The organism is Variovorax guangxiensis (assembly GCF_003952165.1).
Lineage (GTDB): Bacteria > Pseudomonadota > Gammaproteobacteria > Burkholderiales > Burkholderiaceae_C > Variovorax > Variovorax guangxiensis.
This window is the reverse complement of the sequence record NZ_RXFT01000018.1, coordinates 1-113,193: the sequence shown is the minus strand read 5'-3', so window position 1 is coordinate 113,193 and position 113,193 is coordinate 1. Positions and strand designations below refer to the sequence as shown.

Below are 113,193 nucleotides of genomic sequence, written 5' to 3'. Positions count from 1 at the left end.
GCGGCAGCCAGCTTGCGAAGGTGTCGTCCTGCCCGACGGAAAGGCCCTCCTCGATCGCGCGCATGTTCGCCATGAGGTTGGCGTGCGTGACCATGACGCCCTTGGGCGCGGAGGTCGAGCCGGAGGTGTATTGCAGGAAGGCGATGTCGGAGGCGGCCGGCGCGTGCGGCGCCCAGCGGTCGGCATCCTCGGTGCCGATCTCGTCGACGGCGATCAGCGGCACATCGGCAAAGGCTTCGGCCACGCTGGCGATGGACGCCCGGATGGCGGCATGCGTCAGCACGCAGCGGGCGCCGGCATCGGCCGCGATGCCCTCCAGCTTGCCGAGATGCCGCTTGCGCGTCGATTCGGGCGGGAACACGGGCACGGCGATAAGGCCGGCGTAGAGGCAGGCGAAGAAGCTGACGACGTAGTCATCGCTGTTGTCGAGCATGATCAGCGCGCGCTCGCCAAGGCCATAGGACTGCTGCAGCCGCGCCGCGAGGCCGCGCACGCGCTCGTCGAGCCGGCTGTAGCTGATGGGGGTGTCGAGGGGGGCGCCGTCGCGGTCGGTGACGGCGATCAGCGCGGTGTCGCCGGGCCGCCGCGCAGCCAGATCGCGCAGGTGGCTCACGAAGTCCACGGGGTGCATCGGGTTCACATCGGTTCCTTGAATTGCCGGGCCCGCGCGGCGGCGCAGCCCGGCGGCAGCAGGTCAGGCAAGGGCACGGGCACGAGGCGCATGGACTTCCGCTCCCGCTGCCAGCCCGGCCAGGCGCTGCACCAGCGCCTCGAGCACGCGGGCCTCCTGCTGCCGGATGAAGAAATGGCCGCCGTCGAACCAGTCGAGCGTGAAGCCGGCGCGGGAGGTCTCGGCGGACCAGGCCTCCATGCGCCAGGGCTCGATGTCGTCCTGCCGGCCGGAGAAGGCGTGCAGGGGAAGAGGCAGCGGCGCATTGCCAGCATGCGCGAAGCTCTCGCACACGCGGTAGTCGGCGGCCAGGGTGTCGAGCGTCATGCGCAGCAGCTCGGGGCTGTCGAAGAGCTCCTCCGGTGTGCCGCCCTGCCTGCGCAGGTCGCCGACGAGGGCCGCGTCGTCATTCATGTCGACGAAGCGGTCGGGGTCGCGCTGCGAAGGCGCGGCGCTGCCGGACACGAGCAGCGCGCGCGGCAAGGGCCGGCCATCGGCACGAAGGCGCTGCGCGACGCCCCACGCCAGCAGGGCGCCCATGCTGTGGCCGAAGAGCGCGAAGTTGCCGCGCAGCGCGGCATCGTGCTCGGCGCACAGGAGCGAGACCAGCGATTCGAAGTCTTCGACGAAGTCCTCGCCCAGGCGGCTGCCGCGGCCGGGCAGCTCCATCGGCACGACTTCGATCCAGTGCGGCAGCCGCCGCCGCCAGCGCAGGTACATGGTGGCGCTGGCGCCTGCGCATGGCAGGCACAACAGGGAAAGGGGCGCCTGCATTCGCTCTTCTTCGGATGGCTTCAGGCTGCGGCGGGAGCGCTCTTGCTGTCTTCCTGCTGCGCCATCCAGTCGCGCAGCGATCTGGGGCGCATGTCGGTCCAGGTTTTCTCTACGTACTCGAGCACGGTCTTCTTGTCGCCCTGGACCCCTTCGACGGCCTTCCAGCCGCCGGGCACGGCCTTCCATTGCGGCCAGATCGAGTATTGCTCTTCGTGGTTGACGAGAACGATGAAGGTCTCGTCCTCACGGTCGAAGCAGCTGGTAGACATGTGCGGTCCTCTTGGGGTAGTTGAGATCGGCGGCGAGGCGAAGGCGCCTGCCCTTGCGATACATGACGGGGACGGAGGCCGCGTGTTTAGGATCGGGAGACACTCGTTGCGCAGGCGCGCGCGGCCGCGGCCGCGAGGGCTCGCGGCGCGGAAAGGGAAGGAAGAAGGAGGAAGGAAAGAAGGCCGCGGCTAGCGCGCGGCGGAGTCGCCCGGGCCGTCGTCGGGCGGGGGAACGTCGTTGGCAGGCGGAACGAGGCCCACGAGCAGCCAGAGGCGGGCCGCCTCTTCGTATGCCTTGCGGTGAAGAGGATCGGCGGCGAGCCATTGCGTGAGCTCCCTGCCCGCCGCCTCGCCGAGGCCGCCGCGCTCATGCTGGCGGCGCACCCAGGTCCATGCGATCTGCCAGACCGGGTCGTGGTCCTTGTCCTGCTTTGTCATCGGCGACATCGTATCGCCGACGGGGAGGCGGAAAAATCAGCCGCCCTGGACGAGGTAGCGGCAGCTTTCGAGGGCGGCGTCGGCGTCCTTGATCATGAAGTTCACCAGCGTGGCGGAGCAGCCGAGGCGCACGCCGATCTCCCGTTGCGTCATGCCGCTGAGGCGGTTGAGCTCGAAGGCCAGGCGGGTGCGCGCGGGCAGCGCCTCTAGCACGCGGTCGATCGCGGCCAGCGCCTGGCGGCCGTCGAGTACGCGGTCGGGCGCGTCGTTGCTGGGCGGGCTGACCAGTTCGACGTCTTCGCAGTAGGTGCGATAGGTGGCCTCGACGGAGTTGTGGCGGTGGTAGTCGAAAGCCACGTTGCGCACCACCTGGCAGCAGTAGCCGAGGGGCTTGCGCACGTCGCGCACGCAGGCGCCGTCGGCGAGCTTGAGGTAGGCGTCCTGCAGCACTTCGTCGGCGAGATCCGCGGTACGGACGATTTTTTGCGCAACGCGCTGGAGCTGGGCACGGTTTGCGATGAAGACCTCTCCCAGCGTGGGCTCGGCTGGCTGAAGCGACATGTCCATGGGTACTCCTGAAGTATTCAATTCGAGATAATGCAAATAAGAACTATTACTATCTTTAGACAAGAAAAGGCCCGCTTTCGCAGTTGCTCCTCCCTTTATCTCTTACCCATTAAGACGTTTGAACGGCCGAAACCGAGACAGCCTTCAACGCTCGCCGGAGGGCCCGGCGGGGCCACCTAAAATGCCGCCCCTAGCCCGATTCCGCACCCATGAACATCGTCGTCAACGAAGAACTCAAAGCCTATATCGATCCCATGACGCCGGAGGAACACGAGGCGCTGGAGCGGAGCATCCTGGCCGAGGGCTGCCGCGATGCATTGGTGCTGTGGGGCGATGTGCTGGTGGACGGCCACAACCGCTACGGCATCTGCCAGAAGCACGGCCTGCCCTTCAAGACGGTGCAGAACCCGCGCTTCAAGACCATCGAGGACGTGCACCTCTGGATGATCGACCAGCACCTGGGCCGGCGCAGCATCTCCGACTACCTGCGCGGCGTGCTCGCGCTGAGAAAGAAGGACATCGTCGACCAGCAGCGCAGCCGCCTGGCCACGGCGACCGAGCCGGCCTCCTCCGCCCCTGTTCCTACCTCTTCCTCGGACGATCCCCCGTTCGATGCCGATCCGCCCGCCGATGCCACGGGTGAAGAAGCCGCCGCGGCAGTTCCCCTCCCCCCGCCCGCTCCGCTCAACAGCCGCGAAGCCATCGCCAGAGCCGCCCGCCTGAGCAGCAGCCAGGTCGGCATGATCGAGAAGATCCAGAAGCAGGCCGCGCCGGAACTGGTGGCCGCTGTCAAGTCGGGCGTGATTTCGATCAACACCGCGGCCGCCGTGGCCACGCTGCCGGCCGAGGAACAGGTCTCGGCCGCGAACGCGGGCAAGGATGAACTCAAGCAGGCTGCAAAACGCGTGCGCGAGTCGAAGAAGAAGCCGCGTGCGGAAACTGCCGAGCAATCTTCGGACGACGACGCGAGCCTGGATACGGTGCAGGCGCTGCAACAGCGCGTGGCCGAACTCACGGCCGAGAACGAATCACTGCGCAGGCAGGTTGCCGAGCTGCAGGCCCAGCTGGATCACTGAGAGCCTGCAGCCGGCTGGATGAGGAAGGCAGTTCCTACGGCTGGATCTCGCTGATCTTCGCGCCCGACAGCGAAACGCCCGCTTCCAGACCCACGTTGGTCATCACGAAACCCACCACAGGCTGGCGCAGCGTGTTGGTGTCGATGCTGCCGTTGGCGCCGATGGTCGCGAGCGCCACCGTGGCGTCGGCGCCGGCCGTCCAACCCTTGCTGCTGCGGAACTTGTCGAGCGCGGCCTGGGTGTTGAACAGGTAGATCACTGCCTTCGACTGCGCGCCGGCCTGGAAGCCCACCGACCCGGCGGTGGTGCTGTAGTAGGACTGCGTGCGCCCGTTCACGCGCAGGGCGCCCCGGCCGTACTCGGCGCCCACGCCCATGCTGGCGCCCACCACGGCGGGAAACACCAGCACGCCGCTGGACTTGGCGACCAGATCGCGCGAGCCCTTCACCGAATCGTAGAGCTTGGACAGCGAAGCATCGACCTGCGCATCGATGGAGGCGCGCGAAGACGCGCTGCTGGCCTGGTCCTGCGGCCGCGTGGTCGTGCACCCGACGAAGGCCAGGCTGCACGCCGCCACGAGGGACGAAAGCGCCAGCGTCCGGAAGTTCATGGCTTTTTTCATGACGGAATCCTTCCTTTGAAAAGAACATGGATCGGCAATGAGATCTCTGCCCGTGGGCAGATTCGCCCATGCTAAGACCGTCAAAACCGGGCAAATCGAGTTGAAGGCATCGGCCTACGCGAGGTCACGGCATCGATGAACCTTCGCGGCGCACCCGCGGCCGGCGCGCAATGTTCGTGCAATGGTGATTCGTAGCATCGCGGCTGTGGTGCGGATGGCTGCGCACGGCCCTCCGCGATCTGACATCCGAACCGACATCGCGCCCCATGACATTCGACCTCGCAGCAAGAAGGCTGCCGCGCCAACCGCGCGCCGGCAGCGTCCGCCGACCTGAACTGCCGGACGCGCTGCGCGGCTTCGTGCTGTTCCTCATGCCGATGCTCGGCCTGCTCGGAGCGTCGGCACTCGAATTCGCCGTGTCGTCGGCTGCGCTGCTTTCGCTGCTCTTGGGCATGAGCTTCGCGATGCGGGCGGATCAGCCTGGCAAGAAGCCGGCAGCCTTGCGCGTGCTCGCGCGGCGCATGCTGCTGGAGTCCGTCGCCTATCGACGGCTGTGGGTTCGGCTGCTGAAGACGGCTGCGGTCACCGGCATCATCGCGGCCCTGCTGCTGCAGCGACTCGCACCGCTGGCAGCAGCCCTCTTCATCTGCTGCATGGCGGCCTTCGTTCTGCTGTTCCAGCAGGCGCGCTGGCGGCAATGGCTGCGCAAGCTCGCGCCCATGGGCTGCATCGCACTGACGAACTGGCTGCTGCAAGTGCTGGCCGCAACGGTGCTGTTCCATGCGCTGGAGCCGCGTTTCGGGCTCCTGCTGGGGGTTGCCATGCCCTTCGCCGCACTGCCGGCGCTGCAGGCGGTGCTCAGCTGCCGATGGCTGGCCCGCACTCGCAGAGTTCCGGTCGCGCCGGTTTGGCACGGCCTGGTATCTGAAGGACAGGCCGGCTGAGCACGGCCTGTCCTCGCATTCACCACCCGCCTGTCAAGGCACGACCGTGATGCGGTCGGTCGCCGGCGGCGTCAGCGGACTGTTGGCCTTGATGTAGGCCTCCAGGGCATCCACGTCCTGGTCGCCGCCCAGCGTGTCCGTCCCCTGGTTGAAGACGGTGAAGTTGTCGCCGCCGGTTGCCAGGAAGCTGTTCATGGTCACGCGGTAGCTGGTGCCATCGGTCATCGCGGTGCCGTTGAGCGACATGTTGCTGATGCGCGATCCGGCAGGCTGCGACAGGTTGTAGGTGTAGCTGAAGCCGTTGGAGGGCAGCAGCACCTTGGGCGCGCTCGTGGTGTTGGAACCGCTGTTGAACTGCTGTTCGAGCACCGCCTTGATCTGCGCGCCGGTCATGGTCTTCACCACCAGGCTGTTGCCGAAGGGCTGCACGGCGAAGATCTGGCCGTAGGTCACGCTGCCGTCGCCGGCGGGCGCGAGGTCGGCGCGCACGCCGCCCGGGTTCATGAAGGCGATCTGCGCGGCGCCCTTGCCGGCGGGGCTGGTGGCGGCGAGCTGCGCGTCGGCGATCAGGTTGCCCAGCACGCTTTCCTTCGACGTGGTCTGCGTGCGCGTGGCAGTGGCGGTGAGCGAACCCACCACGCGTTGCACCAGCGGCCCGGCGATGGCGAGGTACTGGCTGATGAGTGCAGCCACTTCCTGGTTCTTGCCGAAGACGGGGTACTGGTCGGTCAGCGCGACGGTGGTCGAGCCGCTGGTGTAGGCCTCGCCCTGAACGATCACGTTGTCGGCGCTCTTGGCCGTCACCTTGCGGGTCTTGGTGTCGATGGTGAGGTTGATGTCGGTCAGCAGCGTGCCGTACTGGCCGGCGCTGGTCAGCAGGAAGGGCTTGGCGGGGTTGGTCTTGGCGTAGTCGCAGATGTAGGAGCGGTGCGTGTGACCCGAGATCACCACGTCGACCGACGCATCGAGCTTGTTGAGGATCGGCAGGATGTCGCCGCTCAGGCCGGCGCAGCTCTTGTCGTTGTAGCCCACGGTGGTGGTGCCGCCTTCGTGGATGACGACGACGATGGCGTCGGCGCCCTGCGACTTCAGCTGGGGAATCAGCGCGTTGGCCGTATCGGCTTCGTCCTTGAAGCTCAGGCCGGCAACACCGGCGGGCGTCACGATGTTCGGCGTGCCCTTCAGCGTCATGCCGATGAAGGCCACCTTCACCGTGGCGCCGTCCTTCGTGAAGCTCTTCATGCCGGTGGCGGGAAACAGCGTGTTGCCGTCGGTCTTCACCGTGTTGGCCGCGAGAAAGCCGAAGTTGGCGCCCGGGAAGCTCTTGTTCACGCGGCAGGGCTCGAGCGCGGTGTTCTTCGCGCAGCCGCCGTTCTTCATGCGCAGCAGCTCGGTCTGGCCCTTGTCGAACTCGTGGTTGCCGACCGCGTTGAAGTCGATCTTCATCGCGTTGACGGCTTCGATGGTCGATTCGTCGAGGAAGAGTGCCGAGACCAGCGGCGACGCGCCGATCATGTCGCCGGCCGACACCACGGCATTGTTCGGATTCTTCGCCTTCAGCGAGGCGATGGCGGAAGCCATGTAGGCCGCGCCGCCGGCGGGCACCGCCACCGTGCCGCCCGCCTTCGCCGGCGCGTTGATCGACAGCTTCGGCGGCTCGAGGTTGCCGTGCAGGTCGTTGAAGGCGATGAGCTTGACGTCGATGGTGCCCGGCGCGGCGGGCGCCGGAGCCGGTGCAGGCGGATTGCTCGCCGTGGGAGGCGGCACGAAGGGAATGAAATTGTTCGAGTTGCCACTGCCGCCGCAGGCGGTCAGGGTGGCCACCACCACGCCGGCAAGGGCGAAGTGCTTCAACGATGCATGCATGGGAAACCTCTCTCCTTGTTTGGTAACGCAGCGGATGCTGGCCACCGCGCATGACGAGGCCGTGAAGGCCCTGCCGTGGCGTGAGGAGATCGGCAGCCTTTTCAGGGCAACTGGACGATGCGGATCGCAACGCCGGGGCCGAAGGCGGCCTGCAGGAGCGCCTTCGCCTCCACGCTGCGCTGGTCGGTCGGCGACTGCACGGCGAGCCAGCCTTCGGTGGGGCGCCGCTGCAGGTGCCAGCCTTCCTGTCCGAGCTGGATGAGCCGGGCCAGCGCCGCAGCGTCCGCCACCGGCGGCGCGGCGGGCGTGATGTCGAGCCAGTCGGTGACCTGTTCGCTCTCGCCGCCCAGGCGGGCTGCGGCGCCTTGCGCAAGCACTTGCTGCGTAGCTGCGTCTTGCACCGTGCCCTGAAGCACGATGCCGCCACCGTGCCAGCGGATCTCGAGCGACGAAGCCGACTCGGCCGCACGGGCTTGCGGTTCACCGGCGGCCCCAACGCGCCAAGCGATACCCATTGCCAGGATGGCAAGGCCGGCGATCGCTGCAAGAAGAATGATGGTGCGCTTCGTCATTCGAGGCGCGAGGGTGCCACGCCGCGCATGACGCAGGTGTGACGATCGGCTGCAGTCGACGGACAGCCATTCGGCCTACACGGATAAGCGCATGCCGGCGCATCCGCGGATCACCGGATTCCGATACGCTTGAGTTCCGTCCCCCGCATTCCCCAACACCCCGAGGAACGAACATGGCAGCCAATGCGAAAGTCACAGGAAATGTCGAATACCGGGCCGGCGATGGCCCCCTGATCCTCATTCCCCAAGGCCCCATCGAAATCCAGTTGGCGCCCGACAGCGCCGTGCTGAGCTGGGGCGATGCCGGCAGCATGCAGACGACGGCGATACCGATCGCCGAGTACCAGCGCTACCTGAACGAGGGCGTGATCCAGCCCGACTGAAATGTGCCGGCGGCAGCCGAGCCGACCGACCAATAAGAAACGGCCCCGAGGGGCCGTTTCTTATGGAGCATCCTGGACACACGGCCGGGATGCCTGCGTCACCGCTTCTTTCTTACTTCTTCTTGGCAGCCACGGCCTTCTTGGCGGGAGCGGCGGCCTTCTTCGCTGCGGGCTTGGCAGCCACAGCCTTGCTGTCGGCCTTGCGCTTTGCAGCCTTGGGGTCCACGGCGGCCTTGAAGGCTGCGCCCGGCACGAACTTCGGCACCTTCTGTGCGGCGATCTTGATCTTGGTGCCGGCGCTGGGGTTGAAGCCCGAGCGTGCGGCGCGCGCCACTTGCTTGAAAGTACCGAAGCCGACGATCTGGACGGGGTCGTCCTTCTTCACGGCGGCGACGATCGAGCTGGTGATGGTCTCGAGGACGCGCGCGGCTTCTGCCTTGCTGAGGTTGTGGGCGGCGGCGATTTTTTCGACGAGTTCGATGCGGTTCAACTGAGTTCCTAATAAGTTTGATTTCGCCATGTTGCCTATGGCGGCGCAGCACGAATCACGCTGCAAGCGGGCGGGAGTTTATTCGACTGCGAGAGCCCGGATGTAACGCGGTCGCTTCGAGTTGTCGTTGATTTGCCTCATTCGGTCTTCGAGGAGGTCTTGTGCCTGCATGTCGGCGAGCGATCCATGTCGCGAATGACCATAGATCAGCGAGAAAAATCGCGCCCCGCGCGATGACCAGTACGCCGGGCCGCAACGAAGTTCTCCGAGGAGATTTGATGGCACCGCACTCGTGAAGGCTGCCGCGGCTCTCCGATGCCGCTGTCATGGTGAAGCTACCGTAGCGACGAAGCTACGTATCGAGCGCGTGTCCGCTACGTTGCTCTCCAACAGCATAGGTGGACCAAGCATCGAGCATCTCTACCGATGCTCTCCCTGCGCAGGCGCATCCTGAACTCGCACCCGAACCTGATCGTGGATTCATTCGACACGCCGCTCGTCCCATGCGACAAACGCACGGCGCCTCGTAGCCACGAGGCAACAGACATGCGCAGATCAGCGGATGAATGGGGGGAAGAATGGGGGAAGCAAAGAAACAGGTAGAAGCCAGAAAGTGAAAAGCCCCTGCAGCTTTTGGCTGCAGGGGCTTCTGACTGGCGGAGTGGACGGGACTCGAACCCGCGACCCCCGGCGTGACAGGCCGGTATTCTAACCAACTGAACTACCACTCCTGGTAGACAACGTTCGCTCCTTGCGGAACCGAGTGTTGACGACTCGTGCCTGCTTCACTGAAGTGAAACTGGCGACCCTACGGGGATTCGAACCCCGGTAGCCACCGTGAAAGGGTGGTGTCCTAGGCCTCTAGACGATAGGGTCAAAACCTTGGACGTGCTGCGATCAGCATCTCATACCTTCTCGACACTCTGGTGGAGGTAAGCGGGATCGAACCGCTGACCTCTTGCATGCCATGCAAGCGCTCTCCCAGCTGAGCTATACCCCCGTGTGGGTGTCGAGCCTCAGATTATAGCCCGAATTTCAGGCCTTTCTCAATCGTTCGATAACTTTTTCGCGGGAAAAAATTTCGAGGACTGAATCCAAGGACGGTGTTTGCGGTGTTCCCATCACAAGCACTCGTACTGGCATCGCTAACACCGGCATCTTCAATGCGTGTGTCGCGAGGACTTCCTTGATCATAACTGCGATCGAGGCCTTATCCCACGCGACCGTCATCATTTTTTCTGCAAGCGTTGCGATTGCGGGCTTCACTGCATCGGTGACGTGCTGTGCGCGATCGGCTTCGGTCACGGTGATGTCCGCATAGAACGCAGCAGCCCAGTCGGCCAGCGCGACTGTCGTCTCGCAACGGTCCTTGAAGAGCGCGCAGATCGCGGGCAGGCGCTCGTCCGCAACGATGCCGCGCTTGTGCAGCTGCGCTGCAACGAGCGGTGCGAGTTCATCGCCGCTCTTCGCCTTGATGTACTGCGCATTGACCCACGCGAGCTTCGCCGCATCCCACTGCGCGGGGCTCTTCGACAGATGCGAACCGTCGAACCAGCTCACCATCTGCTCGCGCGTGAAGAGCTCGTCGTCGCCGTGGCTCCAGCCCAGGCGCGCGAGATAGTTGAGCATCGCTTCCGGCAGGTAGCCGTTGTCTTCGTAGGCAGTGACGCTCACTGCGCCGCGGCGCTTCGAGAGCTTCTGTCCGTCGTCGCCGAGGATCACCGGCACGTGGCCGAACTCGGGCAGCGGCGCACCCAGCGCGCGGAAGATATTGATCTGCCACGGCGTGTTGTTGATGTGCTCGTCGCCGCGGAACACGTGCGTGATGTTCATGTCCCAGTCGTCGACCACCACCGCGAAGTTGTAGGTCGGCACACCGTCGGGCCGCAGGATGATGAGGTCGTCGATCTCACGGTTGTTGATGGTGATCTCGCCCTTCACGAGGTCGTTCCACGTCACGTCGCCTTCGGGAGGATTGCAGAAGCGCACCACCGGCGGCACGCCTTCGGGCACGGGCGGCAGCACCTTGCCCGGCTCAGGACGCCAGCGGCGGTCGTACAGCGTCTTCTCTCCGCGCGCGCGTTGCGCCTCGCGCATCTCCTCGAGTTCCGCAGGCGTGCAATAGCAGTAGTAGGCGGTGCCCGCCGCGAGCATCTGCGCGATCACTTCGCGGTAGCGCTCCAGGCGCTGCATCTGGTAGATCGGGCCTTCGTCGTATTCGAGGCCGAGCCAGTGCATCGACGCGAGGATCTGGTCGGTAGAGTCCTGCGTGGAGCGGGCCACGTCGGTGTCTTCGATGCGCAGCACGAACTCGCCGCCGTGGTGGCGCGCATAGGCCCACGAGTAGAGGGCCGTGCGAGCCGTGCCCAGGTGAAGAAAGCCCGTGGGGGATGGTGCGATGCGGGTGCGTACTTTGCCGGTCATTTCGTTATCGTGGATTCAGGGTGCTCAGGCCGCGCGCGATGTCGGCCTTGATGTCTTCGACATGCTCGAGGCCGACCGCGAGGCGGATCAGCCCCTGGCCGATGCCCGCGGCCTGGCGCTGCGCCTCTGTCAGGCGGCCATGCGAGGTGGTGCCGGGGTGCGTGATGATGGTCTTCACGTCGCCCAGGTTGGTGGCACGGCTCACGACGCGCGTGCTGTTCATGACGTGGAAGGCATTGGCCCGTGCCGTTTCGGGCGAGTCGCCGACCACGTCGAAGGACACTACCGCCCCGCCCTGCCCCGACTGTTGCTGCATGGCCAGCTCGTGCTGCGCATGCGAAGCCAGCCCCGGGTAGTACACGCGCGAGATGCCCGGCTGCTTCTCGAGCCACTGCGCAATTTCCATCGCGTTGGCGCAATGCGCCTTCATGCGGATGCCGAGCGTCTCGATGCCCTTGAGCACGACCCACGCGTTGAACGGCGCCAGCGCCATGCCGGCGGTGCGCACGATGGGGCCGAACACGTCGACGATGAGCTTCGAGGGGCCGCAGATCGCACCGGCCATCACGCGGCCCTGCCCGTCGAGGTGCTTGGTGCCCGAGTGGATGACGAGGTCGGCCCCCAGCTCCGCCGGACGCTGCAGGATCGGCGTGCAGAAGCAGTTGTCGACCGCCAGCAGCGCGCCCGCCGCATGCGCCACGTCGGCCAGCGCGCGGATGTCGCAGACCTCCGTGAGCGGATTGGTCGGCGTCTCGGCGAACAGCAGCCTGGTGTTCGGCTTCACGGCCGCGCGCCATTCGGCCACGTCGGTCTGCGACACGAAGGTGGTCTCGACGCCGAACTTGGCGAATTCCTTGCCGAACAGGTTCAGCGTGGAGCCGAACACCGAGCGCGAGCAGATCACGTGGTCGCCGGCCTTCAGCAGGCCCATGCACATCATGAGGATCGCGCCCATGCCGGTCGATGCGCCGATCGCCGCCTCGGTGCCTTCGAGCGCCGCGATGCGCTGCTCGAAGCTGGTCACGGTCGGGTTCGAGGTGCGCGAGTAGGTGAAGCCAGGCTCGGTGCCCGCGAAGCGGCGCATCGAGGTTTCGGCGTCGGGCTGCACGAAGCCGCTGGTCAGGAAGAGCGCGTCGGAGTGCTCGCCGTACTGGCTCGGCGCGAGACCGGTGCGCAGCGCGAGCGTCTCGGGGTGCAGCCCGGGCGGCAGTGTTCTTTCGTCGTCGGTCACTTCGTCTGCTCTCTCACTCGCTGTGATTGGGAAGCGCGAGGCGCGAGGAATCCTCTTCGGTCTCCTCGATGCGTGGACGGTTGCCGTTCATGCGGGTGATGGCGTCGGTATCGATGTCGCCGGTCACGTACACGCCGTCGAAGCAGGAGGCGTCGAAACCATCGAGCTTGCCGTTCAGTGAACCGATGGCGCGCTTCATTGCATCGACATCCTGGTAGATCAGCGCGTCGCAACCGATCAGCTCGCGGATTTCCTCGACGGTGCGGTCGTGCGCAACCAGCTCGTCCTTGGTCGGCATGTCGATGCCGTAGACGTTGGGATAGCGCACCGGCGGCGCGGCGCTGGCCAGGTAGACCTTGCGGGCGCCGGCGTCGCGCGCCATCTGCACGATTTCGCGGCTGGTGGTGCCGCGCACGATGGAGTCGTCGACCAGCAGCACGTTGCGGCCCTTGAATTCGCTGCCGATCACGTTGAGCTTCTGGCGCACCGACTTCTTGCGCACGCCCTGCCCCGGCATGATGAAGGTGCGTCCGACGTAGCGGTTCTTCACGAAGCCTTCGCGGTACGGCACGCCCAGCAGGTGCGCGAGCTGCGTGGCGCTCGGACGGCTCGACTCGGGGATCGGGATGATCACGTCGATCTGGTTCGGCGGCACGGTCGACACGACGCGCTTGGCCAGCGTCTCGCCGAGGTTCAGGCGCGCCTGGTAGACCGAAATGCCGTCGAGCACGGAGTCGGGTCGGGCCAGGTAGACGAATTCGAATATGCAGGGGTTCAGCGTCGGCGACTCGGCGCACTGCATCGAATGCACCTTGCCCTCGAGGTCGATGAACACGGCCTCACCAGGGTTGATGTTGCGCTCGAAGGTATGGCCCGAGCCCTCCAGCGCGACCGATTCGCTCGCCACCATCACGGTGCCGTCGGCGCTGCGGCCCATGCACAGCGGGCGGATGCCGTACGGGTCGCGGAAAGCCAGCAGGCCGTGGCCGGCGATGAGCGACACCACGGCATACGAGCCGCGCAGGCGCTTGTGCATGCTCTTCACGGCGGCGAACACCTCGGCCGGATGCAGCGGCACGCCGCGCGAGGCGCGCTCGAGCTCGTGCGCCAGCACGTTGAGCAGCACTTCGGAGTCGCTCTCGGTGTTGGTGTGGCGGTGGTCGGTGGAGAACAGCTCCGAGCGCAGCGCGTGCGCGTTGGTCAGGTTGCCGTTGTGCACCAGCACGATGCCGAAGGGCGCGTTCACGTAGAAGGGCTGGGCCTCTTCCTCGCTGTAGGCGTTGCCGGCGGTCGGGTAGCGCACCTGGCCCAGGCCCACGCTGCCCGGCAGCGCGCGCATGTTGCGCGTGCGGAACACGTCGCGGACCATGCCCTTGGCCTTGTGCATGAAGAACTTGCGTTCCTGCAGCGTGACGATGCCTGCGGCATCCTGGCCGCGGTGCTGCAGGAGCAGCAGCGCGTCATAGAGCAGCTGATTGACGGGTGCGTTGCTGACAACGCCGACGATTCCACACATGAACGATTCCCCTTAGGGCAGGTAGCTGGCCAACTTTTCAGGCAGGGAGGGCTTGAGGCCCTGCAATGCCGCATCGAGAACAATGGCGCTGCGCGATTCGTGCCACCAGGCACTGTCGCTCAACACCAGCAAATGGACAACGACGGCGAACACGAGCAGGGCCACCACGCCCCGCGCCGCGCCGAACGCCGCGCCCAGAATCCGGTCCACCGGCCGCAGACCCACGACCGTGATCAACTTGCGCGTGAGCGCTGCCACCAGCCCCACGCCGAACACCACCGCCACGAACACCAGCACGAAGGCCAGCGGGTAGCGCCACGCTCCGTGCGGGTCACCGAACGGCAGCCATGCCGCCACGTCCGACGCCAGCCACTGGGCTGCAATGAAGGCGGCCACCCATCCGATCAGCGAAATCACCTCGAACACCAGCCCGCGCATCAGGCCGAAAAGCATCGACACCCCGATGAGCGCGACGGCGATCCAGTCGAGCAAGGCCACGGCAACGGCTGGCGACGACTCTTACAACGTGAGGATCGCGGCCGACAAAGACAAGCCCTTGACCTTATCGGCCGCGCGGTCGGCCTCGGCACGCGAGCTGAAGGGGCCGACACGCACACGCGTGCGTTCGCCGTCGGCAGTCTTCGCCACGTGCACATAGGTCTTGAGACCGGCCCTCTCGAGCTTCTGGCGCACTTCGCGCGCCTTGTCGGCGTCGGCGAAGGCGCCGACCTGCACCACGAAGCGGCCGCCCTCGTCGGCAGCGGCGGGCTTGGCGGCGGCCGCGGTGACGGGCTTGCCCTCGAGCAGCGCGCGGGCGCGGGCGCCGTCGTCCACGGCGGCAGGTTTCGGCTTGGCTTCGGGCTTGGGTTCCGGCTTCGGCTTGGGCTCCGGTTTCGGTTCCGGCTTGTGCTCGGGCTTGGGTTCGGGCTTCGGCTCAGGTTTGGGTTCTGGCTTGGGGTCCGGCTTGCGCTCGGGCGCCGGGGCCTGCGTGGAGCTGGCGACCGGCTTGCCGGGGTCGATCTCGGTGCCGTCCGCGGCTTCGGTGATCATGCCGCTCGACGACGAGGCGGATGCCACGCGCGAGCTGCCGTTGTCGGGGGCGGCAGGCGTCGTGCTGCTGCTGGTGGCGGGCGCCGGCGTTGCCGGCACGGGCAGCGGCTTGACCTTGTTGCGGTCCGGAATCTCGATGGGGATGTCGACCGACACCGGCCGCGGCTGGGTATCGAACAGCAGCGGGAAGCCGATCACGCCGAGCAGCACCAGCACCGCCGCGCCGAGCAGCCGGTGGCGCGCACGCCGACGCATGGTTTCGACACTTTCCGCTGGGACTGCGGCTGGGGCGCCTCGTCCTTCGTTGCCTTGCGGGCCGCGCGTGCGGAACTTGAAAAACGCCATGAAGTTCGATCCCTGGAGGAGTGCAGCGAGGTGGTGCCAGAAGGTGCGTACAACCCGACGATCAGCCGCCCGGCGACAGGTGTTTGGCTTGCAGCCGGGGAGTGCCGTTTTCGAGGACGCCACCCACGGTGAAGAACGATCCGAAGACCACGATTCTATCAGCGGGCCCTGCCTGCCCGATGGCCGCGCGCAGCGCCTCCATCGGCCCTGCATGCACGCTGCCGGAGGCGTCGGTGCGCGTGTTCTGCGCCTGCCAGGTGGCCAGCAGGTCGGCCGCCTTGGCGGCGCGCGGCGTAGGCAGGTCGGTGAAGTACCAGCGGTCGATCAGCGGCCCGATGCGCGCGAGGATCGGGGCCAGGTCCTTGTCCGCCATCACGCCGAAAACGCCGTGCGTGGTGGGGTAGAAACCCATCGCGTCGAGGTTCTCGGCCAGCGCGGCCACGGCGTGCGCGTTGTGCGCCACGTCGAGCACCAGCGCGGGCTCGCCCGGCACGATCTGGAAGCGGCCCGGCAGCTCGACCATCGCGAGCCCGTTGCGCACCGCCTGCGCCGTGATCGGCAGTTGTGGCCGCAGCGCCTCGAGCGCCGCCAGCACGCCGGCCGCATTGATGAGCTGGTTGGCGCCGCGCAGGGCCGGATAGGCCAGCCCGCTGTAGCGCCGCCCGCGGCCCGACCAGCCCCACTGCTGCTTGTCGCCCGCAACGTTGAAGTCGGTTCCGAAGCGCCAGAGGTCGGCGCCGATCGAGTTGGCATGGTCGATCACGCTCTGCGGCGGCACCGGGTCGCTCACGATGGCGGGCTTGCCCGGGCGCATGATGCCGGCCTTCTCGAAGCCGATGCTCTCGCGGTCGGGCCCGAGGTATTCCATGTGGTCGAGGTCGATGCTGGTGATGACCGCGCAGTCGGTGTCGATGATGTTGACCGCGTCGAGCCGGCCGCCCAGGCCCACCTCGAGGATCGCCACGTCGGGCTTTTCCACGGTCATGCAGTGCAGGATGCCGAGCGTGGTGAATTCGAAGTAGGTCAGCGGCATCTCGCCGCGCGCCTTTTCCACCACTTCGAAGCTTGCTATCAGTTTCGAAGCATCGACAGCCTCGCCCTGCAGCCGCAGGCGCTCCTCGAAGCGCACCAGGTGCGGCGAGGTGAACACCGCCGTGCGGTAGCCCGCGTGCGTCAGGATCGATTCGAGCATGGCGCAGGTCGAGCCCTTGCCGTTGGTGCCCGCCACCGTGATCACGGGGCAGGCGAAGCGCAGGCCGAGGCGCTGCGCCATCTCTTTGGCGCGTTCGAGTCCGAGCTCGATGTTCTTGGGATGGAGCCGCTCGGCGCGCTCGAGCCAGTCGTTCAGGGTTTCCATGGAGGCGGGCATTGTCGCCGACCCGTCGGCCGGGGCATCATCGCGGCCATGACAACCCTCTACGGCATTCCGAATTGCGACACCGTCAAGCGCGCCCGCGCCTGGCTCGACGAACACGGCATTGAATACACCTTCCACGACTTCAAGAAACAGGGCGTTCCCGAGGCAGAGCTCGACCAGTGGCTGAAGAAGCCCGGCTGGGAAGCCCTGGTCAACCGCAAGGGCACCACCTGGCGCAAACTGGACGACGCCACCCGCGAGGGCGTGGTCGACGCCGTTTCCGCCCGCGCCGTGCTGCTGGCCAATCCCAGCCTGATCAAGCGGCCGGTGGTCAACTGGGGGCCCAAAAAGCCCGTTACGGCGGGATTCGACGCCGACGCCTGGGCTGTCAACGCCGTGTAAACCCCGGAACCCGGCCTGCCGCCCGGCGTCGAACCTCGATCCGCAGGAGAGACACACCATGAACAATCGCACTTTTCGCACTCTCGCAGGCATTTCAGTCGCCGGCATGCTGGCCGCCGGCACCGGCCTCGTTCATGCGCAGCAGAACCAGGTGGTCCAGGCCCGAGTGATCTCCGCCACCCCGATCCGCGAAACGACCGGCAGCGACGTGAACTACAACGTCACGTACGAATACAACGGCCGGCAGTACACCACCCGCATGAACACCCGGCCCGGAGCGACCATTCCGATCCAGGCCGGCGCGTATGGCGTGACGGGCGTGACCGGCGTGACGACCTCCCCGGTGACACCGCAGCCGCAGTTGCAGGCCTACCCGGTCGAGGCCAACAACGGCGGCGGCTACGCCCCGCAGTCCGCTGGCTCGCCATGGGACAGCGTGGTTCCCGAGCCCGGCGTCGTCGTCTCCAGCGCCCCCGCGCCGGTCTACCAGTCGGCGCCCGTGTACACCGCTCCCGCCCCCGTCTACGTGGAGCCGGCCTATACGTACCCCTATGCCTATCCCTACGTCTACCCGCCGGTCGGCATCTCGCTGAACCTCGGCTATTCGCGAGGCTGGGGCGGCGGCTACTACCGCGGCTACGGCTATCGCGGCTGGGGCGGCTATCGCGGCGGCTGGCACCGTTGAGGCGAGGGCTGGCGGGCCGCCGCCCCCGAGCCCCTAAAATCGAGGACTTTTCCAACCCTTGACGGGTGCGCCGCAGGTGCGGTGCGTCCTCGATTCGCCGGCCGCCAAGGCGCCGGCGCCACCCAATGACGACGACTACCGACACTCTGAACAGCGCCGCAGTGGCCACCAAGGCCAATGTGTATTTCGATGGCAAGTGCGTGAGCCACAGCCTTACGCTGGCGGACGGCACCAAAAAATCGGTCGGCGTGATCCTGCCGTCCACCCTCACCTTCAACACCGGCGCTCCCGAAATCATGGAAGGCACCGCCGGCAGTTGCGAATACCAGCTCGCGGGCACCGACGAATGGATCGCCTCGGGCCCCGGCCAGAAGTTCAACGTGCCCGGCAACTCGAGCTTCAAGATCCGCGTGACGGGCGAGCCCTACAGCTACATCTGTCATTTTGGGTAAACCCCAGGCTTCGCGCACTTCGTGTCGCTTCTCCCACCCCCTTGCAGGGGGCGATACCGGTGGCCCGGCAAAGCCGGTTCCACGGTATCCCGGGCAAAGAGCCGCGCCACGAAAGCCATGAGCCATTGAACCGCGCCACCACCAACGGAACTCCCAACATGTCGACCATCCTCCAAAACGTTCCCGCCGGCCAGAAGGTCGGCATCGCCTTCTCCGGCGGCCTGGACACCAGCGCGGCGCTCCACTGGATGCGCAACAAGGGCGCGATCCCCTACGCTTACACCGCCAACCTCGGTCAGCCCGACGAGCCCGACTACGACGAGATCCCCCGCAAGGCGATGCTCTACGGCGCAGAGAACGCCCGCCTGATCGACTGCCGCGCGCAGCTGGCCAACGAAGGCATCGCCGCCCTGCAGGCCGGCGCATTCCACGTGACCACCGCCGGCGTCACCTACTTCAACACCACGCCGCTGGGCCGCGCCGTCACCGGCACCATGCTCGTGTCGGCCATGAAGGAAGACGACGTCCACATCTGGGGCGACGGCAGCACCTACAAGGGCAACGACATCGAGCGCTTCTACCGCTACGGCCTGCTGACCAACCCCGCCCTCAAGATCTACAAGCCCTGGCTAGACCAGGTCTTCATCGACGAGCTGGGCGGCCGCGCCGAGATGTCGGCGTTCATGCAGAAGGCCGGCTTCGCCTACAAGATGTCGGCCGAGAAGGCGTACTCCACCGACTCCAACATGCTCGGCGCCACGCACGAAGCCAAGGACCTGGAGCACCTGAACAGCGGCATCACCATCGTGCAGCCCATCATGGGCGTCGCCTTCTGGAAGGACGAGGTCGAGGTCAAGCGCGAGACCGTGTCTGTGCGCTTCGAGGAAGGCGTGCCGGTCGCGCTGAACGGCGTGCGCTACTCGAACCTGGTCGAGCTGATCCTCGAAGCCAACCGCATCGGCGGCCGCCACGGCCTGGGCATGAGCGACCAGATCGAGAACCGCATCATCGAGGCCAAGAGCCGCGGCATCTACGAGGCTCCCGGCCTTGCGCTGCTGTTCATCGCCTACGAGCGCCTGGTCACCGGCATCCACAACGAAGACACCATCGAGCAGTACCGCGAGAACGGCCGCAAGCTGGGCCGCCTGCTCTACCAGGGCCGCTGGTTCGACCCGCAGGCCATCATGCTGCGCGAGACGGCCCAGCGCTGGGTGGCGCGCGCCATCACGGGCGAGGTGACGGTCGAGCTGCGCCGCGGCAACGACTACTCGATCATGAACACCGAGTCGGCCAACCTCACCTACAAGCCCGAGCGCCTGAGCATGGAGAAGGTCGAAGGCGCGTTCACGCCGCTGGACCGCATCGGCCAGCTGACGATGCGCAACCTCGACATCGCCGACACGCGCGAGAAGCTGGGCATCTACACCCAGACCGGCCTGCTGTCGTCGACCGAAGGCGCCGCGCTGCCGAAGCTGGCGAACGACGGCGACGCGAGCTGATCGGGCAACGGACCGCTCCAATGACGACGGGCCCCTCGGGGCCCGTTTTTCATGGATGAAACGCGGAGAAGATCAGTCTCCGCCGCCTCCGCCGCAGCCGCCTCCGCAACCCCCACCGCCGCATCCGCTTCCGCCATCGGACGAACCGCCATCGCTGGAGCCGCCGTCGCTACTGCTGCTGCTCGATTCGCTGCCACCGAAGCCGCCGGCGTCGCCCGAACTGCCGCCGTCCGAGGAGGAATCGCCGAAGCTGGTGCCGCAATGGGCGTCGGAGCCGATGTGCCGCTCGACCGCCCGGCAGTCGGGCACGTAGTGAAAGCCGCCTTCGACGGCGAACTTGACGTCCAGCGCGAACAGCAGCGGCAGCCGCGCGGGCTTGCGCGGATCGATGCTCTCTTCCTTGCAGGCCCAGTACCAGGTGCGGCGCAGGCCGTCGTTGCGCTTGGGGTCCCGGCCAAGCACTTCGGCAGGACTGTGGTGCAGCATGCCGCCGAAGGCCGCCTTGCACCAGTTCTGGTAGCCCTGCGTGTGCAGGATGAACTCGTGCCAGGCCGTGTCGACCACCTTCGAGGGCATGGCCACGAACTTGCGGTCGCTGCGCAGGTGCGCCATGAAGAACTGGCGCAGGCCGCGCAGCACCAGTTCGGCGTCGCGCCGGCTGAGCTGCGGATGCGCCTGGCACAGCTTGCCGACCAGGAAGGGCGGCAGCCGCGCCTCGCGGATGAACTGGCGCCGCAGGCTGGTCTCGAGGAACTTCAGCACCGCCGCGAACAGCAGCGCGAACACGATCACCGCCACCATCGAGCCCCAGCGCCGCGTTCCGAGGAAGAGCGCCAGCAGCGCGACCACGGGCACCGCCCGGCGGGCCCAGACGAGGGCACCGATGCGGCGGCGGAAATTCAGGTGCAGGAAGTCGAGGTCCATGCTGGCGTGGCGTCAGCTCAGACGACGACCGGCTCCGGCTCCAGCCGGATGCCGAAACGCTCGTACACGCTGGTCTGGATCGCCTTGGCGAGCGTCATCACCTCGCCGCCGGTCACCGGGTTCTCGCGGCCGCCGCGGTTGACCAGCACCAGCGCCTGCCGCTCGTACACGCCGGCATTGCCCACCGACTTGCCCTTCCAGCCGCAGGCGTCGATGAGCCAGCCGGCCGCCAGCTTGATGCTGCCGTCGTCCATCGGGTAGTGAACGATCTTCGGGTCGCGCGCGATGATGTCCGCGCACTGCTCGGGCGTGACCGTCGGGTTCTTGAAGAAGCTGCCGGCGTTGCCCAGCACGCGCCAGTCGGGCAGCTTGGCGCGGCGGATGGCGCAGATCCAGTCGAAGATGTCCTGTGCGCTTGGCGTGAAGTTGCCCGTCTCCTCCATCTTGCGCTCCAGGTCGAGGTAGCCGACCACCGGTTTCCAGGGCTTGGGCAGGCGAAAGCGCACCCGGGTGATCACCGCCCTGCCCGCCAGGCCGAAATCGTTCGGACCGCTGCGCACGTGCTTGAAGACCGAGTCGCGGTAGCCGAAGGCGCATTGGGCCGCATCGAGGGTGAAGCTGCGGCCGGTTTCGAGGTCGAAGGCGTCGAGCGACTCGAAGCGGTCCTGCAGTTCGACACCGTAGGCGCCGATGTTCTGCACCGGCGAGCCGCCCACCGTGCCGGGAATCAGCGCCAGGTTCTCCAGCCCCGGGTAGCCGTTGCGCACCATCCACTCGACGGCGTCGTGCCAGGTTTCGCCCGCGCCGGCCTCCACGATCCAGGCGCGCGGGGTTTCTTCCAGCAGCCGCAGGCCCTTGATCTCGACCTTCAGCACCAGCGACTTGACGTCGCCCGTCAGCACGATGTTGCTGCCGCCGCCCAGCACGAAACGGGGCGCGTCGCGCCATGCCGGATCGTCGCGCAGCGCGGCCAGGTCGGCCTCGCCGGCAATGCGCGCCATGTGCTGCGCGCGCGCGACGATGCCGAAGCTGTTGTAGGGCTGCAGCGGGACGTTGGACTCCACGATCATGGGAGAATTGTCGCATCTGCACCCGTGAAGAATTCAGGAGAGAGTCCATGCCGTCCTTCGATACCGTCTGCGAACCCAACCTTCCCGAGGTGAAGAACGCAGTCGAGAACACCGCCAAGGAAATCGCCACGCGTTTCGATTTCAAGGGCACGGCCGCCGCCGTCGAGCTCAAGGACAAGGAAATCACCATGATCGGCGACGCCGAGTTCCAGCTCGTGCAAGTCGAAGACATCCTTCGCAACAAGCTCACCAAGCGCAGCGTCGACGTGCGCTTCCTCGACAAGGGCGACGTCCAGAAGATGGGCGGCGACAAGGTCAAGCAGGTCATCAAGATCAAGAACGGCATCGAGAGCGAGCAGGCCAAGAAGATCACCCGCATCGTCAAGGACAGCAAGCTCAAGGTTCAGGCCGCGATCCAGGGCGACGCGGTGCGCGTCACCGGCGCCAAGCGCGACGACCTGCAGGCAGCCATGGCGCTGATCAAGAAGGACGTGCCCGACATGCCGCTCACCTTCAACAACTTCAGGGACTGATCTAGGTACTCCCCCAGGCTTGCCCACTTCGTGTGGCCGCCAACCCCCTCGCCGGGGGCAATACCGGCGGACCGGCAGAGCCGGTTCCGCGGTATTCCTGGTCTATCAAGTCGAACAACCGACGCTGGAGCAGCAAGCCTCGTATGAAACATCTTCTCGTCGCAGCGCAGTTGTTCGCTGCCGCCGCCGTGGCGCATGCGGCCGGCTCGGTCACCCTGACCGGCAGCATCGGCAGCCGGGCGATCCTGATCGTGAACGGCAATCCGCCCAAGACGGTGGCGATCGGCGAGAGCTACCAGGGCGTGAAGCTGGTATCGCTGCAGGCCGAGCAGGCCGTGGTCGAGATGGAGGGCAAGCGCGTCAACCTGCGCATGGACACGCCGGTGAGCATCGGCGGTGGTGGCGGGTCGGGCGGGGGCGGGAGCCGCGTGGTGCTGTCGGCCGACAGCCGCGGGCACTTCATGACGCAGGGCGCCATCAACGGCCGGCCGGTCACCTTCATGCTCGACACGGGTGCGACGGCCATCGCGCTGTCGGCTGACGACGCCCAGCGCATCGGCCTGGACTACAGCAAGGGCCAGCGCGTGCTGATGAACACCGCCAACGGCACGGCTACCGGCTACAAGCTGCGCCTGCAGTCGGTGCGCGTGGGCGACGTGGAGGTGTACGACATCGACGCCATCGTCTCGCAGCAGGCCATGCCCTTCGTGCTGCTGGGCAACAGCTTCATCAACCGCTTCTCGATGCGGCGCGACGCGGACCAGATGGTCCTCGAAAAACGCTATTGAGCTAGGGCCAGGGCCTGTTCACGCCTGCGCGGCCGTCACCACGATCTCGATCTTGTAGGCCGTGTTGGCCATTTTGGCCTGCACGGTGGCGCGCGGCGGCGTGTTGCCGGCCGGGATCCAGGCGTCCCACACCTCGTTCATGGCGGTGATGTCGTCGATGTCGGCCAGGAAGATCTGCGTCATGAGAATGCGCGACTTGTCGCTGCCGGCTTCGGCCAGCAGGCGGTCGACCATGCCCAGCACCTGCGTGGTCTGGCCGCGGATGTCCTGCGTGGTGTCGTCGGGCACCTGGCCTGCGAGGTAGACGGTGCCGTTGTGCACTGCCGTCTCCGACAGGCGCGGGCCGACGTGGTAGCGGGTGATGGAAGCCATGGAACGTGTTCTTTCTTCGGTTCAGGTTGGTTTCTTCTTGGAGCCGAGCTTCGACTCCGTGCCGGCGGCGAGCCGGCGGATGTTCTCGCGGTGCCGCCAGATCAGCAGCAGGCTCATGACGATGATCGCGACCAGTGCCGTGCGGTCCAGCGGCCAGGCGATGCCGCCGCCGATCAGGTAGTAGGCCGGCGCGAAGAAGGCAGCCACCAGCGAGGACAGCGACGAATAGCGGAAGAAGATCGCGATGATCAGCCAGGTGGCGCCGGTGGCCAGCCCCAGCCAGGGCGCGATGCCCACCAGCACCCCAGCGGCCGTGGCCACGCCCTTGCCGCCCTGGAAGCCGAAGAACACCGGGTACAGGTGCCCGAGGAACGCGGCCACGCCGGCCACAGCGGCAACGCCCTCCCCCAGCCCCCACTGCGCGCCGAACTGGTGGATGAGAAACACGGGCACCCAGCCCTTGAGCGCATCCAGCAGCAACGTGGCGAGCGCCGCGCCCTTGTTGCCCGAACGCAGCACGTTGGTGGCACCGGGGTTCTTGCTGCCGTAGCTGCGCGGGTCGGCCATGCCGAGCGCCTTGCTGACGATGACCGCGAACGAAAGCGAGCCGATCAGGTACGACGCCACGATGGCAATGATGGAAGGCAAGGTGAAGCTCAAGACGGCACTCCGCGTGGGGTGGTTGTTGTTCTATTCGGCGACGACTGCCTGGAAGCGCGAGAGAGATCGCTGCAGGGTGGGCGACGTCGCCATGGCGGCGGCTATTCTGCCAGCGCGCATTGCACGGGCTTCGCGCCCAACAGCGCCACGCACACCTGCGGATCGATGCCGATCAGGTAGCCGCGCCGCCCGCCGTTGAGCACGATGCGCGGCAGCTCCAGGATGCTCGACTCCACGTACACCGGCATCTCGCGCCGCGTACCGAAGGGCGAAGTGCCGCCCACCATGTAGCCGCTGTGCCGCTGCGCCACCTCGGGCTTGCAGGGCTCCACCGACTTGGCGCCGATCTGACGCGCCAGATTCTTGGTCGACACCGTGCGGTTGCCGTGCATCAGCACGATCAGCGGCCTGGCGTCCTGGTCCTGCATCACCAGCGTCTTGATGACGGTGAAGGGGTCCAGCCCCAGCATCTCGGCGCCGCGCTGCGCGCCACCGTGCTCGACGTATTCGTAGGGGTGCTCGGTGAAGGCGATCTTGTGCGCGCGCAGCAGTTGCGTGGCGGGTGTCTCGGAGGTGTGGACGCTTTTCTTGGCCATCTGGGTGGCGACTTCCGGTTCAGGATGACTTCAGGAAATCCGGTGTATCGCAGCAAGAATCTGCCGCACCAATCGAATTCCGGTCGAGCCATGCAGCATACGCCAGCCCGGAGGGCGCGATTCCGTTCCCCACGCTGCGCCGCCCCGCCCTCACGGCGCTCGTGCTGGCGGTCGCGGCCATGCACGCGGCGGTGCTCTGGCTGCTTGTGATGGCGACGAAGCCGCATGGGCGCACTGCCGGTGCAGCGAAACGCATCGTCGTGGAAATGGTGCGCGCGGAGCCTCCGGCGGAAGCGGATCCGGCGCCACGCAAGAAGGCGGCATCGCCTGCCTCCACTTCGTCGCCGCGCCCGGCCGCCAGGCGGCCGCCGCAATCCGTTCGAGCCAAGGCGAACGCCGCTCCCGAGGCTCCGGCCGACACATCGCCCCCATCGCAAGCAGCAAGCGTTGCACCCGCGCCGCCGCCGATCCTCCACTCGGAAAGCATGCGCCGCGCCCTGCGCGACATCGCCCGCGAACGCTCCTTCGCCGACCGAGCCGCCGAGGATCTCAACGGCAGCCCGCGCTCGGGCTTCGACTCCAGCCTCAGCGCGGGCGTCGCAGGCGCCGCGCGCGGCGACTGCAGGAAGGGCGAGTTCAAGGGCGGCGGCATGGGCCTGCTGAGCCTGCCCGCGCTCGCCCTGGCTGCCGCGAACGGCGAATGCGCACGCTGACGGATCAGGGAACGGAACTCAGGCAGCCGGATCGCGGATTTCCCAGCGGATCTTGTCGACCTCGGCCAGGATTTCGGGCGACAGCGTCGTGCCGTACACGTCCAGGTCTTCCTCCAGCTGGGCCAGCGAGGTCACGCCGATGATCGTGCTCGCCACCTGCCACTTGGTGTAGCAGAAGGCCAGCGCCAGCTGCGTGGGCGTCAGGCCGTTGTCGCGGGCGAGCTGGTTGTAGCGCCTGGCCGCGCGCAGCGAATCGGGGCGGCCCCAGCGCTGCTTGCGCACCGATTCGTAGCTCGAGATGCGCGCGCCCTTGGGCGCGTCTGGCCCCTCGATGCCGCTCTGGTCGTACTTGCCGGTGAGCAGGCCGAAGGCCAGCGGCGAATATGCCAGCAGCGACACGCCCAGCCGGTGCATGGTTTCGTCCAACCCGTTCTCGTAGCCGCGGCTGATGAGGCTGTACACGTTCTGCACCGTCGCCACGCGCGGCAGGCCGTGCTGTTCGGCCAGCCGCACGAATTCGTGCACGCCGTAAGGCGTTTCGTTCGACAGGCCGATCGCGCGCACCTTGCCCGCCTTCACCAGCTTGCCCAGCGCTTCGAGTTGCTCGTGGATCGGCGTCTTCGAGGTTTCCTTGGCCGGGTCGTAGTAGATGTTGCCGAAGAGCGGCACATGGCGCTCGGGCCAGTGGATCTGGTAGAGGTCGATGACATCGGTGCGCAGCCGCTTCAGGCTGGCGTTGCACGAGGCTTCGATGTCGGTCGCCGTCATGCCGCTGCCTTCGCGCACCCAGGGCATGCCGCGCGAGGGGCCGGCCACCTTGGTCGCGACCACCAGCTTCTGGCGCGCGCCGGGGTTGGCGGCGAACCAGTTGCCGATGATGGTCTCGGTGAGGGAGTAGGTTTCCTTGCGCGTGGGCACCGAGTACATCTCGGCGGTGTCGATGAAGTCGACGCCCCGCTCCAGCGAGCGGCTCAGGATGGCGTGGGAAGTGGGCTCGTCGACCTGTTCGCCGAAGGTCATCGTGCCGAGGCAGATCGGGGTGACGTGCAGGTCGCTCTGACCGAGTTGGATCTTTTTCATGCGCGGGATGCTACCGCCCCGGTCTCAGGCCCGCCGGCCGCCGCGCCAAAACCCGAGCGCCGCGCGGCCTGCCGGCCGGCCGCTGCCTGTCCTGTGGCGGACTGCGTCAGTACAAAGGCCTCCTTATCATCGACGCCCATGTACCAAGCCCTCCGCCCCTCCCGCAGCGAATTCGTGCCCGTGCGCAACCTCAGCTACCACGTGCGGCTGTGGGGCCAGCCTTCCGACAAACGCCCGCCGCTGGTGCTGGTGCACGGCTGGATGGACGTGGCGGCGTCGTGGCAGTTCGTGGTCGACGCGATGGAGGAAGACCGCTTCATCATCGCCCCCGACTGGCGTGGCTTCGGCCTCACCGACGGCGGCGGCGTCGACAACTACTGGCTCGCCGACTACCTCGCGGACCTCGAATGGCTGCTCGACCACTACGCCGGCGAAGGTGAAAGCGCCCGGCAGATCGACCTCGTCGGCCACAGCATGGGCGGCAACGTCGCCATGCACTACGCCGGCGTGCGGCCGCAGCGCATCCGCCGCCTCGTCAACCTCGAAGGCTTCGGCATGCCCGCGCGCAAGCCCGACGAAGCGCCCGCGCGCTACGGCCAGTGGATCGACGAGCTCAAGCGCCTGCACCGCGGCGAAATGGCGCTGGCCGGCTACTCGGCCGTGGACGGCGTGGCCCGCCGCCTCATGAAGACCAATCCGCGCCTGACGCCCGACAAGGCCGCCTGGCTCGCAAGCCACTGGTCGGTGAACCACGCGCAGCCCGACGGCAGCGAGCGCTGGCAGATCCTCGGCGAGGCGGCACACAAGATCGTCAACGCGCACATCTTCCGCGTCGACGAGACGCTGGCGCTCTACTCGCGCATCACCGCGCCGCTGTTGATGGTCGAGGCATCGGACGACAGCCTGCACGGCTGGTGGAAGAACCGCTACACGCTCGACGAGTTCCACGAGCGGCTGAAGTCGGTCGGCAACGTGCGCATCGAGCGGCTCGAGGATGCAGGGCACATGCTGCACCACGACCAGCCGCGGATCGTCGCGCGGATGATCGAAGAGTTCATCGCCTGAAGAAGCCGGCTGCAGCCCGGTACTTCCCACTCCCTTCCTTCTGCACGCGCGGCGCGACATCGCGGCCGCCGCGGCTGCGGCTGCTTGGCCTGCTATTTGCAAAGAGAGCCTCACGCCGCTTCGTTGGCACAACGATGAGGCAGACCGTGGTGCGCTCGCGCGCCCAGGCGAGCAAACGTTTCACACCTAAGTTCGCAAACACGGCCTGCGGGTGCACGCGCGGTGGTCGATGCTGGTGCAGCCAGCACGTCTTGGGTGTTCTTGAGCGAAAGGGAGTCCTCGAATGACCAGAGTCGTACGCGCGCACACGCCACTGGGCGAAGAGCAACTCATGTTCCGCTCCATGCGCGGCGTGGAAGGGTTGTCGCAACTCTTCGAGTTCGAAGTCGACCTGCTGAGCCCGAGCATGTCGATCGACATGAAGGCCGTGCTCGGAAAGCCCCTCGCGCTCGAGATACAGACGGCCGGGGAACCGCGCTTTCTCAACGGCCAGATCGTTCGCTTCACGATGATCGGCAAGGAAGGCGACACCTCGCGCCACATCGTCTACCGCGCGAGCGTGCGGCCCTGGCTCTGGTATCTCACGCGCAGCAGCGACTGCAAGATCTTCCAGAACAAGTCGGTGGTCGAGATTCTGGAGGAGGTATTCGCCGACTACGGCTTCGCCTTCGAGAAGAGGCTCAGCGGCAGCTACCGGCAGTGGGAGTACTGCGTGCAGTACCAGGAAACCGACTTCGCCTTCGTCAGCCGGCTGATGGAGCACGAAGGCATCTACTACTTCTTCGAGCACGGGAAAAGCCAGCACACGCTGGTGCTGGCCGACGACATCGGCGCGCACGAACCCCTGCCGGCCTATCCGAAGATCAGCTATCTCGCCACCGACCGCGACCTCGCGCCGTTCCAGGAAGTGATCGACCAGTGGCAGGTCACGGAGGAAATCCGTCCCGGCAGCTACGTGGTGGATGACTTCGACTTCAAGAAGCCGCGCGCCGACCTCATGAACGTGCGAAACCAGCCGCGCGGCGGCGATCACGGCCAGTACGAGATGTACGAATGGCTCGGCGGCTTCAGCGAGTCCGAACAGGGTGAGCGCTACGCGCGCATCCGCCTCGAGGAGGCGCAGGCCCAGGCCGAGCGCGACACCGGCCATACCAACGTGCGTGGCATGGCGCCCGGCTATCGCTTCACCATGCAAAACTGCCCGCGCGAAGACGACAACCGCGAGTACCTCGTGGTGTCTGTCTCCTATGCGCTGCGCGAGGGAGGCTACGCGAGCGGCAGCGAGCCCGGCTCCTACAGCTTCGACTTCGCAGTGCAGCCCGCCAGTTGCGCCTTTCGCGCCCCGCGCGTGACGCCGATGCCGCGCGCCAACGGCCCGCAGACGGCCACCGTGGTGGGCAAGGCGGGACAGGAGTTCTGGGTCGACCAGTACGGCCGCGTGAAGGTGCAGTTCCGCTGGGACCGCTACGGCAAGAGCGACGAGAACAGCTCGTGCTGGGTGCGCGTCTCCAGCGCATGGGCCGGCTCGAACTACGGCGCCGTGAACCATCCGCGCCGGGGCCAGGAGGTGGTGGTCGACTTCATCGGGGGACACCCCGACCGGCCGATCATCATCGGCCGCGTCTACAACGCCGACCAGATGCCGCCGCTGGAGCTGCCGGCCAACGTCACGGTCAGCGGCTTCGTCAGCCGCAGCAGGGACGGCTCGGCCGCCAACGCCAACGAATTCATCCTCGACGACGCGCCAGGCTGCGAGCTGGTGCGGATCCACGCCGAGAAGGACTTCGAGATCGACGTGGAGAACGACCTGAGGATCCACGTCGAGAACGACGAGACCGAGACCATCGACGGCCATCGCAACACCCACGTGCTGAAGACCGACACCCTCACCGTCGACCGCACCCGCGACACCATCGTCAAGCAGAAGGACACCGCCGAGTACCGCAACGGCTCGAAGCTCACCGTCTCGGGCGCGCTCACCGAGCATTTCTTCGACAACCGCATCGAGACCACCACCAAGCTCGGTTCGAAGGAGACGGTGCTCAGCGGCCAGTCGGAAGTCATCGTCAACGCGGGCCTGCGCCACGAAACCTTCGACAAGGGACTGCTCGTGGACGTGAAGGAGGGCATGGACGAGGAGATCCACACCGGCAACTCGGTGCTGAAGACCCTCGCTGGCAACCGGCAGGAAACCTACCAGACCGGCTGGCAGCGCACCGTCGCGGGCGGCGGCGGCAAGGACAGCATCAAGGGCGGCCTGGAGGAAACCATCGAGACGGGCGACCACAACTCGACCGTATCGGCCGGCAACTACCACGGCAAGGCGCAGAAGGTGACGATCGAGGCCACGGCGGGCGACGTCGACATCAAGGCCAGCGGCGACTTCACCTTCGAGGGCAACCACGTCAAGCGCGTGAACCGCGTGCTGCTTTGGGACTGGTCGCCGACCGCGGTGACGGCCACCGGCCTGTCGAGCGCGACCTACGGCGTGAACAACAGCAACGCCGGCCTCACGTTCACGAGCAACATCAAGAAGATGGACGCCACCGCGCAGATCATGAACATGTATGCGCACCAGGCCAACTTCGGCTCCGTGAGCTTCTCGAACGTGGTGGCCGAGGAGCACGCCGGCGGCTTCTGGGGCGCGCTCAAGGGTTTCGTGCTCTTCGGCTGAGCACCAGGCCGGATGCCGGATGTCTCCTTCACGATCTGGTGGGTGCTGGCACCGCTGCTTGCCTGGCTGGCGTTCACCCTGTGCGTCACGCTCGCGCGCGAACGCCGGCGGCACGCCGCCAGGCTCGTGCGCACGCGCAGGGCTGCCGGCATCCTCGCGAACGGCGTGCCCGCCATGGCGCTGGTGATCTCCCTTTGCGACACCGGCCAACGCCGCTCGGGCGAAGGCACCACGTGGGCGATCGCGAAGCTGCATCTTCACGTGCAGGCCACCGCAGGCAGCGAGGCCTTCAACGTCGACCAGACCACCGCCATCGCCTTGCCCGACCTGCCCGACCACGCGGCCGGAAAGACCGTCGCGGTGCGCTTCGACCCGGTGAGCCGCGAAGTCGTGCTCGAGCGCCGCGGCAACTCCCCGGCCCACCACGGCGACGACCTCACCCGCCTTCGCCCATCCCCGGAAGCCGCCGACCGATGAAGACCGTCAAGCCCTTGCGCCTTGGCATCCTCACCCGCCCGTATCGCTGGCAGGGCGTCGACCAGCTCGGCGTGGCCGTCACGGCGCTCGCCAGCCTGGAAGCGCAGCCGAAGCTCATGGCCGACCAGGAGCTGTGGCAGACCGTCAGCGAGGAAATCGGCGGCATGGGCGTGTTCGACATGGGCGTGCCCAAGTGCATGCCGGAAATGCTCGCGAGCGGCCACGCATACACCCGTCACCAGCAGGACAAGACCGAGTGCGCCGTGCGCCTGCGCGTCGCTGGCCTGGAGAAATCCCTGCACGTATCCGGCGACCGCTACTGGCTCGACGGCCGCCTGAGCGCGCCGCAGCCCTTCGAGGCGATGCCGCTGGACTGGGCGCATGCCTATGGCGGGCAGGACGTGCCGGAAAACCCGGGCGGCATCGGCGCGTTCGACGAGACGATCAACGGCGTGCACACCCGCCGCGCGCCGAACGTGGAAGCCGTTCACGGGCGGGTGCGCTCGCGCGGACAGGAGGTGGCGCCCGCCAGCTTCGGCCCGGTGCCCATCGACAGCCCTCGGCGCATGGCCCTCATGGGCAGCAGCTACGGGCAGCACTGGCTGGAGAGGCACTTCCCCGGCTTCGCTCCGGACATGGACTGGCGCTTCTTCAATGCCGCGCCCGAAGACCAGCGCTGGCCGGCCCTGCAGGAACTGCCGCCCGGCGCTCCTTACGAGATCCTCAACATGCACCCGGAGAAGCCGGTGCTCGCCGGCACCCTGCCCGACTGGCGCGCGCGCTGCTTCGCGAGCTTCGACAAGGACGGCAACGGGCTGCGCGAAATCGCCCTTCGGCTGACCACCGCCTGGTTCTTTCCGCATCGCGAGCGCGTGGCGCTCGTCTGGCACGGCGTGCTGCCGGTGCGCGAGGACGACGCGGCGGATGTGCGGCACATCATGCCGGCGCTGGAACTACCTCGGCAGCCGCGCACGGCCGAGCACTACCAGTCGGTGCTGCTCCAGCGGCTGGACACCGCCCGCGGCGGCCTGCTCGCCTTTCGCGACAGCGACCTTGCGCCGAAAGAGATCCTCGGCGGCTGGAGCGTCCTCGACGCCCCCGACCCGATGCAGCGGCCGCTGGTGCGCAACCTCCGTGCCGGGCAACTGCGCGAACACGAGAAACGGCGCGCAGAACTCATCGCACTGGGCGTGGACCCCGACAAATACCTGCCGGCCCCCCTGCCCCCGGCCGCACCGCTGCCCTTCGACGACGTGCCCGGGCATTTCGAGCGCATGCAGGGAGAAATGATGGAAGCCCGAAGCAGACTCGAGGCGGAAAGCGCGCGGATGCGCCGCAGGCAGGAAGACGAGATCGACCCCGCCCTGCTCCACAAGAGCCGCGAGCAGCCGCAGCGCTTCGATCCGGATGCGCTCATCAGGCAGCTGGAACAGCTCGCGGCCACGCCGTCCTCCTCGCCAGCCACCCCGGACCCTGCCCCTGCACTCATGCCCGCCGGAACCAGGGAGCGGATGACGGTGCAGATCAGGCAGGGCTATCTCCACGGCGCCCACCTCTTCGACCCCGCGCCGCCCATGCCCTCGTTCCGCTCGGCGAAGCTGCGCCGGCAGTTGGCGGCGGCCGCTCCCGGCGAGCGCGATTTCCGCGGCATGCGGCTCGTCGGTGCCGATCTCTCGGGCATGGACCTGAGCGGCGCGGATTTTTCCGGCGCCGCCCTCGAAGACGCCAACCTCGAGGGAACCCTGCTCGCGAACGCCAACTTCGATGGCGCGGTGCTGGCGCGCGCCAGGCTTTCTCGCGCCTCGGCGCCCGGCACGATCCTGCGAAACGCCAACCTCGGCGGCGCGCACTGCGAGTACACGGACTTCTCCGGTGCCGACCTGAGCGGGACCAACTGCGAAAAGGCGCGCTTCATGTCATGCAACATGGCCAACACCACGCTCGACCAGACGCGCCTGACCGAGAGCGAGATGAGCCAATGCGACTTCCGCGGCTCCGATTGGCACCAGGTGTTCCTGACGAAGCTGCGCATGAACGGTATCGCCCTCGACGGCGCCTCTTTCCAGCAAGTGGTGTGGCTCGAATGCACGCTGGCGGACGTGCGTTTCGTCAACGCGTCGCTGGTGCGCTGCGGCTTCGTCACCACCGACTGCAGCCAGTCGGCCGACTTCTCCGACGCGCGGCTCGACGCCTGCAGCTTCGCGCACGGCAGCACGCTCGCAGGAGCCATCCTGCGCCGTTGCGTGCTGAAGCAATGCGGGCTGCGCACCACGGCGCTGACGCGCGCGGACCTGGCGCAGGCGTGCCTGGACAACTGCGACTTCTCCGAATGCGCGCTGCAGGAGGCCAACATGGAGCGGCTCATCGCCGGCGAAAGCCTCTTCGTGCGCGCCGACCTCACCGGCGCCACCCTGCGCGGCGCCAACCTCATCGATGCCAACTTCTCCAAGGCCGTCTTCACGCAGGCAGACCTGAGCGGCGCCAACCTGTTCCGCACCGATGTGTCGCAAAGCCTGCTCGACGGCACCACCCATCTGCTCGGCGCCTACACGCGGCATGCCCGAACCTTGCCCGCGCGACGCGCTCCTGCCGCCGAATGACCCGCGATGAACTCGTCGACAAGGTCCGCCACGGCATCCAGGTCGGCAGCGCCGACTGCAGGGGATGGGACTTGAGTGGCCTCGATCTCTCGGGCGCGATGATGGACGACGTCGACTTCGGCGGCGCGAACTTCTCGCACGCCAACCTCGAGGGCAGCTCGCTGTCGCATTGCTCGCTGTCGGGCTGCGACCTCTCCTTCGCTCGCCTGAAGGAAGTGCAGTTCTTCCGCAGCCGCATGGATGCCGCACGGTTCGAGGCCGCCGAGCTGGAAGCGGCCTCTTTCGCCGAATGCCATGCGGCGCGGGCCAGCTTCGCGCAGGCCAGGCTCGACCTCGCAAGGTTCTTTCGCTGCGAACTGACTGAAAGCCGGCTGGGATCGTCCCGCTTCGAACGGGCGAGCTTCATCGAGTCGCAGCTCGGGCAGGCCGATTTCAGCGGCGCGGTGCTGGCCTACGTGACCTTCCTTCGGCTCGACCTGAGGACTGCCGTCTTCCAGGGCGCGTCGGCCATGAACGCGATGTTCCTGGAGTGCGACCTGAGCGGCCAGTGCTTCGCGGGCCTTTCGCTGCCCATGTGCCAGTTCACCGACAGCCGACTGGACGGCGCCGACTTCAGCGGCGCCACGCTCACTCAGGCCAACTTCAAGGGCGCGACGCTGAAGCGGGCGAATTTCTCGAACGCGGATGCATGCCAGGCCTTGTTCCCCGAGGCCGACCTCGGCGACGCCGACTGCAGCGGCGCACGCTTTGACCAGTCGATCTGGGCACAGGCCCTGCTGGAGCGCACCGACTTCTCTGGAGCCCACTTGCCCCTTTGCGTGTTCCACCGCGCACGCTGCTCCGGCGCGAGCTTTCGCGATGCCGCGATGCAGGATGCCGACCTTTCGCATGCCGACCTGAGTGGCGCCGACCTCGGCGGCGCGCAATTCCTGCGCACCCGCCTGCATCGCGCGCAGCAGGAAGGCGCCCGGTTCTCCAGCCGCGCCGGAATCATCGAGAACGAGCCCGAACTCTTCAAGGCGCAGGCCTGGTCCGGCCCGCACTGAATCCTGCCCCCCCGACAGCCCGCTTTTTTCGAGAAACACACCAACCAACATCGATAAGGAATCAGCCATGAATGTCGTTCCACTGCGTCCCGGCTTCGCAGCGACCGCCACGCCGGTCCATTTCGTTGGCCGGCTGACGGCCTCGCTGCCCGATTCGAACTTCGAGGTGGAAGACGAACACGGCGAAACCTGGCGCTGCCGCCGCGCGGCCAGCTGCCTGCTGAGACCCGAGGCGGGCGATACCGTGCTGCTGTCGGGCCCCGACAGCGCCCGGGTGTACCTGATCGCGGTGCTCGAACAGGCCGACAGTTCGGTCAGCCGGCTCGATGCGGCCGGCGCGCTGTCGATCGAGAGCCCGGACGGCCTGCGGCTGAGCAGCGGCGCCGAACTGCAGATGCGGGCCGCGCAATGGAACCTCCAGGCCGACAGCGGCCAGTGCCGCGTCGACGACATGCGCTTCACCGGCCAGGCCCTCGACGCCACGGTGGGCCGGCTGCGGCTGGTCGGCCAGGTCTTCGAATCGGTGGCGGACCGCGTGGTGCAGATGGCGCGCAGGGCGCTGCGCGTGGTGGACGAGACCGAGCAGGTCCGCGTCGGCCATCTCGACTGCGAAGCCGGCGGCACGGCACGCCTGCACGCCCGCCACACGGTGGTCACGGCCAGCGACCTCGTCAAGGTCGATGCCGCGCAGATCCACATGGGCTGACCCGTCCCCCTCCACCTCGCCGAAAGGAGCACCGCCATGTTCGCCAACTGCCAGCTGATGGGAATGGACCTCGCCTTTCCCGACGTCTGCAAGACGCCACCCGCCGCGATGGCGCCCATTCCATACCCCAACATGGCGTTCGGCCCCACGGCCGTGCCGAACGCCTGGAACATCCTCTTCATGTGCATGCCCGCGCACAACATGGCGACCACCACGCCGATCACGCTGGGCGACACCACCGGCGCGGGCGGCGGCATCGTCTCGCAGACCTTCATGAGCCAGTCGCGGCACGTGACGGGGGCGTTCACCGTGCTGGTCAAGGGCACGCCGGCCACGCGCATGACCAGCCTGAGCGCGCAGAACCGGGGCAACATGGTGGGCATGCGGATCGTGCCCAGCCAGTGCAAGGTGATGATCCTCTCGCCCTGAAGCCGCGGGCCGCCGGAACCGGGCCGACATCCCATATCCGGCCAGCGGATAAGGAAGCGCGCAAATCTTCGTTCGCCGGGCAGGCATCGCACCCTAGAGTGCCCAACTCCTTTCGCCGCCCCCTGGAGTTGTCGTCATGCCTTCCTCTTCGCGCGCGCCGTCGTGGCTGCGCCGCTTCGCCCCGCTGCTCGGCGGCCTCGCCCTGAGCCTGGCGGTCCAGCTTTCCGCCCACGCCGCCGACCTGCGCGTGGGCTTCATGCCCGGCCCGTACCGCGATGCCTTCACCAACGGCATCGAGCCCCAGCTGAAGAAGCTGGGCTACACCGTCAAGTACGTCGAGTTCAGCCAGGGCGTGCAGCCCAACGACGCGGTGGAGCGCGGGCAGATCGACGCCAACATCTTCCAGCACACGCTGTACCTCAACGCCACCAACAGGCAGCAGGGCTTCGACCTCGTGCCGGTGGTGCATGTGCCGACCCCGCCGATGGGCCTCTACTCGCAGCGCCACAAGTCCCTCGACACCGTGCCCGACGGCGCAACGGTCACGCTGCCATCCGACCCGGTGAACGCGGCGCGCGCGCTCAACATCCTCGCGGGCATCGGCTGGGTGACGCTCAAGCCGGGCGTGAGCCCGGTCTCGGTGTCGGAGCGCGACATCGTCGCCAACCCCAAGCGCCTGAAGCTGGTGCCGCTCGAAGCCGCGCAGGCCCCGCGCTCGCTGGCCGACGCCGACATCGCCGCCGTGCAGGGCAACTTCGCCATCGCGTCGGGCCTGAAGCTCACCGAGGCGCTGAAGCTGGAGAACATGACGCTGCCCTACGTGAACGTGGTCGCCGTCAAGCGCAGCAACGAGAGCGCGAAATTCGCGCAGGACATCGCGGCGGCCTACCAGTCGCCCGAATTCCAGCGCTTCTTCAGGGCCAACCCGGCATGGGCCGGCTACCGGCTGCCCGACTACTTCTCGCAATGAGCCTTTCGAACAACAAGACCGCGCCGCGGCAGCTGCACCTCAACGTCAACATCCTGCATTCGGGCTTCGTGCCCTCGGCGTGGCGCCTGCCGCAGAGCGATCCGTGGGCCTTCGCCGACATCCAGCACTACATCCGCACCGCGCAGATCGCCGAGGCCGGCAAGCTCGACGCGGTGTTCCTCGCGGACAACGCGGCCATCGTCGACCAGATCCACTTCCGCCCGATCACCGCGCTGGAGCCCACGGTGCTGCTGGCCTGCGTGGCCGCGGCCACCACGCACATCGGCCTGATCGCCACCGCCTCGACCAGCTACAACGAGCCCTACAACATCGCCCGCCGCTTCGCCACGCTCGACCATGTGAGCAGTGGCCGCGCCGGCTGGAACGTGGTGACCACGGCCGACCTGCCCTCGGCGCGCAACTTCGGCCTCGACGCCACGCCCGACCACGCGAAGCGCTACGCGCGCGCCTCCGAGTTCACCGACGTGGTGAAAGCGCTGTGGGACAGCTGGGAGGACGATGCCTTCGTCGGCGACAAGGCCTCCGGCAGCTTCATCGACACCGCCAAGGTGCATGCCATCGCGCATCGCGGCGAGCACTTCGCGGTACAGGGCCCGCTTAACCTTCCGCGCTCGCCGCAGGGCCACCCGGTGCTGGTGCAGGCCGGAGCCTCGGCCGACGGACGCGAGCTGGCCTCACGCCACGCGGAGGCTGTGTTCTCCGCCTCGCAGTCCTTCGAGGAATCGCTGGCCTATGCCCGCGCACTGAAAACCCGCGCCGCCGAACTGGGCCGGGGCCCCGACGCGGTGAAGGTGCTCGCGGGCCTGACCACCATCGTCGGCGCCACCGAGGCCGAGGCGCGCCGCCGCCGCGACGAACTGGTCGATCTGATCCCTTGGGACTACAGCCTCACGCGCATCGCCGGCACGCTCGGCATCACGCCCGACCGCCTGAAGCTCGACGAGCGCCTGCCCGACAACCTGCCGCTGCCCGCCAATGGCAACGGCAACCACACCTTCTTCAACGCGGTGGTCGCGGCCGGGCGCACGCACGGCTACACGATGCGCCAGCTGATCCGCGAACTCGCGGGCGGCGGGGGGCACCGTGTGATCGTCGGCACGCCGGAGCAGATCGCGGACGACATCGAGCGCTGGTTCAGCGCCGGTGCGGCGGACGGCTTCAACCTGATGCCTGACGCGCTGCCGCACGGGCTGCAGGATTTCGTCGACGGGGTGGTGCCGATCCTGCAGAAGCGCGGGATCTTCCGCACGGAATACGAGGGGCGCACGCTGCGCGATCACCTGGGGCTGGCGCGGCCCGCGGGGCGAACGGCGCAGCGGCTGGCAGCCTGAAAAAGGCTTGTTGTTCAGGGGACGATCACGCCAACGGGGTACCTTGCTCCGCGAATGTCCCCCGGCCTTCGGCCTCCTCCTTTATTTCGCTGCGCAAGGTACCCCATCGTCGTGATCGACAAGCGCAGTGGTCGAACCGCCGGCGCCAGCAGAGCACCCATATGCACAGGGCGTCGGGTGCTCCCCGCAGCGAAATAAAGGAGGAGGGCCGCAGGCCCGGGGGACATTCGCGGAGGGGAGTACCCGGCGGCCTGTGCACGCGCCCCGGACCAACCGCCTCACTCTTCGTCGGCGTCGTTTCCCGTCAGGGCCAGGACTTCTTCGACGAAGCCTTCGAACAGCGGCAGCGAGGCCGGCAACCCTTCGAGCGATTCGGCTTCACCCGCATCGAAGAAATGCGCCTTGCCCGCTGGAATGGAAGCCCACTCGCCGGCTTCGAGCAGCAGCCCGATATAGCCGTCATCGGTCGGCAGATAGAAGAGCCCGGCGCTCTCGAGCACGCGCTGCCCCTTCTTCCTGCCGCGCCCCCAACTCACGCCCTGCCCGGCCAGGCGTTCGGTGATCCAGCCGTCGCACACGTGTGTGTCGCGCCAGCTTCCCTGGGCATCGAATACGGCCAGAACGGGCATGGGGCGTCCTTTTCTCGAAGAAGGATGAAGGAAAGGAAGGATTACTGCAGGAAACCGGGCTTGGCGTAACCCTGGAATTTGCTGTCAACCACCGCCTTGAACTCCTTCGAGCGGTAGGCATCGGCGATGTCCTTGGCCCACTGGGTGTTCTTGTCGGCGGTCTTCACGGCGACCACATTCAGGTAGTAGTCGGGCGTCTTTTCGAGCACCACGGCCTCGGTGAGCTTCAGGCCCGAGGAAATCGCGAAGTTGCCGTTGACGATGGCGTACTCGGTGTCGCCGAGCGAGCGCGGCAGCTGGGCGGCTTCGAGCGGAATGAACTTCAGCTTCTTCGGGTTCTCGGCCACGTCCTTCTCGGTGGCGCGTAGCGGGTCGATGCCGGTCTTCAGCGTGAGCAGCTTGTTCTGCTCCAGCAGCACCAGCGCGCGGGCCAGGTTGCTCGGGTCGTTCGGCAGCGTCACGCGGTCGCCTTCCTTCACATCGGCCAGCGTCTTGCGCTTGGTCGAGTACACGCCCATGGGCGCGATCGGGCCCTGCACCAGTTCGGCGAGGTCGAGCTTCTGGTCGGCCGCGAACTTCTTCAGGTAGACCTGATGCTGGAAGAAGTTGGCGTCCAGCGAGCCCTGGGCCAGCGCGAGGTTGGGCTGCACATAGTCGTTGAACTCGACCAGCTTCACCTTGTAGCCCTTCTTCTCGAGGATGGGCACGATGCCCTGCTTCAGCTGGTCGGCGTTGGAGCCGGCGGTGCCGCCGATCACGAGGTTCTTCTTGGCGGGGTCTTGCGCATGGGCCTGCAGCGAGAGGCCGCCCAGGGAAAGGGCTGCCAGCGACAGGGCGAGAACGGAACGGCGCAGGAAAACGGTCTTCATGAGATTGGAAAAGCTGGAAGGGAAAAAGTGAGAGATCAACGCTTGTCGAGCCTGCGTGCCGTGGCGTTGCCGGCGAATTGCAGGATCTGTACCAGCACCACGAGCAGCGCCACGGTGAGCACCATCACGTCGGTCTGGAAACGGTAGTAGCCGTAGCGGATGGCCAGGTCGCCAATGCCGCCGCCGCCCACCACGCCGGCCACCGCCGAGTAGGAAAGGAAGCTCACGGCCAGCACGGTCAGCGCCAGCACCAGGCCCGAGCGGGCCTCCACCAGCAGCACGCGCCAGACGATCTGCAGCTCGGTCGCGCCCATGGCGTGGGCGGCCTCGATCACGCCGCGCGGCACTTCGCGCAGGCACTGGTCGACCAGCCGGGCCAGGTAGGGAATGGCCGCGAACGACAGCGGCACCGCCGCCGCCAGCGGCCCGATGGAGGTGCCCGCGATCACCCGCGTGAACGGCACCAGCGCCACCAGCAGGATGATGAAGGGGAACGAGCGCACCGTGTTCACCAGCCAGTTGAGCACCAGGAACGCCGGCTTGTTCTCCAGCGACTGGCCCGGTCCCAGCAGGAACAGCAGGATGCCCAGCGGCCCGCCGATCAGCACGGCCGCCGAGAGGCCGATGGCCAGCATCATGAAAGTCTGGCCGGTAGCGACCCACAGCTCGGGGAGGATGGGGGCGATGTTCTCAAACATAGGCCAGCTCCTGCGCTCCGAACTGGGCCGACGGCTGCGCCGGGCGCGATTCGCGCGCCTCGCGCTCGCGGCGGCGCACCAGCTCGTCGATCTCGCGGCCCAGCGCGGTCTTGCGCTCGGCCTCGCCGGCCGCATCGACCGCGAACTGCTCCACCAGCCGGCCTTTCTCGAGGATGGCCACGTTGCGGCACAGCACTTCCACCACCGACAGCTCGTGCGTGACGATCACGATGGTCACGCCGATCTTCTGGTTGATGTCGCGCAGCGTCTCCAGCAGCGAGCGCGTGGTTTCGGAATCGAGCGCCGAGGTGGGCTCGTCGCACAGCAGCACCTGCGGGCGCGGCGCCAGCGCGCGGGCGATGGCCACGCGCTGCTTCTGGCCGCCGGAGAGCTGGGCCGGGTAGGTGTCGATCTTCTCCGCCAGGCCGACCAGGGCCAGGCACTCGCGCACGCGGGCGTCGATCTCGGCCTTGGAATGGCGGCCGTGGATCTTCAGCGGGAAGGCCACGTTGTCGAACACCGTGGCGTTCTGCAGCAGGTTGAACTGCTGGAAGATCATGCCGATGTTCTGGCGCGTGTCCCGCAACTCGCTGCGCGAGAGCGTGGTGAGGTCGCGCCCGCCGACGAAGACGCGGCCCGCGTCGGGCCGCTCCAGCAGGTTGATGAGGCGCAGCAGCGTCGACTTGCCGGCGCCGCTCTTGCCGATCAGGCCGAACACGTCGCCCTGCTGGATGTCGAGCGACAGCGAATGCACGGCGTCGAACACCTCGCCGCTGGGCAAGGCGAAGGATTTCTGCACCGATTGGAGACGGATGACTGGCGCCGCGTGATCGCCGCGGCCCTGGTCAGGCGTAGGGTGGGTCATGGAGAAGAAGCGCAGCCCGCGCGGGTGGCGCAGGTCGCGTAGGTTCGAAAAAAGGTGCCGAGTATGAAAAGAAACGCAGCGAAAGGGAACGAACAAAAAGGATGCTGTTTATACGAATAGGCACATAAGAGAAGTCCGTGATGGGCGCGACACGCCATATCGATATGCAGATTGGTTCGTTCCCTTCCGCGGCCGGCAATGCCACATTCGCGCCTTCGTTTTTTTCGATCCGCGCAAGCACATGCATACCAATTTCCGCCGCCGCACCTTCGCCCTCGCCACCCTGGCTGCCACCCTCTTCGCAGGCTCCGGCGCCTTCGCGCAGGACAAGAACAACATCAAGGTCGGTGTCTCCGTCGGCAACGGCGAGCAGATCTTCGAGGTGGTCAAGAAGGTCGCCGCCAAGGACGGCCTGAACATCCAGGTGGTCGTGTTCAACGACTACCAGCTGCCCAACGCCGCGCTGGCCTCGGGCGACCTCGACGCCAACGCCTTCCAGCACCAGCCCTTCCTGGACAACCAGAACAAGGCGCGCGGCTTCGACATCGTGCCGGTGGGCCTGACCATCACCGCGCCGCTGGGCTTCTACTCGCGAAAGATCAAGTCCATCGACCAGCTGCCCGACGGCGCCACGGTCGGCATCCAGAACGACCCGTCCAACGGCAACCGCGCCCTGCTGCTGCTGCAATCGGCCGGTCTCATCACGCTGAAGCCGGAGGCGGTGAAGAACAACACGGCCACGCCGCTGGACGTGGTCACCAACCCGAAAAAGCTGAAGCTGGTGGCGCTCGACGCAGCCCAGCTGCCGCGCTCGCTGGACGACCTGACCATCGCCTCCATCAACAACGACTACGCCGAGAAGGCCGGCCTGTCGCTGAACAAGGACGCGGTGATCAAGGAATCGCCCAAGAGCCCCTACGCCAACCTGATCGCCGTGCGCCGCGCCGACAAGGACAAGCCCTGGGCGAAGCGCCTGGTGGCGGCCTACCAGTCGCCCGAGGTGAAGAGCTTCATCGAGACGCAGTTCAAGGGCTCGCTGGTTCCGGCGTTCTGACGACTCTTGCTCCCTCCCACGCTGGGGGAGGGCCGGGGGTGGGGCAAGCGGCGCTCGCATGGGACGCCCTGCCCGCCCCCATCCCAGCCTTCCCCCAGAGGGGGAAGGAGCAATACGGGGGCCTCCTCGGTGGAAGACCGGAGCATGAGAAAATGCCCGGTTTCCCCGAACACAGTCAGGACACCCCATGGACGCAGAACAGATCAACCAAATCGGCGCGATGCTCGCGGACCTGAGCGCCCGCACGGTCGATTTACGGAGGTATCTTTGACTACGATGCCAAGGCCGAACGTCTGAGGACGGTCAACGCATCGCTCGAAGATCCCAACGTCTGGAACGACCCGAAGAAGGCCCAGGAGCTGGGCAAGGAAAAGAAGTCGCTCGACGACGTGGTCGTCACGCTCGACCGGCTCACCAGCGGCCTGTCGGACAACACCGAGCTGTACGAGATGTCTAAGGAAGACGGCGACATCGCCGGCCTGCAGGCCATCTCCGATGACGCCGCCACGCTCGAAGCCGACATCAAGCAGCTCGAGTTCCGCCGGATGTTCAACAACCCGGCCGACCCGCTGAACGCCTTCATCGACATCCAGGCCGGCGCCGGCGGCACCGAGGCCTGCGACTGGGCCAGCATGCTGCTGCGCCAGTACACGAAGTACGCCGAGCGCAAGGGCTTCAAGGCCCAGCTGGAAGACGAAACCCCCGGCGACACCGCCGGCATCAAGAGCGCCACCATCAAGGTGGAAGGCGACTACGCCTTCGGCCTGCTGCGCACCGAAACCGGCGTGCACCGACTGGTGCGCAAGTCGCCCTTCGACTCTTCGGGTGGCCGCCACACCAGCTTCGCCAGCATCTTCGTGTACCCGGAGATCGACGACTCCATCGAGATCGAGATCAACCCGGCCGACGTGCGCACCGACACCTTCCGCGCCAGCGGCGCCGGCGGCCAGCACATCAACAAGACCGACTCGGCCGTGCGCCTGACGCACATCCCGACCGGCATCGTGGTGCAGTGCCAGGATGGCCGCAGCCAGCACAGCAACCGCGACGTGGCCTGGAAGCGCCTGCGCTCGCGCTTGTACGACCACGAGATGCGCAAGCGCCAGGAAGAACAGCAGAAGCTCGAAGACAGCAAGACCGACGTGGGCTGGGGCCACCAGATCCGCAGCTACGTGCTGGACAACAGCCGCATCAAGGACCTGCGCACCAACGTCGAAGTCTCGGCTACGCAGAAGGTGCTCGACGGCGACCTCGACGTGTTCATCGAGGCCTCCCTCAAGCAAGGCGTGTGATACCGATGAGCCTGCAAAGCCTGAAGGGTGGCAAGGTCGAAGCCTTCATCTTCGACATGGACGGCACCATGATCGACTCCATGCCCTGGCATGCGCGGTCGTGGGTCGAGTTTGCGCACAACCACGGCGTGAAGCTTGACGTGAGCGAGATTCTTGCGCGCACCACCGGCCGCACCGGCACGGAGAGCATGCGCGAATTGTTCGAGCGCGAGCTTTCCGACGACGAGTGCCAGGCCATGGTGCACGAGAAGGAAGAGATCTACCGAGCCCTTTTCCACGACAACTTCACCGAAGTCGCAGGCTTCACGGCCTTTGCCAAGGCAGCGGTTGCACACGGCCTGAAGGTGGCGGTCGGCACGGCCGGCGACAGGCACAACATCGAGTTCGCCATGTCGCGCCTGAAGATGGACCCGCTGCCGCTGGCCATCGTGGGCGGCGACGAGGGCTTCTCGGGCAAGCCCACGCCCGCCATCTTCCTGGAGGCCGCGCGCCGCATCGGCGTTGCGCCCGAGCGCTGCATCGTCTTCGAAGACGCGCCCTTCGGCATCGAAGCCGCACGCCGCGGCGGCATGCGCGCCGTGGCCGTGTGCAGCACCCATTCCGCCGCCGAGCTTGCCGGCCCCCATGTGATCGCCGCGGTTCGCGACTACGACGAACTCGCCCATTCGAATTTTCTGGAGACCCTCGATGCTGCAGCGTGACGCCCAAGGGCAACCCATCGCCATCCGCCGCGAAGACTACGCGGCCCCGGCCTATTGGATCGACACCGTCGACCTGACCTTCGACCTCGACCCCGCCAAGACCCGCGTGCTCAACCGCATGCAGATGCGCCGCAACCCCGAGGTGCCGGTGCAGCCGCTGCGCCTGGACGGCGACGAGCTGAACCTGGCGCGCGTGCTGGTCAACGGCCAGGGCGCCTCGTTCCGCATGGAGGGCGAGCAACTCGTCATCGACGGCCTGCCCGACAGCTTCGAGCTCGAGATCTTCACCACCTGCTGCCCCATCAAGAACACCAAGCTGATGGGCCTGTTCGTGAGCGAGGACACCTTCTTCACGCAGTGCGAAGCCGAGGGCTTCCGCCGCATCACCTATTTCCTCGACCGCCCGGACGTGATGGCGAGCTACACCGTCACCCTGCGCGCCTCGAAGGCGGCATACCCGGTACTGCTGTCGAACGGCAACCTCGTCGAGCAGGGCGAGCTGCCCGAGGGCCGCCACTTTGCCAAGTGGGTCGACCCGTTCAAGAAGCCCAGCTACCTGTTCGCGCTGGTGGCGGGCAAGCTGGTGGCGCGCGAGCAGCGCATCAAGGCGCGCAGCGGCAAGGAGCACCTGCTGCAGGTGTACGTGCGCGCCGGCGACCTCGACAAGACCGAGCACGCGATGAACTCGCTCATCAACTCGGTGCTGTGGGACGAGGCCCGCTTCGGCCTGCCGCTGGACCTGGACCGCTTCATGATCGTCGCCACCAGCGACTTCAACATGGGCGCCATGGAGAACAAGGGCCTGAACATCTTCAACACGAAGTACGTTCTGGCCAACCAGGCCACCGCCACCGACGCCGACTACAGCAACATCGAGAGCGTGGTCGGCCACGAGTACTTCCACAACTGGAGCGGCGACCGCGTGACCTGCCGCGACTGGTTCCAGCTCTCGCTGAAAGAGGGCCTCACCGTCTTCCGCGACCAGGAATTCAGCCAGGACCTGTGCGCCGACGCATCGGCGCGCGCCGTCAAGCGCATCGAAGATGTCCGCGTGCTGCGCACCGCCCAGTTCCCCGAGGACGCGGGCCCCATGGCCCACCCGGTGCGACCCGACAGCTACATCGAGATCAGCAACTTCTACACCGTCACCATCTACGAGAAGGGTGCCGAGGTGGTGCGCATGATGCAGACGCTGGTCGGCCGCAAGGGCTTCGAGAAGGGCATCACCCTCTACTTCGAGCGCCACGACGGCCAGGCCGTGACTTGCGACGACTTCGCGCAGGCCATTGCCGACGCCAACCCTGAATCGGAACTCGCCCGCCTGCTGCCCCAGTTCAAGCGCTGGTACAGCCAGGCCGGCACGCCGCGTCTTGCCGCCCACGGCGTGTACGACGCGCAGAACCACAGCTACACCCTGAGCGTGGTGCAGAGCTGCCCGCCCACGCCGGGCCAGCCGACCAAGGAACCCTTCGTCATTCCGCTGAACGTCGGCCTGCTCGACGCCAGCAGCGGCCGCGAGCTGCCGCTGCAGCTGGAAGGCGAGAGCGAAGCAACGCACGGCACGCGCACCGTGGTGCTGTCGCGCGCCGGTGAGCAGATCACCTTCACGGGCCTCGACGCGGAGCCGGTGCCTTCCATCCTGCGCGGCTTCAGCGCGCCGGTGATCCTCGACTTCGAGTACACCGACGCCCAGCTGCTCACCCTGCTGGCCAACGACCCCGATCCGTTCAACCGCTGGGAAGCCGGCCAGCGCCTGGGCCTGCGCGCCGCGCTGAACGGCATTGCCGCCCTGGCCACCGACACCACGCCGGTGCTGAACGACGCGTACATCGACGCCATGCGCAGCGTGCTGCGCAACCCGCAGCTCGACGCCGCCTTCAAGGAACTGGTGCTCACGCTGCCCTCGGAGACCTACATCGCCGAGCAGCTCGACGTGGTCGACCCGCAGCGCGTGCACCTGGTGCGCGAAGCCATGCGCGCCCAGCTGGCCACGGCCCTTTTTGCCGACTGGGAGTGGGCCTACGAACAGAACCACGACACCGGCGCCTACAGCCCCGACCCGACCTCGTCGGGCCGCCGTGCGCTGGCCGGCATGGCGCTCAACTTCCTGTGCCTGGCGGCGCGCTCCTCGGGCGACGTCGTTTGGCCGGGCAAGACGCTGCAGCGCTTCAAGGACGCGGGCAACATGACCGACCGCTTCAACGCGCTCAACGCGCTGGTGTCGTCGGGCCACATGCTGGCGGCGCAGGCGCTGGCGCGCTTCCACGCCATCTTCAAGGACGAGGCGCTGGTCATCGACAAGTGGTTCTCGCTGCAGGCCGGCGCACCCGACCGCGGCGGCGACATCCTGCCGCTGGTGAAACAGCTGATGAAGCACCCCGACTTCTCGCTGAAGAACCCGAATCGCGCGCGCAGCGTGATCTTCAGCTACTGCAGCGCCAACCCCGGCGCCTTCCATCGCCCCGACGCAGCCGGCTACGTTTTCTGGAGCGAACGCGTGATCGAGCTCGACGCCATCAACCCGCAGGTTGCCGCACGCCTCGCGCGCGCGCTCGACCGCTGGAGCAAGCTGGCCGAGCCCTACCGCAGCGCCGCGCGCGAGGCGATCGCCCGCGTGGCGGCCAAGCCGGACCTGAGCAAAGACACGCACGAAGTCGTCACGCGTGCCCTGGCCGGCAACTAAGCAGAGACTCAACAGAAAGCATATGGCTCAACAAAAGATTTCCCTCACCCGCTACCTCGTCGAACAGCAGCGTGCCGACGGCCTCATCCCCGGCCAGCTGCGCCTGCTGCTCGAAGTGGTCGCGCGCGCCTGCAAGAGCATCAGCCAGGCCGTCAACAAGGGCGCGCTGGGCGGCGTGCTCGGCACGGCAGAGAGCGAGAACGTGCAGGGCGAGATCCAGAAGAAGCTGGACATCATTGCCAACGAAGTGCTCATCGAGGCCAACGAATGGGGTGGTCACCTCGCGGCCATGGCCAGCGAGGAAATGGACAGCATCTACGTAGTGCCGAACCGCTATCCACAGGGCGAATACCTGCTCATGTTCGACCCGCTCGACGGCAGCAGCAACATCGACGTGAACGTCAGCATCGGCACCATCTTCAGCGTGCTGAAGAAGCCCGACGACCACCCCGGCGTGCAGGAAAGCGACTTCCTGCAGGCGGGCACCCAGCAGGTGGCCGCCGGCTACTGCATCTACGGCCCGCAGACCACGCTCGTGCTGACCGTGGGCAACGGCGTGGCCATGTTCACCCTCGACCGCGAGCAGGGCAGCTTCGTGCTGACGCAGGAAGACATCCAGATCCCGCCCGACACCAAGGAATTCGCGATCAACATGAGCAACATGCGCCACTGGGACGAGCCCGTGAAGCGCTACATCGACGAATGCCTGGCCGGCAAGGAAGGCCCGCGCGGCAAGGACTTCAACATGCGCTGGATCGCCAGCATGGTCGCCGACGTGCACCGCATCCTGATGCGCGGCGGCGTTTTCATGTACCCCTGGGACAAGCGCGAGCCCGAAAAGGCCGGCAAGCTGCGCCTGATGTACGAGGCCAACCCGATGAGCTGGCTGGTCGAGCAGGCCGGCGGCGCAGCCACCAACGGCAAGCAGCGCATCCTGGAGCTGCAGCCCACCAAACTGCACGAGCGCGTGAGCGTGATGTTGGGTTCTAGAAACGAAGTTGAACGTTTGACGCAGTACCACGCCGAGAAGGCCTGATTTCTTGGCTATAATCTGAGGCTTCGCCGGTGTAGCTCAGTCGGTAGAGCAGCTCATTCGTAATGAGAAGGTCGGGTGTTCGATTCATCTCTCCGGCACCAAATCAAAAGCCCCGCTATTTTTTCGATAGCGGGGCTTTTTGTTGGCGGCCCTGAGAAGCCGGGCCGGAGATCAGGCCGAAGCCGCCGATGCGCTCATGGCCCCGGGCGGGTCGCCTGCATTGATCTGCTTCAGCAGTTCTTGAGAGAGTTGTGCCGCATCGTCAGCCAAGTCTGCGGCGATCCACATGACGCGGTCTCGGTGCGTCGCTCCGATCGCGTCGAACCAATCGCATCCGTCCCCGTAGCAACACTTCAGCAGAGATTGCAATTGGGACAACTTTTTCTCAAGAAGATCAGCCGCGTCGGATGAGGCGAATGCGCCGTGGGAGGTGGGCGCGTCTTGCCCGGCGATAATTTGATCAGCCATTTGATGTGCTTTCTTGCAAAGTTAGTGCACGTTGATTGGTCAGACGGCCATGGTGTTAGCGCACCTTGGCCGTCGCCTTTTGTGCCTCACATCGACATCGCTGCGGTGTGCATCGATGTCCCGCCGTGAGGCGCGGCGGTCGTTCAAATGTATGGGAGAACCTTGCTGGCGGGGGACTCCATGCAGTGAACAAATTGGGGATCGCGCCGACTTTGCGTAGATGACCGCGATCGTTGCGGCGGCGCTCAGGCCTTGATCTGCCTGGCCTTCGCACGGCCGGGCGCACGTCGCGGTGCCTTGTAGTCCGGATCGACCGCCCTGAGTGCCTCAGGCATCTTCTCTGCAATGGCGATCAGCGTCTTTGCGGCGCCTGTCGGTTCGCGGCGGCCCTGCTCCCACTGCTGCAGAGTGCGCACCGACACGCCGAGCAACTTGGCAAAGCCGGCTTGCGACAGGCCGGTGTTCTCGCGTGCAGCAACGAGAGGCGTATATACCTTGCGCGTCTTCCCGGCACCCATTTCGCGTGCCGACTGCACAAGCAATGCCTCCAAGTCCTGGCTCGCTTCGAAAGCGGCCAGTTCGGCATCACTCATTGGCTTCTTCTGCGGCATCGCGCAACTCCTTCAAAGTTTCGCCGGAGATCGAATCGAGATTCGCTTTGGCGTAGATCAACAACAGGACCACTTCACCGGGCTTCTTGCGGTTGAAGTACACAACCCGCACGCCGCCACTCTGTCGCCCCATTTCCCGTCAAACGCAAAAAGGCCCGCCATCGAAACGATGGCGGGCCTTTGATTGCAGGCATCCAAATGAACTACGAGCCCGCTTCACTCAACCACCTGGCAGCCAGTGCAGGCACCACGTCCGTCGCCCTGCCCTGCAGGAAGGTGAAGCCACGCGGCACCTCTTCCATGTCGAGCGCGACAAGCACTTTCTCGGCGCCGCGGTCCGCATACCGCACGAGCGACGCCGCCGGATAGACCGTGAGCGAGGTGCCCACCACCAACACGCGCGCCGCGGTGGCCACGTGCTCCTCGGCCTCCTCGAAGTGCTGCACCGCCTCGCCGAACCACACGATGTCGGGCCGCAGCTGGGTGCCGTCTTCGCAGAGTTGCCCCATGGCAATGGGATTTCCGTCGATGCGATAGCGCTTCGGCTCGGGCTCCGAGGTGCCTCGCGCGTAGGCGAGTTGCCCGTGCAGATGCACCACGTTGCGCGACCCGGCACGCTCATGCAGCGCGTCGACGTTCTGCGTGACGATCACGACTTCGTATGCCGCCTCGAGCGATGCGATGGCAGCGTGCGCGGCATTCGGCTGTGCCTGCCATGCCTTCTCGCGCCGCTCGTTGTAGAAGGCCAGCACCGCCTCCGGGTGCCGCTGCCAGCCTTCGGGGCTGGCGAGTTCCTGCCACGAGTAGCTGTTCCACAGCCCCTTGGCATCGCGGAACGTGGGCAGGCCGCTCTCCGCGCTCACGCCGGAGCCCGAGAGCACGACGAGCTTGTTCGGCTTGACCTTGGGTTTCATGCTTCGGTGCTCCTTCTGCGTGGCTGTCGTTGAATTGTTGGTTGGCTCCCCGAACACGAATCGAACGTGTGACCTGCGCATTAACAGTGCGCCGCATCTACCAGCTGAGCTACCGGGGAAAGATTGGTTGAAGGATATATATGGATGGAGGCGCGACCCGGAGTCGAACCGGGCTGGACGGATTTGCAATCCGCTGCACTGCCGCTTTGCTATCGCGCCGGAATCGAGCCTGATGATGGCGTTGGTGGTGGATCGTCTTCGAGTCGAACGAAGTATTCCCGAAGGAGACGGGTTACAGCCCGCTGCAGTCGCCAGTGCTGCTCACGATCCATCGAGGAGAAAACTCGATCGGTGAATGGCGTTCCGCAGGGGAATCGAACCCCTGGCTTCCTCCTGGACAGGGAGGCACTCTGGCCACTGAGTTAGCGGAACGAAAAAGAGAAAAAAAAGAAAAGCTGGCAAGCCCTCAAGGATTCGAACCTTGGATCCCGGGATCAAAACCCGGTGCCTTGGACCACTAGGCGAAGGGCCCGCAAAAAAGATTGGCGCGCGCGGAAGGATTCGAACCTTCAACCGTTGGGTTTGGAGTCTAGTGCTCTGCCAGTTGAGCTACACACGCACAAGAGAAAGCGAAAAAAAAGAGATGGTCTGAGTGGCAGGATTTGAACCTGCAGCCTCCTGCTTCCAAGGCAGGCCGTCTACCAGATTGACACTACACCCAGAGAAATTGGTGCCCCAGGGGAGACTCGAACTCCCAGAATTCCGCTTCTAAGGCGGACACGTCTACCAGTTGCGTCACCGGGGCTGAAAAGAAAATGTTTGTGGCTGCTGCCGCGAATTTTTAAGGAGCACTCACAAGGCTCGAACCCTGTGCGGGCAGCACGATCGCTGCTCGTGAACGAATGACATGAAAACGAAGAGGCCCGGAACCTCGCGGTGTCCGGGCCTCTTCTGTTCGAGAGAGAGCTTGGGAGGTCTGCGCCTATGCGCGTCCTCCACCCGGTTGCACCTGATCCTGGTAATCGCATGGCCACAGATTGGCCTGCGGGTTGGGCATCGGATACGGGAGTTGATTGAGTTGCTGCTGCAGCAGCGGCTGCAGGCCGAGACCATCGTGCGAAGCGACGCGCACGAACACGTTGCCGGATGCGGGGCAAGTGCTGTAGATGCGGATCGTTGCGGCTTTCACGTTGGGTCCTGTTGGCGTTGAGTGTGGTGGACTGTAAATAGTCTTTACACAATCGTCAACTGCTTGGACAAATTTTTTTCAAGCACTGTTGCAGCAAGCGCCGGGCAACGACGCCTTGAATGCGACGACGAATGCCGTGTAGCCCTGCGCACTGTCTGTGGGCTTCAACAGGGCATCCGCAATCAATGACGGCCGTGCAGGCGTCATGCGCTCATGGAGTTGAATGTCAGTCGCAGAACGCGCCGCCATGGCAAGTTCAGAGGTTCATCAAACGATCTCGGCGAACAGGCTCTCAAGCACATTCGCCGGCAAGCCGTCGAGCTGCGTGGTGCAGCCCGGTGAAGGCAGAAAGAAATACGGGTGGGTCACTTCCTGCAGCCCCTGCGCCGCAAGCACGGCCCGGCCCTTGTCGATCGAAGCCCTCGCCGCTTCAGGCAACCTCGCCGGATCGATCGGATGATTGGCATCGCCTCGGTCAACCATGCCCCACTTCCTGTCGAAGCAGTAGACGGCAAACAGTGGCGCCTTCGACGAGATGTAGAAGCGAACATCGAATTCGAAACGCTTCTTCAACACCGCATCCCGGCCCGACAGCTTGCACGTCAGCGACTGCGCGGGGTTGTAGTTCATGTCGTCGTCCAGAACGAATGCAATGCCCAAGCCGTTCGACAGCGCAGCACCCAGGCCGGCGACCAACAGCGCGTGCTCATGCACGCAGCCGATGGGCTGCGCAATCGCGTCCATGATGAACGGTGGAAGCATCGACGGCAGCGTGTTCTTCAAAGAGCTCTTCTCCATGGGTGCATCGGGGGCCACGCTCAACGCTGCAGCATCGAGCGGTAATAGTCCGCGAGCGCAATGTATGGAAGCAGAACACCAGCAAGCTTCGTCAGCACCAGCACGTCGCCCTCCTCTTCGCGGAAATGAGCCGTGACGCCAGATGGAAGCAGAACCACCTGCTCATCGCCTAGGTCGAAGCTTGCCGCACCCTCGACGGCGAACGCGGCTTGCGACGGTCCAGCGATGTCCGCGAAGCCGGGCAATTCGCAATCGCCGAAAAAGTCGATGGTGTCGTGCGAAAAGCGTTCATCACTGTCGAAGTGAAAGTTGACGCTCCAGCCGTCGAAGTCGAAGGTGTACACGATCCCCGACCCCGTGCGCCATTGCTCGTCGGCCTCTTGCTCGCAGGCTTTTTGCTCCGGAATGCTCATGCCCGCGGCCAGATGCACGGCGCCTCGCTCGAGGTAGCGCAGAAGGTCGAGCTGCCCGGCGATGGCTTTCTTCAACATTCGACGTACTTCACCAGCCTCCGTTTCACCGGAGACGGAAGTTCTCTGCCGCACTGTCGAGCCACTCCTGCTGAGCAGGAATGTACACCGCCAGTCTTTCCAGGAATGAAGCAAAGCGCTCGAATATCTTCACGGACTCGGAATCCTCGGAGGCATGGCCCCAGCCCGTAGTGTGGGAATCTTCGAGCTGGTCCAGGATCTTGAAGAAAACCTCGCTGTTGCGCGCGATGTCTTCGGGCTCGAGCGCCATCAAGCCAAGCATGAAACGCACCTCGTCAGCCACGGAAAGCAGCGAGGGCGCGTTCTGTAAGTCTTCGTACAACAAGTCGATCGATTTCATGGACTGCGTGGCTTCATGGATAAGGGGACCCTGTGGTCGGAATGTGCGCGCCATTCCTGTCGCTCGCAAATGTGCCCCATGTTCCGTCGGTGCGAAAGTTCTCGAATCCGCCACCAGCGACCGGCCGCCTGGCAATCGACGTCGTAGCCCCGGCCGACGAGTTGCCGCCGGCGGGCGCGACCGGATCGGCTCCATGACCATGCACCCGATAGTTGTAGCCTGGGCCAGTCGACTCGTACTTGTACCCTCCGGCGGGAAAGCGGTTTGGATCCGGACGCCACACATCGGTGAGACCGCCACCTTTTGCCCACTGGTCAATGTCCGAGTACTTCACTTTTCCACTGTTCACCAATTCAGAGGGGTCAATCGGTCGTTTGGTGAACTTCCCGGTCAGCACGTCCCGCCAGCGTTTGGCACGGCTATCAAAGGTACAACTCCACCCCCATGGATCGACCCACATCACCGGGTTAGGCGCGTAGCTCTGGAGATTCAGTCCGCCAGCGAGGCCGATCGGGTCTGAGCTGATGAACCGCCCGATGTCTGGGTCATAGAACCTGAAAGTGTTGTAGTGCAACCCCGTGTCCCGATCCAGATACTGGCCCTGGAAGCGCAGGTTCTGCGTGAAGGTTTCGGGGGAGTCCTCGACAGCGCTCAGGGGACGCCCGTTCAGTGAGGCGACCTCCCAGTTCTCTGCAACGGTCGCACCCCAGGTACGATAGCTTGCGCGCCAGCACAGGCTTCCGCTGTTGTTGCTCAGCTCCTCGGGCAGGCCTGTAGGTCCGTTGTGAAAGTGAAAGACCTGCGCGACCGGAGCGTCGTGGTGAGCGGGCTCGGCCCTTGCATCCAACCGTGCCACCGGCACATAGCTCCCAGCCTCGTACACATAGCTAACCACCTGAGCCCCCCTGCGCTCCTCGATCAGCCGCATCCCCTCCCAGACAAACCGCGTGCTGCCGAACGCATCGTGCTTGGCCACGCGCCGCCCGATCGCGTCGTAGTCGAAGCGCGTGACCTGCGTGGTGGCTTCGGGCGTGCCCGGGCGCCGCGTGGTGTGCACGGCCACGAGGCGGCTTTCGTCGTCCCACTCGAAGCGCTGGTCGGTGTGCCTGCCCGACAGCTTGCGCACCAGCCGGCCGTGGCCGTCGTAGCTGTAGCGCTTGTCCTCGAAAACGCGCACGAGGTTGTCGCGCACGTAGCCGGGCGCGGTTGATGCGTCGAGCAGGTTGCCTGCGGGGTCGTAGGCAAAGCGCTCGCTGTTGGCCGCGCCGCGCACGCTTTCTTCGATGCGGCCGGTTGCGTCGTATCGGTGCCCCGTCGTGCCCTGGAGCGAATGGCGGCTCTGCCGCAGCTCGCCCACGGGGTCGTAGCTGTATTCCTTCATCAGCCCGTCGAGAAGGCGGGCCCCGGGGGTGCCCGCGGCGTCGATGGCCTGGCGCCAGCTCGGGTCTTGCGTAGTGAATGCCGAATCCAGTCCGCCGGGGCGACACCACGACGCGGCCCGCCGGCCCAGTGGGTCCAGCGCAAAGCGCGTGTGCAGTGCGCCCTGACTGCGCGCCACTTCGCGATGCAGGTCGTCGCGCTCGATGTCGCTGATCAGCTGGTGCACCACGGGTGCGTCGCCATGCTGCTGCGACAAGTTGACCTGATGCAGGTGCCCAGAGCCGTAGTACAGGTAGTTCAGCGCGCGCTGCACGCCCGGCTGCGAAGCGATGGCGGGCAGAACGGTCTGCGTGCGGTTGCCGAGTTCGTCGTGCGCGTGGTGCAGGGTGTGGGTCTCGCCGGTGAGCTCGTCGATGGCCGTCTCTTCGACGAGCCGCCCGAGCTTGTCGTAGACGAATGTGGTTCGATGCAGCGCGCGCGGCTCGCCAGCCGTACCGGGTTGCTGCGCTTTCAGCTTCGTTGCTTCGGTCAGGCGGTCCAGCTGGTCGTAGCTGTAGCGGTAGCAGTGGCGCCCGGTGCGCTTCTCGACGAGGCGGCCCACGGCATCGCGCAGCAGTTCGGTACGCAGGGGGCCGGCCGCGCGATGCGGTTCGGCGCCTTCATGCAGTGCGAGGTCGTCGTCGCCGATGCCCGGTACATGGGTGATGCACACCGGCCAGCCGTTGGCGTCGTATTCCACCTGCACGCGTGTGCCGCCCACGCGACGCTCTTCAACCACGCGGTCGGCGGCGTCCCGCGCGAACTCGAAGTGCAGGCCGTTCTCGTTGACGATCGCCTGCAGGCGCTGGCCGCCGTCGTAGTGCCAGGCGATGCGGCGCCCCTCGGCGTCCTGCCGCACCAGCGGCTGGCCGCGCAGGCCGAGCGCGAAATGCGTGCTGCGGCTCAGCGCATCGGTGGCGGCGACGATGCAGCCGGCCGCATCGCGGCGCAACGACTGGTGGCTCTGGTCGGGCTGCGACACCGACAGCAGCCGCCCCATGGCGTCGTGCGTCAATCGCGTGCGCTGGCCCATGGCATCGGTCACGGTCTGCAGGTGGCCCCAGCCGTCGTATGCATAGCGCGTGGTCTTGCCGGAGCAGTCGGTCAGCGAAAGCAGCTGCGCGCAATCGTTCCACGTCATGCGGTTGGTGCCGCCCTTGCCGTCGGTCACCACGATTGGCAGGCCCCGCCTGTCGTAGGCGTACTCGGTGGTATGGCCCAGCGGGTCGGTCTCGCGCACCATGTTGCCCTGGTCGCTGTAGGCGTAGGTCCAGGTGCTGCCGTCCGCGAGGGTCTGCCGCCAGGGCTCGCCGAACTCGGTCCAGCCGGTGCTCTGCGTGCGGCCCAGCGCATCGGTGCGGCTGGCCATGAAGCCCATGGGGTCGTAGGTGCAGCGCGTGGTGGCACCGCCGGGCTCGGTGATGGCGACGAGCTGGCGCAGCTCGTTGTACTGCGCATGCCATTGCCGGCCCGCCGCGTCGATGTAGTCGGTGACCTGTTGGTCGGCATTCCAGTGCCAGGCGTACTCGCGTCCGAGCTGGTCGACGACCAGTGTTTGGCCCAGCGCCAGCGCGTCGTCCGCGGCAGGCGGCACGCGCCGGACGGTGTAGCTCTCGCCGTCGTTGGTCCAGTGGCGGACCACGTGGGCTTCGCCGCCCTGGCCGCGCCACTCGTAGCGGCATTCCAGCCCTGCGGCGTCGGCATGGAAGTCCATGAGGCCCTGGGCGTCGTAGCCGAAGCGGCGCACCACCGCGCCGTTGCGGTCGGTCACCTCGAGCAGCCTGCCTTCGGCGTCGTGCCTGTAGGTCACCAGCAGGCCCGGCAGCTCGCCGGATGCGCCGGCGGCCAGGCGCACCGCGCACACCCGGCGGCTCTCGCCCGCGTACTCAAGCGCCAGCAGCCGGCCGGTGCTGTCGGTCAGCTCGACCAGCCGGCCCAGCGCGTCGTGGCGCAGGTCGATGAAGTTGCCGTTGCGGTCTTCCAGCCGCGCGAGCTTCAGCGTCTGGACGCGCGGCTCGCCTTCGGCTGGTGGCTCGAACAGGAAGAACAACCCGCCCGGCACATGGATGAAGTAGTGGCCGCCTTCGGTGCGGCACAGGTCGAGCCCGTCGCGCAGGCTGTACTGCCGCGTGCCGGGCTCGATGCCGGGCAGCACCATCGGCCGGCCCTGCTCGTCGATGAGCGTGACCACGGGCTGGCCTTCGTCGTCGCTGCCCAGCCGCAGTTCCATCGAATAGGGCAGGCTCCAGCCCTGCCCCAGCGGGCCGTCGCGGCGCAGGTCGTGGCTGCTGTAGAAGCGCTGCCATGCGATGGGCAACGGCCCCGGCAGGCTGAAGTCGAGCTCGCTCTCGCCGCCCAGGAACTTGCCGCCCGTGGCCGCATGCACCGGATTGCCGAAGGAGCTGACCATGCCGTGGATGCCCATGCCAAGCCCCACCGCTCCTTCGATCAGGCAAGGCAGCGCGTTCTTGCCCTGCCGCGCGAGCTTGGGCAGGCAGCGCAGGCCGCGATAGATCATGACCAGGTTGAAGATGGTCACCAGCACCTTGGAGATGAGCGGCACCTCGTCGGCCACATCCCGCACGCGCGCGGTCGGCCCGCCGATGAAGACCGTGGGCGCCCCGTCGCTCACCTTGGCGCCGCACTCGGTGTGGTCGTCCTTGCGCGAGGCCACGCCCATGTTGATGAACACGGTCTCCGCGCCCTCGGCAAGAAGAATCTGCGGCGAGTCGTTCTTGCAACTCACCGTGTCCATGGGAGCGTCGGGCGAGGCCCGCGCCGCGCCCAGGGCCTTGCCGCCGATGAACACGTCCGACGATCCGCTGGTGATCATCCCGGTCACGGTGAGCGTCTCGGGCACCAGCGCATCGGCGATCGACTCGCCCAGGCTCGCGCCGACGTAGCCGCCGGCCATGCGCGCGCCCACGACCACCGCGCCCGCCACCAGCGGCCCGGCGAGCCCACCGGTGCCGACCACGGCCGCTGCTGCCACGCCCACCGCGAAGCCCACGGCGATGCCGCCGATCAGTCCGCCGGCGAACTTGGCCCAGAAGCGCGCGTGCGCGTTGGTGTGGGCAATGGGGTCGTGCAGGCGTGCAGCTGGTTGGCCGGCCATGGCGCCTCAGGCCCTCGGCTGGAAGCTCTCGAGCACGCGCCGCCACAGCGCGATCGCCTCGGCATCGAAGGGCACGGGGCTGCTGGCCGTGAGGATCAGCACGCTCCTGCCGCCCGGGTCCTGCGGCAGCAGGAACACGGCCTGGCGTTGATGCAGCGCCTGGCCGTTCTGCTTGAACTGCGTCACCAGCTCGATGGCGTGCAGGCTCGCGATCGCCGGGCCCACGGCGATGTCGGTGCGCGACACCTCCTTGAGCTGGCTCACCTGGCGCGTCAGGTCGTTCATCTGCCGCGTGACGAACTGCGCCAGGGTTTCCTGCGTTCGCAGCGCGTCGCGGCTCACGATGAGCGTGGTGCCCGACCCATCGGGCATCGCGAGGACGTTCATCGAGCGGTCGATGCGGCCGTCTTCGGGGATGTCGAACTGGCCTTCGTTGAGGTGGTAGCGCATGCGGGGTGCTCTTCGGCTCAATGCGGTCAGGAAGGATTGAAGGCAATGAACGCCAGACATCCAGGGTTCTTCTCCCTGAAGCCGAACGAAAGTCTTCCCCAGCCGAGCGTGGCGGTGTAGCTCGTCGCTTCGTTCATGGACCTGCCTCGCGGTACATCCGTGATGGCGAGATCGACGTAGTGCCGCTTGACCTCGTCCAGCGGCACACAGCGCCCTTGCACTTCGAGAACGAGGAATCCCGGATGCGCCCCTTCGCGCTTGATCCGGAGGTCGAACTTCGAAACCTCGACGCCATCCTCAAAGCGCACCGGGGTTCCCTCGAAGAACTGGAAAACTTCTCCACCCGGCGCGTTGGTATCTGAAAGCTGGGTCGAGACGACACTCTCGACCTTCGCTTTCGAAAATGGAATCTGCGCCACCAGCATGTCGATCGCCAGCCACAAAGTTATTGCCGCTTGAGTCACTGCTCGCCTCACTACCTGTCTGTAAATTCATCCCTCGGCGGCTAGTGCCCGCCAAAGCGCTTGTCGTAACCGTTTCCGTAGTACTGGGTGTACGGCTCATTGGTCGTGGAGGTGGTCATCTTGCCAATTGCCTTGCCCATCGTGCTTCGAGCACGCGCCCAGTCGCCTGTTTGCGCAGCCTTGTCAAAGGCGTTGTTGTAGATATCCATCGTTGACTTCGGATATCCAGCCATGATGTCCACGTTCGTACCCTTTAGGATCTGGCGCTGAACCCAGATCTGATTGACGGCACCAGCGCCTTCATCGCTCAGGCTGCTCCGGATATAGCTTTCCTTGGATGTGATGTCAGGGGGCAGTGTGTAGAACGCATGTCCGACCTCGTGGGCCAACGCATTCGTCGCCCCGATTGCGTTCGACTTGTACTTGCCGTCTATCACGATCCGGCCTTCATCTCGAATGACGTAGGAACCTTTTCCGGTTTCGCCGTAGACGGCCTTCCAATGCGCATCCTTCAGCGCCTTCAGCTGTTTTTGCAACAGGGATGAATGGATTGCGTACCAGTCGACGTCGTTGCCCAGCCCCGAAGGCGTCCAGTCCAACGGCGCAGCGGATTTGGCCAGAGGTTTCCCCTTGGGCGTACCCTGCGCGGCTGTCGCAGTAATAGCAGGCGCAGGTGCCATCAAATCCGCTTCCTCTGCTGCCTCCTCCTGACTTGCTGCCCCAATTGGCGCATCGCAATTCAGGAAGATCTTCCCGCCCCGCTGGTCCAGGTTGTCCGTGAAGTTCACCAGCCCCTTCACCCCGTTGATCTGCACCGTGCCGTCCGCCAGCAGCACGATCGACGACTTGCCGCAGATCAGCGAGATGCTGGTCTTCGCGGTGACGAACACGTCCTGCTCCGCCGCCTGGATCACCACCGACTTCTGCCCGGTGAGGTTCGCGTTGGCCGCGGTGGAGGTGACGGAGGCGTCGGTCTTCGACACCAGGTTGATCGCACCGGCACCGGCGTGGGAGACGATGTCGCCGTCGGACACCACGTTGATCTGCCCGCCCTCGCTCACCTGCGTGAGCATGCCCTTGGCGGCGAGCTGCGTGAGCTGGGCGCCGGTGGTCATGGTCAGCGCCGAGACGGAGCGCATCGACACGCTCTGCCCCGAGCTCACCACGATGGGCCGGGGGCTGATCATCGTCTGGCCCTCGGGGCTCACGATGGAGACCACGGGCTTGTCGATCTTGCGCGAGAGGTCGAGCATCTGCTGCGCGTCTGCCATGGCCGGATCGGGGTCGTCCGAGACGCCGGCCTCGGGCGATCCGCCGGCCGCCAGCGCGGCGACGGCCTGCGACACGCCGCCGAGCGACTGCACCCCCTGCACCAGCCCCGAGAGCGTCTGGTTCTTGCCCTGGGCCATGGCGCTCACGAGCGATTTGGTCGCGGCCACGGCCTGCCCCGCCGCCTGCATGAGCGCGTTGCTCTGCGCGAGCGTGGCGCCCATCTGCTCGTGGCCATCGGGGTTGTCGCGCGAGGTCTTCTGCGCGAAGTCCTGCGTGTAGGTGGTCAGCAGAAGGCCCTTGTCGGCGCGGATGGAGCCCCACTCGTTGGTGCGCAGCTCGAAGCCGTAGCTGCGCTGCACACCCGAGCCCTGGTTCATCAGATAGCCCATGTGCAGGTGGGTGTTGCCGTGGTCGGTCGACAGCTCGATGTGCTCGGTGCCGCGGCTGTCCTCGAAGCGCAGCATGTGCTTGCCGCCGCCGCCCTTGCTCCAGTGGGTCTGGAAGCCGGTCTGGGTCTTGTGGCGCGGCAGCTCCCACGGTGGCATCTGCGCGGCGTTGTAGACGCAGCCGGTGACGATCGGATGGTCAGGGTCGCCGTTGAGGAAATCGACAATCACCTCCTGGCCGATGCGCGGGATGTGCATCGCGCCGTAGTTGCTGCCGGCCCAGGTCTGCGAGACGCGGATCCAGCACGAGGAGTTCTCGTCGCGCTTGCCGTAGCGGTCCCAGTGGAACTGCACCTTGATGCGGCCGTACTGGTCGGTGTGGATCTCCTCGCCCGCCGGGCCGACCACCACCGCGGTCTGCGGCCCGGTGGTGCGCGGCTTCGGCGTGACGCGCGCTGGGCGATACGGCGCACTGTCGGGCAGCACCTCGAAGCTCTGGCGGTAGCTGGTGCTGCTGGTCGACTCGCTGTAGGCGGCGTCCGCCGCGCCGACCACGCGCAGCGCGTTCTCCTGGAAGTCGTAGGTCACGGCCTCGATCAGGTAGCAGCGGTTCTCCTGCGCGTTCGGGTGGCGCGCCAGCTCGAAGAGGTAGCCGGGCGCCATGTGGCGCAGGTTGCCCTCGGCACTCACCAGCTCGCGGCGCCCCGCGAGCTGCTCCAGCCGCAGGCGCGCGTAGTTCTCGCCGTCGGCCAGCTCGGTGTAGCCGCCGGGCCAGTCGTAGATCTCGAAGCTGTCGCGGCTGTGGCCGGCCGGCTGCTGGCGCACGGTGTCTATCTCGGCGTTCGGCTTCCTGAAGTCGTAGTCGTCGGCCGCGAAGTTGCCCGATGCGATGTCCTCCGAATGGCTCCAGCTGTCGACGAAGTCCTGCTCGAGGATCTGCGCGGCGAGCACGCCCGCGTGATAGGGCACCCTCACCGGACCGGCGGGCAGCTCGGTGTGCGAATCGGCACCGTCGCACAGCACCAGCTGATGGCTGCCCTGCGCGTGCGAGAAGAAGTAGTAGATGCCCTCCTGCTCCATGAGCCGGCTGGCGAAGTTGAAGTCGCTCTCCGAGTACTGCACGCAGTAGTCCCAGGTGCGGTAGCTGCCGGTGAGCCGCGCGTCGATGGCGAAGCCGTAGGGCGCGAGCACCTCCTGCAGGATCTGCGGGGCGGTCTTGAACTGGAAGATCCTGAAATCGGAGCGGCGGGTGGCGTACCACAGCCAGGGGCGCAGCGTGGCCTCGTACACGCACATGTCGCCGTCGTCCTTGCCGATGTAGGCGAAGCGCGTGACCTGCCCGCTCAGGAAGCGGCTGCCGGCGCCGCCGAGTTCGGTGGCGAGGTTCACCTCGATGCTCATGTCCTCGCCCAGCATGCTCCGGGGCTGGATGTTGGGCATGTCGCTGACGAGCCGCACGCGGTGCTCGAACAGCTCGGAAATGCGCTCCTGCCCCGTCATCGAGCGGAACTTCAGGCGCTCGCCCAGCGCGCTGTGGGCGATGAAACTGCGGGTCATTCCTGGAAAGCTCCCTGGTCAATGAACCCGGCGCGGGCCGCGCGAGTGGCACGCCGCGCCGGGCAAAGGGAGTTCAGGCCTCCTTGTTTTCCTTGATGTTCCAGCCCAGCACCGTCTCGGCGCCCTTGCCGCCCTTGTCGGTCTGCTCCCAGTACTGCTGCTTCACCTTCGCGGCCTGGAACGAGTACTGCACGAACACCGCGTCCGAGCCCTGCTCGGCCGTGTACTGCACCGAGGTGACCAGCACCTCTTCGAGCGTGACGCGCGTGTACTCGATCTGCGAGCCGCCGGCCTTGCACACCGACACTTCCACCTTGCCCAGGTGCTTGCCGCTCGCGCAGTTCTTCAGCACCGAAGGCGCCGCCTTGTCGATGCGCGCCAGCACCTGCAGGTCGTTGAAGCTGGCCTTGCCGACACCGCCGCCACCACCGCTGACCATGTTGCCGGGCTGCGTGGCGCCCCAGGCGAACGACTTGATGTCCGTCCACTCCTTGTGGTTCGAATCCTTCGATTCGCCGTTCGCGCCTTCGACGCGCATGAACATGTCTACTGCCATGAGATCAACTCCCTCGAAATTGCGTGCCCGAACGGGGGCACCAGGAACCAGCCGCCCTTCTTTTGCGGAAGGACGGCAGCGAATCACGAACTGATGGCGCCAGCGCTGGTGACACAGCGAAGCCGGGCCATCTCCAGGACACAACGCATTCGAGCTGCATCGCGTGCTGGAAACTACGTTTGCATCCTAGGCGAGGCATCTTCACCCCGACAGTGCCGAACGACATGCATAAAAAGAACTACAGGTGCCGACCGAGCGACTACGACGGATACGGCGCTCCCGTCACGCGCTCGCTCCCCACATAGCGGCTCCCAGTCTCCAGCAACCTGGACGGATTCTCGATCCGCAGTTCCATCAACTGGATGCCGGATCGCTTGGGAAGCCAGCAGCGCCACGTAAGGTAGACCGACGCCGGGTCGGAATTCATGTCGACGTGAACACCGTCGAGGGTCATCTCCAGCGCGGCGGCTTCTCCATCTGTCCAATGTGCGGCGGCAGACAAGCGCAGGCCCGGCAGCCAGACCTGGATGTGAGAGTGGGCGGGATGCATGTGAAGGAGCTGCAGCTCTTCATCGCCGTTCAGGCGCTCCTCATGGATGAGGCCAGGCGCGGCGTACTGGTAGAAGCGGTAGTCGAAGTCGTCGGGCAGCAGGGGATGCTTGGCTTCCAGCCACGCGTCGTCGAAGGTGCCTGTGAACTGCTGGCGCGGCCGCCATACCGGCGGCAAAGGGGCGAAGCCTTGCGGCACGTAGTCGTGGCGGCGCCAGTCGAGAACCGGGTCGGCCGGGTCTTCAATGCAAGGCGCGGGAATGTCGGCATCCTCCGGACTGTGCTCCGCGTCGACGATGCCGCATCCGATGGGGTTGTGGCGATGGACATCGACGGGCGCCTGCCCGTCGCCCGTGCCCGGTATTGCTCCCCCGAAAGCTCCGCGCCAGTCGAGCGCCACGGCTTTCACCGGCCGGGCGGGCGAGAGCGCCCAATCCTTCGTTCCTCCGGACGCCGCGTGCGTGTCGTCGTCCTTTTGCCTCGCGGTGCACTGCCAGACTCTCGGGCCGTGCACCCGCAGGACTTTCTCGAGTCTGCCCAGTCGCACCCCGGTCAGCCACGAACAGGCCTCCACGCCCTGCGGCGCCCAGCTCGCGCCAAGGATGGTGAGATCGGCCGCCGGCCTGAAGGGCACGATGTCGCAGGTCCGCACCAGCAAGCCATGGGCGGGATCGCCCTCGTAGCGGTCTGCGAACTCGAGTTCGTGCTGTCGAGGTGCAAGCACCAGCGGCGCACCTGGCACGAGATGAAAGCTGCCGCGCACCGCGAGTACGGCCATGTCGGTGCCGTCGCGGTGGAACTGCGAGAAAGCCAGGGCATTGAAAGGAGTGCGGTTCTCGAGGTGAGGAGCCATGTCGGGCTGGATCGGAGCGTCGTGAGGGGTCGAGAAGCGGGGTACGGGCGGTCGCGTCCTCATCGATACCGCAGAACCATGAAGACCCAGTACGCACCCTCGTCACGCGTAGCGAACAGTTGCGCCGGCAACTCGGCGAGCGCACGTGGAATCTCGGTGAAGGCGGCAGGGTCGTCGGCTGCGAGTTCGAGCACCTGCCCCGGTTCACAGTGCCGCAGGGCCTTGCGCAGACGCAGCAGCGGCGTCGGGCAGCGAGTGCCGCGGGCGTCGATATGCAGCGCAGGTACTTTGCCGACAGCATCGGAAGCAGGCGCCTTGCTCGCCGGCAGGAAGATGGCAGGTCGTGCCGGGCCCGTATCGAAGGACGTCACCTCGCCTCCTCCCTCATGGTCCGGAAATCGGGCATGGCCACCACGCGCTGCAGGAGCACGGATTCGATTCCCAGCATCGGGACCTTGAAGTCCACGCCCACCACGCGACCGTCGGCCAGGAAGTGAATGATGCGGCGCCTGCCTGCACGCAGATCGGCGCTGCGGCCGAAGGCCGTGTCCGCCGACAGCTTTCTTCGCGCGCCCTGCGGAGTCTCTCGCCCGGCATCGAGGCCGAAGGGCAGCGGCAGCCTTGCGGCATCGATCTCGAGTTCGTGCAACACCCAATGCTCCGGGTCGAGGGCCGGGGTTGCGTAGGCACTGCGCAGCCGCATGCGAAGGCCGCGCGACAGGCTGGCGTAGTGCGCCGGGACACACGAAGGCTCCGACGGCGGGCACGCCGCTGGCGTGAGCTCCGCCCATTCGGAAAAACCAGGCAGCCAGTCGCCGAGGCCATGGCAGCCGATGCGCTGGGCTGCCTCGGCCACCCATTCCACATCGCTCTTCCACAAAGGCATGGGCAGCCCGCCTCAGGCGATGGGCGGGTTGCCCGGGAACAAGATGCGCTCCCAACGAGCGCCGTCGAAGCGCACGATGTCCCGGTAGCCGATCGACCAGAGCACGCCATCGACCGCCTGCAGCACGTGGCCGTCGACGTGCGCCGGCAAGAGGCCGGTATCCACCGGCATGATTGCGTCGCCCTCGCGCACGAACAGCCCCTCGGAGGTGGCGAGGTAGACCTTGCCGCCGTAGATCGCCACGCCGCTGTAGTTGCGGGTGTCGTCGAGCGCCGAGACGTCGGTGAAACCGGCCGCACGGCTGCCTCGCAGCAGCACACCGCCATAGCCGCAAGCCCAGACTGCATCGGGGCCTTCCACGCACAGTCCGGTGAGCTTCGCGGCTTCGATCGAAATCCGCGTCCAGGCGCCATCGGCCCCGCGGTGGAACAGCAGGCCGGCGTTGCGGTCCGAGTCCCATCCGGCGAGATAGATCGAGTCCTCGCCAGGCCCATCGATCGCGTTCAGCATCAGGTTGTGCTCGCCGTCAGCGGGCTGCAGCAGGCCGTCGTCGACGTGCACCCAGTTGCCTTCGCTTTCAACCCCACTCTCGCTTTCTCGGCGATAGACCTGACCGCCATCGCCGCAGGCGTAGAGGCGGGCACCGACCTGGCGCACCGCATTCATGTAGCCCCAGCCCTCGGAGTCGTCGTCCCAGAGGCCTGCGCCGACGATGCGCTCCATCACCGGCGGCTTGCCGAGCGGCAACCGGACGATGTCTCCGTCCTCGGCGGCAAAGACGAAGGCCTGCGCCGCGCCATCGGGATCGCCTGCACTTTGCAGCGCAGCGGCGCTGACGTTCAGCGGCAGATCGAAGTAGCGCCACTGCACGGGCTTGTCAGGCGTGAAGAGGCAAAGACGCGCAAAGCCGTCGAAGCGCTCCTCGAGCTTCGAGCACGAGACGATCAGGAACTGGCGACTCGCTGCGACACCTGTTTCGATGCGCAACTGAGGCGTGGAGGGAGGAAGCGGAAACTGTTCCATGTGGGTGATGATGTCCGTGCGGCGTGGGTTGTAAGGGTGCTTCGCTTCACTCTATTCGATCGGCCAGCCCGAGGCCTTGAGGGCATCTCGCGCAGCCGCCTTCACGACCTTCGAGGCGGATTTGTAGGCTCGCACCAGTGCGTCGTTCGAGATCTTCTTGAAGAACTCGTCGGTTGCGGCCTCGAATTTGCCCTTGCAGTCGGGCTTGGCCTTGCCGAGTGCGTCGTAGGCGATCTGCTTGACCTTCTCGAAGGGCACGGTGCCGGTGGCGCCCCCCGCCGTGCGGATCGCGTTGTCCATCAGCCGGTGTACGTCGCGGTGCTCGTCCTCGGAGAGGCAGATCGCCGGGCCCTCGTCCAGCGAAGGCGCGCCTGGCACGCGCGGGCCGGGAGCCTTGCGGGTTCCGAGCCGCAGGATGTAGTCCGCGATGATGTGATGGGAATCCTGTCCCGGCGGGCAGTCGTTCTTGCCGTGCGCGCCCGGATTGCAGGGGTCGGGCTTGCCCTCGACGCGCACGCCGGCCTTTGGGTCGGGATTGGCCGCGGCCTGAGTATGCGAAGCCTGTGCCTGCTGTTGCTGTTGCTGCGCGCGTGTACGCTCCTGGGCGATCTGGTCTTCGACGGCCTTGCGCACCTCCGCGTCGAACTTGTCGGCACCCGTGGGCCACCACGAGTCGTAGACGCCGGCCTTGTATTCGGCAAGATGATTCAGGGCCTGGTCGTAGATGGCCTGTTCCTGCGGCGTCTGCGGGTTGATGCCTTCCAGAACTTGCCTGGCTCCGGACTTGCCGAGGATGAGGTTCTCGCCGGGCATCGGCGCACCCTGCACTATCCAGAGCACGAAGAGCATCTTTCCCGCGACGCCCGCGGCCTTGCCGGCCATTCCGGTGCTTCCTGCGGGCCGGGGCATGCCAGCGGGCGGCCGGAAGATGTTGTCGTTGGCCGCCGGGCCGGGCTGGAAGCTTGGCGTTGGAGCCGGCCGGGACTGCGGGATCATGCCGGGGCGTACGTCGCTGACCGTGGCATTGGGCATCTGCTGCAGTTGGGCCTGTGCGAGCAGGATGGGCTTTTCGCCCATCGCCGTGCGAACCAGGCTCGCATAGTCGGCCATGCCCGTCGCGGGGATGAGGCGTGCCTTGCCGGTCTTCTCCTGGTCGGTCTCGTAGTACTCGATGACGGCGCCATCGGCACGCGCTTGCGCGATAAGCGCCTCGGCCTCGCTGTCGTCGATGGCGCTGCCGTCGTCGGGCGACCAATACGTGCCGCGGTCCTTCTTGTAATTCAGCTCTCCGACGGTGTTGCGCCGGTTCATCCAGAAGGTGTCGCCATCGCGTACCAGCCACTGGCCATTGACCCGGACGACCGTGGACGCAGTCTTCGGCTCCGCGATGTCGCCGACAGTGCCCGACTTGATGCCCGTGGCCGAGCCCGCCTCGTCGCCCTTCACGCGCGTGACGACGCTGTCGAACCTGAAGGCCTTGAGACCCGTGAGGAACACGTCCTGCGAAGTGTTGGAGTCGTCGCCGAGCTTGCCGATGATCTGGTACGGGATGGGTGGCGTCGACGAGCCGATGGGCGTCTTGCACACATCGGGAGCGGTGCAAACCACGATCGCCTGCCCCGCGTCCCGGCCAGCCTCGGGCGGTGCGGCGCTCCCGGGCGACCTGGGTGCGGGCTTGCCGATGACGACGGCGAGGCGAGCGATACGGCCCGATGCCGCGCCGCCCGGGAACGCCCCACCCGGGGATGCCGACAGGAACGCCGACGAGGCGGTGGCCTTGGGGTCCAGCGCCATGGATCGCGGTGTCCTGGTTTCCTTGGGGGCCGAGGTCTCAGCAGAGGTCGATGACCTTGCCGTTGATCCGCACCGCGCCGGTGGCCCGGAAGTCGAACTTGGCGCCGGTGAGCGTCACCTGGCCATCCTTCGTCATTTCGAGCCGGCTCTTGCCCACCGTGATCACGAGCCTCTCGCCGACATCGAGCGAAAAATCCTCGCCGATGGTCTCGCTCTTGCTCTTGCCCACCGCAACCGTCTGGGTCAGCCCGACCAGCGATGTCTTGGCGATGCCGACTTCCTCCGACGAAGTGAGCGCGACGAAGCGGTTCATGTTCTGCAGCACCGTCAGCAGCTCGTTGGCCTTGATCGTCTCCATGCGGTTGTTGCCGATGGTGATGGTCTCGTCGTGACCCACGGTTTCGGTGCGGTCATGGCCGACCTTTACGGTCTCGTCGCGATCGATGGTCTTGCTGCGGTCACGACCCACCCAGTGCGTCTCGTCGTTCTCGACCTCGACGTCCTGGTTTCGCTCGGCGTGCAGCCACACCTGCTCGGCACCCTTCTTGTCCTCGAAGCGCAGCGCGTTGGCATTGGCGTCGGTCGCGCCCTCCGAGCTGCGGGTGAGCATGCCGCTTTGCGTCGCGTTGGCGGGCAGCGTCCAGGGTGGCATGTTGTCGGCGTTATAGACACGGCCGGTGACGATGGGACGGTCGGGATCGCCGTTCTCGAAGTCGACGATCACCTCCTGCCCGATGCGCGGAATCTGGATGCCCCCGAAGTTGGTGCCGGCCCAGGGCGACGACACTCGCACCCAGCAGGAGCTGTTCTCATCCTTCGTGCAGTAGCGGTTCCAATGAAAGCTCAGCTTCACCCGGCCGTATTCGTCGGTCCATATTTCGCGCCCGGCCGGGCCCGTGACGATCGCGGTCTGCGGGCCCGCGGTGCGCGGGCGCGGAACGTCCGGTGGGGGCGCGCGAAAGATCTTGCTCGAGGGGATCACCTCGAAGTCGACCCGGCACTCGAACTCCTGCTGCGCACTGGCATCGCCGATGTCCTGCAGCCGCAGGTGCGCATGTGTCACGAGGTATTCGCGGTTGGACTCGTTCTGCGGATGCCGCTCCAGCGTCATCAGGCAACCCGGCACCACGGCGCGCAGGTTTCCAGAGCCGCTGGCGCGCTCGCCCTGGCTGCCGGTTTCCTCCATTCGGGTGCGCACCAACTGCTCACCCTCGGACTCGACGACGTAGTCGCCTGGCCAGCCATAGCGCTCCTGGTTGCTTTGCGCTGTTCTGCGCGGCATTGCGCTCACCTGCTGAAGTCGGGCCCTGGGCCGCTTGAAATCGAAATCGTCGGTGACCCACTGGCCGCTTTGCAGCGTTTCGCAGGCGTTGAACCGGTCGCAGTGCTCGGCGCGTACGGTGTCGTCGGCGCCGTAGAAGGGGATTTTCTGGTAGCCCGCATCGACGTACGGCTGATGCGCGGACATGTCGTCGACGATCACCAGCTTGTGACTAGCTTCGGAGTGCTCGAAGAAGTAGTACAGGCCCCATTCGTGCAACAGGCGCGCGACGAAGTCGAAGTCGCTTTCGCCGTACTGGACCTGGAACTCGCGCGCCGGATAGCTGCGGACGACCTTCACCTCATGGGCAAAGTCGTAGTCGAACAGGACCTCTCCGAGGATATCGAGCACGGTCTTGTTCTGGAATATCCGGTAGTCGCTCGTGCGCGTGGCCAGCGTGAACCAGGGCTCGATCACCGCTTCGTACAGTGCGCGGCGGTTTTCCAGGCGCAGAAAGCGCACGCGCGTGACCAGGCCCGAGATGTGACGCTTGCCGTCGCCGGAACCGGGGCGGCCGTCGAGCACGATGTGCGCGGTGAGCGTCTCGCCCACGAGTCCCTTGACGTTCACGTTGGCGGCCTGCCGCTCGTTGTAGCCGGCCTGCTCGGGCGTGCCGAGCGTCAGGGTGTAGCGGAAAAGCTTGCTCAAACCTTCGTCGCCATCGATGGCGATGGGCTCCAGTGCGGGTTGCCCGCCCAGCATGGGCATCGCGGCACAAGAAGCGGTGAGAACGCGGATTGCCCGCGCTGCGCCTGTTGGCATGTCACTCTCCCCTGAATCCGGATCAACGCAAGAAAGTCAAGACAGCGAACCGGCCCTATGGCCCGGTGAAGCAGGAGCAACACGCTCACGGCTCACGCGAAAAAGCACGCGCAGGGCGTGCCGTGAAAGGAAATCAGGCTTCCTTGTTTTCCTTGATGTTCCAGCCCAGCACCGTCTCGGCGCCCTTGCCGCCCTTGTCGGTCTGCTCCCAGTACTGCTGCTTCACCTTCGCAGCCTGGAACGAGTACTGCACGAACACCGCATCGGAGCCCTGCTCGGCCGTGTACTGCACCGAGGTGACCAGCACCTCTTCGAGCGTCACGCGCGTGTATTCGATCTGCGAGCCGCCAGCCTTGCACACCGACACTTCCACCTTGCCCAGGTGCTTGCCGCTCGCGCAGTTCTTCAGCACCGAAGGCGCCGCCTTGTCGATGCGCGCCAGCACCTGCAGGTCGTTGAAGCTGGCCTTGCCGACACCGCCTCCACCGCCGCTGACCATGTTGCCGGGCTGCGTGGCGCCCCAGGCGAACGACTTGATGTCGGTCCACTCCTTGTGGTTCGAATCCTTCGATTCGCCGTTCGCGCCTTCGACGCGCATGAACATGTCTACTGCCATGATCGATCTCTCACTGGGTTGTGGCCCCCTCCGGGCGCCTTTGCCGCCATTGCAGCGGAAATATTGAATCCGGTTGTGGCAATACGTCTCGTGTGCCTCCGGGCCGAACAGGTGCGATGTTCGGACATGACTGTGACAAATCGATTGAATTCAGAAGAATTCCTTTTCTCTTCGAGCCACTTTTCACAAATCAATTTTTCAGGCCGCGAAATATGAAAACCAAAGGAGTTAATCAAAGTTTGCAAACGCATCCACTTTGAGAACCAAACAACTCATTGAACAGAGTCATTGCTGAACGCAGAAAGGGCCCGTCATCCACAAGATGACGAGCCCTTTGATCTCCAAGGCACCAGGAGCAGCCAAGAAGACGCCTGCGACTCGCTCAACCAATTCTCGGCCAGGGCCGGCACAAGCTCGGTCGCCCTGTGCATGAAGTTGAAGCCATGCAACCGAGCCATGAGCGAATTCTTTGCACGATCAAGACAGTCTCTTCGTTATATTCGCATGGGTCGGCATTCGCCAACTGCTGCGATGCACCGACGAATCCAAACAATATCAAGGAGGACGGGATCCATGAAACACCCCAAAAGCCAACACAGCGCACAGCAATTCGTGAGAGTACTCACTGCCGGCGTGCTGACCATTGCCGCCTGCAACACGCTCGCCGCAGAACCACTCAAGAAGCCCGCGGCCGCCGAGTGCAAGAAGCTTGCGCCGTCGGCGAAGGACATCGGTGGCGATACCAATTTTTCCCGCGCGGTGGCCAGCCAGAAAATTGATCTCGTGAAGAAGATGCTGGCCTGCGGCGCCAATGTAAATCTGAAGACGGACGAAGGCTGGTATCCCATCCACACTGCGGCCTACGATGGCACTGCGGAACTGATCGACCTACTCGCAAAGCAAGGTGCCAATATCAACGCCAAGGGAGACTTTCAGGGCTGGACGCCGTTGCATATGGCAGTGGAAGGCCGAAACCTCGATGGCGTCAAGACGCTGCTGGCACTGGGCGCAAAGCGGGACATCAAGGATGCCAGCGGCAAGACCGCTTATGAGAATGCAACGAGCAGTAGCGACAGAAAGGACATTGCCGAGTTGCTCAAGTAAGCGGACAGGCGAAAGTCGGAGGACGCAGTCGCACTCAAGATTTGGAGCTTGGTTCCAGAATCAACCTGGTACCGTTGCAGCCGAATATGTGGGCTCAACCATCCACGAGCGCGCATGGCGCCTCCCAAACCCGCCCTCACTCTCACTACGACCGCCTGATCGCCACCGCGCGCGGCCTGCCTCCTGCAAGTTGCGGTGGTGCATCCCGCCGACGCGGCGTCGCTGGAGACTACCTGACCTCCCTCGATGGCGCCTATGCCGCAGGCATCGTGCTGGGGACGAAGGTGCCGGTGATCCTCACGAGCCGGGCCGATTCGGAACCGGCCCGGCTCGCCTCGTGCGCCGTCGCGTCCATGCTCGCGAAAGCGGGGCGCGACAAGCTCATCAAGGCGGTGGGCTGAGCCCGGCGCTCAGCGCGCGCCGGCCACGATCGCGATTCCCCTGATCTGGCCCGCGGACGGCGCCCGCTCGGGCTTCGGATAGCGCGCCGGCGCGAAGCGGTGCAGCAGCTCGGACTCCTGCATCTTCGCGGCTTCGAAGTTCGCGAGCTTGACGTGGCCGAAGCCGCGAATGGACAGCGGCAGCGCCGCGATGCGCGCAGCCGTCGCCTGGTTGCCCGCCGAGAGTTCGCCCGCCATCGCTTCGAGCAGGCCATCGAAATGCGAGATCAGCTCGCGCTCCATGCGCCGCTCCGCGGTGCGTCCGAAGAAGTCGAAGGCCGTGCCGCGCAGCCGCTTGCCATGCGCCAGCCAGCGCATCGCGGGCAACATCCAGCTTCCAATGCGGATCTTGGCGGGCGCCTTGCCGTGCGCGCCACGCGAGAGCACCGGCGGGGCCATGTGGAATTCGAGCTTCAGGTCGCCTTCGAACTGCTCGTTGAGCTTCTGCAGGAAGGCGCCGTCGGTGTAGAGCCGCGCCACTTCGTACTCGTCCTTGTAGCTCATGAGCTTCAGCAGGCTGCGCGCCGCGTTGCGCGTGAAGGGCAGGCTCGCGTCGCCGCCCTGCAGTGCAGCCTCGCGCTCGCGCAGGCTGCGGATGCGCTTCTCGAATCGGTCCGCCCATGCGGCGTTCTGGTAGCCCGTGAGATGCCGGCGCGCCTCGGCGATCAGCACGTCGAGCGGTCGCTCGTCGAGGGAAGAAGCCTGCGCATCGGCGGGCGCCGCGCGCAAAGCGTCCAGCGCCTCGGGGTTGCCGGCCGCGAGCCGCCCCAGCGAAAAGGCCGACTGGTTCGCGGCCACCGCCACGCCGTTGAGCTCGATCGCATGCATCAGCGCCTCCAGGCTCAGCGGCACCAGCCCGCGCTGCCACGCGTAGCCGGCCGCGACGATGTTCGCCGCCAGCGTGTCGCCGAGGAACTCCTCGGCCAGGCTCTGAGCGTCGAAAGTCTCGACCTGCTCGTCGCCAGCCACGAAGCGCATCTTCTCCAGCAGAAGGTCGACATGCAGGTCGGCATCGGGGTTGCGCAGCGACTCGGCCACCGGAATCTCGTGCACGTTCGCGAGCACCCGCGTGCGTCCGTGGCGCACGGTCTGCAGCGCGTCGGCCGATGCGCCCACCACCACGTCGCAGGCGAGGATGGCGTCGGCCTGCTGCGTGTCGATGCGCACCTGGTGCAGCCGCTCGCGCGAATCGGCCAGGCGCACGAAGCTCAGCACCGAGCCGCCCTTCTGCGCGAAGCCCATGAAGTCGAGCACGCTCGCGGCCTTGCCTTCGAGGTGCGCGGCCATGGCGATCACCGCGCCCACGGTCACCACGCCGGTGCCGCCCACGCCGGTCACGAGCAGGTCATACGGAGCGGCCCAGGCGTGCTCCGCCGGGTACGGCAGCGCGGCCACGCGGTGCAGGAAGGCATCGCGCCCCGAGGCGAGCGCACCGCTCTTGCGGCGCAGCTTGCCGCCCGTGACGCCCACGAAGCTGGGGCAGAAGCCCTTGGCGCAGGAGTAGTCCTTGTTGCAGCTGGTCTGGTCGATCTTGCGCTTGCGGCCCATCGGCGTCTCGTGCGGCAGTACGGCCACGCAGTTGCTCTGCACGGTGCAGTCGCCGCAGCCCTCGCACACGGCCTCGTTGATGAAGAGGCGCTTCGGCGGATCCGCCAGCTCGCCCTTCTTGCGGCGGCGGCGCTTCTCGGCGGCGCAGGTCTGTTCGTAGATGAGCACCGTCACGCCCGCCATTTCTCGCAGGCGGCGCTGCACATCGTCGAGCGCGGCGCGGTCGTGAAACTCGGTGCCGTTCGGAAAGCGGTCCTTGATGGCGTCGTACTTGCCGATGGCGTCGCTCACCACCACCACCTTGCTCACGCCTTCCGACTCGACCTGCCGCGCGATGGCGTCCACGCTGATGACGCCGTCGACCGGCTGCCCGCCGGTCATCGCCACCGCGTCGTTGAAGAGGATCTTGTAGGTGAGCGTGGCCTTTGCCGCCACGGCCTGCCGGATCGCGAGGTAGCCGGAGTGGTAGTAGGTGCCGTCGCCCAGGTTCTGGAAGACGTGCGGCGTCTTCGTGAACATCGCGTGCGAGATCCAGTCCACGCCCTCGCCGCCCATCTGGATGAGACCCGCGGTGCTGCGGTCCATCCAGTTGGCCATGAAGTGACAGCCGATGCCCGCGCGCGCGGTCGACCCCTCGGGCACCTTGGTGCTGGTGTTGTGCGGGCAGCCGGCGCAGAAGTACGGCAGGCGCTTGACCGCGTCGCTCGCGTTGGCCAGCAACTCGGGCGGCGTGAAGTCGCGCACATGCTGCAGGTGGTCGCCCAGGTCGTGATTGTCGGGGAAGTGCACGGCCAGCCAGTGCGCGACCAGCTCGATGAGCCGCGAGGGCCGCAGCTCGCCCAGCGCCGACACCAGCGGCTGGCCTTCGCGGTCGTGCTTGCCCACGAGCACGGGACGCGCATCGGGCGGCGCGTTGTAGAAGATGTCGCGCAGCTGCGTCTCGACCACCGCGCCCTTCTCCTCGACGATGAGGATCTCTTCCAGCCCCTGCGCGAAGGCCTTGATGCGCGTCTGCTCCACCGGAAAGCTCAAGCCCACCTTGTAGAGCCGCACGCCCGCGCGGGCCAGCTGCTCGGGCGAAAGCTCGAGCCGGCGCAGCACTTCCATGAGGTCGTGGTGCGCCTTGCCGCAGGTGACGATGCCGACCTTCGCGTGCTCGCTCACGATCACGTGGCGGTCGATGCTGTTGCGCCTGGTGAATGCGGCGACGGCCGCGAGCTTGTCTTCGAGCCGCGACTCGATGCGCAGCGAAGGCAGGTCGGGCCAGCGGTAGTGCAGGCCGTCCGGCGGCGCATGATGACCGGTGGCGGCGCTCACCGCATCGGCGTCTTCCCATGCGCTGACGCGGGCATTGATCGCGTCCAGGTCCACGGTGCCCGCGCTCTCCACCACTTCGGACAGCGCCGCCATGCCGACCCACGCGCCCGAATAGCGCGAGAGCTCGTAGCCGTACAGCCCGAACTCCAGGTACTCGGCCACGCTGGAAGGCTGCAGGATGGGCATGCGCCACGCCATGAAGGCGTGGTCGCTCTGGTGCGGCATCGACGACGAAACGCAGCCGTGGTCGTCGCCCGCCACCACAAGCACGCCGCCGTGCGGCGAAGAGCCATACGCATTGCCGTGCTTGAGCGCATCGCCCGCGCGGTCGACGCCGGGGCCCTTGCCGTACCACATGGCGAACACGCCATCGACGGTGCGCTCGGGGTCGGACTCGACCCGCTGCGTGCCCAGCACCTGCGTGGCAGCGAGCTCCTCATTCACGGCCGGCACGAAGCGGATGCCCGTCTGCTTGAAGCGCTCGCCGGCCTTCCAGATCGCCTGGTCGACCATGCCCAGCGGGGAGCCGCGATAGCCGCTGATGAAACCCTGGGTGTGCAGGCCGCGCTGCGCATCGCGCCGGCCCTGCATCACGAGCACGCGGATCAGCGCCTGCGTGCCGGTCAGGAAAACCGAGCCGGATTCGGCCCAGATGTTGTCGGAGAGTTGGTAGCCGGGCCGTCTTATCGCGGTGGCATTGAGTGGGGCATTCATGCCCGGAATTGTTCTGCCGCCTTCCGAGGGAGTGCTTCTTCAATGCACTAGCGCAGACCCTTGTTTGAAGAATAATTCACCTGAAAACAAGACAAAAAGAAGTTTTTATTTTTTATTTCTTCAGATCCTGAGAAAACACCAGTCTCCCGGCGCTACCTCACCTTCCGGCGCCCGCGTGCCGCGCCCGGAACTCGCCCGGCGTCATGCCTTCGAGCCGCCGGAAGTGGCGGTTGAAGTTCGAGAGGTTGTTGAAGCCCACCTCGTAGCAGATGCTGCTCACGTGCTGGCGCGTGGAGGTCAGCAGGCCGCAGGCCTTCGCCAGGCGCAGGCCGATGATGAAGTCGGTGAAGGTCTTGCCGGTCGCGCGGCGGAAGCTGCGCGAGAGCGAGGTCCTGCTGGTGCCCACGAGCGCGCTGACCTCCGAAAGCGACAGCGGCTGTGCGTAGTTGTTCCGGATGTGAAGCAGAGCTCTCTGCACGTGCAGCGTGCGGCCCGGCCCGGCGGCGTCCGCGTGCACGGGGATTCGGGCCAGCAGCCGGAAGTCGGTCCACTGCGAGAGCTCATTCAGCACGGCGGTGAATGCCGAAAACCGTGCCAGCCCGTGCAGCGTCGAAAGGCGCCTCAGCTTGGTCAGCGTCTCCGCACCCAGGCCGACGAAATGCACGCCCTGGCGCGCGCGCGAAAGAAGCGGCCCGACGTCCGACAGCTCCGGAAATATCGCCGCGCCGCGCCGCAGCGGCTCATCGCTGAAGCGCAGCACCAGTCCGTCGTCCGGCTCCGCTCGATACGCCAGCCTCAGTGTCCGTGGCAGCAGGGGCCCGAGCAGCACGACCGCGCCGGGTGCGAGCGTATGCGTCTCTTCGCCAGCGCCGCTGCCGACGCGCAGGCATGCCGGGGCGCTTCCGATCAGGTGCAGTTCGTGGTCGTGAAGGCAGCTGCCGGGGTCGAAGCCTCGCCCCGCGAACGGGCTCGGCTCCTCGCAGAGAACGGTGGCATTGGCGTCGGACATTCGATTGCGATCCACAAGGCCTCGTGGCGATGGCGCGGCGGCCGCATCCCCGGTCAGTCGCGCGAGCGCATCGCGAAGAAGCCCCCGGCCACCAGGATGAACGCCCCGATGATCACCTTCTGCCAGGTGCTGGGCACCCCCGCCAGGATCAGCACGTTGTTGATCAGCGTGACCAGCACCACGCCCAGCAGCGTGCCGCCCACGGTGCCACTGCCGCCGGTGATGCGCGCGCCGCCGAGGATCACGGCCGCGATCACGTCCAGCTCGTTGCCCACCAGGTCGAAGGGGTTCGCCAGACGCGTGCTCGACACGTGCACGATGCCCGCAAGCCCCGAGAGGAACCCCGCGTACGCGAACACGAAGACATGCACCGTGCGCAGGTTGTAGCCCAGCCGCTCCGCAATGGCCAGGCTGCCGCCGATGGCGTACACCGCGCGGCCGATCAGCGTGCGGTTCAGCAGCCACCAGGTCAGCACCGCCGCGAACACCAGCACCAGTACGGTGGCCGGAAGCACCACGTGCAGGCCCTGAGGCGTGTCGAAGCGCCACAGCGCCAGCTTGCCGAAGGCATCCATCGGCGCCGGCACGTTCATGAAGAACACGGTGCCCACGAAGGTCAGCAGGATGCCCCGGTACAGGTACTGGGTGCCGATGGTGACGATGAGCGAAGGCGCCTTGAGCCAGTGCACCAGCAGCCCGTTGATCACGCCCAGCAGCGCGCCGCTGGCCGCGCCGGCAACCAGCAGCAGCGCGATGGGCGCTTCCGGAAAGTAGTTCAGCACCAGCTTGGTGATGCTGTACATCGTGAGCGCGGCAATGGCCGCGAACGACACGTCGATGCCGCCGGCAGCCAGCACGATCAGCACGCCCAGTGCGAACAGGCCCAGCACCGTGCAGGCGCGCACGATGTCGAACAGCACCGGCAGCTGGAAGAAGCTCGGGTTGATGGCGCCCACGGCCAGGCTCGCCAGCACGATCAGTGCGAGCGTGAAGACCGAGGGGCGCTGCGCGAGCCAGACGCGCAGCGAGACCCGCGCCTGCGGCGGGTGCGGAGCCGATTCAGGCGCGGCCGGCGCGGACTGCGCTTGCATGGTGGAAGCCGTCATGAGAATGCGGGAGAAGGTGTGTCGGAAACCAGCGCGTGATAGAGGTCGCTCTCGGCGAGCCCCTGCGCGTCGAAGTCGTTGGCGATGCGGCCCTTGCGCATCAGCAGGATGCGGTCGCAGTTCTGCAGCAGCTCCTGCAGGTCGTCGCTCACCAGGATCACGCCCAGGCCCTGCTCTGCCAGCCGCTGCACGATGCGGTAGATGGTGTCCTTGGAGCCCACGTCCACGCCAACGGTGGGGCCGTGCAATATCAGCACGCGCGGTCCGATGGCCAGCCAGCGCCCGATGAGCACGCGCTGCTGGTTGCCGCCCGAGAGCGACTGCACCGGCCTGTCGACGTCGGGCGTGGCGATCTGCAGGTCGGCCACGGTGCGCTCCGCCAGCGCCTGGCACTGGGTTGTATCGAGCGCGCCGAAGCGCCCGCGCAGGCGGTTGAGCACCGCCGTGACGATGTTGTCGCGGATCGGCTTGTCGAGGAACAGGCCTTCGCTGAGCCGGTCTTCGGGCACGTAGCCGATGCCCTGGCGGATGCCGTCGGTGGGCGTATTCAGCGCGATCTCCTTCGCGTCGAGCAGCACGCGTCCGCGGTCGGCGGCCTGCACGCCGGCCAGCGCCAGCGCGAGCTCGTTGCGGCCGGAGTCGAGCAAGCCGGTCACGCCGAGGATCTCGCCCTTGCGCAGCGTGAAGCTCACGTCGCTGAACTGCGCGCCGCGGCCCAGGCCTTCGACCTTCAGCAGCTCCTCGCCGCCGTGCGAGCCGTGGCGGTAGCGCTCGCCGTCGAGGTGCTTGCCGGTCATCCAGTGCGCGATCTCGGCCTTGGTGAAGTCGCGAATCGGGCCCTGCGCCACCTTCGTTCCGTCGCGGAACACGATGGCCTGGCCGCCCATGGCCATGCACTCGTCGAGCTTGTGGCTCACGAAGAGCACAGCCACACCCTGCTCGCGCAGCGCCTCCACCACGCGAACGAGGTTGTCCACCTCCTTCTGCGTGAGCGAGGTGGTGGGCTCATCCATGATGACCATGCGCGCGCGCGTGGCCACCGCGCGCGCGATGGCCACGAGCTGCCGCGTGGCGATGGGCATCTCGTCCACGCGCCGCGCGAGGAAGGCCGCGTCGGTCGGCAGCTTCACCGCCTCCAGCGCCCGCGCGGCCGTGGCCGCGAGCGCCTTGCGGTCGAAGCGCCGCGCCAGCCGGCCGCCGGTTGCAACCAGCTGCTCGCTGAGCGCGACGTTCTCGGCCACGCTCATGTTCGGCAGCAGCGACAGGTCCTGGTAGACCGTCTCGATGCCGAGGCTGAGCGCCTGCAGCGGCGACAGCGAGTCGTACGGCCGCCCGTCGATCACGATGCGCCCCTGGCTCGGCGGCTGCGCGCCCGAGATGATCTTGATCAGCGTGCTCTTGCCGCAGCCGTTCTCGCCGAGCAGGTGGTAGATCTCGCCGGCCTCGATGCGCAGGTCGATGCCGCGCAGCGCGTGCACGCCCGCGAAGCGCTTGTGCACGTCCTGCACTTCGAGGAACACCCGGCGCCCGGCCGGTGTGTCGGCCGGGCTTGCTTGCGTGGAAGGCGCGGTCAGGGTCATGGCTGCAAGGCGGTCAGAACGAATACTTCTTGTAGTTCTGCTTGTCGACCTCGACCCAGGCCTGGCCCGTGACGATGATGCCCACGCCCGGGCCCTTCTTCACCGAGACCTTGTTGTAGCCGGGCACGCCCATGTCGGTGCCGTCGGTGATGGTCTTGCCGTCCAGCAGCATCTTGGCCGCCTTGTTCATGACGATGCCGGCGTCCTTCGGGTCCCAGAAGGCGATGCCGCCGACCGCGCCCGACTCGAGGAACTTGGCCGCCTCGCTCGGCAGGCCGGTGCCGAAGACGCAGATCTTGCCCGCCAGGCCGGCTTCTTCCACCGCGCGGCCGATGCCCAGCACGTCGAGCGACGACGAACCCTGGAAGCCCTTCAGGTCCGGGTGCTTGCGCAGCATTTCCTTGGCCTTGCCGTAGGCCTTCTCGGCGTCGTTGAGCGACTCGTTCTTGGCGTCGACCAGCTGCATCTTGGGGTACTTCTTCGCGTTGGCGGCGCCGCCGTCGGCCCACTGCACCTGCGACTGGCTGCCCAGCGAGCCGACCAGCGAGGTCCACTTGCCCTGCTGGCCCATGCAGGCGGCAAGGCGCTCGTTGATGCGCGCGCCGTAGGCGGTGTTGTCGAAGGCCTCGATGTCGACCATGGTGTTCTTCTGGTTGTCGGCCTCGTGCGTGACGACCTTGATGCCGCGTTCCATCGCGCGCTTGAGCACCGGCTCCAGCGTGGGCGGGTCCATCGACACCACCGCGATCGCGTCGACCTTCTTGGCCACCAGGTCTTCCACCAGGCGCTGCTGCTGCGCGGCGTCGGACTGGGCCGGGCCGATCTGGCGCGTGGCCACGCCCGGCGTGCTGCTGCCGAACTCCTTCACGCCCACTTCCATGCGGTTGAACCAGCTGATGCCGGTGATCTTCACCACGGTGACGATGTCCTGCGGCTTGCCCTGCGCATGCAGCGCCGAGGCGAAGGCGACGGTGCCCAGTGCGAGCACGGTGCAGGCGATCTTGGTTTTCTTCAGCATGTTCGTTTGTCTCCTAGCCCTCGGTGGTTCTCTGCGTCGCGCCAGGAGGGGGCTGATGCGGCGGTGCGCTGGTGCGCGAAACGGAGATGAAGCTGCGCAGGTCGGCCAGGCTGAAGCGCGCCGATGCCAGGAAGAACAGCAGCAGCAGGCCCCAGGCGCAGTCGCGGAAGAAGTTGGAAATGCCCAGCAGGTTGAAGGTGCTCGACAGCAGCTGCAGCGCGACGGCCGAGAAGAACAGACACACCATGCGCCCGTAGCCGCCCTGCGGCCGCACGCCCGCCATCACGGTGATGAGGATGGCGATCAGCAGGTAGGAGTTGCCGTAGTCCGACTTCACGCTGGCCGTGCGGCCCGCGATGATCACGCCCGCCACCGCCGCCAGCACGCCGCACAGCGCGTAGGTGGCGATCAGCATGCGGCCCTGCGGAATGCCCGCGTAGCGCGCCGCCTTGGCGTTGGTGCCCAGCAGGAAGAGCCGGATGCCGAACGGGCTCTGCTTGAGCAGCCAGCCCACGGCCAGCAGCATCGCGACGAAGATCGCGAACGGAATCGGCACGCCCAGCACGTTCTCGTTGCCGATGGCCGAAAGCGGCTCCGCATTGCCCACGCGCAGGCTGGAACCGCCCGTGAGCACCACGGCCAGGCCGGTGTAGAGCAATTGCGTGCCCAGCGTGCAGAGAATGGGCGTGAGGCCGGCGCGCGCAATCAGCACGCCGTTGAGCAGCCCGCCTACCAGCCCCGTCGCGAGCGCGACCGCGGCAAAGGCTCCGGTATAGGCCCACGGCGCAGCATCGGCATCGACCAGCATCGGCGCCAGCGTGGCCGCCACCACACCCGAGAGATTGGCCAGCGCCACGCCCGAGAGGTCGATGCCACCGTTGCCGGAGATCATGGACAGCGCCACGCCCATGGCCAGCAGGCCGAGTTCGGGCAGCTGGCCGCCCATCGACTGGAAGTTGTAGACGTCGAGGAAGTCGCCCTTCGACAGCACCGTGGCGACCACGAGGATCGCGACGTTGATGCCGACCAGGAAGTTGAGCTCGCGGTCTGAAAACCTGAATTTCACGGAAGGCTCCTTTGCGGCTCGCGTTCTCAGGCTGCGGCCCGGCCCAGCAGCGCATCGACCTCGGCACGCGTGGGCATCGAAGGCGCGGTGCCGGCGCGCGTGACCGAGATGGCTGCCACGGCCGAGCCGAAGCGAGCGGCTTCCAGCGGAGACGCGCCCTCGGCCAGTGCGGCAGCGAAGCCGCCGTTGAAGGCATCGCCAGCGCCGGCCGTTTCCTTCACCGCGCCGGCATGGAACACGGGCAGGTGCACCGACTCGCTCGCGCTATGCAGCAGCGCGCCCTTGTCGCCGAGCGTGATGAGCGCGCAGCCCACGCCCTTGGAGAGGAAGAAGTCGCCCGCGCGGCGCGCATCCTCGACGGTCTCGACGGCGATGCCGCTCAGCGCGGCGGCTTCGTGCTCGTTCGGCGTGATGAAGTCGCACAGCGGGTACACGGCATCGTCGAACGGCAGCGCGGGCGCGGGGTTGAACACCGTCACCGTGCCGGCAGCGCGCGCAAGCTCCAGACCGCGCTGCGCGGCGCCGGCGGGCTGCTCCAGCTGCGTGACGAACACCCGCGCGCCGCGAATGGCGTCGGCGGCCGCATCCACGTCCGCCGAGTCGATGAGCGCCGCGGCGCCGGGCACCACGATGATGGCGTTGTCGCCCGTGACCTCGTGCACGTAGATGAAGGCCGCGCCGGTCGGCTGCGTCGTCACCTGCGGCACGCGCGGCGTGATGCCCTCCTCGGCCCAGAGTGCGAGCGCATTGGCGCCGAAGGCGTCCTGCCCGAGCTTGGAGATGAAGGTCACCTGCGCGCCGGCGCGCGCCGCCGCCACCGACTGGTTCGAGCCCTTGCCGCCGGGGCCCATGGCGAAGCCGGAACCGGCGATGGTCTGGCCCACGCCCGGAAGGTCGGCCGCACGGAAGGCGAGGTCGGCCACGAAGATGCCGAGCACGGCGACGCCGCGCTGCTGGTGCGAAGAAGCCGTGCTCATCGCGATCAGGCCTCGGGGGCGATCACGCCCTTCTTGAACACGAAGCAGCCGTAGAAGCGGCGCTCCCCGGTGGCGATCACGCAGTAGGCGCGGCGCGCGGCTTCATAGAAGGCGAAGCGCTCGATGGAGCCCATCGGACGCGGGCGCCCTTCGGCCGCGTCGATCTCGCGCTGCATCTCCTGCTGCACGGGCGGGATCTCATTGGGCGCCCCCATGATCTCCATGCGCCTCGCCGGATCTTCCACCGCGTTGTCCAGCGGCAGCACCGAAAGAATGGCGCGCGCCGCCTCGGTGGTGCCCACGCCGTCGATGCGCAGCAGCCGGCCCAGCGAGGTCTGGCGGGCGACCGAGTCGGCCGGGAAATTGGCGTCGCACAGCACCAGCTCGTCGCCGTGGCCCATCGCGCGCAAGGCGTAGAGCACGTCTGCGTTGAGCAGCGGATGGATGGACTTCAGCATTCGGTCTCCTGAATTGGTATGGCTTTCGCGGCTGCGATCTTAGATAAAGAAAACGTTTGCGCAAACGTTTGCTTCTCGGGGATTTCCCTTGGTTTCGATAACAGGAACGATGGCTGCCCGTTCATTCGCCATAGGGAATCCAGATGTTCTTGACCTGCGTGGCGTGCCGCAGGAACACCGGGCCTTCGCCCGATGCGAGGTCGTGCCAGTCGGTGGCCAGGCCGTGGTCGACCAGCGTGCGCTTGAGGTTGCCGACAGACAGGCGCTCGGCATCGCGCGACAGTTCCTTCGCGCTGAAGACCCAGAGCGCGTCGACGTCGTCGTGCTCCGCCAGCGTGCGCACGAGGCCCGCGGCCGGGCCCGTCACGATGTTGACGACGCCGCCCGGCAGGTCGGAGGTTTCGAGCACCTGGTAGAAGTCGGTGGCGACCAGCGCGTGCTTCTCGCCCGGCACGATGACCGTGCGGTTGCCCATGGCGAGGTTCGGCGCCAGCAGGCTCACGAAGGACAGCAGCGGCGCCTCGTCGGGGCAGACCACACCCACCACGCCGATCGCCTCGACCGTGGCCAGCGCTACGCCGCGCAGCGGCGGCACATGCACCGTGCCCTCGTACTTGTCGGCCCAGGCCCCGTAGGCGAAGAGGCGGCTCACCGATGCATCGACCTCGGCCTGCGCGGCCTTCGCCGCAACGCCGGTGAGGCTCGCGATGCGCACGGCGAACTCGCCTGCGCGCGCCGAGAGGTTCTCCGCGAGGTAGTAAAGCGCCTGTGCGCGGCGATGCGGCGTCGCGCTCGACCAGCCCGCGGCCGAGCGCGCGGCGGCGACCGCGTTGCGGATGTCCTTGCGGTTGCCCGCGCCCACCTCGCCGGCACGCTGCCCGTTGGCGGCGAAGATGCTGCTGGAGAGTTCGCCATCGGGCCGCACCTGCTTGCCGCCGATGAAGAGCTTGGCGGTGCGGTCGATGGCGGGCAATGCGAGCGGAGTTTCGTTCCTGGCATCCGCTGCTTCGTTCGCTGCGACGACGGCCACGTCATCGGCGCGCGGCTTGCGCTGCGCCCACGCGCGCGGCTTCAGGTATTCGTAGCAGCCCTCTCGCCCGCCCTCGCGGCCGTAGCCCGATTCGCGGTAGCCCCCGAAGCCCACGCCAGCGTCGAACAGGTTGGTCGCGTTGACCCACACCACGCCTGCCTGCAGCTGCGGCGCGATGCCCAGCGCGAGGCCGATGGTCTCGCTCCACACGCTGGCCGCGAGGCCGTAGCGCGTGTTGTTGGCAAGCGCGACGGCTTCGTCTGGCGTGCGGAAGGTCATGGTCACCAGCACGGGGCCGAAGATCTCCTCGGTCGCGACGGTGGATGCCGGCTGCACGCCCGTCAGCAGCGTCGGCGGAAAGAAGCTGCCGCCCGGCGGCAGCGCGCCCGGCGCCTGGTAGCAGCTTGCGCCCTCGCGCACGCCGGTGGCCACCAGCGAGCGCACGCGCTCGAGCTGCGTGGAGTCGATCAGGCTGCCCATGTCGATCGCCTTGTCCAGTGGCGAGCCCACGCGCAGGGTCTGCATGCGGCGCTTGAGCCGCGCGATGAAGTCGTCGGCGATGCCTTCCTGCAGCAGCAGCCGCGAACCGGCGCAGCACACCTGGCCCTGGTTGAACCAGATCGCGTCGACCACGCCTTCGACAGCGGCGTCGATGTCCGCGTCGTCGAAAACGATGAAGGGCGACTTGCCGCCCAGCTCCAGCGTGAGCGACTTGCCCGTGCCCGCCGTGGCGGTGCGAATCAGCCGCCCCACTTCCGTCGAGCCGGTGAAAGCGATCTTGTCCACACCCTCGTGCGCGACCAGTGCAGCGCCGGTGGCGCCGTCGCCCGTCACCACGTTGAGCACGCCGCGCGGCAGGCCCGCCTGCGCCGCGAGCTCGGCGAAGAGCAAGGCGCTCAGCGGCGTGAACTCGGCGGGCTTCAGCACCACGGTGTTGCCCAGCGCGAGCGCGGGTGCGATCTTCCACGCGAGCATCAGCAGCGGGAAGTTCCACGGAATGATCTGGCCGACCACGCCCAGCGGCACCTGGTCGGCGAACTCGCGCTCCTGCAGCTGCGCCCAGCCGGCATGGTGATAGAAGTGGCGCGCGGCCAGCGGCACGTCGAGGTCGCGCGTCTCGCGGATCGGCTTGCCGTTGTCGAGTGCCTCGACCACCGCGAGCAGGCGCGCATGGCGCTGCACCATGCGGGCGAGCGCATACAGATGCCGCGCACGGCCATGGCCGCCGAGCGCGAACCAGCCCGGCTGCGCTGCGCGCGCGGCCGCCACCGCGGCATCCACGTCCTTCGCCGAACCTTGCGCGATGCGCGCGAGGCGCTGGCCGGTGGCCGGCTCGGCCGTGTCGAAATGCGCGCCCTCGGCAGCGAGCGTGAAGCGTCCGTCGATGAAGTGGCCGAAGCCTTCGGCATGGCGCGCGAGCCATTCGCGCGCGTCGGTGTCGCTCTCGGGCGCGGGGCCGTAGTCCATGGTGTCGAAATAACGTGCGACGTTGTTGTTGTTGCTGCTGCTCATCGGGCTCATCCGATCGGGTGGCGGTTGTAGGCCGAGTAGCGGCCGGTGACGTGGTGCTCCAGCTGGCGCTCGATGTCGGCCAGCAGCGTGGAGGCGCCGATGCGGAACAGGTCGGGCTCGAGCCAGTCGCGGCCCAGCTCCTCCTTCATGAGCACCTGGTAGTCGAGCGCCGTCTTCGCGGTGGAGACGCCGCCCGCGGGCTTGTAGCCCACGCGCAGACCGGTGCGGGCCTCGTACTGGCGGATCATCCGCAGCATCGCGAGCGTGACCAGCGGCGTGGCGTTCACGCCTTCCTTGCCGGTGGAGGTCTTGATGAAATCGGCGCCGGCCATCATGCAGACCATCGACGCCTTCGCGACGTTGCGCAGCGTCTTGAGCTCGCCGGTGGCGAGGATCGCCTTCACGTGCGCATCGCCCGCCGCGCGGCGGAAGTCGAGCATCTCGTCGTAGAGCTTCTTCCACTGGCCGGCGAGCACGTGCTCGCGGGTGATGACGATGTCGATCTCCGAAGCGCCGTCGCGTACCGAGGCCTCGATCTCCTTGAGCTTGAGCTCGTGCGGGATCAGCCCCGCCGGAAAGCCCGTGGATACCGCCGCCACCGGAATGCCGCTGCCTGCCAGCGCCTCGACCGCCGTGGAGACGAAGCGGTGATAGACGCACACAGCACCCGTGTGCAGCTTGCGGTCGGCAAACCCGAGTGCGGCCAGCAGGTCGGGGCGAACCGGCGTCACGGCCTTGGCGCAGAGCCGCTTCACGCGCTCGGCGGTGTCGTCGCCGCTGAGCGTGGTGAGGTCGATGCAGGTGATGGCCTTGAGCAGCCAGCCGGCCTGTGCGTCCTTCTTGACCGAGCGGCGGCCGGGCAGCGTGGCCACGCGGCGCTCGGCGGCAGAGAGGTTGAAGCGGATGCCGTCGATCCAGCCGAGGTCGAAGGGCTGGGCGGTGTTGCGCGCGGCAGCGGGGTGGGTCTGCGCCGGCGTCCCGGCGGGCGCCTGGGGCGCGGCCGCAGGCGAAGCCGGGCGCGAGCGCACCGCGCCGCTGGGGCGAACGAGGGAAGTGGAAGTCATGGATGGGCGAGCGCCGTGGCGCGCAAGGGCCGCGACTGCGGCGGGACGGCTGGGTACATGTCTTTTGTCTCCGGGCCTCATCGCATCGCATTGCATGGCGATGGCCTTGGTGTTCGTGTTGGGACAAATGTTATTACAACAACATTTAAACGCGCAATATGTTTTTCAAACAACATTGAAACGACATGCGATGCCCGATACTCCAGAGCGTGGACCTGAGGAAACGAACATGAGAAGAACCGCCGGAGCCGAGGCCCGGGCCGTGCGCCTGGCCAGGATGCAGGAACTCGTCGAGGCCGGCGGCCCGCTGCCGATCAAGCAGGCGGCGCAGCAACTCGATGTGACGGAAATGACCATCCGCCGCGACCTGGCATCGGCGGAATCTCCCCTCTCCGCCCTCGGCGGCTACGTGCTCGCGACCACGCTGCCGGGCGCCGAGCGCTACTCGCTCGACGAGGCCAGCGACCAGCATGCGGCCAACAAGCGCCTGGCCTGCGAACGCGCCGCCGGGCTCGTGCAGCCGCACGACAGCCTCTTCATCGACTGCGGCACCACCATGGTCCATTTCGCCGAGGCGCTGCCGCCCGAGATGCCGCTGAGCGTAGTGTGTTACTCCACGAACATCGCGCAGGTGCTGAGCCGCCGCCCGAACACGCAGCTGATGCTGCTGGGCGGGCTCTACCACCCCTCCTCGGCCACCTTCTTCTCGGACGAGGGCCTGCAGTACCTCGCCAGGCTGGGCGTGAACAAGGCCTTCATCTCGGCGGGCGGCATCGACCTGGAGCGCGGCGCGAGCTGCTCCAACTTTCACGAGGTGCCGGTGAAGCAGGCGGCAATCCGCAGCGCGTCGCAGAGCTTCCTGATCGTCGACGAAAGCAAGCTCGGCACGCTGCGGCCGGCCTTCTTCAGCCCGCTCGACGCCTTCGCGCGCATCGTGGTCGGCGGCTCGCCCGAGGCCTCGCTGAAGAAGCAGTTCAAGGACCTGCCACTGGAATTCGCGCGCGCCGCCGACGCATAGGCGCTGCATTGCCCTGACGCATCGATCGGGGAGAATCGCGACGACGGACGGGGTCGGCACTCGGCTCCCTCCAAACCCCATCACTACACGCGACCTCCGCGATGAATGCCGGCACCGTTTCCCTCGACGAGCACTGCCTCAAGATCCTCTCCGCGCTGCAGCACGACGGCCGCCAGACCGTGCAGCAGATCTCCGAGGCCGTCGGCCTCTCGCCCACGCCCTGCTGGAAGCGCATCAAGGACATGGAAGCCGCCGGCGTCATCCGCGGCTACACCACGCTGGTCGACCCCGAGCTCGTGGGCCTGCACGTCTCGGCCGTCGCCGAGGTGAACCTCGACCGTCACAGCGAGACGATGGTGCAGCGCTTCGAGGAAGCCGTGGCCGCGAGCCCGCAGATCATCCGCTGCGTGTCGGCCACCGGGCCGGCCGACTACATCCTCAACGTGACCGTGCCCGACATGAAGCACTACGAGCGCTTCCTGCACGAGGTGCTGTTCAGCCTGCCGGGCGTGACGCACGTGCGCTCGAGCATCGTGCTGCGCGAGATCAAGTCTGAAACAGCGCTGCCGTTGGACCACCTGCTGCCGGGCACGCCGCGCGCGACCGGCTCGCGGCGTGGCGCCGGATGAACTGAGCTCTCCCAGAGGCTTCTTCGAAAACGGGGCGTGCCTGTAGCAAGCACTGAACACTCCCGCCGGCCTCCAGCGACATCGTCAGAAGTCGGCCGTTTTCTCGAGAGTCTGTAATAGGCCGTAATGGAACGGCATGCAATCGAGCACCAAGATGCCCGGACCTCCATACTCACACAAGGAATATGTGATGGTCCCGTCTACTTCGGGCAATTGCAGCCACCATGCGAGATAAGTACTCGTTTGTTCCTGATCCCGTCGCACCGCCCAGCCACCACGGCCGGCGTGACGAAATCTCGGCGCTGTTCGGTATCAACAAGAACATGCGGAAGCGCCACTCGACCGAGGCGGCCAACGCGCTGGCGCAGAACCTTGCTGTAGCCGCAGACTTCAATGCGATTCATACCGCGCTACACACCTATGAGAAGGCGCATCTGAACGGTGGCGGCAACTGGCCGCGACTCAAAGGCGCGCTATTGCTCCGCTATCGCGGAGTACTCGATTTCGTGGACAACCTCCCTCATTCGTCAGATTGCTTCATGCGGGTCGGAGGTATCAGGGCCAAGGTTGGTACCGTCTTCTTCGGCGAGGGCCGCTTCCATCTCATCGGCCGCCCGCTGCTCGCACATAACGACGTCTACCATCGCCACGGTGACAACAATGTTCCCCCTCGTCACTACATTTCGCTCACCACCTCGGCCACGCACGTCAAGCGTTTCGTCACACGCGGCCTGAGCGCATTCGATGCCATGGCCATCACGCAGGGGCGACCGCTGCGCTCCGTGCTCGGCACCGTGAATGCCCAGCTCACCGAGGTCGGTGGAGCCTTCATGCACGGCGTGGGCGCGGGAATCGCGCTGACTGAAGCCCAGCAGATCCTGACTCATACACGCGGCTGGGGCGGCAACAAGCGCTACATTTCCACCGGCGTCTCCAACAGACCCGCGCTGTCCACGCGCGGAATACCTTTCGTCAGCATGTACGGTGTAGTGACGGTGGATCTCGCGCTCGTGCCGGCCGCGACCATCTTCGATGTGCACCGCCACGACGTGGCTTCGGCCTGGCTGGGCTTGCCGGCGACCGACGTTCTGAACAACGGCCATCACACCAATACCGGCGACATCGCCGAACAACAATATCTGGGCCTGCGCGACACCATCCGCACACGCGAACTCCTGATCAAAGGCAGCATCCCCATCGCGGCCTTGCATCGCACTTCGGCCGGCCGCGTCTTGCTAGGATTGGGGTCCACCACCAACCTGATGCACGATGGTCATGCCAGGCGCAAGGTCAACGGCTTCGGCGATGGCGGTACCGAGCATTTGATCAGCACGCTGGCGCCGGGAATACTCGGCACCATCGTCGGACAGGATCACATGAGCTTTCGCGACCCACACACCAATCTGCGCTGGCACTTCCTTGAGTTCAATGCCCCGGGTGCGGTCGTTGCTGCCCAATTGGTGCTGCAGCCCCTGCTCGCCGGCCGGAACATGGTTGCATTCGAAAAGTTCACCCCCATCCGGCCGCCGGGCATGGTGTAGCTTCTCGACAGGGCTTTCCATTGTCATACCGCACGCCCGCGCCTTCGCCTGACGCCTCTTTTGCCCCCCTGGTACTGGATTCCGACGTGCCGGAAGTACCGCGCCTGCGATCGTCCTGGCAACCGACAGGAGCCTTCACCACCTCCGGCAGCGCGCAGTTTTCGATGGCCGGCTGGCAACAACTGCACGCCACCGTCATCCAGAGGCAACCAGCGACCTTCGTGGTGGTGGATCTCCGCAAGGAATCACACGGATTCATCAACGGCGCCGCTATCAGTTGGTACGCGGCGGGCAGCAACTGGGGCTGTGCAGGTCTTTCCCCGGCCGATGCCGAGGAGCTGGAACGTTTGCGCTTGACCATCGTCTCGAACTCACCGGAAGTCACGGTGACAACCAAGACGCAGGTGCAGCTCGGCGCACCAGGTGGCGAGACGTGGCAGGTAGAGCAAGTCTGCAGCGAGAAGCGTCTCGTTGAGGACGACGACGTGCGGTATGTGCGTCTGCCCGTGGATGATCATTGCGCACCCGATGCTGCGGCGTTGAACGCCCTGGTCGAGCTGTTCGACTCCCTGCCTGCCGGCAGCCATCTTCACTTTCATTGTCGCGGTGGAAAAGGCCGGACAGCCACGGCCCTCGCCTTGCTTGATATTCATCAGCATGCCGGCTCCACGCCCTTTGCACAGATCATCGAACGCCAGGCGATATCGACTGGCTATGCATTGGATGGGCATGTGCACGACACGCAACAACCCAAGTTCCCTCACTTGCGGGCTCGGCTGGAAATATTGAAGCAGTTTCATGCGGATCGCGCGTCCAGGTGACGGAACTGGACGTAGAAAAGAATGGCGGCATCGCAGCCACAACGACAACACGAACATGAACCTGCCGTTTCGCCTCGCGCTCGCCGCGCTCATCCTTTCGATGGGCACCTCGGCCCTCGCAGCAACGCCGGCCACGCCGCCGGCCGCAACGCAGGCCGCCGCCAAGCCCGTCCCCGGCGTGCCGGTGCCCGCAGGCTCTCCGCAGCAGGCCGGCCCCGTCCGCTTCCAGTTCGCCATCTACTACGCCAAGACGCCGGCCACCGACCCGATGGCCGCGCTGCGCGGCGCGCTCGGCAAGACCGGCGGCAGCCCGAAGCTCCTGGCGTCGATGCCGACGCCCTCCTCCGTCAGCGCGCCCGTGGTCTTCGCGAACTGGAACACCACCACCGTGCTGAAGGAATACCGCGCGCCCGACATGGAATCGCTGCAGCGCTTCGGCCGCGGCATCTCGCGCGAGCAGGCGGAAGCGCTGCAGAAGGCGGACAAGGCGCTGATCCTCGATTTCGCGCACCCCTCGCAGCAGTCGTCCACCGCCATGCAGAAGGCGCTGCAGGTCACGCTACAGGTCGCGCGCGACACCGGCGGCCTGCTGTGGGACGAGGAGACGCGCGAAGTCTTCTCGCCCGACGAATGGCAGAAGCGGCGCATCGACAGCTGGGCCAACGGCCTGCCCGACGTGTCGCAGCACATGACCATCCACGCTTACCGCAGCGGCGAGATGGTGCGGGCCATCACGCTCGGCATGGGCAAGTTCGGACTGCCCGACGTGGTGGTGAGCGATTTCTCGTGGTCGAGCAACCGGCCCATGGGCAGCCTGCTCAATGCCTTCTCCCAGGCGATGGCCGAGGGCATCACGCTGGCGAAGCCCGGCCAGTTCGACATGGACCTGCGCGCGCTCAAGCATGCGGGCGCGCGCGACCCACTGCTCTCGGGGCTGAAGCCCAACGCCGCCTCGGTGGCAAGGCTCTCGCTCGTCAACGGCACCTGGGAAAGCGGCGATCCGCAGAACAGGCTCTACGAGATCCGCTTCGACCGCTACAAGGGACCCGACCGCTACGCGCAGCAGAATGCCCTGCTGAGCTCGGTGTTCGGCGCCGACGAAGACCCGGTCACCCGCCTGAAGCACAACGACGAACTGCTCGCCGCCAGCAAGGCCGCCACCGCTCAGTTGCCCAAGCTGCGCGACGCATTCATCAAGGGCCTGCAGCCCGGCGAATACATCCTCGTGAAGGCCCCGTTCACCACGGCCGCAGGCGGCAACGAATGGATGTGGGTGGAAGTCGCGCGCTGGAACGGCGATGCCATCGAGGGCTTGCTGAAGAACGAGCCTGTCGACGTCCAGGGCCTCCACGCCGGCCAGATGGTGAAGGTCTCGCAGGCCAAGGCCTTCGACTACATCCGCATCTATCCGGATGGCCGCCGGGAAGGCAACGAGACGTCGAAGATCATCGCGCGCATGCAGGGCGCGAAGAAGTAGCAGTAGCGGCAGCAACAGCAGCCGGCTGCCCGCCGGGAATGAAGACGGTGAACGCGCATCCCCGTCCGCCCGGCGCCTGCGCGAGCCCAATGGTGCCGCCCATGCGCTGGCAGGCTTGACGCGCTATCGACAGCCCCAGCCCCGTGCCCTGGGCGAGCGTGGCCGAGCCGCGATGGAAGCGTTCGAACACCAGCTCGTGCTCCTCGACCGGAATGCCGGGCCCGCTGTCGACCACGGAAAGAACCAGCCCCTGCGCCTCGCGCCGCAGCGTCACCACCACCTGCCCGCCGGCCTCCACGTACTTCACCGCGTTGTCGAGCAGGTTGCGCAGCACCGACTCGAACAGCGGCACGGGCAGTTCGAAGACCAGGCTGTCGGAGCCACCAACTCCGGCGTGGCGAAGGGCTTGACCACGTAGTCGTCGGCGCCGCCGTCCAGGCCCGCAAGCCGGTCTTCGAGGGCCGAACGCGCGGTGATGACCAAGATGGGCACCGTCACGCCCGAGCGGCGCCAGCGCGACAGCAGCTGCAGGCCCGAGCCGTCTGGCAGGCTCACGTCGAGCAGCACGCAGCCGCAGGCATCGCCGTCGAAGGAGCGCGGGGCGTCGGCGATGCGGCGCAGCCACTCGATGCTGAAGCCCTCGGCCTTCAGCGCCTGCGAGAGGGCCCGGCCCAGGTCCAGGTCGTCTTCGATGAGCAGGAGGTGCACCGCCCGGATTGTCCGGCGGGAACCTTAAGCATTGCCAAAGGTTCGGAGGCGAACAATGATGCGGTCTTCCCTCGCCTTCCTCGCCTTCCTCGCTTTCCTTCTTCCTGGTCTCCCCGGTCTTCCGGGCCGCCGTCCGCGCACACCGGCGGCAGCCCGAGCAAAACGGAGTCGTACAGAGTGAACACCGCCTTCGCAACCCTGCTCGTCGCCGCCGCGCTCCTGTCGGCCTGCGGCAACCAAGATGCCGGCCCGCAGCCGGCCGCCCCCGGCCTGCAACAGCGCGCCGACGCCGTCACGGGCCGCGTCACGGCGTTGGATGGCGACTTCGAAGGCGCGGGCCTGGCTGGCGCCAGGGTGCTCTTTCCGGTGGGCGCCGACGCGAAGGCGATGACGGCCGTGATCGCCGCGCGCCTGGTCGATCGCGGCGCCCTGCGCTGGAACACGCGCATCGTCGAGGCCCTGCCCGAGCTGCGCCGCCTGATGCTGCCGGCCTACCGCAACGTGACGCTCGAAGACCTTCTCGCGCACCGCGCCGGCCTGCCCGCCTTCACCACCGAAGAAGAGTTCGGCCGCTTCCTGTCCGTTCTCCCCGAGGCCGTGCCTGCCGGCGCGCTGCCCACCACCGACGCCGGGCGCCGCCTCTTCTTCGCGCGCTGGCTGGTGCGCCAGCCGCCCGCGGCCGACAGCACCGGCTTCCGCTATTCGAACGCAGGCTACGCACTCGCGACCACGATGATGGAACGCGCCACCGGCCTGAGCTACCGCGCGATGTTCGAGCAGGAACTGGCCCGCCCGCTCGCCATCGCCGGCACCTGGCGCGAAGCCGATGCACGCGGCCCCGCCAGCCCGCAGGCCTGGCTCGACGCGATCATGCCGGCCGGCCGCTTCGCCACCACGGCGTCGACCTACGCCGGCTGGCTGCGCTGGCACCTGCGCGCATTGCAGGGCGACCAAACGCCCCTGCCCTCCAGCTACGTGGAGCGCCTGCGCGGACTCGCACCCGGCGGCTACGCACTCGGATGGACAGGCGCGCTCGTGCAAGGCCGCCCGGTGCTGCGGCACGCACGCGGCGGCGCTGAAGCCTCGCTGGCCGAGACGCAGTCCGACGCGGTGGTCGACACCGACGGCGGCAGCGCGAGCTTCGCGCTTTCGCTCGCCGGCCAGCGCGAAGGCGGCGCGCGCGCCTCGGCGGTGCTCGACCGGCTGATGGCCGGCCTGAACGGCCTGAACGGCGATGAGCCCACCGCCAAGCCGCTCTTCGCGCAGCTGCGCTGCAGGCTCAGCCGCTGCAGCTTCGTGATGCGGCTGCGGCGCATCGCCTGGGTGCAGGCCCTGCTGCGCTGATCCGGACCGATCTGGCGCAAACTGGAGGCCCGCCCGATCACCGAGGAGCCCCCGATGCGCATCCGCGAACTCGCCACCGGCCTGCAGTTTCCCGAAGGCCCGATCGCCATGGACGACGGCTCCGTGCTGCTGGTGGAGATCGCGCGCGGCACGCTCACGCGCGTGCGCGCCGACGGACTGGTACAGGTGGTGGCCGACCTGGGCGGCGGCCCCAACGGCGCGGCCATCGGGCCCGATGGCGCGGTCTACGTCTGCAACAACGGCGGCTTCAGGTGGCACACCGAGGCGGACGGCTGCCTGAGGCCCGTCGGGCAGGCCGAGGACTACTCGGGCGGGCGCATCGAGCGCGTGAACCTCGCCACCGGCCGCGCCGAGCGCCTCTACGACACGGTGGATGGCGGCGCCCTGTGCGGGCCCAACGACATCGTGTTCGATGCTCATGGCGGCTTCTACTTCACCGACCTGGGCAAGGTGCGCGAGCGCGACATGGACCGCGGCGGCCTCTTCTACGGCCACGCCGACGGCAGCACCGCCAGCGTGATCGCGCGGCCGGTGATGACGCCCAACGGCATCGCCCTCTCGCCCGACGGCGGCACGCTCTACTACGCCGAAACCGAGGGCGCACGCGTCTGGGCCTTCGACATCACGGCACCCGGCCGGGTGCGCAAGGACGGCTGGCCCTCGCCGCACGGCGGCCGCATGCTCTGCGCCTCGCCGGGCGGGCACTACCAGCGCTTCGATTCGATGGCGGTGGATGCGCTCGGCAATCTCTGCGTGGCGACGCTGCTGCACGGCGGCATCAGCATCGTGGCGCCGGACGGCGGCGCGGTCGAGCACGTGCCGCTGCCCGACCGCTACACCACCAACATCTGCTTCGGAGGACGAGACCGGCGCACGGCCTACATCACGCTCTCGGGTAGCGGACGACTCATCGCCATCGACGACTGGCCCACGCCCGGCCTTGCGCTGAACTTCGAAGCCTAGGAAACCACCTGGTAGTACAGGTTCTGCGGATGCCGGGCCTGCGCGAAGAAGAGCCAGCGCTCCGCCAGCAGCCCCGGCGCCTGCACCAGCGCCGCGAGCAGCCACGGCAGCGCGCCCGTGCCCACGATGCCCCATGCCAGCAGCAGCGCGGGCAGCACGAAGGCCAGCAGCTGGAAGCCCATCTTCATGTTGCCCAGCGCCGCGAGCGAGGCACCATGGAAAAACTCGCGCGTGTTGAACGAGCCGGCCGACATGCCCATCGACTTCTGCACCAGCTTCTGCGTGCGGATGCCGGTGGCCGACTGCAGCGTCGACTTGTGGCGAATGCCCGCGTTGCGCCGCAGCGCCGTGCCGCGCGCCGCCCATGCCGCCAGCGTGGCGACGAGCGCATAGGGCCCGAACACCTGCACGAAGCGCGCCTCGCCGGCCAGCGCCGCCATCGCGCAGGCCAGCACCAGACCGGACGACAGCCCGATCAGCGTGAAGTTGAGAATGGTCAGCGGATGCGCCCATTCCTCGATGAAGCGCAGGCAGGCGTAGATCATCGCGGTGCAGTACCAGAGCAGCACCGCGCCGCACAGCGCGAGCACCGGCAACAGCCATGACCACGGCGCGCCGACACCCAGCCGCAGCGACAGCCACCACAGCGCCACCAGCGCGATGAAGGCCGGCAGCACGATCACCTCGCGCGACATCCACGAGGTGCGCCACATCAGCACCGCGCGCCACGCGCGCGTCTTGCGGCCCAGGTGCATGAACGAGGCGGCCAGTCCGGCCACCAGCAGCACCTCGGCCACGCCCAGCGCCAGGGCCAGGAAGCCCGGCGCGAGTTCGAGCCCGAAGAGCACGGCCAGCGCGAGCGCGAACACCAGCCCCTGCGCGGCGCCGGCCAGCGTGGTGAAGAAAAGAATCGAGAACGCCGGATGCATGCGGCCTACTCCTGTTCCGAAGGCGTGATCCGCCTCGGCAGATAGCGATTGGCCGGGTTGGTCTCCCACTCGGGCATGAGCTGGTAGCCGCCGCGCTCGCGGATCGCCTTCGACACGTCGGACTCAGGGTCCTTCACGTCGCCAAAGAGCCGCGCGCCGGTCGGGCAGGCCTTCACGCAGGCGGGCTTGCGGTCTTCCTTGGGCAGCTGCTCGTCGTGGATTCTGTCAACGCACAGCGTGCACTTGGTCATGACCTGGCGCTCCTCGTCGAGCTCGCGCGCGCCGTAGGGGCAGGCCCATGCGCAGTACTTGCAGCCGATGCACTTGTCGTAGTCGACGAGCACGATGCCGTCTTCCTTGCGCTTGTAGCTCGCGCCCGTGGGGCACACCGGTACGCACGGCGGGTCTTCGCAGTGCAGGCAGCTCTTCGGGAAGTGGATGGTCTCCGTCGCCGGAAAGGCGCCGGCCTCGTAGGTCTGCACGCGGTTGAAGAAGGTGCCGGTAGGGTCGGCCGCGTAGGGCCGCTCGTCGGCCAGCGGTCCGGCGCTGCCGGAGGTGTTCCATTGCTTGCACGAGGTCACGCAGGCATGGCAGCCCACGCAGACGTTGAGGTCGATGACGAGGGCGAGCTGCTTGGCGAGGGTTTCGCCGGGCTCGGCACGAGCTGTGCCGGTATTGCTCCCTCTCCCGCTTGCGGGAGAGGGTTGGGGTGAGGGTGCAACGGCTTTCATCACCCCACCGCGTCCAACTCCAGCGGTGCCGCCCTCACCCCAGCCCTCTCCCGCAAGCGGGAGAGGGGGCAAAACCGGGGCCGGTGCCATCAGGTCCTTCAGCCATTGCATCATTTCCTGTTCCTCCCCGCGAAGTAGGTCAGCACGCTCGCCGCCTTGCCCAGCACGCCGGGCACCGCCGGCATGCTCGCGACCTGCGGATAGCTCTCCTCGGGCTCCCCCGGCTCGGCCGGCCGTATGCGCACCCGCACGTCGTACCAGCCGGCCTGCCCGGTGATCGGGTCGGAGTTGCTGATGGTCCCGCTCGCGGTGCCTGCACAGGGCAGCTCCTCGCTGATGAGATGGTTCAGCAGGAAGCCCTTGCGCGCCTCGTCCGCGCCCGGCGCGAGCTGCCATGCGCCGTCGGCCTTGCCGATGGCGTTCCAGGTCCACACGGTGCCCGGCTCCACCGCCTCACTGTGGCGCAGCATGCAGCGCACCTTGCCCCAACGGCTCTCGACCCAGCACCAGCCGCCGTCGGCGATACCCGCGGCCTGCGCCGTCACCGGGTTCACGTGCAGGTAGTTGTGGCTGTGGATCTGCCGCAGCCATGCGTTCTGCGAGTCCCACGAGTGGTACATGGCCATAGGCCGCTGCGTGAGCGCGTTGAGCGGAAACGCATCGAGGTCGGTCGCGGCCTCTTCGAGCGGCGGATACCAGAAGGGCAGCGGATCGAAGTACTTGTCGATGCGCTCGCGCAGCGCCTCGGGCGGCTGCCGCCCCGCGCTCTTGCCCTGCGCCGCGAGCCTGAAGGTCTGCAGCGTGTCGGAGTAGAGCGCCAGTTGCACCGGGTCGTTGCGCTGGCGCCAGCCCTTGTCCTTCGCGAAGTCGAGGTACTCGCGGTTCCAGTTGCGCATGTAGTGCATGCCCTCGGGCATGTGGTACTGGAAAACGCAGTTGTTCTTCTCGTAGGCCTCCCACTGCTTCGGGTTGGGCGCGCCGCGCAGGTGCTCGGTGCCGTCCTTGCCGCGCCATCCCATCAGAAAGCCGATGCCCGGCTGCGGCTCGAAGTTGACGATGAAGTCGGGGTAGCCGCTGTACTTGCGCCCACCCTCGGGCGTGGTGAAGGCCGGAAACTTCAGCCTCGAGGCCAGCTCGATCAGCACCTCCTGGAAGGGCTTGCACTGCCCCGTGGGCGGCACCACCGGAATGCGCACCGAATCCACCGGCCCGTCGAACTCCGAGATGGGCCTGTCGAGCATGCCCATCACGTCGTGGCGCTCCAGGTAGGTGGTGTCGGGCAGCACGAGGTCGGCGAATGCCACGGTCTCGCTCTGGAAGGCGTCGCACACCACCAGGAAGGGGATCATGTGCTCGCCCTTCTCGTCCTTGCGGTTGAGCATCTCGCGCACCGCCATGGTGTTCATGCTGGAGTTCCAGGCCATGTTGGCCATGAAGATCAGCAGCGTGTCGATGCGGTACGGGTCGCCCTTCACCGCGTTGGTGATCACGTTGTGCATCAGCCCGTGCGCCGACAGCGGGTGCTCCCACGAGAACGCGTGGTCGATGCGGATCGGCGAGCCGTCGGGGTTGATCGCCAGCTCGTCGGGACTGGCCGGAAAGCCCAGCGGCGCGGCATTGAGCGGCGTGTTCGGCTGGATCATTCCGGGGTCGTTGAAGGCCCTGTAGTTCGGCACGATGTGGCGCGGGTAAGGCGCCTTGTGCCTGAAGCCGCCCGGCGCATCGATGGTGCCGAGCACGCTCATCAGCACCGCAAGCGCGCGCACCGTCTGGAAGCCGTTGGAATGCGCAGCCAGCCCGCGCATCGCATGGAAGGCCACGGGCCGGGCCTGTGTGGTCTCGTGCCGCTTGCCCCATGCGTCGGTCCATGGAATGGGCAGCTCGAAGGCCTGCTTGAGCGCGGTCTCGCCCATCTCGCGCGCCAGCTTGCGGATGCGTGCCGCGTCGATGCCGGTGATGGCCTGCGCCCACTCGGGCGTGCAGCTTGCGACGCGCTCGCGCAGCAGCTGGAACGAAGGCGCGACGCGCGTGCCGTCGGCCAGCGTGTAGTGGCCTTCGAGCGCGGGGTCGCAGCCGTCGGCGATGCCTTCGGGGTACGCGGGCTTCACGCTGCCGCTGGCCTTGTCCCACACCAGCTTGTTGTGCGGGTTGCGGCCGTCGCCCGGTGGGCCTCGCTCGGGATCGAAGGCGAACAGACCTTCGCGCTCGCAGTCGTCGAGCACCACCAGCTGCGGCGCGTTGGTGAAGCGCTTGAGGAACGCATGGTCCACCAGCTCGTTGCCGATCAGCTCGTGCAGCAGCGCCATGAAGAGCGCGCCGTCGGTGCCGGGCTTGATCGGAATCCACTCGTCGGCGATGGCCGAATAGCCGGTGCGCACCGGATTGATGGAGATGAAGCGCCCGCCCGCCCGCTTGAACTTGCTGATGGCGATCTTCATCGGGTTGCTGTGATGGTCCTCTGCCGTGCCGATCATCACGAAGAGCTTTGCGCGTTCCAGGTCGGGCCCGCCGAACTCCCAGAAGCTGCCGCCGATGGTGTAGATCATTCCCGCGGCCATGTTGACCGAGCAGAAGCCGCCGTGCGCCGCGTAGTTGGGTGTGCCGAACTGCCGCGCGAAGAGGCCCGTGAGCGCCTGCATCTGGTCGCGCCCGGTGAAGAGCGCGAACTTCTTCGGATCGGTGGCGCGGATCTTCGCGAGCCGCTCGGTCAGCATATCGAAGGCGCGCTCCCAGCTGATCGGCTCGAACTCGCCCGCTCCGCGCTCGCTGCCGGCCTTGCGCAGCAGCGGCTGCGTGATGCGCGCGGGAGACACCTGCTTCATGATCCCCGAAGAGCCCTTGGCACAGATCACGCCCTGGTTCAGGGGGTGGTTCGGGTTGCCGTCGATGTAGCGCACCTCGGGGCCCTTCTCGCCCTCCCGCAGGTGCACGCGAATGCCGCAGCGGCAGGCGCACATGTAGCAGGTGGTGGTCTTGACCGTGGTGTCGGCCGTGGGCGTGGGCGCCACCAGCGGGTCGTGCACGGGCTCGCGAGACAGGAAGCTGAACACTTGGCGGTCCTTTGTTTTCAGGCGGGGTCCGCTCGATGGTATGCAGCCTCGATCAAACGAAAAAGCAGAGAATATCGCTCACCATGACCGGAAAAACTGATCAGCCGCAGGGTGCTGCATCGAGCTCCCGCCTGCGCCTGAACCTGCGCCAGCTCGAGGTTTTCGTCGCCACAGCGCGCGAAGGCAGCACCCGCGCCGCGGCGGACCGCATCGCCCGTTCGCAGTCGGCGGCCAGCAGCGCGCTGGCCGACCTGGAGTCTTCGGTGGGTGTGCAGCTCTTCGACCGGCTGGGGCGCCGGCTGGTGCTCAACGAGAACGGCCGCGCACTGCTGCCCAAAGCGCAGGCGCTGCTCGACCAGGCCGCGGAGGTCGAGGCGCTCTTCAGCGGCGAGCATGCGGCGCCGCTGCGCGTGGCGGCCAGCTTCACCATCGGCGAGTACCTGCTGCCGGAGCGGGTGTCGACCTGGACGGCGCTGCATCCGCAGAGCCAGGTGCACCTGCACATCGCGAACACGCACGACGTGATCGAGGCGGTGGCGGGCTTCGACGTGGACGTGGGCTTCATCGAAGGCCCGCAGACGCACCCCGACCTCGTGGTGCGGCCCTGGCGCGAAGACGAACTGGTGATCGTCGCCGCGCCCGGCCACGAGCTGGCGGGCCGCGTCGCCACGCACAGGCAGCTCTCGCAGGCGACCTGGGTGCTGCGCGAGCACGGCTCGGGCACGCGGCAGGTGACGGACGCATGGCTGATCCAGAACCTGGAGCAGGTGCACGTGGGCTTCGAGCTGGGCAGCACCGAGGCCATCAAGCGCGTCGTGGCGTCGGGCACCGGGCTGGCCTGCCTCTCGCGCTACACGGTGGCGCAGGCGCTGGAAGACGGGCACCTGGTGGAACTGCGCACGCGGCTGCCGGCCGGCGTGCGGCGGCTGGCGACGGTGATGCACCGCGACAAGCTGCTGGGCCGCGCGACGGCCGACTTCCTGCGCCACTGCGGCGCCATCGTGCCGCGCGCCTCCTCGTCGCGCTAGAAAGAAGGTGTCAGGCAGCGGCGCGCAGCACGCGCGCCGTGTGCCGCGCGATCACCGCTTCTTCGTCGGTGCGCAGCACCCAGGCACTGACCGGGCTTTCCGCCGTGGTGAGCCGCGCTGCGCCCTTGCCACGATTTGCTGCGGCATCGACATTCACGCCCAACCATTCGCAGTCTTCGAGGATGCGCTCGCGCAGCGCGGCGCCGTTCTCGCCGATTCCGCCAGTGAACACGATAGCATCGACCCCGCGCAGCGCCGCCGCGAGGCTGCCCATGTGCTGGACCACCTGTTCGGCGAAGTGGCCGATGGCCTCGGCGGCGGCAGGCTCCGCCGAGGCCTCCAGCACGCGCATGTCGCTGGACACGCCCGAGATGCCGAGCAGCCCCGACTGGCGGAACAGCAGCGCTTCGACCTCGTCGGCCGACATGCCGCGCGAGCGCATCAGGTAGAGCACGACGGCCGCGTCGATGTGGCCGCAGCGCGTGCCCATCGTGAGGCCATCGAGTGGAGAGAAGGTCATCGTCGTCGCGACCGAGCGGCCCTGCGCGATGGCGCACATCGAGGCGCCGTTGCCGAGGTGCGCGACGATCACGCGCCGCTGCGCCAGTTCGGGGGCGATGCCCGCGAACTGCGCGACGATGGATTCATAGGAAAGGCCGTGGAAGCCGTAGCGGCGCACACCCGCGTCGTGCAACTCGCGCGGCAGCGCGAAGCGCCGGTTGACCTCGGGCTGTGCCGCGTGGAAGGCTGTGTCGAAGCAGGCCACCTGCGGCACGCCATCGAAGGCGGCCATCGCCGCGCGCACGCCCGCGAGGTTGTGAGGCTGGTGCAGCGGCGCCAGCGGTTCCAGCCTGTCCAGCGCTTCGAGCACGCCGGCATCGATGCGAACCGGCGCAACGAAATCCGCGCCGCCATGCACGATGCGATGGCCCACGGCTGCGATGCGCCCTCCTGCCGATTGCTTCGCATGCCAGTCGAGCAGCGCCGCAAGCGCGCCCTGGTGCGAAGCCTGCGCGCCTTCGAGCGGCGTGTCGTGCAGCGTCTGCCCTTGCGCATCGCGAATGCGCAGCCGCGCCTTCAGGCCCGCGCCCAACCCATCCGCCTGCCCCGACCAGCGCGCCGCCGGCAGCGCGGTATCGCCATCGCCGGCCGCGTCGAACAGCGCGACCTTGATGGACGACGAACCCGCGTTGAGCGTCAGCAGCGAACCGGTCATGGAGTGGCTGGAGTTCAGACGTAGTCCTTGTACTTGTCGAGGAATCGGACCGGCTTGGACAGCGCGTCGCGGCGGAACGGGTCGCCCAGCTCGCGGGTGCACATGATCTCGATCACGCAGGTCTTGCGCTCGTTCATCTGCATGTCGATGGCTTTCTTCAGCGCCGGGCCCACGTCTTCGAGCCTGTCGACCACGATGCCCTCGGCGCCCATGGCCTTGGCGATGCCCGCGAAGCTCTCGCTCTCGAGCTCGCCGGCCACGAAGCGGCGGTTGTAGAAGTCGACCTGGTTCTTCTTCTCCGCGCCCCACTGGCGGTTGTGGAAGACCACCGCCGTTACCGGGATGTCGTGGCGCACGGCCGTCATGATCTCGACCAGGCTCATGCCCCAGGCGCCGTCGCCAGCATAGGCCACGGCCGGGCGGTCGGGCGCCGCGCACTTGGCGCCGATCATGGTGGGCAGCGAGTAGCCGCAGTTGCCGAAGCTCATCGGCGCGAAGAAGCTGCGCGGCTCCTCGAAGCGCAGGTAGCTGTTGGCGATGGCGTTGATGTTGCCGATGTCGGTGGAGACCATCACGCGCGGCGGCATGGCCTTCTCGAGTTCGCGCAGCACCTGGCGCGGGTGCAGGTAGCTGCCGCCGGTGGGCGTCTTCTCGCCTTTCGCTTCCTCGATGGCGTCGAGGCTGAACTGGTCGCGCTCGTGGGTCCATTCGTCGAGCTCTTTCTCCCACGCGGCCTTCTCGGCCTTGATCTTCTCGGCGCGCTCGGCCTTGGTGGCATCGCAGGCCAGTGTCTTGCCCTGCAGGCGCTTGAGCAGTTCCTTGGCCGTGGCCTTGGCGTCGCCGTGGATGCCCACGGTGATCTTCTTCACCAGGCCCAGGTTGGTGTGGTCGGCCTCGACCTGGATGATCTTCGCCTCCTTCGGCCAGTAGTCCATGCCATGCTGCGGCAGCGTGCCGAAGGGACCCATGCGCGAGCCGAGCGCGAGCACCACGTCGGCCTGCGCGATCAGCTTCATCGCGGCCTTGGAGCCCTGGTAGCCCAGCGGGCCGGCCCACAGCGGATGGCTCGCGGGGAAGGAGTCGTTGCGCAGGTAGCCGTTGGCCACCGGCGCACCCAGGCGCTCGGCGAGTGCCTTGCACTCCTCCACCGCGTCGCCCATGACCACGCCGCCGCCCGAGAGGATCACCGGGAATTTTGCGGAGGCCAGCAACTCGACCGCCGCATTCAGGCTGTTCTCGCCGCCCGCGCCGCGCTCCACGCGCATCGGCTTCGGGATCTCGCACTGGATCTCGCCGTAGAAGTAATCGCGCGGAATGTTCAGCTGCGTCGGGCCCATCTCGGAGATGGCGCGGTCAAAGCAGCGCGCGGTGTACTCGGCCATGCGCTTGGGGTTGTTGACGTGGCCCTGGTACTTGGTGAACTCCTGGAACATCGGCAGCTGGTTGGCTTCCTGGAAGCCGCCCAGGCCCATGCCCATGGTGCCGGTTTCGGGCGTGATCATCACGACCGGGCTGTGCGCCCAGTAGGCGGCCGCGACGGCTGTCACGCAGTTGCTGATGCCGGGGCCGTTCTGGCCGATGACGAGGCCGTGGCGGCCCGACACGCGCGCATAGCCGTCGGCCATGTGGGCGCCGCCCTGCTCGTGCACCACCGGAATGAGGCGGATGCCCGCGGGCGCGAAGATGTCCATCGCGTCCATGAAGGCCGAGCCCATGATGCCGAAGATGTCGGTCACGCCATTGGCGACCATGGTCTCGACGAAAGCCTCGGAGGGCGTCATCTTCTGCACGCCCTTGACGGCTTCGCGTGCGGGGGCTGCGGCTTGCTTCTGGCTCATGGGAGGCGTCTCCTGGAAGGATGAAGGGGCGGGTTTCGCTCTAAAAGTCGGAACGGCTTGTTCCGGAATTCATTCCGGCGGAATATAGGACGGCATCGGCATCGCGTCAAACAATTTACAAAAATCGGAACGCGTTGTCTCTTTTTTTTGTAAAACACCTATGATCCGCGCCATGAAGATCGTCAAAGGGCTTTCCGTGGACGCCGCCGAACCGGCCGGCTCGGGTGGTGACTCGCCCACCATGCGCCTGTTCGCGCTGCTCGAAGTCATGGCCGCGAAAGACCAGCGCTATTCGCTGCAGGGCCTGGTGGAAGAAACCGGCCTGCCCAAACCGACCTTGCACCGCATGCTGCAGCAGCTCGAAGGCGCGGGGCTGCTGCAGCGCGAAGGCGACGGCCGGCACTACGGCATCGGCACGCGGCTGCGGCGGCTGGCCGAGAACCTGCTACTCAACGACAGCCTGCACGGCGCGCGCCACACGGTGCTGCGCCAACTGGTGGAAGAGATCGGCGAGAGCTGCAACCTCACCGCCCTCTCGGGCAGCGAGGTCGTCTACCTCGACCGCGTGGAGACCGCCGCGCCGCTGCGCTTCTACCTGCACTCGGGTTCGCGCGTGCCTGTGCACTGCTCGGCCAGCGGCAAGATCTTTCTCTCGCAGATGAGCGCGGCGCAGCGCCGCCGGCTGCTGTCTCATGCGCCGCTCGAAACCTACACGCCCCGCACGCTGACCGATCCCGAGGCGCTGGAAAAGGAAGTACAGCGCGTACGCAAGGACGGCTACGCCATCGACCACGAGGAGTTCCTGCCCGGCCTGCTGTGCATCGCCACGCTGGTGCCCTCGGGCGACGACGCCCCCTCCAACCTCTGCATCGCGGTGCAGGCGCCGGTGATGCGGCTCGACGCGGCCAAGGCGAAGACGCTGCTGCCCGCGCTGCAGCGTGCCGCGCAGGCACTGAGCCGAATCGACGCCGACGCGGCCTCCGACCGCGCGCAAGCCTGAAGAACCCCCTTTCGCTGGAACCGACATGACCGACACCGCCGACCTTCGACCCGACCGGATGCTCAGCGTGCGCGAGGTGTTCGGCATCGACTCCGAGCTGCGCGTGCCCGCCTTCAGCGAGCGCGATGACCATGTGCCCGAGGTCGACGCGGTCTACCGCTTCAACCCCGACGTGACGCTCGCCATCCTTGCGGGCTTCATGCGCGACCGGCGCGTGATGGTGCAGGGCCTGCACGGCACCGGCAAGTCGACCCACATCGAGCAAGTGGCGGCGCGCCTGAACTGGCCCTGCGTGCGGCTCAACCTCGACGGCCACATCAGCCGGCTCGACCTGGTGGGAAAAGACGCGGTGGTGCTGCGCGAAGGCCAGCAGGTCACCGAGTTCCAGCAAGGCATCGTGCCCTGGGCTCTGCAGCGGCCGGTGGCACTGATCTTCGACGAGTACGACGCGGGCCGGCCCGACGTGATGTTCGTCATCCAGCGCATCCTGGAGCGCGACGGCAAGTTCACGCTGATGGACCAGAACCGGGTGCTGCGCCCGCACCCCTACTTCCGCCTCTTCGCCACCGCCAACACCGTGGGCCTGGGCAACCTCAATGGCCTCTACCACGGCGCGCAGCGGCTCAACCACGCGCAGATCGACCGCTGGAACATCGTGGCCTCGCTCGACTACCTGCCGGCCGCGGAAGAAATCGCCATCGTGCAGGCGCGCGTGCCTTCGCTGGCCGACGAGGCGGGCACGAAGCTGGTCGCATCGATGGTGGCCGTGGCCGACCTCACGCGAAAGGGCTTCGCGGCCGGCGACCTCTCGACGCTGATGTCGCCGCGCACCGTCATCACCTGGGCCGAGAACATCGAGATATTCAAGGACCCGGCGCTGGCCTTCCGCCTTTCCTTCGTCAACAAGTGCGACGACGCCGAACGCCCGCTGGTGGCCGAGTACTTCCAGCGCTGCTTCGACCGCGAACTGAAGGAATCGCACCAGCTCTCGGCGGGCCCGCGCGAATGACCGCCGGCCCCGCGAGCGCGATGCAGCGCCGCGTGCGGCAGGAAGAACTCGTCGCCGAGCTCTGCGCGGGTGTGGTGCGCGCATTCAGCGGCGAGCGCGACCTGCACTTTCGCGGACGGCGCCTGCACCGCGGCCGCATGGCGCTGCCCTGGTTCGCGCCGCACCTGCATCCCTCGCCCGACACCGACGATTTCGCGTCCTTCCGTGGCGTGGCCGACGGGCTCGCGCTGCGGCTCACCGCATCGGACGCGACGCTGCACCAGAGCCTGCGCCCCGAGGAGCCGGTGGAGCGCATGCTGTTCGAGATGCTGGAGCAGTTCCGCGCCGAGGCGATGGCGCCAGAGGTCATGGTGGGCATGCGGCACAACCTGCGGCACCGGCACGAGCAGTGGTCGCTCGCCTTTCATCATTCCGGGCTGACCGACACCGCGCGCGGCCTGCTGCTGTATACCGTCGCGCAGATCTGCCGTGCGCGCGTCAACGGCGAACAGGTCGTCGAGGAAACCGAGGACATGCTCGAAGCCACGCGCTTCGCGCTCGCACCGCTGATCGGCCACGCGCTGGCCGGCCTGCGCAAGGACCGTGCCGACCAGGCGGCCTATGCGGTGCACGCCCGCGCCATCGCGCGCATCGTTGCCGCGATGCTGCACGAGGCCGGCGACGGAGACAGCGAAGCCGCACGCGATGCCCACGTGGACGACAAGCGCAGCGTTTTCTCGCTGGTGGCCGACATGGACCAGGAGATCGTCGAGCGCTTCACCACCGCCGAATCGGGCCGCAGCGAGGTGCTCGAAGGCGCTGGCGGTGCCTACCGCATCTTCACCGACGCCTACGACCGCGAACACGATGCCGCCACGCTCGCACGCAAGGAAGTGCTCGCAGGCCATCGCGAGAAGCTCGACCGCCGCATCGCCGCGCAGGGCGTGAACATCGCCCGCCTCGCGCGCGAGCTGCGCGCACTGCTCGCCGAGCCCGAACGCGACGGTTGGGACGGTGCGCAGGTGGAAGGCCTCGTCGATGGCCGCCGCCTCGCGCAGCTCGTGGCCTCGCCCACCGAGCGCCGCCTGTTCCGCACCGAGCGCATGGAGCCGCTGGCCGATTGCATCGTCACCTTCCTCATCGACTGCTCGGGTTCGATGAAGGAGCACGCCGAACCGGTGGCGATGATGGTCGACGTGTTCGCGCGCGCACTCGAACAGGCTGGCGTGGCCTGCGAGGTGCTGGGCTTCACCACCGGCGCGTGGAACGGTGGACGCCCGCAGCGCGAGTGGGTGCGCGCGGGCAGGCCGCCGCATCCGGGGCGGCTCAACGAGCGCTGCCACATCGTCTTCAAGGCCGCGGCCACGCCATGGCGCCGCGCGCGCCCCGCGATGGCGGCGCTGCTCAAGGCGGACCTGTTCCGCGAAGGCATCGACGGCGAGGCGCTCGACTGGGCCTGCATGCGGCTGCGCCAGCGCGGCGAGGCGCGCAAGCTGCTGATGGTGATCTCCGATGGCTCGCCGATGGACAGCGCCACGCACCTCGCCAACGACGCGCACTACCTCGACCACCACCTGCGCGACGTGGTCGCGCGCCAGGAACAGCGCGGCGACATCGAGATCGCCGGCATCGGCGTGGGCCTCGACCTGAGCCCCTGCTACAGCCGCAGCCATGTGCTCGATCTGGCGAACCCGAGCGGCAACACCATCTTCCGCGAGGTGATCGGGCTCATGGCGGGACGCCATCGCCGCTGAGGCATTTAGAACTACATCCAAGTCCCTGATTGACAAGGGGCACCAGGCGTTCTTACATTGCGTTTCACATCCGAGAACGCTGTTCCAATATTTGGAACAACAAGGAAAGCCAAGCCTCATGGACTCCACGCTTGCCAAGGGCCTCGCCGCCATCGAATGGATGGTGCGCCAGCAGCGCGACTGCCGCGTCACCGAACTGGCGCAGGCATTCGGCATGGCGCGCAGCAACGCGCACCGCACGCTGCAGACGCTGGTCGAATGCGGCTGGGCCGTGCAGGACCCGGGCACGAGCACCTACCGGCCCAGCCTCAGGCTCTTCGAACTCGGGGCGATGGTTTCCGAGGCATCCGACATCGGCTCGCTGCTGCGCCCTCATCTCGCGCAGCTCGCGCAGGCCACGGGCGAGACCATCCACCTCGCGGTGCTCGACGGCGCGGAGATCGTCTACCTCGACAAGTTCGACAGCCCCCTGCCGGTGGCCGCCTACTCGCGCATCGGCGGCCGCGCGGCGGCGTACTGCGTGGCTTCGGGCAAGGCGCTGCTCGCCGCGGCAGGCCTGAGCGTGCCGGCGCTGCAGGAGTGCCTGGGCACGCTGGAGCCGCACACGAAGAACAGCATCACCGACTTCGGCACCCTTTTCAACGAACTGGAACGCTCCCGCGCCCGCGGTTATGCAGAAAACCGCGAGGAATGGCGCATCGGCGTTTGCGGCCTCGGCGTGCCCGTGCTCAATGCACGCGGCGAGGCCGTGGCGGCCGTCGGCATGAGCGTGCCCTCGATCCGCTTCGCGCGCACGCAGGCGCGCGGGCTGGCCGATCACCTGATGGCCTGCGCGCGCGATGCCAGCGTCACGCTGGGCTATCGCGTGGGCGCCGCACCGGCCGGGCCGTCGCCGATGTCCATCACAAAGAGAAGGAGACCCGAATGAAGTTGTTCTTCGCCCCCTGGCATCGCGCCGGGATGCTGGCTCTCGCCGCGCTCGCTGCCGTCGCCTCGCCGCTTGCCGCGCAGGCGGACAACGGCAGCGACTACCCCAACAAGCCGATCCGCCTCGTCGTGCCCTACCCGCCCGGCGGCGGCACCGACGTGATCGCGCGCATCGTGCAGGAGCGCTTCTCGGCGTTGCTGGGCCAGCAGGTGCTCATCGACAACCGCGGCGGCGCGGCGGGCTCCATCGGTACCGAGCTGGTGGCGAAGTCGCCGCCGGACGGCTACACGGTGCTGTTCACGCTCTCGTCACACACCATCAACCCGGCCATCTACGCGAAGCTGAGCTTCGACACGGCGAAGGATTTCGCACCCGTGGGCATGGTCGCCTCGCTGCCGCAGATCCTGGTGGCCAACACGCAGTTTCCGGCGAACACGGTGGCGGAACTGGTCGCGCTGGCCAAGGCCAAGCCCGACAGCATCTCCTTCGCATCGGTGGGCAACGGCTCGCCAGGCCACCTGGCCGGCGAGCTCCTGAAGCTGCGCACCGGTACCCAGATGACGCACGTGCCGTACCGCGGCGGCGGCCCGGCCGTGACCGACGTGATGGGCGGGCAGGTGCCGCTGCTGTGGGTGTCGATTCCGGCGGCCGCGCAGTTCGTGAAGGCCGGCAAGCTCAAGGCGCTCGCGGTATCGACCACCAGGCGCAGCGCGGCCTTTCCCGACGTGCCGACAATGCAGGAGGCCGGCATCGCCGACTTCGACGTCGACTCCTGGTACGCCGTGTTCGTGCCCGCGAAGACGCCCAAGCCCGCCATCGACAGGCTCAACCGCGTGATCAATACCGTCGTCAAGGAGCCGGAGATCCGCGACAAGCTGCTCGCACAGGGCAGCGAAGGCGTGGGCGGAACGCCCGAGCAGCTCGGCAAGGTGGTCACCGCCGAACTGGTGCGCTGGCAGAAGCTCGCGAAAGAAGCCAACATCAAGGTGGATTGAGCTCCACAGGTACTCATGGAACATCCGAACACCCCCTCTTCCCCCATCGCCGAATTGGTGGCGCGCGCCCGCGCCGCGCAGCGCATCTACGAGACCTGGTCGCAGGCGCAGGTCGACACCGCCGTGGTCGCGGCGGGCTGGGCCATCATCGAGCCGGCACGCAACCGCGAGCTAGCCGAGCTGGCCGTGGCCGACACCGGCGTGGGCAACGTCGAGGACAAGGTGCGCAAGAACCACCGCAAGACCTTCGGCCTGCTGCGCGACCTGCACGGCGCGAGATCGGTGGGCGTGATCGCCGAAGACCCGGCGCGCGGCATCGTCGAGATCGCGCGGCCCGTGGGCGTGGTGTGCGCCATCACGCCCTCGACCAACCCGGGCGCGACGCCGGCCAACAAGATCATCAATGCGCTGAAGGGGCGCAACGCGGTCATCGTCGCGCCCTCACCCAAGGGCTGGTCGACGGCGGCGCGGCTCATCGAGTTCATCCACCAGCAGTTCGACCGCATCGGCGCGCCGCGCGACCTGGTGCAGCTGCTGCCGGCGCCGGTCAACAAGCAGTCGACCGCCGAGCTGATGCGGCTGTGCGACCTGGTGGTGGCCACCGGCTCGCAGGCCAACGTGCGCGCAGCCTATGCGAGCGGCACGCCGGCCTTCGGCGTGGGCGCGGGCAACGTGGCGGGCATCGTCGACGAGACGGCGGATGTGCAGGCCGCGGCCGACCGCATCGTGCGCTCGAAGACCTTCGACAACGCGACCAGCTGCTCGTCGGAGAACAGCCTCGTCGTCGTCGACGCGGTGCGCGCGAAGATGCTCTCGGCGCTGAAGGACCGCGGCGCCGTCATGCTCGCCGACGCGCAGAAGGCCACGCTGCAGAAGCTGATGTGGCCCGAGGGCAAGCTCTCGGCCGCCGTCATCGGACAGTCGGCGCGCGTCATCGCCGAGCGCGCGGGCGAAGTCGATGGCGCCAACCGCGCCGCCTGGCAGGCGATTGCCGAGGCCGATCCGCGCATCCTCATGGTGGCCGAGGACGGCGTGGGCCACGACCATCCGTTCTCCGGCGAAAAGCTGAGCCCGGTGCTCGCGGTGTACGCCGCGCGCGACTTCGACGAGGCCGCCGCCACCGTGGCGCGCATCTATTCGTACGAAGGCGCTGGCCACTCCGTCGGCCTTCACAGCGCGATGCCCGAGCGCGCACTCTCGCTAGGCCTCACGTTGCCGGTCTCGCGCGTCATCGTCGACCAGGCGCACTGCATCGCCACCGGCGGCAGCTTCGACAACGGGCTGCCCTTCTCGCTGTCGATGGGCTGTGGCACCTGGGGCAGGAACAACTTCTCCGACAACGTGAACTACCGGCACTACCTGAACATCACGCGCGTGTCGCGGCCGATTCCCGAGGTGGTGCCGAGCGAGGAAGACATCTTCGGCGCCTTCTTCGCCAGCCACGGCGCGAAGTGAACATGACGGCGGCCGCGACCACGGTGCATGCGCTGATCGAGCGCCAGGCACGAGAGCAGCCGCACGCGGTCTACGCGCGCGCCACCGAATCGGAGCAGCACATCGCCTACGGCGAACTCGCGCGCGAATGCCGCCGCGTCTCGGCCGTGCTGCGCGGGCTCGGCATGCAGCCGGGAGACACGGTCTCGGTCGTCATGCCCAACGGCCTGCAGACGCTGCGGCTGCTGCTGGGCGCGATGCACGGCGGCTTTCGCGTGAACCCGGTCAACCTGCTGTCTCAGCCCGAGCAGATGCACTACGTGCTCTCGCATTCCGACTGCCGCCTGGTCTGCGTCGCGCCCGAGTGGGAATCGCGAGTGCGCGGCATCGTCGAAGCCTTCGACCGGCCGGTGGAGCTGATCGTGGTCGACCCCGAGGGCGACGCGCTGCCCGGCGAGGAAGAAGCCGCCGCGGACGTGCCGCCGCCCTCGCCCGACGCGGTTGCGCTGCTGATGTACACCTCGGGCACAACCGGCAACCCCAAGGGCGTGATGCTCACGCAGCGCAACCTCGCCGCCAATGCGCACGCCATCAGCGAGGAGCACGGGCTGCGACCGTCCGACCGCGTGCTGGCGGTACTGCCGCTATATCACATCAACGCCTTCACCGTGACCATGCTCGCGCCGCTGGCGCACGGCGGCAGCCTCGCGATGCCGCCGAAGTTCTCGGCCGGCCGCTTCTGGGAACAGGCCACGCAGACGCAGTGCAGCTGGATCAACGTGGTGCCCACCATGATCTCGTACCTGCTCGAAGGCCCGAAGCCGCCGCTCGCGCAGACGCTGTCGATCCGCTTCTGCCGCTCGGCCTCGGCCGCGCTGCCGCCGGAGCACCTGCGCGCCTTCGAGCAGATGTTCGGCATCGGCATCGTCGAGACCATGGGCCTCACCGAGACGGCAGCGCCCTCTTTCTCGAACCCCATGGACCCGGCCGCGCGCAAGCTCGGCTCGGTCGGCCGCGCCTCGGGCTGCATGGCCGGCGTGGTGGATGCACAGCTCGCAGCCGTGCCCGACGGCACCACCGGGGAACTCGTCATTCGCGGGCCGAACGTGATGCTCGGCTACTACAAGAACGAAGAAGCCACGCGCGCAAGCTTCACGCCCGACGGCTGGCTGCGTACCGGCGACCTCGGCCACCGCGACGAGGACGGCTTCTTCTTCGTTACCGGCCGCATCAAGGAACTCATCATCAAGGGCGGCGAGAACATCGCGCCGCGCGAGATCGACGAGGCTCTGCTGAAGCACCCCGCCGTGCTCGAGGCAGCCTCGGTGGGCGTGCCCGACCGCCACTACGGCCAGGAGATCGGCGTGTGCATCGTGCTGCGCGAAGGCTGCGCCTGCACAGAAGAACAACTGCGCGAGTTCGCCACCACCGCGCTCGGCCGCTACAAATCGCCCGGCCACTACCGCTTCGTACAGGACCTGCCGCGAGGCCCCTCCGGAAAGGTGCAGCGACTGAAGCTGATGCCGCTCTTCGAGGCATGACGGCTGCCGAACTGCTGGTGCCGCCGCTGGCGCCAGCAACGCTGGCCTACAGCCTCTGCGTGGTGTTCGCGGCCGGCATCGTGCGCGGCTTCGCGGGCTTCGGCTTCTCGGCCATCACCGTGGCGGGCATGTCACTGGTGATCTCACCTGCGCTCGTGGTGCCCGCGATCTTCATGCTGGAGATCCTCGCCAGCCTGAGCCAGCTGCGCGGCATCGCGCGCGACGTCGACATGCCATGGCTGGGCTGGCTGATGCTGGGCAACCTGATCTGCATTCCGCTTGGCGTGGCGCTGCTCGCGTGGTTGCCCGAGACGCCGCTGCGCCTGCTGATCGGCATTCTTCTGATGGCCGCCGCCCTGTTGCTGCGCAGCGGCGCGCATGTCGCGCTGGAGCCCACGCGCGGTCTGCGACTGGCCGCCGGGCTGGCCTCGGGCTTCATCAACGGCGTGGCGGCCATCGGTGGCATCGCGGTCGCGGTGCTGCTGAGCACGGCGAAGATGGCGCCCGCCGCGCTGCGCGCCACGCTGATCGCGCTGCTGCTCTTCAGCGACGTGGTGTCGCTCATCAGCGCTGCGCTGATGCCTTCGTCAGCACACGCGTCCGGCAACCTGCTGGGGCCGGACACGCTCAAGTGGGCGCTGTGGCTGGCGCCTGCGATGCTGGCGGGCATCTGGTGGGGGCAGCGCTCGTTCAAGGGTGTGTCGCCGGAGCAGTTCAGGCGGCAGGTGCTGAACCTGCTGATTGGGTTGGCGGCGGTGAGTGTGGGGAGAGCAGCGGCTCATTTTGCAGCAGCAGTACTTTAGATTTCATTTTGTCGTTGCCCCTAATTCGAACTTAGGTATTGCAATTGTCAGTCAGGTCCTACTCAGGTATCTTGATGTTTCAAAACATCGAGGGAGTCCCAAATGGGAGAGGTGGATGTAGACGTGCAGCCGCACGCCGACAAGCGCGCGCGACCGCAGGATGCCGCTAACGCAAACGTTGCGTCGAACCCATCCCTTTTGGCGCTATGCACCCTCGCACGCTTCCACCAGATAGCAGCCGACGCGTCGCTGCTGTCACACCAGTTGGGCCTCGTCGCTTCCGAGGCCATCGACGCCGCCACGCTGCTGCGCGCAGCCAGGCACCTGGGCCTGAAGGCCAAGTCTTCTCGCACCACACTCGATCGCCTGTCCCTGACGCCTTTGCCCGCATTGGCCGTCTTGCGCGATGAATCCGGCCAGGAGCGTTTCGTCATCCTGGCCCAGTGCGATGCCCAACGCGTCCTGCTGCAGGACCCCTCTTCCTCGAACGGCCGCCCCGTCATCGAACCCCTGGAAGTCTTCGCCGCCCACTGGACAGGCGAACTCATCCTCATCACCAGCCGCGCCAGCCTCGCCGGTGAACTCGCCAAGTTCGACTTCTCCTGGTTCATCCCCAGCCTCGTCAAGCACAGGAAGCTGCTCGGTGAAGTCCTCTTCATCTCCGTCATCCTGCAACTGTTCGCGCTGGTCAGTCCGCTGTTCTTCCAGGTCGTCATGGACAAGGTGCTCGTGCACCGCGGCCTCACCACGCTGGATGTGCTCGTCATCGGCCTGGTGGTGGTGGTCATCTTCGAGTCGCTGCTGAACGGCCTGCGCAGCTACGTCTTCAGCCACACCACCAACCGCATCGACGTCGAGCTCGGTGCACGGCTGTTTCGCCACCTCGTGCAACTGCCCCTGGCCTACTTCCAGGCCCGACGCGTCGGCGACTCGGTCGCCCGTGTGCGCGAACTCGAGAACATCCGCAGCTTCCTGACCGGCAACGCCCTGACGGTGCTGTTGGACGTCGTCTTCTCCATCGTCTTCATTGCCGTCATGCTGTTCTACAGCGTGCCGCTGACGCTCATCGTGCTCGCGAGCATGCCGCTGTACGTCGGGTTGAGCCTTGCGGTCGTGCCCATCCTGCGCCGGCGCCTGGACGAGAA

At 66.9% G+C, this 113,193-nt stretch carries 103 protein-coding genes, 11 tRNA genes and 2 pseudogenes (1 of these 116 only partly in view); 44 read left to right on the top strand and 72 right to left on the bottom strand.

Annotated features, from left to right (window positions below; translation table 11 throughout):
* From EJP67_RS29615 to EJP67_RS29595, 5 genes are all read right to left on the bottom strand, one after another.
* On the bottom strand, positions 1-631 hold the 5' portion of the coding sequence (locus EJP67_RS29615; RefSeq protein ID WP_126025298.1) for a non-ribosomal peptide synthetase. Its footprint begins 4,664 nt before the window's first position; 631 of the gene's 5,295 nt are visible here — the first part of the coding sequence; the start codon lies at positions 629-631; the stop codon falls past the left edge of the window.
* A gap of 63 nt (positions 632-694) precedes the next feature.
* A complete protein-coding gene (locus tag EJP67_RS29610; protein WP_126025291.1) occupies positions 695-1,444 on the bottom strand; it encodes a thioesterase II family protein in 750 nt (249 codons plus the stop codon).
* Positions 1,445-1,464: 20 nt separating this feature from the next.
* Positions 1,465-1,713: an MbtH family protein gene (locus EJP67_RS29605; protein ID WP_126025290.1), complete on the bottom strand. Its 249-nt coding sequence runs from the start codon at positions 1,711-1,713 to the stop codon at positions 1,465-1,467.
* A 189-nt stretch (positions 1,714-1,902) separates the two neighbouring features.
* Complete coding sequence (locus EJP67_RS29600; protein WP_126025289.1) at positions 1,903-2,151, bottom strand: FecR/PupR family sigma factor regulator; 249 nt, start codon at positions 2,149-2,151, stop codon at positions 1,903-1,905.
* 36 nt (positions 2,152-2,187) lie between these two features.
* Positions 2,188-2,718, bottom strand: coding sequence for a sigma-70 family RNA polymerase sigma factor (locus EJP67_RS29595; RefSeq protein WP_126025288.1), 531 nt, complete (start codon positions 2,716-2,718; stop codon positions 2,188-2,190).
* 209 nt (positions 2,719-2,927) lie between these two features.
* Here EJP67_RS29595 and EJP67_RS29590 point away from each other — a divergent pair, with 209 nt between their 5' ends.
* A complete protein-coding gene (locus EJP67_RS29590; RefSeq protein WP_126025287.1) occupies positions 2,928-3,794 on the top strand; it encodes a plasmid replication/partition related protein in 867 nt (288 codons plus the stop codon).
* Positions 3,795-3,828: 34 nt separating this feature from the next.
* Here the strand turns inward: EJP67_RS29590 and EJP67_RS29585 are convergent, their stop codons facing one another.
* Positions 3,829-4,416, bottom strand: coding sequence for a BPSL1445 family SYLF domain-containing lipoprotein (locus tag EJP67_RS29585; RefSeq protein WP_126025286.1), 588 nt, complete (start codon positions 4,414-4,416; stop codon positions 3,829-3,831).
* A gap of 266 nt (positions 4,417-4,682) precedes the next feature.
* On the opposite strand from EJP67_RS29585, the gene EJP67_RS29580 reads away from it, so the two are divergent.
* Positions 4,683-5,360, top strand: coding sequence for a DUF418 domain-containing protein (locus EJP67_RS29580; protein WP_126025285.1), 678 nt, complete (start codon positions 4,683-4,685; stop codon positions 5,358-5,360).
* 33 nt (positions 5,361-5,393) lie between these two features.
* Here the strand turns inward: EJP67_RS29580 and EJP67_RS29575 are convergent, their stop codons facing one another.
* Together EJP67_RS29575 and EJP67_RS29570 are read right to left on the bottom strand one after the other, a co-directional pair.
* Positions 5,394-7,226: a bifunctional metallophosphatase/5'-nucleotidase gene (locus EJP67_RS29575; protein WP_126025284.1), complete on the bottom strand. Its 1,833-nt coding sequence runs from the start codon at positions 7,224-7,226 to the stop codon at positions 5,394-5,396.
* 101 nt (positions 7,227-7,327) lie between these two features.
* On the bottom strand, positions 7,328-7,798 hold the full coding sequence (locus tag EJP67_RS29570) for a hypothetical protein (RefSeq protein ID WP_126025283.1): 471 nt from the start codon (positions 7,796-7,798) through the stop codon (positions 7,328-7,330).
* A gap of 173 nt (positions 7,799-7,971) precedes the next feature.
* On the opposite strand from EJP67_RS29570, the gene EJP67_RS29565 reads away from it, so the two are divergent.
* Positions 7,972-8,181: a hypothetical protein gene (locus EJP67_RS29565; protein WP_126025282.1), complete on the top strand. Its 210-nt coding sequence runs from the start codon at positions 7,972-7,974 to the stop codon at positions 8,179-8,181.
* A gap of 112 nt (positions 8,182-8,293) precedes the next feature.
* Here EJP67_RS29565 and EJP67_RS29560 read toward each other — a convergent pair whose 3' ends face one another.
* The 10 genes from EJP67_RS29560 to folC all read right to left on the bottom strand — a co-directional run bounded on the left by EJP67_RS29560 (position 8,294) and on the right by folC (position 16,606).
* Entirely contained in the window at positions 8,294-8,671 is a 378-nt protein-coding gene (locus EJP67_RS29560) for an HU family DNA-binding protein (RefSeq protein ID WP_126025297.1), read from the bottom strand.
* 654 nt (positions 8,672-9,325) lie between these two features.
* Positions 9,326-9,402, bottom strand: a tRNA-Asp gene (locus tag EJP67_RS29555).
* Between the two features lie 69 nt (positions 9,403-9,471).
* A tRNA-Glu gene (locus EJP67_RS29550) sits at positions 9,472-9,547 on the bottom strand.
* Positions 9,548-9,595: 48 nt separating this feature from the next.
* Positions 9,596-9,671: transfer RNA gene (locus EJP67_RS29545), tRNA-Ala, on the bottom strand.
* 35 nt (positions 9,672-9,706) lie between these two features.
* Positions 9,707-11,095, bottom strand: a complete 1,389-nt coding sequence (gltX, locus tag EJP67_RS29540) for a glutamate--tRNA ligase (protein WP_126025281.1) — start codon at positions 11,093-11,095, stop codon at positions 9,707-9,709.
* Positions 11,096-11,099: 4 nt separating this feature from the next.
* Positions 11,100-12,326 carry an O-succinylhomoserine sulfhydrylase gene (locus EJP67_RS29535; RefSeq protein ID WP_126025280.1) on the bottom strand — a complete coding sequence of 409 codons (1,227 nt, stop codon included), beginning with the start codon at positions 12,324-12,326 and terminating at the stop codon, positions 11,100-11,102.
* Positions 12,327-12,339: 13 nt separating this feature from the next.
* On the bottom strand, positions 12,340-13,842 hold the full coding sequence (gene purF, locus EJP67_RS29530) for an amidophosphoribosyltransferase (protein ID WP_126025279.1): 1,503 nt from the start codon (positions 13,840-13,842) through the stop codon (positions 12,340-12,342).
* Between the two features lie 12 nt (positions 13,843-13,854).
* Entirely contained in the window at positions 13,855-14,340 is a 486-nt protein-coding gene (locus EJP67_RS29525) for a CvpA family protein (RefSeq protein WP_126025278.1), read from the bottom strand.
* 21 nt (positions 14,341-14,361) lie between these two features.
* Positions 14,362-15,237 (bottom strand): SPOR domain-containing protein, encoded by an 876-nt coding sequence (locus tag EJP67_RS29520; protein WP_126025277.1) that lies wholly within the window; start codon positions 15,235-15,237, stop codon positions 14,362-14,364.
* Positions 15,238-15,298: 61 nt separating this feature from the next.
* The gene (folC, locus tag EJP67_RS29515; RefSeq protein ID WP_126025276.1) at positions 15,299-16,606 is read right to left on the bottom strand and encodes a bifunctional tetrahydrofolate synthase/dihydrofolate synthase; all 1,308 of its coding nucleotides are present in this window, start codon (positions 16,604-16,606) and stop codon (positions 15,299-15,301) included.
* Between the two features lie 36 nt (positions 16,607-16,642).
* On the opposite strand from folC, the gene EJP67_RS29510 reads away from it, so the two are divergent.
* From EJP67_RS29510 to argG, 4 genes are all read left to right on the top strand, one after another.
* Complete coding sequence (locus EJP67_RS29510; RefSeq protein WP_126025275.1) at positions 16,643-16,996, top strand: ArsC family reductase; 354 nt, start codon at positions 16,643-16,645, stop codon at positions 16,994-16,996.
* A 58-nt stretch (positions 16,997-17,054) separates the two neighbouring features.
* Positions 17,055-17,681 carry a glycine zipper 2TM domain-containing protein gene (locus EJP67_RS29505; protein ID WP_126025274.1) on the top strand — a complete coding sequence of 209 codons (627 nt, stop codon included), beginning with the start codon at positions 17,055-17,057 and terminating at the stop codon, positions 17,679-17,681.
* Between the two features lie 125 nt (positions 17,682-17,806).
* On the top strand, positions 17,807-18,133 hold the full coding sequence (gene ppnP, locus EJP67_RS29500; RefSeq protein ID WP_126025273.1) for a pyrimidine/purine nucleoside phosphorylase: 327 nt from the start codon (positions 17,807-17,809) through the stop codon (positions 18,131-18,133).
* 158 nt (positions 18,134-18,291) lie between these two features.
* Positions 18,292-19,632, top strand: a complete 1,341-nt coding sequence (gene argG / locus EJP67_RS29490) for an argininosuccinate synthase (protein ID WP_126025272.1) — start codon at positions 18,292-18,294, stop codon at positions 19,630-19,632.
* A gap of 72 nt (positions 19,633-19,704) precedes the next feature.
* Here argG and EJP67_RS29485 read toward each other — a convergent pair whose 3' ends face one another.
* Entirely contained in the window at positions 19,705-20,556 is an 852-nt protein-coding gene (locus tag EJP67_RS29485; RefSeq protein ID WP_126025271.1) for a glycine-rich domain-containing protein, read from the bottom strand.
* A 17-nt stretch (positions 20,557-20,573) separates the two neighbouring features.
* Positions 20,574-21,626 (bottom strand): UDP-N-acetylmuramate dehydrogenase, encoded by a 1,053-nt coding sequence (gene murB / locus EJP67_RS29480; RefSeq protein ID WP_126025270.1) that lies wholly within the window; start codon positions 21,624-21,626, stop codon positions 20,574-20,576.
* Between the two features lie 47 nt (positions 21,627-21,673).
* Here murB and EJP67_RS29475 point away from each other — a divergent pair, with 47 nt between their 5' ends.
* Both EJP67_RS29475 and EJP67_RS29470 read left to right on the top strand, forming a co-directional pair.
* The gene (locus tag EJP67_RS29475; protein WP_126025269.1) at positions 21,674-22,159 is read left to right on the top strand and encodes a YajQ family cyclic di-GMP-binding protein; all 486 of its coding nucleotides are present in this window, start codon (positions 21,674-21,676) and stop codon (positions 22,157-22,159) included.
* 143 nt (positions 22,160-22,302) lie between these two features.
* Positions 22,303-22,947, top strand: a complete 645-nt coding sequence (locus EJP67_RS29470; protein WP_126025268.1) for a retropepsin-like aspartic protease family protein — start codon at positions 22,303-22,305, stop codon at positions 22,945-22,947.
* A gap of 18 nt (positions 22,948-22,965) precedes the next feature.
* On the opposite strand, the gene EJP67_RS29465 is transcribed toward EJP67_RS29470, so the two are convergent.
* From EJP67_RS29465 to EJP67_RS29455, 3 genes are all read right to left on the bottom strand, one after another.
* Positions 22,966-23,319, bottom strand: coding sequence for a RidA family protein (locus tag EJP67_RS29465; RefSeq protein WP_126025267.1), 354 nt, complete (start codon positions 23,317-23,319; stop codon positions 22,966-22,968).
* 21 nt (positions 23,320-23,340) lie between these two features.
* On the bottom strand, positions 23,341-23,979 hold the full coding sequence (gene plsY, locus EJP67_RS29460; RefSeq protein ID WP_126025266.1) for a glycerol-3-phosphate 1-O-acyltransferase PlsY: 639 nt from the start codon (positions 23,977-23,979) through the stop codon (positions 23,341-23,343).
* 101 nt (positions 23,980-24,080) lie between these two features.
* Positions 24,081-24,575, bottom strand: a complete 495-nt coding sequence (locus EJP67_RS29455) for an aminoacyl-tRNA deacylase (RefSeq protein WP_126025265.1) — start codon at positions 24,573-24,575, stop codon at positions 24,081-24,083.
* Positions 24,576-25,060: 485 nt separating this feature from the next.
* Between EJP67_RS29455 and EJP67_RS29450 the strand changes: the two genes are divergently transcribed.
* Entirely contained in the window at positions 25,061-25,288 is a 228-nt protein-coding gene (locus tag EJP67_RS29450; protein ID WP_126025264.1) for a hypothetical protein, read from the top strand.
* Positions 25,289-25,306: 18 nt separating this feature from the next.
* Here EJP67_RS29450 and EJP67_RS29445 read toward each other — a convergent pair whose 3' ends face one another.
* Positions 25,307-26,368 carry an aldo/keto reductase gene (locus EJP67_RS29445; protein WP_126025263.1) on the bottom strand — a complete coding sequence of 354 codons (1,062 nt, stop codon included), beginning with the start codon at positions 26,366-26,368 and terminating at the stop codon, positions 25,307-25,309.
* Positions 26,369-26,506: 138 nt separating this feature from the next.
* Here EJP67_RS29445 and EJP67_RS29440 point away from each other — a divergent pair, with 138 nt between their 5' ends.
* The 9 genes from EJP67_RS29440 (at position 26,507) to EJP67_RS29400 (ending at position 37,687) form a co-directional block, all read left to right on the top strand.
* Complete coding sequence (locus EJP67_RS29440; RefSeq protein ID WP_126025262.1) at positions 26,507-27,433, top strand: alpha/beta fold hydrolase; 927 nt, start codon at positions 26,507-26,509, stop codon at positions 27,431-27,433.
* Between the two features lie 283 nt (positions 27,434-27,716).
* The gene (locus EJP67_RS29435; protein WP_126025261.1) at positions 27,717-30,107 is read left to right on the top strand and encodes a type VI secretion system Vgr family protein; all 2,391 of its coding nucleotides are present in this window, start codon (positions 27,717-27,719) and stop codon (positions 30,105-30,107) included.
* 12 nt (positions 30,108-30,119) lie between these two features.
* Entirely contained in the window at positions 30,120-30,584 is a 465-nt protein-coding gene (locus tag EJP67_RS29430) for a hypothetical protein (RefSeq protein WP_126025260.1), read from the top strand.
* Positions 30,581-33,184 (top strand): DUF2169 family type VI secretion system accessory protein, encoded by a 2,604-nt coding sequence (locus tag EJP67_RS29425; protein ID WP_126025259.1) that lies wholly within the window; start codon positions 30,581-30,583, stop codon positions 33,182-33,184. The genes EJP67_RS29430 and EJP67_RS29425 overlap by 4 nt, the downstream gene beginning before the upstream one ends.
* Complete coding sequence (locus EJP67_RS29420) at positions 33,181-34,230, top strand: pentapeptide repeat-containing protein (protein ID WP_126025258.1); 1,050 nt, start codon at positions 33,181-33,183, stop codon at positions 34,228-34,230. Before EJP67_RS29425 ends, EJP67_RS29420 begins: the two co-directional genes overlap by 4 nt.
* Positions 34,231-34,297: 67 nt before the next feature.
* Positions 34,298-34,936 carry a DUF3540 domain-containing protein gene (locus EJP67_RS29415; RefSeq protein ID WP_126025257.1) on the top strand — a complete coding sequence of 213 codons (639 nt, stop codon included), beginning with the start codon at positions 34,298-34,300 and terminating at the stop codon, positions 34,934-34,936.
* A gap of 36 nt (positions 34,937-34,972) precedes the next feature.
* Positions 34,973-35,365: a DUF4150 domain-containing protein gene (locus EJP67_RS29410; RefSeq protein ID WP_126025256.1), complete on the top strand. Its 393-nt coding sequence runs from the start codon at positions 34,973-34,975 to the stop codon at positions 35,363-35,365.
* Positions 35,366-35,501: 136 nt separating this feature from the next.
* Positions 35,502-36,335, top strand: coding sequence for a MetQ/NlpA family ABC transporter substrate-binding protein (locus tag EJP67_RS29405; protein ID WP_126025255.1), 834 nt, complete (start codon positions 35,502-35,504; stop codon positions 36,333-36,335).
* A complete protein-coding gene (locus EJP67_RS29400; protein ID WP_126025254.1) occupies positions 36,332-37,687 on the top strand; it encodes an LLM class flavin-dependent oxidoreductase in 1,356 nt (451 codons plus the stop codon). Before EJP67_RS29405 ends, EJP67_RS29400 begins: the two co-directional genes overlap by 4 nt.
* Before the next feature lie 278 nt (positions 37,688-37,965).
* Here EJP67_RS29400 and EJP67_RS29395 read toward each other — a convergent pair whose 3' ends face one another.
* From EJP67_RS29395 to EJP67_RS29380, 4 genes are read right to left on the bottom strand one after another with little or no spacing between them, the layout of a single operon-like run.
* Positions 37,966-38,316 carry a cupin domain-containing protein gene (locus tag EJP67_RS29395; protein WP_126025253.1) on the bottom strand — a complete coding sequence of 117 codons (351 nt, stop codon included), beginning with the start codon at positions 38,314-38,316 and terminating at the stop codon, positions 37,966-37,968.
* 41 nt (positions 38,317-38,357) lie between these two features.
* Entirely contained in the window at positions 38,358-39,185 is an 828-nt protein-coding gene (locus EJP67_RS29390) for a MetQ/NlpA family ABC transporter substrate-binding protein (protein ID WP_126025252.1), read from the bottom strand.
* Positions 39,186-39,220: 35 nt separating this feature from the next.
* Positions 39,221-39,883, bottom strand: a complete 663-nt coding sequence (locus EJP67_RS29385; RefSeq protein WP_093200265.1) for a methionine ABC transporter permease — start codon at positions 39,881-39,883, stop codon at positions 39,221-39,223.
* Positions 39,876-40,748: a methionine ABC transporter ATP-binding protein gene (locus EJP67_RS29380; RefSeq protein ID WP_126025251.1), complete on the bottom strand. Its 873-nt coding sequence runs from the start codon at positions 40,746-40,748 to the stop codon at positions 39,876-39,878. The genes EJP67_RS29385 and EJP67_RS29380 overlap by 8 nt, the downstream gene beginning before the upstream one ends.
* Positions 40,749-40,989: 241 nt before the next feature.
* On the opposite strand from EJP67_RS29380, the gene EJP67_RS29375 reads away from it, so the two are divergent.
* The 6 genes from EJP67_RS29375 (at position 40,990) to EJP67_RS29350 (ending at position 47,615) form a co-directional block, all read left to right on the top strand.
* Entirely contained in the window at positions 40,990-41,802 is an 813-nt protein-coding gene (locus tag EJP67_RS29375) for a MetQ/NlpA family ABC transporter substrate-binding protein (protein WP_126025250.1), read from the top strand.
* A gap of 187 nt (positions 41,803-41,989) precedes the next feature.
* A protein-coding gene (gene prfB / locus EJP67_RS29370; RefSeq protein ID WP_126025249.1) for a peptide chain release factor 2 occupies positions 41,990-43,094 on the top strand; the annotation gives its coding sequence in 2 pieces (ribosomal slippage) (positions 41,990-42,070 and positions 42,072-43,094; 1,104 coding nt in all).
* 5 nt (positions 43,095-43,099) lie between these two features.
* Positions 43,100-43,795, top strand: a complete 696-nt coding sequence (locus EJP67_RS29365; RefSeq protein WP_126025248.1) for an HAD family hydrolase — start codon at positions 43,100-43,102, stop codon at positions 43,793-43,795.
* A complete protein-coding gene (pepN, locus tag EJP67_RS29360; protein ID WP_126025247.1) occupies positions 43,782-46,478 on the top strand; it encodes an aminopeptidase N in 2,697 nt (898 codons plus the stop codon). Before EJP67_RS29365 ends, pepN begins: the two co-directional genes overlap by 14 nt.
* Positions 46,479-46,500: 22 nt before the next feature.
* The gene (locus EJP67_RS29355; RefSeq protein ID WP_126025246.1) at positions 46,501-47,514 is read left to right on the top strand and encodes a class 1 fructose-bisphosphatase; all 1,014 of its coding nucleotides are present in this window, start codon (positions 46,501-46,503) and stop codon (positions 47,512-47,514) included.
* A gap of 25 nt (positions 47,515-47,539) precedes the next feature.
* Positions 47,540-47,615, top strand: a tRNA-Thr gene (locus tag EJP67_RS29350).
* A 70-nt stretch (positions 47,616-47,685) separates the two neighbouring features.
* Here EJP67_RS29350 and EJP67_RS29345 read toward each other — a convergent pair.
* The 27 genes from EJP67_RS29345 to EJP67_RS29225 all read right to left on the bottom strand — a co-directional run bounded on the left by EJP67_RS29345 (position 47,686) and on the right by EJP67_RS29225 (position 69,348).
* Positions 47,686-47,982: a hypothetical protein gene (locus tag EJP67_RS29345; protein ID WP_240650821.1), complete on the bottom strand. Its 297-nt coding sequence runs from the start codon at positions 47,980-47,982 to the stop codon at positions 47,686-47,688.
* A gap of 245 nt (positions 47,983-48,227) precedes the next feature.
* Positions 48,228-48,593 (bottom strand): helix-turn-helix domain-containing protein, encoded by a 366-nt coding sequence (locus EJP67_RS29340; protein ID WP_126025245.1) that lies wholly within the window; start codon positions 48,591-48,593, stop codon positions 48,228-48,230.
* Positions 48,568-48,705 carry a hypothetical protein gene (locus tag EJP67_RS33750; protein ID WP_165909738.1) on the bottom strand — a complete coding sequence of 46 codons (138 nt, stop codon included), beginning with the start codon at positions 48,703-48,705 and terminating at the stop codon, positions 48,568-48,570. The genes EJP67_RS29340 and EJP67_RS33750 overlap by 26 nt, the downstream gene beginning before the upstream one ends.
* Positions 48,706-48,796: 91 nt before the next feature.
* Entirely contained in the window at positions 48,797-49,507 is a 711-nt protein-coding gene (locus EJP67_RS29335; protein WP_126025244.1) for an SIR2 family NAD-dependent protein deacylase, read from the bottom strand.
* A gap of 42 nt (positions 49,508-49,549) precedes the next feature.
* Positions 49,550-49,626: transfer RNA gene (locus EJP67_RS29330), tRNA-Asn, on the bottom strand.
* Positions 49,627-49,652: 26 nt separating this feature from the next.
* Positions 49,653-49,726, bottom strand: a tRNA-Cys gene (locus tag EJP67_RS29325).
* Between the two features lie 137 nt (positions 49,727-49,863).
* Positions 49,864-49,939, bottom strand: a tRNA-Asp gene (locus EJP67_RS29320).
* 24 nt (positions 49,940-49,963) lie between these two features.
* A tRNA-Gln gene (locus tag EJP67_RS29315) sits at positions 49,964-50,039 on the bottom strand.
* Between the two features lie 11 nt (positions 50,040-50,050).
* Positions 50,051-50,126 (bottom strand) — tRNA-Trp (locus tag EJP67_RS29310).
* 25 nt (positions 50,127-50,151) lie between these two features.
* Positions 50,152-50,229: transfer RNA gene (locus EJP67_RS29305), tRNA-Pro, on the bottom strand.
* Positions 50,230-50,235: 6 nt separating this feature from the next.
* A tRNA-Leu gene (locus EJP67_RS29300) sits at positions 50,236-50,312 on the bottom strand.
* Positions 50,313-50,489: 177 nt separating this feature from the next.
* A complete protein-coding gene (locus EJP67_RS29295) occupies positions 50,490-50,696 on the bottom strand; it encodes a hypothetical protein (RefSeq protein ID WP_126025243.1) in 207 nt (68 codons plus the stop codon).
* A 267-nt stretch (positions 50,697-50,963) separates the two neighbouring features.
* Positions 50,964-51,479, bottom strand: a complete 516-nt coding sequence (locus tag EJP67_RS29290) for a hypothetical protein (protein ID WP_206169571.1) — start codon at positions 51,477-51,479, stop codon at positions 50,964-50,966.
* A 35-nt stretch (positions 51,480-51,514) separates the two neighbouring features.
* Positions 51,515-51,985 (bottom strand): hypothetical protein, encoded by a 471-nt coding sequence (locus EJP67_RS29285; protein WP_165909737.1) that lies wholly within the window; start codon positions 51,983-51,985, stop codon positions 51,515-51,517.
* Between the two features lie 25 nt (positions 51,986-52,010).
* Positions 52,011-52,325, bottom strand: coding sequence for a hypothetical protein (locus EJP67_RS29280; protein ID WP_206169570.1), 315 nt, complete (start codon positions 52,323-52,325; stop codon positions 52,011-52,013).
* 13 nt (positions 52,326-52,338) lie between these two features.
* Positions 52,339-56,859 (bottom strand): RHS repeat-associated core domain-containing protein, encoded by a 4,521-nt coding sequence (locus tag EJP67_RS29275; protein ID WP_126025241.1) that lies wholly within the window; start codon positions 56,857-56,859, stop codon positions 52,339-52,341.
* A gap of 6 nt (positions 56,860-56,865) precedes the next feature.
* Complete coding sequence (locus EJP67_RS29270; RefSeq protein WP_132801238.1) at positions 56,866-57,309, bottom strand: DcrB-related protein; 444 nt, start codon at positions 57,307-57,309, stop codon at positions 56,866-56,868.
* Positions 57,310-57,335: 26 nt separating this feature from the next.
* Positions 57,336-57,773, bottom strand: coding sequence for a hypothetical protein (locus EJP67_RS29265; RefSeq protein WP_126025239.1), 438 nt, complete (start codon positions 57,771-57,773; stop codon positions 57,336-57,338).
* Positions 57,774-57,814: 41 nt separating this feature from the next.
* Positions 57,815-60,988: a type VI secretion system Vgr family protein gene (locus EJP67_RS29260; RefSeq protein ID WP_126025238.1), complete on the bottom strand. Its 3,174-nt coding sequence runs from the start codon at positions 60,986-60,988 to the stop codon at positions 57,815-57,817.
* Between the two features lie 73 nt (positions 60,989-61,061).
* Positions 61,062-61,544: an Hcp family type VI secretion system effector gene (locus EJP67_RS29255; protein ID WP_019658228.1), complete on the bottom strand. Its 483-nt coding sequence runs from the start codon at positions 61,542-61,544 to the stop codon at positions 61,062-61,064.
* Between the two features lie 259 nt (positions 61,545-61,803).
* Complete coding sequence (locus tag EJP67_RS29250; protein WP_165909736.1) at positions 61,804-62,946, bottom strand: DUF2169 family type VI secretion system accessory protein; 1,143 nt, start codon at positions 62,944-62,946, stop codon at positions 61,804-61,806.
* Positions 62,947-63,005: 59 nt separating this feature from the next.
* Positions 63,006-63,317 carry a sulfurtransferase TusA family protein gene (locus tag EJP67_RS33745; protein ID WP_165909735.1) on the bottom strand — a complete coding sequence of 104 codons (312 nt, stop codon included), beginning with the start codon at positions 63,315-63,317 and terminating at the stop codon, positions 63,006-63,008.
* A complete protein-coding gene (locus EJP67_RS33740) occupies positions 63,314-63,832 on the bottom strand; it encodes a hypothetical protein (RefSeq protein WP_165909734.1) in 519 nt (172 codons plus the stop codon). The genes EJP67_RS33745 and EJP67_RS33740 overlap by 4 nt, the downstream gene beginning before the upstream one ends.
* Before the next feature lie 12 nt (positions 63,833-63,844).
* Positions 63,845-64,855: a hypothetical protein gene (locus EJP67_RS29240; protein WP_126025235.1), complete on the bottom strand. Its 1,011-nt coding sequence runs from the start codon at positions 64,853-64,855 to the stop codon at positions 63,845-63,847.
* Between the two features lie 51 nt (positions 64,856-64,906).
* Complete coding sequence (locus tag EJP67_RS29235; RefSeq protein ID WP_126025234.1) at positions 64,907-66,649, bottom strand: DUF4150 domain-containing protein; 1,743 nt, start codon at positions 66,647-66,649, stop codon at positions 64,907-64,909.
* Positions 66,650-66,686: 37 nt separating this feature from the next.
* On the bottom strand, positions 66,687-68,678 hold the full coding sequence (locus EJP67_RS29230; protein WP_240650820.1) for a type VI secretion system Vgr family protein: 1,992 nt from the start codon (positions 68,676-68,678) through the stop codon (positions 66,687-66,689).
* Positions 68,679-68,865: 187 nt separating this feature from the next.
* Positions 68,866-69,348, bottom strand: coding sequence for an Hcp family type VI secretion system effector (locus tag EJP67_RS29225; RefSeq protein WP_019658228.1), 483 nt, complete (start codon positions 69,346-69,348; stop codon positions 68,866-68,868).
* A 573-nt stretch (positions 69,349-69,921) separates the two neighbouring features.
* On the opposite strand from EJP67_RS29225, the gene EJP67_RS29220 reads away from it, so the two are divergent.
* Both EJP67_RS29220 and EJP67_RS29215 read left to right on the top strand, forming a co-directional pair.
* A complete protein-coding gene (locus EJP67_RS29220) occupies positions 69,922-70,452 on the top strand; it encodes an ankyrin repeat domain-containing protein (RefSeq protein WP_126025232.1) in 531 nt (176 codons plus the stop codon).
* A 233-nt stretch (positions 70,453-70,685) separates the two neighbouring features.
* Positions 70,686-70,853, top strand: a pseudogene (locus EJP67_RS29215) (phosphate acetyltransferase); the annotation flags it as partial.
* Between the two features lie 9 nt (positions 70,854-70,862).
* Here EJP67_RS29215 and EJP67_RS29210 read toward each other — a convergent pair.
* The 10 genes from EJP67_RS29210 to deoC form a co-directional block, all read right to left on the bottom strand.
* On the bottom strand, positions 70,863-74,471 hold the full coding sequence (locus tag EJP67_RS29210) for an indolepyruvate ferredoxin oxidoreductase family protein (protein WP_126025231.1): 3,609 nt from the start codon (positions 74,469-74,471) through the stop codon (positions 70,863-70,865).
* A 157-nt stretch (positions 74,472-74,628) separates the two neighbouring features.
* Complete coding sequence (locus EJP67_RS29205; protein WP_126025230.1) at positions 74,629-75,480, bottom strand: AraC family transcriptional regulator; 852 nt, start codon at positions 75,478-75,480, stop codon at positions 74,629-74,631.
* Positions 75,481-75,533: 53 nt separating this feature from the next.
* Positions 75,534-76,586, bottom strand: coding sequence for an ABC transporter permease (locus tag EJP67_RS29200; protein ID WP_126025229.1), 1,053 nt, complete (start codon positions 76,584-76,586; stop codon positions 75,534-75,536).
* Positions 76,583-78,166: a sugar ABC transporter ATP-binding protein gene (locus EJP67_RS29195; RefSeq protein WP_126025228.1), complete on the bottom strand. Its 1,584-nt coding sequence runs from the start codon at positions 78,164-78,166 to the stop codon at positions 76,583-76,585. Before EJP67_RS29195 ends, EJP67_RS29200 begins: the two co-directional genes overlap by 4 nt.
* Positions 78,167-78,179: 13 nt before the next feature.
* The gene (locus tag EJP67_RS29190) at positions 78,180-79,184 is read right to left on the bottom strand and encodes a substrate-binding domain-containing protein (protein WP_126025227.1); all 1,005 of its coding nucleotides are present in this window, start codon (positions 79,182-79,184) and stop codon (positions 78,180-78,182) included.
* Positions 79,185-79,197: 13 nt separating this feature from the next.
* Positions 79,198-80,250: an ABC transporter permease gene (locus EJP67_RS29185; RefSeq protein WP_126025226.1), complete on the bottom strand. Its 1,053-nt coding sequence runs from the start codon at positions 80,248-80,250 to the stop codon at positions 79,198-79,200.
* A 26-nt stretch (positions 80,251-80,276) separates the two neighbouring features.
* Positions 80,277-81,227, bottom strand: a complete 951-nt coding sequence (locus EJP67_RS29180; protein ID WP_126025225.1) for a ribokinase — start codon at positions 81,225-81,227, stop codon at positions 80,277-80,279.
* A 5-nt stretch (positions 81,228-81,232) separates the two neighbouring features.
* Entirely contained in the window at positions 81,233-81,685 is a 453-nt protein-coding gene (locus tag EJP67_RS29175; protein WP_126025224.1) for an RbsD/FucU family protein, read from the bottom strand.
* Positions 81,686-81,806: 121 nt separating this feature from the next.
* The gene (locus EJP67_RS29170) at positions 81,807-84,227 is read right to left on the bottom strand and encodes an aldehyde dehydrogenase family protein (protein ID WP_126025223.1); all 2,421 of its coding nucleotides are present in this window, start codon (positions 84,225-84,227) and stop codon (positions 81,807-81,809) included.
* Between the two features lie 5 nt (positions 84,228-84,232).
* A complete protein-coding gene (deoC, locus tag EJP67_RS29165) occupies positions 84,233-85,291 on the bottom strand; it encodes a deoxyribose-phosphate aldolase (RefSeq protein WP_126025222.1) in 1,059 nt (352 codons plus the stop codon).
* A 229-nt stretch (positions 85,292-85,520) separates the two neighbouring features.
* Between deoC and EJP67_RS29160 the strand changes: the two genes are divergently transcribed.
* The 5 genes from EJP67_RS29160 to EJP67_RS29140 all read left to right on the top strand — a co-directional run bounded on the left by EJP67_RS29160 (position 85,521) and on the right by EJP67_RS29140 (position 90,777).
* Complete coding sequence (locus EJP67_RS29160; protein WP_126025221.1) at positions 85,521-86,309, top strand: DeoR/GlpR family DNA-binding transcription regulator; 789 nt, start codon at positions 85,521-85,523, stop codon at positions 86,307-86,309.
* Positions 86,310-86,410: 101 nt separating this feature from the next.
* A complete protein-coding gene (locus tag EJP67_RS29155; RefSeq protein ID WP_126025220.1) occupies positions 86,411-86,938 on the top strand; it encodes an Lrp/AsnC family transcriptional regulator in 528 nt (175 codons plus the stop codon).
* 224 nt (positions 86,939-87,162) lie between these two features.
* The gene (locus tag EJP67_RS29150; RefSeq protein WP_126025219.1) at positions 87,163-88,479 is read left to right on the top strand and encodes a hypothetical protein; all 1,317 of its coding nucleotides are present in this window, start codon (positions 87,163-87,165) and stop codon (positions 88,477-88,479) included.
* A gap of 20 nt (positions 88,480-88,499) precedes the next feature.
* A complete protein-coding gene (locus tag EJP67_RS29145) occupies positions 88,500-89,300 on the top strand; it encodes a phosphatase domain-containing protein (protein WP_126025218.1) in 801 nt (266 codons plus the stop codon).
* A gap of 55 nt (positions 89,301-89,355) precedes the next feature.
* Positions 89,356-90,777, top strand: a complete 1,422-nt coding sequence (locus tag EJP67_RS29140; RefSeq protein ID WP_165909733.1) for a DUF2314 domain-containing protein — start codon at positions 89,356-89,358, stop codon at positions 90,775-90,777.
* Here EJP67_RS29140 and EJP67_RS33735 read toward each other — a convergent pair.
* Both EJP67_RS33735 and EJP67_RS33730 read right to left on the bottom strand, forming a co-directional pair.
* Complete coding sequence (locus tag EJP67_RS33735; RefSeq protein WP_165909732.1) at positions 90,746-91,129, bottom strand: sensor histidine kinase; 384 nt, start codon at positions 91,127-91,129, stop codon at positions 90,746-90,748. The genes EJP67_RS29140 and EJP67_RS33735 overlap by 32 nt on opposite strands.
* A 26-nt stretch (positions 91,130-91,155) precedes the next feature.
* Positions 91,156-91,485 (bottom strand): annotated as a pseudogene (locus EJP67_RS33730) (response regulator); the annotation flags it as partial.
* Positions 91,486-91,662: 177 nt separating this feature from the next.
* On the opposite strand from EJP67_RS33730, the gene EJP67_RS29130 reads away from it, so the two are divergent.
* Complete coding sequence (locus EJP67_RS29130) at positions 91,663-92,829, top strand: serine hydrolase domain-containing protein (protein ID WP_126025215.1); 1,167 nt, start codon at positions 91,663-91,665, stop codon at positions 92,827-92,829.
* A gap of 54 nt (positions 92,830-92,883) precedes the next feature.
* The gene (locus EJP67_RS29125) at positions 92,884-93,813 is read left to right on the top strand and encodes an SMP-30/gluconolactonase/LRE family protein (RefSeq protein WP_126025214.1); all 930 of its coding nucleotides are present in this window, start codon (positions 92,884-92,886) and stop codon (positions 93,811-93,813) included.
* On the opposite strand, the gene EJP67_RS29120 is transcribed toward EJP67_RS29125, so the two are convergent.
* The 3 genes from EJP67_RS29120 to EJP67_RS29110 all read right to left on the bottom strand — a co-directional run bounded on the left by EJP67_RS29120 (position 93,810) and on the right by EJP67_RS29110 (position 98,523).
* Positions 93,810-94,742 carry a dimethyl sulfoxide reductase anchor subunit family protein gene (locus EJP67_RS29120; RefSeq protein ID WP_126025213.1) on the bottom strand — a complete coding sequence of 311 codons (933 nt, stop codon included), beginning with the start codon at positions 94,740-94,742 and terminating at the stop codon, positions 93,810-93,812. The two genes, EJP67_RS29125 and EJP67_RS29120, sit on opposite strands and share 4 nt — an antisense overlap.
* 5 nt (positions 94,743-94,747) lie before the next feature.
* Positions 94,748-95,473: a 4Fe-4S dicluster domain-containing protein gene (locus tag EJP67_RS29115; protein ID WP_126025212.1), complete on the bottom strand. Its 726-nt coding sequence runs from the start codon at positions 95,471-95,473 to the stop codon at positions 94,748-94,750.
* Between the two features lie 110 nt (positions 95,474-95,583).
* Positions 95,584-98,523 (bottom strand): molybdopterin oxidoreductase family protein, encoded by a 2,940-nt coding sequence (locus EJP67_RS29110; protein WP_126025211.1) that lies wholly within the window; start codon positions 98,521-98,523, stop codon positions 95,584-95,586.
* A gap of 83 nt (positions 98,524-98,606) precedes the next feature.
* Between EJP67_RS29110 and EJP67_RS29105 the strand changes: the two genes are divergently transcribed.
* A complete protein-coding gene (locus EJP67_RS29105) occupies positions 98,607-99,551 on the top strand; it encodes a LysR family transcriptional regulator (RefSeq protein WP_126025210.1) in 945 nt (314 codons plus the stop codon).
* Between the two features lie 10 nt (positions 99,552-99,561).
* Here the strand turns inward: EJP67_RS29105 and EJP67_RS29100 are convergent, their stop codons facing one another.
* Together EJP67_RS29100 and xsc are read right to left on the bottom strand one after the other, a co-directional pair.
* Positions 99,562-100,767 (bottom strand): acetate/propionate family kinase, encoded by a 1,206-nt coding sequence (locus tag EJP67_RS29100; RefSeq protein ID WP_126025209.1) that lies wholly within the window; start codon positions 100,765-100,767, stop codon positions 99,562-99,564.
* Between the two features lie 14 nt (positions 100,768-100,781).
* Positions 100,782-102,605 (bottom strand): sulfoacetaldehyde acetyltransferase, encoded by a 1,824-nt coding sequence (gene xsc / locus EJP67_RS29095; RefSeq protein ID WP_126025208.1) that lies wholly within the window; start codon positions 102,603-102,605, stop codon positions 100,782-100,784.
* 160 nt (positions 102,606-102,765) lie between these two features.
* On the opposite strand from xsc, the gene EJP67_RS29090 reads away from it, so the two are divergent.
* The 9 genes from EJP67_RS29090 to EJP67_RS29050 all read left to right on the top strand — a co-directional run.
* Complete coding sequence (locus EJP67_RS29090; RefSeq protein ID WP_126025207.1) at positions 102,766-103,605, top strand: IclR family transcriptional regulator; 840 nt, start codon at positions 102,766-102,768, stop codon at positions 103,603-103,605.
* 25 nt (positions 103,606-103,630) lie between these two features.
* Positions 103,631-104,614, top strand: coding sequence for an AAA family ATPase (locus tag EJP67_RS29085; protein WP_126025206.1), 984 nt, complete (start codon positions 103,631-103,633; stop codon positions 104,612-104,614).
* On the top strand, positions 104,611-106,347 hold the full coding sequence (locus EJP67_RS29080; RefSeq protein WP_126025205.1) for a cobaltochelatase CobT-related protein: 1,737 nt from the start codon (positions 104,611-104,613) through the stop codon (positions 106,345-106,347). Before EJP67_RS29085 ends, EJP67_RS29080 begins: the two co-directional genes overlap by 4 nt.
* A 118-nt stretch (positions 106,348-106,465) precedes the next feature.
* Positions 106,466-107,275, top strand: a complete 810-nt coding sequence (locus EJP67_RS29075; protein WP_126025204.1) for an IclR family transcriptional regulator — start codon at positions 106,466-106,468, stop codon at positions 107,273-107,275.
* On the top strand, positions 107,272-108,270 hold the full coding sequence (locus EJP67_RS29070) for a tripartite tricarboxylate transporter substrate binding protein (protein ID WP_126025203.1): 999 nt from the start codon (positions 107,272-107,274) through the stop codon (positions 108,268-108,270). Before EJP67_RS29075 ends, EJP67_RS29070 begins: the two co-directional genes overlap by 4 nt.
* Positions 108,271-108,285: 15 nt before the next feature.
* Entirely contained in the window at positions 108,286-109,725 is a 1,440-nt protein-coding gene (gene sauS / locus EJP67_RS29065) for an acylating sulfoacetaldehyde dehydrogenase (RefSeq protein WP_126025202.1), read from the top strand.
* A 2-nt stretch (positions 109,726-109,727) separates the two neighbouring features.
* Positions 109,728-111,245, top strand: coding sequence for an AMP-binding protein (locus EJP67_RS29060; protein ID WP_126025201.1), 1,518 nt, complete (start codon positions 109,728-109,730; stop codon positions 111,243-111,245).
* A complete protein-coding gene (locus tag EJP67_RS29055; protein ID WP_126025200.1) occupies positions 111,242-112,048 on the top strand; it encodes a sulfite exporter TauE/SafE family protein in 807 nt (268 codons plus the stop codon). The genes EJP67_RS29060 and EJP67_RS29055 overlap by 4 nt, the downstream gene beginning before the upstream one ends.
* Before the next feature lie 102 nt (positions 112,049-112,150).
* Positions 112,151-113,193 (top strand): ABC transporter transmembrane domain-containing protein (locus EJP67_RS29050; protein ID WP_240650819.1); only part of this gene is annotated, 1,043 nt, incomplete at its 3' end.

Bases quoted from the DNA above. Each gene is read 5' to 3' on its own strand.
- EJP67_RS29610 (WP_126025291.1), bottom strand. From the start codon at position 1,444: ATGCAGGCGCCCCTTTCCCTGTTGTGCCTGCCATGCGCAGGCGCCAGC.
- EJP67_RS29605 (WP_126025290.1), bottom strand. From the start codon at position 1,713: ATGTCTACCAGCTGCTTCGACCGTGAGGACGAGACCTTCATCGTTCTC.
- EJP67_RS29600 (WP_126025289.1), bottom strand. From the start codon at position 2,151: ATGACAAAGCAGGACAAGGACCACGACCCGGTCTGGCAGATCGCATGG.
- EJP67_RS29595 (WP_126025288.1), bottom strand. From the start codon at position 2,718: ATGGACATGTCGCTTCAGCCAGCCGAGCCCACGCTGGGAGAGGTCTTC.
- EJP67_RS29590 (WP_126025287.1), top strand. From the start codon at position 2,928: ATGAACATCGTCGTCAACGAAGAACTCAAAGCCTATATCGATCCCATG.
- EJP67_RS29585 (WP_126025286.1), bottom strand. From the start codon at position 4,416: ATGAAAAAAGCCATGAACTTCCGGACGCTGGCGCTTTCGTCCCTCGTG.
- EJP67_RS29580 (WP_126025285.1), top strand. From the start codon at position 4,683: ATGACATTCGACCTCGCAGCAAGAAGGCTGCCGCGCCAACCGCGCGCC.
- EJP67_RS29575 (WP_126025284.1), bottom strand. From the start codon at position 7,226: ATGCATGCATCGTTGAAGCACTTCGCCCTTGCCGGCGTGGTGGTGGCC.
- EJP67_RS29570 (WP_126025283.1), bottom strand. From the start codon at position 7,798: ATGACGAAGCGCACCATCATTCTTCTTGCAGCGATCGCCGGCCTTGCC.
- EJP67_RS29565 (WP_126025282.1), top strand. From the start codon at position 7,972: ATGGCAGCCAATGCGAAAGTCACAGGAAATGTCGAATACCGGGCCGGC.
- gltX (WP_126025281.1), bottom strand. From the start codon at position 11,095: ATGACCGGCAAAGTACGCACCCGCATCGCACCATCCCCCACGGGCTTT.
- purF (WP_126025279.1), bottom strand. From the start codon at position 13,842: ATGTGTGGAATCGTCGGCGTTGTCAGCAACGCACCCGTCAATCAGCTG.
- EJP67_RS29520 (WP_126025277.1), bottom strand. From the start codon at position 15,237: ATGGCGTTTTTCAAGTTCCGCACGCGCGGCCCGCAAGGCAACGAAGGA.
- folC (WP_126025276.1), bottom strand. From the start codon at position 16,606: ATGCCCGCCTCCATGGAAACCCTGAACGACTGGCTCGAGCGCGCCGAG.
- EJP67_RS29510 (WP_126025275.1), top strand. From the start codon at position 16,643: ATGACAACCCTCTACGGCATTCCGAATTGCGACACCGTCAAGCGCGCC.
- EJP67_RS29505 (WP_126025274.1), top strand. From the start codon at position 17,055: ATGAACAATCGCACTTTTCGCACTCTCGCAGGCATTTCAGTCGCCGGC.
- ppnP (WP_126025273.1), top strand. From the start codon at position 17,807: ATGACGACGACTACCGACACTCTGAACAGCGCCGCAGTGGCCACCAAG.
- argG (WP_126025272.1), top strand. From the start codon at position 18,292: ATGTCGACCATCCTCCAAAACGTTCCCGCCGGCCAGAAGGTCGGCATC.
- EJP67_RS29485 (WP_126025271.1), bottom strand. From the start codon at position 20,556: ATGGACCTCGACTTCCTGCACCTGAATTTCCGCCGCCGCATCGGTGCC.
- murB (WP_126025270.1), bottom strand. From the start codon at position 21,626: ATGATCGTGGAGTCCAACGTCCCGCTGCAGCCCTACAACAGCTTCGGC.
- EJP67_RS29475 (WP_126025269.1), top strand. From the start codon at position 21,674: ATGCCGTCCTTCGATACCGTCTGCGAACCCAACCTTCCCGAGGTGAAG.
- EJP67_RS29470 (WP_126025268.1), top strand. From the start codon at position 22,303: ATGAAACATCTTCTCGTCGCAGCGCAGTTGTTCGCTGCCGCCGCCGTG.
- EJP67_RS29465 (WP_126025267.1), bottom strand. From the start codon at position 23,319: ATGGCTTCCATCACCCGCTACCACGTCGGCCCGCGCCTGTCGGAGACG.
- EJP67_RS29455 (WP_126025265.1), bottom strand. From the start codon at position 24,575: ATGGCCAAGAAAAGCGTCCACACCTCCGAGACACCCGCCACGCAACTG.
- EJP67_RS29450 (WP_126025264.1), top strand. From the start codon at position 25,061: ATGCGCCGCGCCCTGCGCGACATCGCCCGCGAACGCTCCTTCGCCGAC.
- EJP67_RS29445 (WP_126025263.1), bottom strand. From the start codon at position 26,368: ATGAAAAAGATCCAACTCGGTCAGAGCGACCTGCACGTCACCCCGATC.
- EJP67_RS29440 (WP_126025262.1), top strand. From the start codon at position 26,507: ATGTACCAAGCCCTCCGCCCCTCCCGCAGCGAATTCGTGCCCGTGCGC.
- EJP67_RS29435 (WP_126025261.1), top strand. From the start codon at position 27,717: ATGACCAGAGTCGTACGCGCGCACACGCCACTGGGCGAAGAGCAACTC.
- EJP67_RS29430 (WP_126025260.1), top strand. From the start codon at position 30,120: ATGCCGGATGTCTCCTTCACGATCTGGTGGGTGCTGGCACCGCTGCTT.
- EJP67_RS29425 (WP_126025259.1), top strand. From the start codon at position 30,581: ATGAAGACCGTCAAGCCCTTGCGCCTTGGCATCCTCACCCGCCCGTAT.
- EJP67_RS29420 (WP_126025258.1), top strand. From the start codon at position 33,181: ATGACCCGCGATGAACTCGTCGACAAGGTCCGCCACGGCATCCAGGTC.
- EJP67_RS29415 (WP_126025257.1), top strand. From the start codon at position 34,298: ATGAATGTCGTTCCACTGCGTCCCGGCTTCGCAGCGACCGCCACGCCG.
- EJP67_RS29410 (WP_126025256.1), top strand. From the start codon at position 34,973: ATGTTCGCCAACTGCCAGCTGATGGGAATGGACCTCGCCTTTCCCGAC.
- EJP67_RS29405 (WP_126025255.1), top strand. From the start codon at position 35,502: ATGCCTTCCTCTTCGCGCGCGCCGTCGTGGCTGCGCCGCTTCGCCCCG.
- EJP67_RS29400 (WP_126025254.1), top strand. From the start codon at position 36,332: ATGAGCCTTTCGAACAACAAGACCGCGCCGCGGCAGCTGCACCTCAAC.
- EJP67_RS29395 (WP_126025253.1), bottom strand. From the start codon at position 38,316: ATGCCCGTTCTGGCCGTATTCGATGCCCAGGGAAGCTGGCGCGACACA.
- EJP67_RS29390 (WP_126025252.1), bottom strand. From the start codon at position 39,185: ATGAAGACCGTTTTCCTGCGCCGTTCCGTTCTCGCCCTGTCGCTGGCA.
- EJP67_RS29385 (WP_093200265.1), bottom strand. From the start codon at position 39,883: ATGTTTGAGAACATCGCCCCCATCCTCCCCGAGCTGTGGGTCGCTACC.
- EJP67_RS29380 (WP_126025251.1), bottom strand. From the start codon at position 40,748: ATGACCCACCCTACGCCTGACCAGGGCCGCGGCGATCACGCGGCGCCA.
- EJP67_RS29375 (WP_126025250.1), top strand. From the start codon at position 40,990: ATGCATACCAATTTCCGCCGCCGCACCTTCGCCCTCGCCACCCTGGCT.
- EJP67_RS29365 (WP_126025248.1), top strand. From the start codon at position 43,100: ATGAGCCTGCAAAGCCTGAAGGGTGGCAAGGTCGAAGCCTTCATCTTC.
- pepN (WP_126025247.1), top strand. From the start codon at position 43,782: ATGCTGCAGCGTGACGCCCAAGGGCAACCCATCGCCATCCGCCGCGAA.
- EJP67_RS29355 (WP_126025246.1), top strand. From the start codon at position 46,501: ATGGCTCAACAAAAGATTTCCCTCACCCGCTACCTCGTCGAACAGCAG.
- EJP67_RS29345 (WP_240650821.1), bottom strand. From the start codon at position 47,982: ATGGCTGATCAAATTATCGCCGGGCAAGACGCGCCCACCTCCCACGGC.
- EJP67_RS29340 (WP_126025245.1), bottom strand. From the start codon at position 48,593: ATGCCGCAGAAGAAGCCAATGAGTGATGCCGAACTGGCCGCTTTCGAA.
- EJP67_RS29335 (WP_126025244.1), bottom strand. From the start codon at position 49,507: ATGAAACCCAAGGTCAAGCCGAACAAGCTCGTCGTGCTCTCGGGCTCC.
- EJP67_RS29285 (WP_165909737.1), bottom strand. From the start codon at position 51,985: ATGTTGAAGAAAGCCATCGCCGGGCAGCTCGACCTTCTGCGCTACCTC.
- EJP67_RS29280 (WP_206169570.1), bottom strand. From the start codon at position 52,325: ATGAAATCGATCGACTTGTTGTACGAAGACTTACAGAACGCGCCCTCG.
- EJP67_RS29275 (WP_126025241.1), bottom strand. From the start codon at position 56,859: ATGGCCGGCCAACCAGCTGCACGCCTGCACGACCCCATTGCCCACACC.
- EJP67_RS29270 (WP_132801238.1), bottom strand. From the start codon at position 57,309: ATGCGCTACCACCTCAACGAAGGCCAGTTCGACATCCCCGAAGACGGC.
- EJP67_RS29260 (WP_126025238.1), bottom strand. From the start codon at position 60,988: ATGACCCGCAGTTTCATCGCCCACAGCGCGCTGGGCGAGCGCCTGAAG.
- EJP67_RS29255 (WP_019658228.1), bottom strand. From the start codon at position 61,544: ATGGCAGTAGACATGTTCATGCGCGTCGAAGGCGCGAACGGCGAATCG.
- EJP67_RS29250 (WP_165909736.1), bottom strand. From the start codon at position 62,946: ATGGCTCCTCACCTCGAGAACCGCACTCCTTTCAATGCCCTGGCTTTC.
- EJP67_RS33740 (WP_165909734.1), bottom strand. From the start codon at position 63,832: ATGCCTTTGTGGAAGAGCGATGTGGAATGGGTGGCCGAGGCAGCCCAG.
- EJP67_RS29240 (WP_126025235.1), bottom strand. From the start codon at position 64,855: ATGGAACAGTTTCCGCTTCCTCCCTCCACGCCTCAGTTGCGCATCGAA.
- EJP67_RS29235 (WP_126025234.1), bottom strand. From the start codon at position 66,649: ATGGCGCTGGACCCCAAGGCCACCGCCTCGTCGGCGTTCCTGTCGGCA.
- EJP67_RS29230 (WP_240650820.1), bottom strand. From the start codon at position 68,678: ATGCCCATGCTGGGCGGGCAACCCGCACTGGAGCCCATCGCCATCGAT.
- EJP67_RS29225 (WP_019658228.1), bottom strand. From the start codon at position 69,348: ATGGCAGTAGACATGTTCATGCGCGTCGAAGGCGCGAACGGCGAATCG.
- EJP67_RS29220 (WP_126025232.1), top strand. From the start codon at position 69,922: ATGAAACACCCCAAAAGCCAACACAGCGCACAGCAATTCGTGAGAGTA.
- EJP67_RS29210 (WP_126025231.1), bottom strand. From the start codon at position 74,471: ATGAATGCCCCACTCAATGCCACCGCGATAAGACGGCCCGGCTACCAA.
- EJP67_RS29205 (WP_126025230.1), bottom strand. From the start codon at position 75,480: ATGTCCGACGCCAATGCCACCGTTCTCTGCGAGGAGCCGAGCCCGTTC.
- EJP67_RS29200 (WP_126025229.1), bottom strand. From the start codon at position 76,586: ATGACGGCTTCCACCATGCAAGCGCAGTCCGCGCCGGCCGCGCCTGAA.
- EJP67_RS29195 (WP_126025228.1), bottom strand. From the start codon at position 78,166: ATGACCCTGACCGCGCCTTCCACGCAAGCAAGCCCGGCCGACACACCG.
- EJP67_RS29190 (WP_126025227.1), bottom strand. From the start codon at position 79,184: ATGCTGAAGAAAACCAAGATCGCCTGCACCGTGCTCGCACTGGGCACC.
- EJP67_RS29180 (WP_126025225.1), bottom strand. From the start codon at position 81,227: ATGAGCACGGCTTCTTCGCACCAGCAGCGCGGCGTCGCCGTGCTCGGC.
- EJP67_RS29175 (WP_126025224.1), bottom strand. From the start codon at position 81,685: ATGCTGAAGTCCATCCATCCGCTGCTCAACGCAGACGTGCTCTACGCC.
- EJP67_RS29170 (WP_126025223.1), bottom strand. From the start codon at position 84,227: ATGAGCAGCAGCAACAACAACAACGTCGCACGTTATTTCGACACCATG.
- deoC (WP_126025222.1), bottom strand. From the start codon at position 85,291: ATGACTTCCACTTCCCTCGTTCGCCCCAGCGGCGCGGTGCGCTCGCGC.
- EJP67_RS29160 (WP_126025221.1), top strand. From the start codon at position 85,521: ATGAGAAGAACCGCCGGAGCCGAGGCCCGGGCCGTGCGCCTGGCCAGG.
- EJP67_RS29155 (WP_126025220.1), top strand. From the start codon at position 86,411: ATGAATGCCGGCACCGTTTCCCTCGACGAGCACTGCCTCAAGATCCTC.
- EJP67_RS29150 (WP_126025219.1), top strand. From the start codon at position 87,163: ATGCGAGATAAGTACTCGTTTGTTCCTGATCCCGTCGCACCGCCCAGC.
- EJP67_RS29140 (WP_165909733.1), top strand. From the start codon at position 89,356: ATGAACCTGCCGTTTCGCCTCGCGCTCGCCGCGCTCATCCTTTCGATG.
- EJP67_RS29125 (WP_126025214.1), top strand. From the start codon at position 92,884: ATGCGCATCCGCGAACTCGCCACCGGCCTGCAGTTTCCCGAAGGCCCG.
- EJP67_RS29120 (WP_126025213.1), bottom strand. From the start codon at position 94,742: ATGCATCCGGCGTTCTCGATTCTTTTCTTCACCACGCTGGCCGGCGCC.
- EJP67_RS29115 (WP_126025212.1), bottom strand. From the start codon at position 95,473: ATGAAAGCCGTTGCACCCTCACCCCAACCCTCTCCCGCAAGCGGGAGA.
- EJP67_RS29105 (WP_126025210.1), top strand. From the start codon at position 98,607: ATGACCGGAAAAACTGATCAGCCGCAGGGTGCTGCATCGAGCTCCCGC.
- EJP67_RS29100 (WP_126025209.1), bottom strand. From the start codon at position 100,767: ATGACCGGTTCGCTGCTGACGCTCAACGCGGGTTCGTCGTCCATCAAG.
- xsc (WP_126025208.1), bottom strand. From the start codon at position 102,605: ATGAGCCAGAAGCAAGCCGCAGCCCCCGCACGCGAAGCCGTCAAGGGC.
- EJP67_RS29090 (WP_126025207.1), top strand. From the start codon at position 102,766: ATGATCCGCGCCATGAAGATCGTCAAAGGGCTTTCCGTGGACGCCGCC.
- EJP67_RS29085 (WP_126025206.1), top strand. From the start codon at position 103,631: ATGACCGACACCGCCGACCTTCGACCCGACCGGATGCTCAGCGTGCGC.
- EJP67_RS29080 (WP_126025205.1), top strand. From the start codon at position 104,611: ATGACCGCCGGCCCCGCGAGCGCGATGCAGCGCCGCGTGCGGCAGGAA.
- EJP67_RS29075 (WP_126025204.1), top strand. From the start codon at position 106,466: ATGGACTCCACGCTTGCCAAGGGCCTCGCCGCCATCGAATGGATGGTG.
- EJP67_RS29070 (WP_126025203.1), top strand. From the start codon at position 107,272: ATGAAGTTGTTCTTCGCCCCCTGGCATCGCGCCGGGATGCTGGCTCTC.
- sauS (WP_126025202.1), top strand. From the start codon at position 108,286: ATGGAACATCCGAACACCCCCTCTTCCCCCATCGCCGAATTGGTGGCG.
- EJP67_RS29060 (WP_126025201.1), top strand. From the start codon at position 109,728: ATGACGGCGGCCGCGACCACGGTGCATGCGCTGATCGAGCGCCAGGCA.
- EJP67_RS29055 (WP_126025200.1), top strand. From the start codon at position 111,242: ATGACGGCTGCCGAACTGCTGGTGCCGCCGCTGGCGCCAGCAACGCTG.